Annotated in this window: 101 protein-coding genes, 2 tRNA genes and 1 riboswitch (1 of these 104 running past the window's edge); of the genes, 51 read left to right on the top strand and 52 right to left on the bottom strand. The window is 55.9% G+C overall.

The genetic code is table 11. The features are described from left to right. Positions 1–334, top strand: the 3' portion of a protein-coding gene (locus H6F75_RS24085; protein ID WP_190755287.1) for an OsmC family protein. 140 nt of this gene lie to the left of the window's left edge; 334 of the gene's 474 nt are visible here — the last part of the coding sequence; the start codon falls outside the window, past its left edge; the stop codon is at positions 332–334. A gap of 57 nt (positions 335–391) precedes the next feature. Here H6F75_RS24085 and H6F75_RS24080 read toward each other — a convergent pair whose 3' ends face one another. Continuing rightward, complete coding sequence (locus tag H6F75_RS24080; RefSeq protein ID WP_190755285.1) at positions 392–610, bottom strand: hypothetical protein; 219 nt, start codon at positions 608–610, stop codon at positions 392–394. 257 nt (positions 611–867) lie between these two features. After that, positions 868–1,365, bottom strand: coding sequence for a sulfur transferase domain-containing protein (locus H6F75_RS24075; RefSeq protein WP_190755283.1), 498 nt, complete (start codon positions 1,363–1,365; stop codon positions 868–870). Positions 1,366–2,286: 921 nt separating this feature from the next. On the opposite strand from H6F75_RS24075, the gene H6F75_RS24070 reads away from it, so the two are divergent. Both H6F75_RS24070 and H6F75_RS24065 read left to right on the top strand, forming a co-directional pair. Further along, positions 2,287–3,237 carry a TauD/TfdA family dioxygenase gene (locus tag H6F75_RS24070; RefSeq protein ID WP_190755281.1) on the top strand — a complete coding sequence of 317 codons (951 nt, stop codon included), beginning with the start codon at positions 2,287–2,289 and terminating at the stop codon, positions 3,235–3,237. 172 nt (positions 3,238–3,409) lie between these two features. Further along, the gene (locus H6F75_RS24065; RefSeq protein WP_190755279.1) at positions 3,410–4,105 is read left to right on the top strand and encodes an NIL domain-containing protein; all 696 of its coding nucleotides are present in this window, start codon (positions 3,410–3,412) and stop codon (positions 4,103–4,105) included. A gap of 124 nt (positions 4,106–4,229) precedes the next feature. On the opposite strand, the gene H6F75_RS24060 is transcribed toward H6F75_RS24065, so the two are convergent. Continuing rightward, positions 4,230–4,302 (bottom strand) — tRNA-Ala (locus H6F75_RS24060). 31 nt (positions 4,303–4,333) lie between these two features. Further along, a complete protein-coding gene (locus tag H6F75_RS24055) occupies positions 4,334–4,627 on the bottom strand; it encodes a Precorrin-3B methylase (RefSeq protein ID WP_190755277.1) in 294 nt (97 codons plus the stop codon). Between the two features lie 86 nt (positions 4,628–4,713). On the opposite strand from H6F75_RS24055, the gene xth reads away from it, so the two are divergent. From xth to H6F75_RS23995, 12 genes are all read left to right on the top strand, one after another. Beyond that, positions 4,714–5,502 (top strand): exodeoxyribonuclease III, encoded by a 789-nt coding sequence (gene xth / locus H6F75_RS24050; RefSeq protein ID WP_190755275.1) that lies wholly within the window; start codon positions 4,714–4,716, stop codon positions 5,500–5,502. A 221-nt stretch (positions 5,503–5,723) separates the two neighbouring features. Beyond that, positions 5,724–9,014, top strand: coding sequence for a DEAD/DEAH box helicase (locus H6F75_RS24045; protein WP_190755273.1), 3,291 nt, complete (start codon positions 5,724–5,726; stop codon positions 9,012–9,014). Positions 9,015–9,227: 213 nt separating this feature from the next. Further along, the gene (locus H6F75_RS24040; protein ID WP_190755271.1) at positions 9,228–9,803 is read left to right on the top strand and encodes a DUF2808 domain-containing protein; all 576 of its coding nucleotides are present in this window, start codon (positions 9,228–9,230) and stop codon (positions 9,801–9,803) included. 63 nt (positions 9,804–9,866) lie between these two features. Further along, the gene (gene rpmH / locus H6F75_RS24035) at positions 9,867–10,004 is read left to right on the top strand and encodes a 50S ribosomal protein L34 (RefSeq protein WP_190523372.1); all 138 of its coding nucleotides are present in this window, start codon (positions 9,867–9,869) and stop codon (positions 10,002–10,004) included. A gap of 98 nt (positions 10,005–10,102) precedes the next feature. Then, positions 10,103–10,498, top strand: coding sequence for a ribonuclease P protein component (gene rnpA / locus H6F75_RS24030; RefSeq protein ID WP_190755269.1), 396 nt, complete (start codon positions 10,103–10,105; stop codon positions 10,496–10,498). Further along, the gene (locus H6F75_RS24025) at positions 10,485–10,880 is read left to right on the top strand and encodes a PH domain-containing protein (RefSeq protein WP_190755267.1); all 396 of its coding nucleotides are present in this window, start codon (positions 10,485–10,487) and stop codon (positions 10,878–10,880) included. The genes rnpA and H6F75_RS24025 overlap by 14 nt, the downstream gene beginning before the upstream one ends. 107 nt (positions 10,881–10,987) lie before the next feature. After that, on the top strand, positions 10,988–12,133 hold the full coding sequence (gene yidC / locus H6F75_RS24020; RefSeq protein ID WP_190755265.1) for a membrane protein insertase YidC: 1,146 nt from the start codon (positions 10,988–10,990) through the stop codon (positions 12,131–12,133). Between the two features lie 3 nt (positions 12,134–12,136). After that, positions 12,137–12,652, top strand: a complete 516-nt coding sequence (locus tag H6F75_RS24015; protein ID WP_190755263.1) for a R3H domain-containing nucleic acid-binding protein — start codon at positions 12,137–12,139, stop codon at positions 12,650–12,652. A 39-nt stretch (positions 12,653–12,691) separates the two neighbouring features. After that, complete coding sequence (locus tag H6F75_RS24010; RefSeq protein ID WP_190755261.1) at positions 12,692–13,207, top strand: YceD family protein; 516 nt, start codon at positions 12,692–12,694, stop codon at positions 13,205–13,207. Positions 13,208–13,314: 107 nt separating this feature from the next. Next, positions 13,315–14,835: an AAA family ATPase gene (locus H6F75_RS24005; RefSeq protein ID WP_190755259.1), complete on the top strand. Its 1,521-nt coding sequence runs from the start codon at positions 13,315–13,317 to the stop codon at positions 14,833–14,835. A gap of 75 nt (positions 14,836–14,910) precedes the next feature. Further along, positions 14,911–15,372 carry an SH3 domain-containing protein gene (locus H6F75_RS24000; RefSeq protein WP_190755257.1) on the top strand — a complete coding sequence of 154 codons (462 nt, stop codon included), beginning with the start codon at positions 14,911–14,913 and terminating at the stop codon, positions 15,370–15,372. Between the two features lie 232 nt (positions 15,373–15,604). Then, the gene (locus H6F75_RS23995) at positions 15,605–15,769 is read left to right on the top strand and encodes a hypothetical protein (RefSeq protein ID WP_190755255.1); all 165 of its coding nucleotides are present in this window, start codon (positions 15,605–15,607) and stop codon (positions 15,767–15,769) included. 147 nt (positions 15,770–15,916) lie between these two features. Here the strand turns inward: H6F75_RS23995 and H6F75_RS23990 are convergent, their stop codons facing one another. After that, positions 15,917–16,570 (bottom strand): TraX family protein, encoded by a 654-nt coding sequence (locus H6F75_RS23990; RefSeq protein ID WP_242020325.1) that lies wholly within the window; start codon positions 16,568–16,570, stop codon positions 15,917–15,919. A 116-nt stretch (positions 16,571–16,686) separates the two neighbouring features. On the opposite strand from H6F75_RS23990, the gene H6F75_RS23985 reads away from it, so the two are divergent. Next, on the top strand, positions 16,687–17,349 hold the full coding sequence (locus H6F75_RS23985; RefSeq protein WP_190755297.1) for a MarC family protein: 663 nt from the start codon (positions 16,687–16,689) through the stop codon (positions 17,347–17,349). A gap of 184 nt (positions 17,350–17,533) precedes the next feature. Here the strand turns inward: H6F75_RS23985 and H6F75_RS23980 are convergent, their stop codons facing one another. The 4 genes from H6F75_RS23980 to H6F75_RS23965 form a co-directional block, all read right to left on the bottom strand. After that, positions 17,534–18,673, bottom strand: a complete 1,140-nt coding sequence (locus tag H6F75_RS23980; protein WP_190755253.1) for an S-layer homology domain-containing protein — start codon at positions 18,671–18,673, stop codon at positions 17,534–17,536. Positions 18,674–19,198: 525 nt separating this feature from the next. Then, positions 19,199–20,269, bottom strand: coding sequence for an anthranilate phosphoribosyltransferase family protein (locus H6F75_RS23975; RefSeq protein ID WP_190755251.1), 1,071 nt, complete (start codon positions 20,267–20,269; stop codon positions 19,199–19,201). A 44-nt stretch (positions 20,270–20,313) separates the two neighbouring features. Beyond that, positions 20,314–21,240, bottom strand: a complete 927-nt coding sequence (locus H6F75_RS23970; protein ID WP_190755249.1) for a LysR family transcriptional regulator — start codon at positions 21,238–21,240, stop codon at positions 20,314–20,316. Between the two features lie 392 nt (positions 21,241–21,632). Further along, on the bottom strand, positions 21,633–22,787 hold the full coding sequence (locus tag H6F75_RS23965; RefSeq protein WP_190755247.1) for a HEAT repeat domain-containing protein: 1,155 nt from the start codon (positions 22,785–22,787) through the stop codon (positions 21,633–21,635). A 284-nt stretch (positions 22,788–23,071) separates the two neighbouring features. Here H6F75_RS23965 and H6F75_RS23960 point away from each other — a divergent pair, with 284 nt between their 5' ends. The 3 genes from H6F75_RS23960 to H6F75_RS23950 all read left to right on the top strand — a co-directional run bounded on the left by H6F75_RS23960 (position 23,072) and on the right by H6F75_RS23950 (position 27,657). Next, positions 23,072–24,664: a ferredoxin--nitrite reductase gene (locus H6F75_RS23960; protein ID WP_190755245.1), complete on the top strand. Its 1,593-nt coding sequence runs from the start codon at positions 23,072–23,074 to the stop codon at positions 24,662–24,664. Between the two features lie 295 nt (positions 24,665–24,959). Next, complete coding sequence (locus H6F75_RS23955) at positions 24,960–27,194, top strand: nitrate reductase (protein ID WP_190755243.1); 2,235 nt, start codon at positions 24,960–24,962, stop codon at positions 27,192–27,194. 13 nt (positions 27,195–27,207) lie between these two features. After that, positions 27,208–27,657, top strand: a complete 450-nt coding sequence (locus tag H6F75_RS23950; protein WP_190755241.1) for a phosphate-starvation-inducible PsiE family protein — start codon at positions 27,208–27,210, stop codon at positions 27,655–27,657. Between the two features lie 70 nt (positions 27,658–27,727). Here H6F75_RS23950 and H6F75_RS23945 read toward each other — a convergent pair whose 3' ends face one another. The 14 genes from H6F75_RS23945 to H6F75_RS23880 all read right to left on the bottom strand — a co-directional run bounded on the left by H6F75_RS23945 (position 27,728) and on the right by H6F75_RS23880 (position 43,093). Next, on the bottom strand, positions 27,728–28,801 hold the full coding sequence (locus H6F75_RS23945) for a glycosyltransferase family 1 protein (RefSeq protein WP_190755239.1): 1,074 nt from the start codon (positions 28,799–28,801) through the stop codon (positions 27,728–27,730). Positions 28,802–28,852: 51 nt separating this feature from the next. Continuing rightward, the gene (locus tag H6F75_RS23940) at positions 28,853–29,815 is read right to left on the bottom strand and encodes a GDP-mannose 4,6-dehydratase (protein ID WP_190755237.1); all 963 of its coding nucleotides are present in this window, start codon (positions 29,813–29,815) and stop codon (positions 28,853–28,855) included. A 35-nt stretch (positions 29,816–29,850) separates the two neighbouring features. After that, positions 29,851–31,023 carry a glycosyltransferase family 1 protein gene (locus H6F75_RS23935; RefSeq protein WP_190755235.1) on the bottom strand — a complete coding sequence of 391 codons (1,173 nt, stop codon included), beginning with the start codon at positions 31,021–31,023 and terminating at the stop codon, positions 29,851–29,853. A 186-nt stretch (positions 31,024–31,209) separates the two neighbouring features. Further along, entirely contained in the window at positions 31,210–32,388 is a 1,179-nt protein-coding gene (locus tag H6F75_RS23930) for a glycosyltransferase family 1 protein (protein ID WP_190755233.1), read from the bottom strand. 12 nt (positions 32,389–32,400) lie between these two features. Continuing rightward, positions 32,401–33,318, bottom strand: a complete 918-nt coding sequence (locus H6F75_RS23925; RefSeq protein WP_190755231.1) for a glycosyltransferase family 2 protein — start codon at positions 33,316–33,318, stop codon at positions 32,401–32,403. Beyond that, complete coding sequence (locus tag H6F75_RS23920) at positions 33,315–34,721, bottom strand: glycosyltransferase family 1 protein (RefSeq protein WP_190755229.1); 1,407 nt, start codon at positions 34,719–34,721, stop codon at positions 33,315–33,317. The genes H6F75_RS23925 and H6F75_RS23920 overlap by 4 nt, the downstream gene beginning before the upstream one ends. 107 nt (positions 34,722–34,828) lie before the next feature. After that, positions 34,829–36,001 (bottom strand): methyltransferase domain-containing protein, encoded by a 1,173-nt coding sequence (locus tag H6F75_RS23915; RefSeq protein WP_190755227.1) that lies wholly within the window; start codon positions 35,999–36,001, stop codon positions 34,829–34,831. Beyond that, positions 35,970–36,803: a methyltransferase domain-containing protein gene (locus tag H6F75_RS23910; RefSeq protein ID WP_190755225.1), complete on the bottom strand. Its 834-nt coding sequence runs from the start codon at positions 36,801–36,803 to the stop codon at positions 35,970–35,972. Before H6F75_RS23910 ends, H6F75_RS23915 begins: the two co-directional genes overlap by 32 nt. A gap of 42 nt (positions 36,804–36,845) precedes the next feature. Further along, positions 36,846–38,255, bottom strand: coding sequence for an ABC transporter ATP-binding protein (locus tag H6F75_RS23905; RefSeq protein ID WP_190755223.1), 1,410 nt, complete (start codon positions 38,253–38,255; stop codon positions 36,846–36,848). Next, positions 38,245–39,063, bottom strand: a complete 819-nt coding sequence (locus tag H6F75_RS23900; protein WP_190755221.1) for an ABC transporter permease — start codon at positions 39,061–39,063, stop codon at positions 38,245–38,247. Before H6F75_RS23900 ends, H6F75_RS23905 begins: the two co-directional genes overlap by 11 nt. A gap of 370 nt (positions 39,064–39,433) precedes the next feature. After that, positions 39,434–40,237 (bottom strand): metal ABC transporter permease, encoded by an 804-nt coding sequence (locus H6F75_RS23895; RefSeq protein WP_190755219.1) that lies wholly within the window; start codon positions 40,235–40,237, stop codon positions 39,434–39,436. Then, the gene (locus tag H6F75_RS23890; RefSeq protein WP_190755217.1) at positions 40,237–40,524 is read right to left on the bottom strand and encodes a YkvA family protein; all 288 of its coding nucleotides are present in this window, start codon (positions 40,522–40,524) and stop codon (positions 40,237–40,239) included. Before H6F75_RS23890 ends, H6F75_RS23895 begins: the two co-directional genes overlap by 1 nt. A 181-nt stretch (positions 40,525–40,705) precedes the next feature. Further along, a complete protein-coding gene (locus tag H6F75_RS23885) occupies positions 40,706–41,821 on the bottom strand; it encodes an AI-2E family transporter (protein WP_190755215.1) in 1,116 nt (371 codons plus the stop codon). A 309-nt stretch (positions 41,822–42,130) separates the two neighbouring features. Further along, positions 42,131–43,093, bottom strand: coding sequence for an aldo/keto reductase (locus tag H6F75_RS23880; RefSeq protein ID WP_190755213.1), 963 nt, complete (start codon positions 43,091–43,093; stop codon positions 42,131–42,133). 236 nt (positions 43,094–43,329) lie between these two features. On the opposite strand from H6F75_RS23880, the gene H6F75_RS23875 reads away from it, so the two are divergent. Next, positions 43,330–44,904: a DEAD/DEAH box helicase gene (locus tag H6F75_RS23875; RefSeq protein ID WP_190755211.1), complete on the top strand. Its 1,575-nt coding sequence runs from the start codon at positions 43,330–43,332 to the stop codon at positions 44,902–44,904. 21 nt (positions 44,905–44,925) lie between these two features. On the opposite strand, the gene H6F75_RS23870 is transcribed toward H6F75_RS23875, so the two are convergent. Then, positions 44,926–46,074 carry an alanine--glyoxylate aminotransferase family protein gene (locus H6F75_RS23870; protein WP_190755209.1) on the bottom strand — a complete coding sequence of 383 codons (1,149 nt, stop codon included), beginning with the start codon at positions 46,072–46,074 and terminating at the stop codon, positions 44,926–44,928. Positions 46,075–47,309: 1,235 nt separating this feature from the next. On the opposite strand from H6F75_RS23870, the gene H6F75_RS23865 reads away from it, so the two are divergent. Next, positions 47,310–47,906, top strand: coding sequence for a hypothetical protein (locus H6F75_RS23865; RefSeq protein ID WP_190755207.1), 597 nt, complete (start codon positions 47,310–47,312; stop codon positions 47,904–47,906). Between the two features lie 32 nt (positions 47,907–47,938). On the opposite strand, the gene H6F75_RS23860 is transcribed toward H6F75_RS23865, so the two are convergent. Continuing rightward, positions 47,939–48,283: a hypothetical protein gene (locus H6F75_RS23860; protein ID WP_242020323.1), complete on the bottom strand. Its 345-nt coding sequence runs from the start codon at positions 48,281–48,283 to the stop codon at positions 47,939–47,941. Between the two features lie 547 nt (positions 48,284–48,830). Here H6F75_RS23860 and H6F75_RS23855 point away from each other — a divergent pair. Beyond that, positions 48,831–49,331 (top strand): ureidoglycolate lyase, encoded by a 501-nt coding sequence (locus H6F75_RS23855; protein WP_190755205.1) that lies wholly within the window; start codon positions 48,831–48,833, stop codon positions 49,329–49,331. A 37-nt stretch (positions 49,332–49,368) separates the two neighbouring features. Here the strand turns inward: H6F75_RS23855 and H6F75_RS23850 are convergent, their stop codons facing one another. From H6F75_RS23850 to H6F75_RS23840, 3 genes are all read right to left on the bottom strand, one after another. Further along, positions 49,369–49,785, bottom strand: a complete 417-nt coding sequence (locus H6F75_RS23850) for a DUF1636 domain-containing protein (RefSeq protein WP_190755202.1) — start codon at positions 49,783–49,785, stop codon at positions 49,369–49,371. Between the two features lie 74 nt (positions 49,786–49,859). Then, on the bottom strand, positions 49,860–50,339 hold the full coding sequence (locus tag H6F75_RS23845; RefSeq protein WP_190755200.1) for a hypothetical protein: 480 nt from the start codon (positions 50,337–50,339) through the stop codon (positions 49,860–49,862). Positions 50,340–50,408: 69 nt separating this feature from the next. Next, positions 50,409–50,600, bottom strand: a riboswitch (cobalamin riboswitch). Positions 50,601–50,669: 69 nt separating this feature from the next. Further along, positions 50,670–50,987, bottom strand: a complete 318-nt coding sequence (locus tag H6F75_RS23840) for a hypothetical protein (protein WP_190755198.1) — start codon at positions 50,985–50,987, stop codon at positions 50,670–50,672. 241 nt (positions 50,988–51,228) lie between these two features. Between H6F75_RS23840 and H6F75_RS23835 the strand changes: the two genes are divergently transcribed. The 4 genes from H6F75_RS23835 to H6F75_RS23820 all read left to right on the top strand — a co-directional run bounded on the left by H6F75_RS23835 (position 51,229) and on the right by H6F75_RS23820 (position 55,032). Continuing rightward, a complete protein-coding gene (locus tag H6F75_RS23835; protein ID WP_190755196.1) occupies positions 51,229–52,557 on the top strand; it encodes an aminopeptidase P family protein in 1,329 nt (442 codons plus the stop codon). Positions 52,558–52,670: 113 nt separating this feature from the next. Then, entirely contained in the window at positions 52,671–53,432 is a 762-nt protein-coding gene (locus H6F75_RS23830) for a response regulator transcription factor (protein WP_190755194.1), read from the top strand. Between the two features lie 211 nt (positions 53,433–53,643). Continuing rightward, positions 53,644–54,330: a response regulator transcription factor gene (locus H6F75_RS23825; RefSeq protein ID WP_190755192.1), complete on the top strand. Its 687-nt coding sequence runs from the start codon at positions 53,644–53,646 to the stop codon at positions 54,328–54,330. A 27-nt stretch (positions 54,331–54,357) separates the two neighbouring features. Beyond that, positions 54,358–55,032 (top strand): hypothetical protein, encoded by a 675-nt coding sequence (locus tag H6F75_RS23820; RefSeq protein WP_190755190.1) that lies wholly within the window; start codon positions 54,358–54,360, stop codon positions 55,030–55,032. On the opposite strand, the gene H6F75_RS23815 is transcribed toward H6F75_RS23820, so the two are convergent. Further along, positions 55,029–55,835: a peptidoglycan recognition family protein gene (locus H6F75_RS23815; protein WP_347710703.1), complete on the bottom strand. Its 807-nt coding sequence runs from the start codon at positions 55,833–55,835 to the stop codon at positions 55,029–55,031. The genes H6F75_RS23820 and H6F75_RS23815 overlap by 4 nt on opposite strands. Before the next feature lie 98 nt (positions 55,836–55,933). Next, positions 55,934–56,380, bottom strand: a complete 447-nt coding sequence (locus H6F75_RS23810) for a YbjN domain-containing protein (RefSeq protein WP_190755188.1) — start codon at positions 56,378–56,380, stop codon at positions 55,934–55,936. Between the two features lie 382 nt (positions 56,381–56,762). On the opposite strand from H6F75_RS23810, the gene H6F75_RS23805 reads away from it, so the two are divergent. The 3 genes from H6F75_RS23805 to H6F75_RS23795 all read left to right on the top strand — a co-directional run bounded on the left by H6F75_RS23805 (position 56,763) and on the right by H6F75_RS23795 (position 60,999). Continuing rightward, a complete protein-coding gene (locus H6F75_RS23805) occupies positions 56,763–57,581 on the top strand; it encodes an HAD-IIB family hydrolase (protein WP_190755186.1) in 819 nt (272 codons plus the stop codon). 181 nt (positions 57,582–57,762) lie between these two features. Further along, positions 57,763–58,965 (top strand): glycosyltransferase family 2 protein, encoded by a 1,203-nt coding sequence (locus H6F75_RS23800; RefSeq protein ID WP_190755184.1) that lies wholly within the window; start codon positions 57,763–57,765, stop codon positions 58,963–58,965. Positions 58,966–59,226: 261 nt separating this feature from the next. After that, positions 59,227–60,999 (top strand): adenylate/guanylate cyclase domain-containing protein, encoded by a 1,773-nt coding sequence (locus H6F75_RS23795; protein WP_190755181.1) that lies wholly within the window; start codon positions 59,227–59,229, stop codon positions 60,997–60,999. Between the two features lie 183 nt (positions 61,000–61,182). On the opposite strand, the gene H6F75_RS23790 is transcribed toward H6F75_RS23795, so the two are convergent. The 3 genes from H6F75_RS23790 to psbZ form a co-directional block, all read right to left on the bottom strand. Next, a tRNA-Gly gene (locus H6F75_RS23790) sits at positions 61,183–61,254 on the bottom strand. Positions 61,255–61,369: 115 nt separating this feature from the next. Continuing rightward, entirely contained in the window at positions 61,370–61,945 is a 576-nt protein-coding gene (gene ribH, locus H6F75_RS23785; protein WP_190755178.1) for a 6,7-dimethyl-8-ribityllumazine synthase, read from the bottom strand. Between the two features lie 11 nt (positions 61,946–61,956). Then, positions 61,957–62,145 carry a photosystem II reaction center protein PsbZ gene (psbZ, locus tag H6F75_RS23780; RefSeq protein ID WP_017301429.1) on the bottom strand — a complete coding sequence of 63 codons (189 nt, stop codon included), beginning with the start codon at positions 62,143–62,145 and terminating at the stop codon, positions 61,957–61,959. Between the two features lie 148 nt (positions 62,146–62,293). Between psbZ and H6F75_RS23775 the strand changes: the two genes are divergently transcribed. The 7 genes from H6F75_RS23775 to H6F75_RS23745 all read left to right on the top strand — a co-directional run bounded on the left by H6F75_RS23775 (position 62,294) and on the right by H6F75_RS23745 (position 72,194). Beyond that, positions 62,294–65,068, top strand: a complete 2,775-nt coding sequence (locus H6F75_RS23775; RefSeq protein WP_190755176.1) for a CBS domain-containing protein — start codon at positions 62,294–62,296, stop codon at positions 65,066–65,068. An 81-nt stretch (positions 65,069–65,149) separates the two neighbouring features. After that, entirely contained in the window at positions 65,150–66,673 is a 1,524-nt protein-coding gene (locus H6F75_RS23770; RefSeq protein ID WP_190755169.1) for a hypothetical protein, read from the top strand. A gap of 125 nt (positions 66,674–66,798) precedes the next feature. Continuing rightward, positions 66,799–67,128 carry a DUF6825 family protein gene (locus H6F75_RS23765; RefSeq protein ID WP_190755168.1) on the top strand — a complete coding sequence of 110 codons (330 nt, stop codon included), beginning with the start codon at positions 66,799–66,801 and terminating at the stop codon, positions 67,126–67,128. 110 nt (positions 67,129–67,238) lie between these two features. Then, entirely contained in the window at positions 67,239–69,122 is a 1,884-nt protein-coding gene (locus H6F75_RS23760) for an AarF/ABC1/UbiB kinase family protein (protein WP_347710702.1), read from the top strand. A 20-nt stretch (positions 69,123–69,142) separates the two neighbouring features. Beyond that, positions 69,143–69,898, top strand: a complete 756-nt coding sequence (locus H6F75_RS23755; protein WP_190755167.1) for a PP2C family serine/threonine-protein phosphatase — start codon at positions 69,143–69,145, stop codon at positions 69,896–69,898. A 528-nt stretch (positions 69,899–70,426) separates the two neighbouring features. Next, positions 70,427–70,621 (top strand): NblA/ycf18 family protein, encoded by a 195-nt coding sequence (locus H6F75_RS23750; protein ID WP_073608309.1) that lies wholly within the window; start codon positions 70,427–70,429, stop codon positions 70,619–70,621. A 700-nt stretch (positions 70,622–71,321) separates the two neighbouring features. Further along, complete coding sequence (locus H6F75_RS23745; protein ID WP_190755166.1) at positions 71,322–72,194, top strand: universal stress protein; 873 nt, start codon at positions 71,322–71,324, stop codon at positions 72,192–72,194. 14 nt (positions 72,195–72,208) lie between these two features. On the opposite strand, the gene H6F75_RS23740 is transcribed toward H6F75_RS23745, so the two are convergent. The 4 genes from H6F75_RS23740 to H6F75_RS23725 all read right to left on the bottom strand — a co-directional run bounded on the left by H6F75_RS23740 (position 72,209) and on the right by H6F75_RS23725 (position 76,617). Further along, positions 72,209–73,750 (bottom strand): serine/threonine-protein kinase, encoded by a 1,542-nt coding sequence (locus H6F75_RS23740; RefSeq protein ID WP_190755165.1) that lies wholly within the window; start codon positions 73,748–73,750, stop codon positions 72,209–72,211. Positions 73,751–74,127: 377 nt separating this feature from the next. Further along, a complete protein-coding gene (locus H6F75_RS23735; RefSeq protein WP_190755163.1) occupies positions 74,128–74,589 on the bottom strand; it encodes a hypothetical protein in 462 nt (153 codons plus the stop codon). A gap of 147 nt (positions 74,590–74,736) precedes the next feature. Beyond that, complete coding sequence (locus tag H6F75_RS23730; RefSeq protein WP_190755161.1) at positions 74,737–75,909, bottom strand: anhydro-N-acetylmuramic acid kinase; 1,173 nt, start codon at positions 75,907–75,909, stop codon at positions 74,737–74,739. 3 nt (positions 75,910–75,912) lie between these two features. Further along, the gene (locus tag H6F75_RS23725) at positions 75,913–76,617 is read right to left on the bottom strand and encodes an NAD-binding protein (RefSeq protein WP_190755159.1); all 705 of its coding nucleotides are present in this window, start codon (positions 76,615–76,617) and stop codon (positions 75,913–75,915) included. Positions 76,618–76,788: 171 nt separating this feature from the next. Here H6F75_RS23725 and H6F75_RS23720 point away from each other — a divergent pair, with 171 nt between their 5' ends. The 3 genes from H6F75_RS23720 to H6F75_RS23710 all read left to right on the top strand — a co-directional run bounded on the left by H6F75_RS23720 (position 76,789) and on the right by H6F75_RS23710 (position 78,786). After that, positions 76,789–77,952, top strand: coding sequence for a GuaB3 family IMP dehydrogenase-related protein (locus H6F75_RS23720; RefSeq protein WP_190755157.1), 1,164 nt, complete (start codon positions 76,789–76,791; stop codon positions 77,950–77,952). Positions 77,953–78,101: 149 nt separating this feature from the next. Next, a complete protein-coding gene (locus tag H6F75_RS23715) occupies positions 78,102–78,431 on the top strand; it encodes a nucleotidyltransferase domain-containing protein (RefSeq protein ID WP_190755155.1) in 330 nt (109 codons plus the stop codon). Next, positions 78,403–78,786 (top strand): HEPN domain-containing protein, encoded by a 384-nt coding sequence (locus tag H6F75_RS23710; protein ID WP_190755154.1) that lies wholly within the window; start codon positions 78,403–78,405, stop codon positions 78,784–78,786. Before H6F75_RS23715 ends, H6F75_RS23710 begins: the two co-directional genes overlap by 29 nt. 115 nt (positions 78,787–78,901) lie before the next feature. On the opposite strand, the gene chlP is transcribed toward H6F75_RS23710, so the two are convergent. The 3 genes from chlP to def form a co-directional block, all read right to left on the bottom strand. Further along, positions 78,902–80,137, bottom strand: a complete 1,236-nt coding sequence (gene chlP / locus H6F75_RS23705) for a geranylgeranyl reductase (RefSeq protein ID WP_190755151.1) — start codon at positions 80,135–80,137, stop codon at positions 78,902–78,904. Between the two features lie 255 nt (positions 80,138–80,392). Next, on the bottom strand, positions 80,393–80,755 hold the full coding sequence (locus H6F75_RS23700) for a hypothetical protein (RefSeq protein WP_347710701.1): 363 nt from the start codon (positions 80,753–80,755) through the stop codon (positions 80,393–80,395). Positions 80,756–80,969: 214 nt separating this feature from the next. After that, complete coding sequence (def, locus tag H6F75_RS23695; RefSeq protein ID WP_190755149.1) at positions 80,970–81,530, bottom strand: peptide deformylase; 561 nt, start codon at positions 81,528–81,530, stop codon at positions 80,970–80,972. A 410-nt stretch (positions 81,531–81,940) separates the two neighbouring features. Between def and dnaA the strand changes: the two genes are divergently transcribed. Both dnaA and H6F75_RS23685 read left to right on the top strand, forming a co-directional pair. Then, positions 81,941–83,362 (top strand): chromosomal replication initiator protein DnaA, encoded by a 1,422-nt coding sequence (gene dnaA / locus H6F75_RS23690; RefSeq protein ID WP_190755147.1) that lies wholly within the window; start codon positions 81,941–81,943, stop codon positions 83,360–83,362. 134 nt (positions 83,363–83,496) lie between these two features. Further along, positions 83,497–84,093: a YdeI/OmpD-associated family protein gene (locus H6F75_RS23685; RefSeq protein WP_190755145.1), complete on the top strand. Its 597-nt coding sequence runs from the start codon at positions 83,497–83,499 to the stop codon at positions 84,091–84,093. 6 nt (positions 84,094–84,099) lie between these two features. Here H6F75_RS23685 and H6F75_RS23680 read toward each other — a convergent pair whose 3' ends face one another. The 3 genes from H6F75_RS23680 to H6F75_RS27905 form a co-directional block, all read right to left on the bottom strand. Then, on the bottom strand, positions 84,100–86,304 hold the full coding sequence (locus H6F75_RS23680) for an EAL domain-containing response regulator (RefSeq protein ID WP_190755143.1): 2,205 nt from the start codon (positions 86,302–86,304) through the stop codon (positions 84,100–84,102). Beyond that, positions 86,288–89,341, bottom strand: a complete 3,054-nt coding sequence (locus H6F75_RS23675) for an ATP-binding protein (RefSeq protein WP_190755141.1) — start codon at positions 89,339–89,341, stop codon at positions 86,288–86,290. Before H6F75_RS23675 ends, H6F75_RS23680 begins: the two co-directional genes overlap by 17 nt. 648 nt (positions 89,342–89,989) lie before the next feature. Next, a complete protein-coding gene (locus tag H6F75_RS27905; protein ID WP_206754695.1) occupies positions 89,990–90,154 on the bottom strand; it encodes a hypothetical protein in 165 nt (54 codons plus the stop codon). 320 nt (positions 90,155–90,474) lie between these two features. Between H6F75_RS27905 and htpG the strand changes: the two genes are divergently transcribed. The 3 genes from htpG to H6F75_RS23655 all read left to right on the top strand — a co-directional run bounded on the left by htpG (position 90,475) and on the right by H6F75_RS23655 (position 93,169). Next, positions 90,475–92,451: a molecular chaperone HtpG gene (gene htpG, locus H6F75_RS23665; protein ID WP_190755137.1), complete on the top strand. Its 1,977-nt coding sequence runs from the start codon at positions 90,475–90,477 to the stop codon at positions 92,449–92,451. A gap of 81 nt (positions 92,452–92,532) precedes the next feature. Further along, entirely contained in the window at positions 92,533–92,871 is a 339-nt protein-coding gene (locus H6F75_RS23660) for a type II toxin-antitoxin system RelE/ParE family toxin (RefSeq protein WP_190755135.1), read from the top strand. A gap of 4 nt (positions 92,872–92,875) precedes the next feature. After that, a complete protein-coding gene (locus tag H6F75_RS23655) occupies positions 92,876–93,169 on the top strand; it encodes a transcriptional regulator (protein WP_190755133.1) in 294 nt (97 codons plus the stop codon). Between the two features lie 181 nt (positions 93,170–93,350). On the opposite strand, the gene H6F75_RS23650 is transcribed toward H6F75_RS23655, so the two are convergent. Beyond that, the gene (locus H6F75_RS23650) at positions 93,351–93,821 is read right to left on the bottom strand and encodes a hypothetical protein (RefSeq protein WP_190755131.1); all 471 of its coding nucleotides are present in this window, start codon (positions 93,819–93,821) and stop codon (positions 93,351–93,353) included. Between the two features lie 515 nt (positions 93,822–94,336). Then, a complete protein-coding gene (locus tag H6F75_RS23645) occupies positions 94,337–94,609 on the bottom strand; it encodes a hypothetical protein (RefSeq protein WP_190755129.1) in 273 nt (90 codons plus the stop codon). A gap of 170 nt (positions 94,610–94,779) precedes the next feature. Here H6F75_RS23645 and H6F75_RS23640 point away from each other — a divergent pair, with 170 nt between their 5' ends. Together H6F75_RS23640 and H6F75_RS23635 are read left to right on the top strand one after the other, a co-directional pair. Then, positions 94,780–95,238, top strand: coding sequence for a DUF4126 domain-containing protein (locus H6F75_RS23640; protein ID WP_190755127.1), 459 nt, complete (start codon positions 94,780–94,782; stop codon positions 95,236–95,238). Continuing rightward, the gene (locus H6F75_RS23635; RefSeq protein WP_190755125.1) at positions 95,238–96,623 is read left to right on the top strand and encodes an FAD-containing oxidoreductase; all 1,386 of its coding nucleotides are present in this window, start codon (positions 95,238–95,240) and stop codon (positions 96,621–96,623) included. The genes H6F75_RS23640 and H6F75_RS23635 overlap by 1 nt, the downstream gene beginning before the upstream one ends. A 14-nt stretch (positions 96,624–96,637) precedes the next feature. On the opposite strand, the gene H6F75_RS23630 is transcribed toward H6F75_RS23635, so the two are convergent. The 3 genes from H6F75_RS23630 to H6F75_RS23620 form a co-directional block, all read right to left on the bottom strand. Continuing rightward, the gene (locus tag H6F75_RS23630) at positions 96,638–99,037 is read right to left on the bottom strand and encodes a phosphoketolase family protein (RefSeq protein ID WP_190755123.1); all 2,400 of its coding nucleotides are present in this window, start codon (positions 99,035–99,037) and stop codon (positions 96,638–96,640) included. A 352-nt stretch (positions 99,038–99,389) separates the two neighbouring features. Next, entirely contained in the window at positions 99,390–99,863 is a 474-nt protein-coding gene (locus H6F75_RS23625) for a ComEA family DNA-binding protein (protein WP_242020321.1), read from the bottom strand. 64 nt (positions 99,864–99,927) lie between these two features. Then, a complete protein-coding gene (locus H6F75_RS23620; RefSeq protein WP_242020320.1) occupies positions 99,928–100,221 on the bottom strand; it encodes an SHOCT domain-containing protein in 294 nt (97 codons plus the stop codon). Between the two features lie 254 nt (positions 100,222–100,475). On the opposite strand from H6F75_RS23620, the gene H6F75_RS23615 reads away from it, so the two are divergent. The 5 genes from H6F75_RS23615 (at position 100,476) to ileS (ending at position 109,907) form a co-directional block, all read left to right on the top strand. Next, positions 100,476–101,441, top strand: coding sequence for a J domain-containing protein (locus H6F75_RS23615; RefSeq protein ID WP_190755117.1), 966 nt, complete (start codon positions 100,476–100,478; stop codon positions 101,439–101,441). A 162-nt stretch (positions 101,442–101,603) separates the two neighbouring features. Then, complete coding sequence (gene acnA / locus H6F75_RS23610) at positions 101,604–104,285, top strand: aconitate hydratase AcnA (RefSeq protein ID WP_347710700.1); 2,682 nt, start codon at positions 101,604–101,606, stop codon at positions 104,283–104,285. Between the two features lie 204 nt (positions 104,286–104,489). Further along, positions 104,490–105,515 (top strand): anti-sigma factor antagonist, encoded by a 1,026-nt coding sequence (locus H6F75_RS23605; protein ID WP_190755114.1) that lies wholly within the window; start codon positions 104,490–104,492, stop codon positions 105,513–105,515. Positions 105,516–105,706: 191 nt separating this feature from the next. Further along, a complete protein-coding gene (locus tag H6F75_RS23600) occupies positions 105,707–106,861 on the top strand; it encodes a Ycf66 family protein (RefSeq protein WP_190755112.1) in 1,155 nt (384 codons plus the stop codon). A gap of 163 nt (positions 106,862–107,024) precedes the next feature. Continuing rightward, a complete protein-coding gene (gene ileS / locus H6F75_RS23595; RefSeq protein ID WP_347710699.1) occupies positions 107,025–109,907 on the top strand; it encodes an isoleucine--tRNA ligase in 2,883 nt (960 codons plus the stop codon). A 7-nt stretch (positions 109,908–109,914) separates the two neighbouring features. Here ileS and H6F75_RS23590 read toward each other — a convergent pair whose 3' ends face one another. The 4 genes from H6F75_RS23590 to H6F75_RS23575 all read right to left on the bottom strand — a co-directional run. Continuing rightward, positions 109,915–111,972, bottom strand: coding sequence for a response regulator (locus tag H6F75_RS23590; protein ID WP_199304102.1), 2,058 nt, complete (start codon positions 111,970–111,972; stop codon positions 109,915–109,917). Further along, positions 111,933–112,379, bottom strand: a complete 447-nt coding sequence (locus H6F75_RS23585; RefSeq protein WP_190755108.1) for a response regulator — start codon at positions 112,377–112,379, stop codon at positions 111,933–111,935. The genes H6F75_RS23590 and H6F75_RS23585 overlap by 40 nt, the downstream gene beginning before the upstream one ends. Beyond that, positions 112,333–114,642 carry an ATP-binding protein gene (locus tag H6F75_RS23580; RefSeq protein ID WP_190755107.1) on the bottom strand — a complete coding sequence of 770 codons (2,310 nt, stop codon included), beginning with the start codon at positions 114,640–114,642 and terminating at the stop codon, positions 112,333–112,335. The genes H6F75_RS23585 and H6F75_RS23580 overlap by 47 nt, the downstream gene beginning before the upstream one ends. A 554-nt stretch (positions 114,643–115,196) precedes the next feature. Continuing rightward, positions 115,197–115,343, bottom strand: a 147-nt coding sequence (locus tag H6F75_RS23575) for an IS1 family transposase (protein ID WP_242019556.1), incomplete at its 5' end; no start/stop codon positions are given.

The raw sequence follows: 115,343 nt of genomic DNA, 5'->3' as shown, positions 1-115,343 counted from the left end.
CGACGAGCACCCTAGCCCCATTGCCTATGCCCTGAGTTCGCTGATTTCTTGCTCCCAGGTCACGGCTCAGCTGGTTGCGAAGGATCTGGGTATTCAGCTCAATGGCTTTGAGTTTGACATTAGTGCAGACCTCGACACCGCTGTGCTGGTGAATGGCTCACGAAACGGCAACCCTAACTTTGAACAGGTTGCCATTCGCGCCGTGGTGGATACCAGTGCATCGGCCACAGATTTTCAAATCCTACAGGCTGAAACCGAGCGCCGATGTCCTATTTTTCAGCTGTTCCAGCGCAGCGGCATCCCAATTAGCAACCACTGGTCGATTCGAGCCTAGGGCATAGCGGGCGATGGTTAACGATCGGTCGTTGTGACCCCTCCATTGCCTCTGCCCTTAATCTTTGCGGTAGCCATAGCGGGCGATCGCAACCAACGCTGAGTTGCTGCCTGGACCGAGTTCACTCGGTTCGGGCTTTTGTATTGCGCCCTGGTGTGAGACAACCGTCGGGCTACAGTCTGGGTGACGCACGATGTAATTTACCGCGATCGCCTTGGCGAAATCTACACCATCACCGACAACCACACCAAAATCTAAACACTCCCCCGAACCCATCCACCCCTTACCCCTACCCATCCACCCCGCCCGTCAAATTCATCCCAACCCAGTGCCAGGTTCTTCTATCAAAGCCTCGCGCAGGTGGCGGCGCACCTGGTCCAAATCCGGCCTTTAACCGCTGGGGCTGCTGGTAAAGCCGCCCCAGCAGCAGCACCCCCTGAATTAGCGCCGCCAGGGCTTGGGGCTCACCCCCTGGCTTGAGCTTGGCCCTGGCTAATACGAGCAGCTACCCCCTCCCATCCATACCTCTTTACTTAGGCGGCCTGGGCCTCAATTTGCCGCTCCGCCGGACGCTTCGCCTTAGAATGCTGGGCCACGTAGTCGAAAAAACGCTCCCTCAGCTGAGGACTGACTAGGGTGTTGTCGATGTAGTGAAAGCCAATGGCGTAGGCTTTTTCGACGGTTTGCTCTGGGGTGAGTCGCTCGGCGATCGCAGTGCTCAATAGGGCAATGGCAGTCGATCGCATGCCAGCAGCGCAATGCACGAGTACCGGCTTAGGTAACTGATCGAGCTGCCGCAAAATTTGGGCGATCACCGCTTCTTCTAGATGCTCTAGCCGAAGGGGAATGTGGGCATAGCACAACCCCAAAGATTCTGCGACCTGCTGCTCCCCAGCCCAAAAACCTAGCTCATTGGGCACTCTCAGGTTCAACACCGAGCTAAATCCCTCCTGCACCGCTTCTTGCAGCTGTTCGACTCGCACCTGCCCCATGGTGGTTAAGGTATCGGTCACCTTTGTCCCGTATTCCATCGTCTATCCTTCAACAAAAACTAGGGTTAGTGACTGCCATTGCCAAACCGTCATCCACCCAGATCTGCGATCGCAGACAGGGCGCCTACAAAGGCAAACCACCCTGCCGCAAGATGCATCACCGAGATGAGAAGCCGTGACACTGCCAGCAAAAAGAGTATGGGTCAGAGCATTTTCCAACCCTATTAGCACTAATAAAGCCCTGCAAAAAACTGGGCTTAATAGCTATCTAAAACTTGATTCCATTAAACTGCCACATAAAGAACGGTTTGTCGATAGATTTACGGTAGATTAAATGAAAGTAATTAAAAATCCAGGCTTATTCGGCTGAGCTTATCAGTAGCTACTTTGCCAGCTGCGGACGTTGGCAAGCTGCATTTGTTGCCCAGAAAACAAGATTTCGTATCAAGTTTTTCTCAAAAGTAACTGAGGCAACATTCTCTAGACCAAGCACTCAGCGATCTAGCCAATTTAAGGGTAGTACCAGTAAAAAGAGCATTTTAGGCAGCCTTTTGAGACAAAATCTATTAGATTGAATAGTTTCTGGCTCCAATAAAATTCATTTTGACCAAGAATTGTAGTGCTAGAAACATTTAAACCAATGAGATATTCCTTAAAAAAATAAGGTTTTGAAAAATAGAGGCAAGTACTAGCGTCTAAAAAATAAATCATGCTATTCTGTACAAAATTAATTAACTCCGGCAAGTCGACCGGATTACAGTAGATTGACTTCTTGAAAGCTGAATCCAAGAATCAATTTGACTTATTGCCTTTTTCAGCTGAGTGTTCGGCGGCCAAGATCAATCGACCGGTTGGCTAGAGAGTACTCAAAATTCCTGATCTTTTCTACTCTTGCCCCGTCTATTACATGGCTAACGGCAGGCAGATCCCCCACCACACTAAATGTTTGGAGTGATAACGATGAGTTTAGTTGGCCTTCGCCCAGTAGCCCTTGACCTAGATATCCAACCCCTCAGTGGGCGAATTGGGGCCGAAATTCGAGGGATAAATTTGCGGGAGCAGCTGGGCGGCCCTTCTGGGCCAGGTCTTGACCATCGCACCGTCGGTGCAATTCGCCAGGCCTTGCTGAAGTACAAAGTGATCTTCTTTCGCAACCAATCGCTAGATGACTCTAGCCAAGTGGCCTTTGCTCGATGCTTTGGCGACATTACCGGCGCTCATCCCACCGTGGCCCCGCCCGCCGACCACCCCGCCGTTCTCGATATAGACTACGGCCGCACCCCGTCGCGCACCAACTTTTGGCACACCGACGTCACCTTTGTCGATCGACCGCCCCTGGGTTCAGTGTTGCGCGTTTTAGAGTTGCCTCCTGCGGGTGGCGACACCCTCTGGGCCAACACCGTCACCGCCTACCAAGACTTACCTCCCTGCCTCAAAACCCTGGCCGACGATGCCTGGGCCATCCACAGCAATGCCTATGACTACGCTGCCGCATCCCAGTCTGTTTCTGCCGAGGCCAGAGCATTCCAAGAAAAATTCTCAGCCACTGTTTACGAAACCCTGCATCCGGTAGTGCGTGTTCACCCCGAAACTCAAGAGCGCTGCCTCTTTCTCGGTGGCTTTGTGCGTCACCTGCGTGGCCTATCGACATTTGAGTCGGCGGATGTGCTGCGCATGCTACAAAGCTACGTCACCCGGCCCGAAAACACCGTGCGCTGGCGCTGGCAGCTGGGCGATGTCGCTTTTTGGGACAACCGGGCTACGCAGCACTACGGGGTCTACGACTATGACGGCCAACCCCGTCGCGTGCGTCGAGTCACGGTTGCAGGCGATGTGCCGATTAGCGTGCGAGGTACCCACAGTGAGGTGATTCAAGGCAATTCATCGGGGTATACGCCGCAGGCGGCGTAGGGAGCAATAGGGACAAAGACATTGAAACGTGTAGTTAGTAGTTAAATCTCATTTGTAATGTGCTTTACCTGAACCTCAATTGGGTTCAACCCATAGCTCCTCACGGCGAATGTACGCCACGCCTGAGGTGTGGCCGTGAATGGATGACTAAGCTTTGCACAGTGTTTTTGCCATGTGGTACTCAAATCTAGAATACGAGCTGGCGGTGGGTGAACCCTGGTTTTCTTTGGCTCCGGTGGGGCTGCCTCGCCCGATGGCTTGCTTTTCCCCAAGGGAACATGTGCGCCATCGGCAGCCGCTGCCTCCGACCTCGGTGGATATATTGCCAAGGGAACCTGTAGTTTGTCAGGTGGTGATTCCGCCGACCTATCGGCGACTGCCGATTTTGTCACGGTTAACCTCGCGCTTTGGGGTAACGGTCAACATTGTGGGGGCAGCGCTGTCATCCCGACGGAAGCGAGGAGGTGAGTTTGTGCTGGCGCTATTGGGTAGCCCCCAGCAGCAGGCAAGCTCATTGGCCTACCTGAAAGACTTGCGGGTTCAGTTTGTGCCGAAGCGAGATATCAAAGCCACACCCAGACTATTGAATGAGGCAGAAACGCGCGATCAAAAGCCGGTGGCGTTGCCCAAAGGATGCGATCGCATTCGCCTATATCTCCATATTCCTGGCCACTGCCATCCTCAACCGGTGATCTCTGACTTGGTCAAAGATTGCGAGGTGGCCATCACTATTTTGAGCGCATCTCTCCCCAGCCAAGGCGATCAAGACGGCTGGTTTGAGCTAGAGCTCTGGGGTCGCCCCCTAAATCTAGAGGCTGCCGTCGCTACTCTCAACCGATCCGACTGCGCCCTATGGCTTCAACCTTAACAGGGTAAGGGGTAAGGGGTAAGGGGTAAGGGGTAAGGAGTAAGGGGTCGTCCCCAACTTCGATGCTCTACTACAGGAGGTCTGGGAACCTGTACCCAGCGTTAGCAAGTAAGTAGACAGCTAATGGAGAATAGGAGATTCGAACTCCTGACCTCTGCGGTGCGATCGCAGCGCTCTACCAACTGAGCTAATTCCCCTAAACTGCCAGTATTCTACCAAAACCCCTGTCTACTTCTTACCTCGACCCTTGGCAGATCGCCCCTTATTTCCCGGTGGCGTCTGATGCGCGCCAAAATACTTCTCGCTGCGGTAGCGCAGCCACACCCGCAGGGTTTGGGGAATCTGGTCTTTTTGCTCCTTGGTCAGCGTGTTGTAAAGGGCTAGGGCCTTTTCTCGCTCGCCCCGACAGGCGGCGTTGTTGTGGGCATCCCAATAGCTGCGAGCTAGCCGAATGCGGCGACACACTTCCTTGACTAAAGCTTTGCCCTCTGGTTGTGAATTTGAGGGAAATTCCGATGGCATTGCAATCCTTTGGGCGCGATCCTTTTGGGCGGTCCACCCCTTAAGCTAGAACGTTGTGACCCTACCTGTTTAGCTTAACCCCGTCTATGAAAGTTGCCACCTGGAACGTCAACTCCATTCGATCGCGCCTCGACCACGCGACCCAGTGGCTGCAAACCAATCCAGTAGATGTGCTGTGCCTCCAAGAGACTAAGGTCATCAACGAAACGTTTCCGACCGCAGCCTTTTCAGAGTTGGGCTACACCGCCTATATCCACGGCCAAAAGTCTTATAACGGAGTAGCCTTGCTCAGTCGTCAACCCCTAGAGAAGGTGCAATACGGCTTTGCTCCCGTTCTGGGAGAAGATCGCGTCGGTGATTTAGACGATCAAAAGCGAGTGATCGCCGGGCTGTGGGACGACATCTATATAGTGAATCTCTACGTGCCCAACGGCAGCTCTGTCGGCAGCGAAAAGTACGAGTACAAGCTGCGTTGGTTAGCCTGCCTAAAAGAGTATCTAGCTACTTTGCTCACCGAGTACCCCAACCTGAACGTTTGCGGTGACTTCAACATTGCCCTCGAAGACAAAGATATCCATAACCCGGAAGGCAAAGAGAAGCACATTATGTCCTCCCCCACCGAGCGAGCGGCGCTTATGGAGGTGATGGCGGTAGGGCTTAAGGATGGCTTTCGCCTATTTAATGATGAGGGAGGTCACTTCAGCTGGTGGGACTACCGAACCGCCGCTTTTCAGCGGAACATGGGCTGGCGCATTGACCACCACTATCTGTCGGCGGGGTTGAGTGATCGCGCCCTCAGCTGCACCATTGACCTCGAACCTCGCCGTTGGGAAAAACCCAGCGACCATACCCCAGTCACGATGGAATATGCCTAAAGGTTCTAAAGGATGCCCAGCCAGGGCCAGCCTGAGAGAGTAAGATAGGCAAATTAAGCAGGTTTTCTGCACACCAGGCGTAACCGAGAACGGGGCTTTGAGGATGGGCTTACCCGCCGGGGTACTCACTGGCGTTTTACCCGCAGCCGAGGGGCAACTGGCCCTATCTACCTGCTCCCAACCCATGCCAAACTTTTGAGCGAGTCGTAGATACAGGGCTAATGGCAATACTACACGTCAGTTGGGTTCCCCAGGCGCAGCAGTTCTTTCTCTGGGCCGAGGCCTGGCAGCCCTTGCCACCGGAAGGGCTCGCCCCCTGGGACGGCCTGCATCCCCATCCCTATTCCCTGGCCCAAACCGACCTGGCCCAAGTGCTCACTGCCATGCAAAAGCAGTTGGTGGGCCGTGCCACTGAGGAGCTATTTCCAGCGGCGTTGACCAAAGCGGCGGGCACTGGCAAAAGCGCCAAAAAAGCATCGGAGAGCAGCGGTCGGCGAGGGGCATCACGCGGGCCAAAAGCAGCGACGCGCGCCATCGGTCCGATCTGGGGAGAGTTGGCCCTGCCACTGCCCGCCCAGATCACGCCATCGGCCCTCGTGCTAGTCCACTCGGCCCGAGTCGACGTTGAAGCCGACGATGCGGTCCAGGCCAACACAGTGCTCCACCCCTGGCGGGTGCAGGGCTGGCACCTGGGCATAGCCGACTTTTTGCCTATGCTGCTTGCCCTGCCTCTGGGGCAACACACCTTGACCGGCCCCGGCGAAATCGGGGCCGACCTGCGCTACTGGGGCCACATCGCTCGCTGGGGGCTCAACCTCCTGGCTCGGGGCAAGTTTCTGCCGGGCCTAGAACTCACCAGCCAAACCTTGGCAGCGGGTTGGCATCCCCTGCTCGACAGCGCCCCCGACCAGGAGCGACTGCGCCATTTTGCGCGGGCTATGCCCCTAATCGGTCGCACCCATCTGCCGCCCGTTGCTAAGGGCGAGTTCCCTCTGGGCTGTGGCGTTCCCCTGCTCGACCCCCAGCCGCTGCTGCTCACCTTTTTAGCCGCCCTGGTTGACCACCAGGTGCGCCAAGCGGCCCAGGCTCAGCCCCTCAACGGTCTGGCCAATCTCAGCAAGGAGCTTCCACTACAGCCTTGGCTCCAAGCTCTAAGCCAGCCAGAAGGTACCCTAGAGGCCCCCGCTGCCGCTGCCGCCCGCCTGCAAGAGGCCCTCACCACCTGGACCACACCCTTACAGACCTTAGCGGAAGACCCCGCCACCCAGTTTCGCCTGCGGCTAGTGCTACAGCCACCCCCACAGCTCGAGCAGCCGTGGCAGCTTCTATACCAGCTTCAGTCAGCGGCTAACCCCGACTGGCAGATGGGGGCAGATTTAATCTGGCAGCATCCCGTAGACGAGCTGCATCACCAGGGGGCAACTCTCAAATCACCTCAAGAGACCCTGCTGGGGGCCCTAGGTCGAGCCGCCCGGCTGTACGAACCGATTCGGGAGAGTCTCCGGCAGCAGCACCCGGCCCAGTGCGATCTCGATCCGATCCAGGCCTACCAGTTTATTAAAGCGTCGGCCTGGCAGCTGCAAGACAACGGCGTCGAGGTCCAACTGCCCCCTGGTCTGGCCCAAACGGCCGAAGACGGAGCTGGGCGACTGGGTCTCAAAGTGCAGGCCGAGGTGCCACCCCAGAACCAGCGGCAGCGGCTCGGCCTCAAGAGCCTACTCAACTTTCGCTGGGAGCTGTCGATCGCAGGGGAAACCCTCTCCGCCGCTGAGTTTGAGCAGTTGATCAACCAGGGCTCACCGCTGGTCGAAATCAATGGCCGCTGGGTTGAGCTCAAGCCCCAGGATGTAAAGGCAGCCCGGCAGTTCTTAGCGGGGCAAAAGACCGCCACGCCCCTGTCGGTGGAAGATGCCCTGCGGATTAGCACTGGCGACACCCAGCTGATCGACCGGCTGCCGGTAGTTAGCTTTGAGGCCACCGGGGCACTGCAAACCCTGATTGAAACCCTCACAACCGGCAACCAAACCCTCGAAGAAATGGAGGCCCCTAGCGGCTTTAAAGGCAAGCTGCGGCCCTACCAGGCACGCGGGGTGTCGTGGCTGGCGTTTTTAGAACAGTGGGGCCTAGGGGCCTGCCTGGCCGACGACATGGGTCTGGGCAAGACCATCCAGCTAATTGCCTTTTTGCTCTACCTGCAAGACAACGGCTGGCTTGAGACCCCGGTGCTGCTGGTGTGCCCCACCTCGGTGCTCGGCAACTGGGAAAAGGAGGTGAAGCGGTTTGCCCCTAAGCTCAAAACCCTGGTGCACCACGGCGATCGCCGCCCCAAGGGAGCCAGCTTTGCCAAAGCCGTGCAGGGCAAGCACCTGGTGATCACCAGCTACGCGCTGATCTACCGCGATCTCAAACCGCTCCAGTCGGTGAGTTGGCCCTGCCTGGTGCTCGACGAAGCTCAGAACATCAAAAACTCCGACGCCAAGCAGTCTAAAGCGGCTCGCCAGATCGAGGCCCAGTTTCGCGTTGCCCTCACCGGCACCCCGGTGGAAAATCGCCTGGGCGAGCTGTGGTCGATCATGGATTTTCTCAACCCCGGCTACCTGGGGCCGAAAAATTTCTTTCAGCGGCGTTTTGCCACCCCCATTGAGCGCTACGGCGATGTGGCCTCGCTGAAGGCGCTGAAGGGGCTAGTGCAGCCATTCATTTTGCGCCGCCTTAAAACCGATCGCAGCATCATTCAAGATCTGCCCGAAAAGCAGGAGATGAGCGTGTACTGCGGTCTGTCAGCCGAGCAGGCCAACCTCTACCAGCAGACCGTCGATGTGGCGCTAGAGACTTTGGACGACGCCACCGGGGTGCAGCGCAAGGGGCAGATCCTCGCTCTGTTGACCCGGCTGAAGCAGATCTGCAACCACCCGGCCCAGTTTTTGCAGGAGTCGAGCCTGGGGCTGAAGGGGCGATCGGGCAAGCTCCAGCGGCTCGATGAAATGCTGGAGGAAGTGATTGCCGAGGGCGATCGCGCCCTGATCTTTACCCAGTTTGCTGAGTGGGGCAAGCTGCTCCAGCGACACCTCCAGTCCTATCTGGGCCAAGAGGCGCTGTTTCTTTACGGCAGCACTACCAAAAATCAGCGCGAGGCCATGGTCGAGCGCTTCCAGAATGACCCCGCCGCGCCGCGCCTGTTTATTCTGTCGCTAAAGGCGGGTGGTGTCGGCCTCAACCTCACCCGCGCCAACCATGTATTCCACTACGATCGCTGGTGGAACCCGGCGATCGAGAACCAGGCCACCGACCGCGCCTTTCGCATTGGCCAGACCCGCAATGTGCAGGTGCACAAATTTGTCACTACCGGCACCCTTGAAGAGCGCATCCACGAGATGATCGAGAGCAAAAAAGCCCTCTCCGAGCAGGTAGTCAGCGCGGGCGAGGGCTGGCTGACCGAGTTCGACACCGACCAGCTGCGCAACCTGCTGCTGCTCGATCGTAACGCCATCATTGACGACGACGGCGAGTAGCCGCGACGCCACGCCTTGGGGCACAGAGGCTAAATGGTAGGATTGGGGCAGATTTAGGGGCTAATTTCCTGGGAATTCCCTGATATCTGGAGCCCGGTTGCACCACTGGCACAGATCGGAGTGCGCCTTTGGGCCGCTAGAGCTATTGTGATGGGTGGCCTAGATTGGTTGCCCCAAGCTACCCGGCCAGACAGTTTTCATTGGAGGTACACCATGACATCCCTTAAGAAATTGCTTAAGTTGGCCGCCCTAGGGCTGGCCGCTGTGGCCACAGCGGTCGGCCTCAGCACCGCGCTGCCTCAACCGACCCAGGCTCAGACTGGGTTGACCATCTTTGGCGGCGTTGAGGTTGAGTATCGCCTCAGGTACCTGATCGATTTCAACTATCCCTTCAGCACCAACTCCCGCTATTACCTCAACATCATGCGCACCAAGCTGCCGCGCGATGTCATTTCCCTAGAAATTGACTACCCCGACAGCTTTACCGAAATTGGCGGTCGGTTTGACCCCAACGCCATCGAGCTACGCAAGGGCGACTGGCGCGGGGGTGAGGTCATTCCAGTCAAAGCCGTCGACTGGATTCAGGACGAAAACCGCATTGAAATCATCCCTGAGCAGCCGATTGAGGCCAACACTGACCTAGTAGTGGTGCTCTCCGACGTGCGCAACCCCCGGCGCTATGGCTACCACTACTTCAATTTGAGAATGATGTACCAGGGCGACGTGGTCAATCAGTACGTTGGCACCTGGCCCATGGAAATTGCCTCTGACAGCAACCACAGCCGCTAGGAGCCAGCGGGTGCTATTATATGAGACCGTGACTTTTTAGCAGAAACAGGCAGAGACTAAGCTATGAGCAAGCGCACCCTAGAGGGCACCAACCGAAAGCAAAAGCGAACCTCCGGATTTCGCGCTCGTATGCGCTCCCACACCGGCCAGGAGGTGATTAAAGCTCGCCGCCGCAAGGGCCGGGCCAAGCTCGCCGTCTAGCTCGGGCTGGGGTTACTCCCTGCACCGTTCGTAGATCATTGCATAGCCCTGGGGTTACCTTAAGCTCCGGGGCTATTGTTGCGCGTTGAGGATCGGTAGTGCTGCCCAAACACCATCGGCTGCGGCGATCGCGAGATTTTTCCCAGGTCTATCGGCAGGGCAGAAAAGCGGCCTCTGCTCACCTGCTGCTGCGGGTGTATTCGCTAGCCCCTGCAGCCAACGCCAAATCCTTGGCATCCAGCGACCCTGCCCTGCACATTGGCCCACGGATCGGCATTGTGGTGAGCCTCAAAGTGCACAAGCGCGCCGTGGTGCGCAACCGCCTCAAGCGGCGAGTGCGTGCTGCCCTGCGCACCCTACTCCCTTGCCTGCGCCCCGCTCAGTGGATCGTCATCAGCTTGAAGCCCGAGGCGGCTGAGTGCGAATATGGCGAATTTTTGCGAGAATTGGAGCAGTTGTTTACCAAGCTAGAGGTATTCCATGGGCATTCGTGAGGATGTGTACTATGAGGGCGGCCCCCACATTGGCGATTTGATCTTCAACATTTTGCTGGGTTTCACGATTATCTGCCTTCCCCTCACGGTTGGAGCCATTACCCGCGCCCTGTGGCTGCGCTACCGCATCACCAGTCGGCGGCTTTCGGTGACCGGCGGCTGGATGGGGCGCGAGCGCACCGATCTGATCTACAACGAAATCAGTAAAATTGTCACGGTGCCCCGTGGGCTGGGCCTTTGGGGCGACATGGTTGTCACCCTCAAGGATGGCAGCCGCCTAGAACTTCGCTCTATGCCGCGTTTTCGAGAGGTGTACGAATACATCAACGAGCGCATCTCTCCGGCAGCCCAAGTCGTCAGCGGCACCCTTGGCAAAAGCTAACTTACGGCAATCCCAACCCGTTGGGGCGGCTTGCCTCCCCAACGATGGGGTAGATTAGGTAACTGAGCAGTTAACGTCGTATCCCCTGTAGCAGGGTTCAGGTGCCCATGGATTTTGGAATTGGATTTCTGACGAACAACATCATGTTGCCGATCCTAGATTTTTTCTATGGAATCGTGCCCAGCTACGGGTTAGCCATTGTGGCCCTCACCCTGGTAATTCGCTTTGCCCTGTACCCCCTCAACGCCGGCTCCATTCGCAACATGCGGCGCATGAAGGTGGCTCAGCCCCTCATGCAAAAGCGCGTCAAAGAGATCCAAGAGCGCTACAAAGACAACCCCACCAAACTGCAAGAGGAGATGAGCGGGGTTTACAAAGAGTTTGGCAACCCCCTAGCAGGTTGCTTTCCGGTGCTGCTACAAATGCCCATTCTCTTTGCCCTATTTGCAACCCTGCGGGGGTCGCCGTTCTCTGACATCAACTACGACGTCAATGTTCAGGTCTTTCCCCAAGAAAAGATTGAGCAGATTCAGCCCCAGGTGTTTACCACGCCCCCCAAGGCCATCTACGTGTCTGACGGGTCTCACTTCCCCATCTCGGCGGTGATGCCCGGTGGCAATAAGCTCGTCGTGGGCGAAAAAACCGATGTGCGCCTACAAACGGCTGAGGGCGAAACCATCGAAGCTCTGGCTTCCCAGTACAACGAAGACGTAGACGGCTTCCAACCGAAATGGGAAGTTACCAAGGGTGAGGATGTCGTTGCGATCGATGCCGAAGGCCACATCACTGCATTGGCCCCTGGCGAGGCGACTGTGCGGGTGCAGGCTCCCGGTCTGGCCGCTAACAAAGGGTTTTTGTTTATCAAAGCCCTGGGCCGTATCGGTGTAACCGGCGAAGACGGTGCCATTCACTGGGATATTTTGATCATGATTCTGGGCTTTGGAGCCAGCTTATACCTCAACCAGGTGCTCTCTGGCCAGGGCTCCACCAGTAGCGAAAACTCTCAACAGGCTGCTGTTAACAAGTTTACGCCGATCATCTTCTCCGGCATGTTCCTGTTCTTTCCCCTGCCTGCCGGGGTGCTGATGTACATGCTGATTGCCAACATTTTTCAAACCCTGCAAACGTTTATTCTTTCACGAGAGCCTCTGCCTGAGAATCTGCAAAAAATCGTCGATGCCGAAACCAAGGTTGAGGAAGATCGGCAGACTCTGCCCTTTGAACCTGGGCGTAGCAAGAAGAAAAAGGCGTAACCCATGGTCACCGATGCTGCCACCGCCGGCGTTAACTGGTTAACGACTCTGCTCACCATGCAGGAGCTGACCAGCACCGTCACCGCTCACCCGGTCGAGGATGAGTCAGGGGAAAGCTGCTGGCTCACCATTGCCGAAGAGCATCTGTCACCCGAGCAGGTGCAGGCGCTGATCGGCGATGGTGGCACGGTGCTTGACTCAATTCAGTATTTGGCCAACACCACCCTCAACTTGGGCAAAGAGCAGGCGGAGCAGCAGGCTTTTACCATCGAGCTAGCTGGCTACCGAGCCAAGCGGCTTGAAGAACTCAAGGCGATGGCTGCCGAGGCCGCTGAGCGCGTGTTGGCCAGCGGTGAGAAGTACGAAATGCAGGGACTTTCATCCGCCGAGCGGCGGCAAATGCACCATTTCATAGCCGCTCGGGACGGGCTTTCTACCTTTAGTCGCGGTCGCGAGCCCGATCGCCGCCTCGTGGTCTGTTTAGCTGGGCAGCAGGACGACGAGGCTACAGACGGCTAGGTCGCACAGAGACAGCGCGAGCCATGGGAGGCAAAAACAATGGAGAAAGTCTATATCCCCCACCTGCTACAGCGGCCTGAGAAGACTCTCACCGTTGAGTTTGACCAGCACCTAGCGGAGTTGGAGACCCTCACCCCCGTGCGGGGTGAGCTGACTATCACTCACCAGGGCACCTACCTGGAGGTCAAGGCCAGAGCCGATACGATTGTGACGCTGACCTGCGATCGCTGCCTGCAAGCTTACAATCACCGCGTAGCGCTGTCGGCCCAGGAGCTGATTTGGCTGGAGCATGAGCCCGACCCCGCCACCCTGCCGCTAGAACGGGAGGTGGCGGTGGAGGATCTGTTTGAGACCCTGCCCCCCAACGGCCACTTTTACCCCGAAACCTGGGTCTACGAGCAGATCTGCCTGGCGCTGCCCATGCCCCAGATCTGCGATGAAGACTGCCCCGGCATTGAGCTGCGAGGACCAGGGACGGCCACCGCCCAACCTGCCGACCACCGCTGGGCAGCCCTGACTCAACTTCAGCAGCAGCTCAACCAGCCCGAGATCTAAAGCACAGAATCTACAGCTTCATGCTCACGGGGGAATCAGAGACTCCTTAAAATCCGATAGGCTGGAAACATCAACCGAGCACTGTGGGATAACTGAGTCGCGCTGACATGGGTTTTACCGACGAACTGGGCTTACTGATTCGCGCCCGCTACCCGATTATCTACATCGCCACCGCTGAGGAAGAGCGGGCCGAGGCCGACATTGCGGCTTGCGCCACCCAGCAGGGCAACCGCGCCCTCTACACTTGGGATTTCGTCGAGGGCTACCAGGGCAACCTCAATGACGCGGGCTTTGGCAAGCGCAACCCCCTGCAAGCGCTAGAACTGGTAGAAAAGCTGCCCGCTACGGCTCCAGCCATCTTTGTGCTGCGCGACTTTCATCGCTTTTTGGATGACGTGGCGATCTCTCGCAAGCTGCGCAACTTAGCTCGTCGGCTAAAGGCCCAACCCAAGACCCTGATCATTCTCTCAGCCCAGCTCACCATCCCCGACGAGCTGAGCGAGACCGTGACGGTGCTGGAGTTTACCCTGCCCGATGCCGCCGCCATTCGGCACGAGGTGCAGCAGCTTTTGGGCTCGACCGGCACTAACCTGCCAATGGCTACCCTGGAGGAGGTAGTGCGCACCTGTCAAGGGCTATCCCTAGAGCGCATCCGGCGAGTACTGTCGCGGGCGATCGCCGCCCACGGAGCCTTTGACCCCAACGACCTCGACCTGATTCTCGACGAAAAGCGCCAGAGCATTCGCCAGACCCAAATTCTTGACTACTACCCTGCCAGGGAACAGATCTCTGACATCGGTGGGCTCGACAACCTCAAGGACTGGTTGCTCAAGCGGGGCACCGCCTTCTCCGAAAAAGCGCGCCAGTACGGTCTGCCCCATCCGCGCGGGCTGCTGCTGCTGGGCATTCAGGGTACGGGCAAGTCACTGACCGCCAAGGCGATCGCCCACCACTGGCACCTGCCCCTGCTGCGCCTCGACGTGGGGCGACTGTTTGGTGGCCTGGTGGGCGAGTCAGAGGCCCGCACCCGCCAAATGATTCAGCTGGCAGAAGCCCTGGCCCCCTGCGTGCTGTGGATTGACGAGATCGATAAGGCCTTTGCGGGCATGGATGGCCGGGGCGACTCGGGTACCGCCAGTCGGGTCTTCGGCACCTTCATCACCTGGATGGCGGAGAAAACCTCCCCGGTGTTTGTGGTGGCCACCGCTAACAACATTCAGGCTCTGCCACCAGAGATGCTGCGCCGGGGCCGCTTCGATGAAATTTTCTTTGTTGGTCTACCTAGCCAGAGCGATCGCCAAGCCATTTTTGAAGTCCACCTCTCGCGCCTGCGGCCCCACACCCTCAAGACCTTCGACACCGCCCGGTTGGCCTACGAAACCCCCGACTTCTCAGGGGCTGAGATCGAGCAGGCGATCGTCGAGGCGATGCACCTGGGCTTTAGCCAAAATCGCGACTTTACTACCGACGACATTCTCACCGCCGCCAGCGAAATGGTGCCCCTAGCCCGCACCGCCCAGGAGCAAATTGAGGCGCTGCAAGCCTGGGCAGCAGCGGGTAAAGCCCGTATGGCCTCCCGCAGCGACATCGACCCTCGATTTCGCCCAACTCTCCCCAGTGGCGATTAGCTTTCCGATGCCGATTGCCAAGAGGTGCTGTACCATTAGCAACCTGTAGACCCTAACCCTCGGCCCGCTGCCTCCATGAAAGGATTCTTCATTGGCCTGTCGAAATTAATTCTGGGCATGGCGATCGCCCTCATTCTGCTGTCGATGGCGGGGGTGGCCACTGCCCGCTACTTCATGGGTCGCCTGTCGGTGCTGCCGCCTAAGCCCCTGTACGGCGACGAAATGCCGACCCCAACCCCAGAAGCGGCCCCAGAAGCCCCTGCCGAGCCGGTGGTCGAAGCTCCACCGGCCCCCGCTGAGCCGCCGGCAGAGCCCGCCCTTGAGCCTGGTACCTACAACGCCACGGTGGTGCAGCCCATTGGCCTGGTGATGCGCGAAGGTCCCGGTGTCGAGTTTCCCCAGGTGGGGGGCGTGGATGTCAATGAAGCGGTGGTGGTGCTCGAAGAACCCGCCGGTCAGTCGTGGGTTAAGGTGCGAGTGGTGTCTAATGGCCAGGAAGGCTGGGTCAAGACAGGCAATACCCGTCGCGTCGAATAGCCTTAATCTCTTGCCTCAGGCTGGTTTTGCCGTAGAACCTGCTCCCTCTATGGGAAGAATGTTAACTAATCTAACCAAGCCTTAAGCTTGGTATCAGTTCCCTGGTGTGGATTCATTTGGCCTCGGACAGGGTGATAGCGTGAGGTCTGAACAGCCCTAGGGTTGGGGTAAGTAGTTTCCACACACAACTGCTGTCTCACTCTTTTGCGGCACACCCCACCTTTAAAAACCCATGCATAATCTACAAAAAGACTGGATTGGCTCCGTTGCGATCGCGGCTCTGGGGGCTGGCGTGATTACGACCTTTGCGGTTGCCCAGGGGCAAAACCCGCTGGAGGGCTTGGCAATCACAGTATTTGCAGCCGTTTCGGCAGTGGTGATCGACCACTTTTTGTAGGCCCAGCCCAAACTCCATCTCCATTCTGAACTAGTACCCCCGACGGTTAGTAGAGCGACTGCTGACTGTCGGGGGTTACTGCTAGGCGGTGCCGCAGACCTGGATTTCTCGGTCCCTCGTCGGCTGGTGAGAGCTTACAACTGATCGTTAGTTCAAACCCTGCCGGATCAGCCACAGCAGGGCCAGATGGCCGGGATAGAAGGCATAAAACCATCGCGCCTTTGGCCCTCGCTCCCCATTGGTCAGCCAAAAGATCAGGGGGACTACCAGCGCTGGCAGCTGAAACGGCTCCCCATATATCCAGGCGTCGACTAAGTGCAGCCCAACCCAAGCCAACCACCACAGCACCGTGGGGCGGTAGTAGCGGGTGAGCGCAATTAGCCCAATGCCGTAACTGCTGTAGCCCATAGCCAGCAGTTCACTCAAACCCGCCCCCCCAATCCAGATGGGCAGCTGAAATCGAGGAAACCCCCGTGCCAACCGCAGGCAAATGAGCCCCAAAAGCAGCTCAAACAAAATATTGGGCCGGGCCGTGTCGAAGGTAACTTGATAAATGGGTTGAGACACCACGCCTAGCACCGCCAACCGCAGACCATAGCGCCCTACATGCTTGGTGTGAGCCTCGCCCTGCACTAGCAGCCAAACAAACAGCGGAAAGCTGATCCGCCCAATTATCCGAAACCCGATCGCCTCGGGAAAAAACACCACGCCGATGTGATCCACCAGCATGGTCACAGCCGCTAAAACCTTGATCTGGTAGCTGGTTAATCCCTTAGGAAAAGCGCCGGGTCTTGACTGCAATAGCTGAAACCTGTTTGGGCTGATGATCTTCTCTCTGGTCTAACACAGGGGAGGCGACCGTTTGCTCCGAACAGCGGTAGATTTGAGGCAGTCTCCTAAGCGACCCTATGCCGATCATTCTGCCGCTGTTTGCCAAAGCCTTTCTGACCCTGTTTGTGGTGATTGACCCGGTGGGGCTAGCGCCGTTGTACCTGGCGCTGGTGAGCGATCGCACCGAAACCGAGCAGACCCAGATTGCCACGCGGGCGGTGGCAGTATCGGCCGGTATTCTCCTGGCCTTTGGGCTAACCGGAGCTTACGTGCTGCACAATCTGGGCATTAGCCTGCAAGCCTTTCAAATTGCAGCGGGGTTTTTGCTGTTTAAGATCGCCCTCGACATGATCTTTGTGCACCAGGAGCGCGAGACCGAAGCCGAGGTGCAGGAAGCGGGCACGAAGCAAGATGTCAGCGTGTTTCCGCTGGCGATTCCGCTGATTGCGGGGCCAGGTAGCTTAGCCAGCATATTGGTGCTGTCGCGGGAGTCAACTAACTACTATCTAGGCTTGAGCGTGGTGCTAGCGGCAGCGGCGGTGGTGTTGCTGCTGTGTTATCTGTTCTTGCTGCTGTCGCGTCCGTTGGCTAAGGTGCTGGGCCAAATTGGCATCAACGTGGTGACCCGAGTGCTGGGGGTGCTGCTGGCAGCCCTGGCCGTGCAGTACATGCTCGATGGTTTGCTCAGCCTGCTCCAGTTGCCTCCCGCTCAAGCCTTTGGCATCGACACCCCTACCCCTGATTCCTAGGGACTAGTGTCATGTTTAAGTTCACACTCCCCAATGCCAAAAACCGATAATTCTACAGGGATAAACGGCGATCGCTCTGCCCCAATCGAGGGAAACCGAAAGAATTTAGTGTAAGCGCAAAAAAAGACGCCCCGAAGGGCGTCTTGTAACACTCGGAAGGACAAAAAATGCAGATTAACTCAAACTAGCGATTGCCGGGGGTGCGACCACCTTCGTCATTGCTGCCGCCGTGGGGGCGAGAGTTGCCAGGGTCGCAGCCTTCAGCACCGTTACCAATGCCCTGGTTGCAGTTTTGTCGGCGATCGTCGTCATCATCATCATCGTCGTCATCATCGTCGTCGTCATCATCGTCCACATCCACCTCGCCAGTTTCGGTGGTGGTCTCGGTGGTTTCGGTAGTGGTTTCGGTGGTGTTGGTGATAGTTTCAGTCAGACTGGAAAAGTTGCTGCTGTTGACGATGTAAGCCGACTCAATGGTTTCGACTTTGCCCATATAGGCTAGGGCCTGATAGACAAAGCTACAGGCTTCAGAACGAGAAACCACCCCAAACAGGTTTAGCTCGGTAATGGTGGGATAGTTCACCAAAATGCCGCGCTCGACTAAGGCCGCGATAATGACGCGATACTCACTGGGGATTTGGTTAGCGTCGCTGAAGATACTCAACAGGCTATCAACTGACTGCCCAGAGGTGACTTGGGTAATATTTAGCCCTCGAGCCAGCATCACCAGCATGTCAAGACGGGTCATGGTGCCGTTGGTGTCAAACAGCCCGTTGGAAACCTCTAAAAAGCCCATAGAGTAGGCTTTTTGAATAGCACTGTAGGCCCAGTAGCTGCTGGAGACGTTGCGCAGGGTAACGGTTTGACGCGAAGCAGGCATATCAAAGGCCTGGGCAATCATCGCCGCATATTGTGCTTTGGTAAGATTGTTGCTCGGCAAGAAATTTCCGCTAGGAAATCCGCTGACGACCTTAATGGCGGAGAGGCGATAGACAAAATCGCTCGCCCAGTAATTGGTAGAAATATCGCTAAAGCTGACCTGGTTGACGGTGGTTGTCGTCGTGGTTGTGGTGCGGCGCTGCTGGTAGATGACCTCGCCCGATTCTACGTCGTCATCGTCATCGTCATCATCGTCGTCGTCGTCTTTGGTGTGGGCCGCATCTAAGGCCTGGTCAAGCAGGGCTTCGTCTTTGAGCCAGTTGAAATTTTGGATGGGACCTTCGGCGGCCAGGGCCATTGCTGCCGCACTGCCGAGGGTTAAGGTCGCCAAAACTGCCGAAAGCGGTGCTAACCGCAGTAGCTTAGCCCAGTTAGTTTGAGTCATTCTCGTTCATTCCCCGTAGAGTCTTTGGAGTGTAATAGTGATGAGGTAGATAGACACTCTTGCAGCACCGTGTATATGTGCGCCATTCGCAGTCTGCCCGTCTCATCCATCGAAATCGCAATGCTCCTCATTGCTGAGTTTTCATGACGGGCCAAAAACCTTGATGTTGCAAGGCTAAAGGCACTTTATAGAATTGCTATGGAACCTTTACGATTCTTTGATAAACGGCCAAATTTTGCTTATATTGCAGATTTTTTCGCTAGTCGATAGAGAATGCTTTTGTCAACTGAGGTTTCCCTTGATTTATAGCCGAGGAACAGTAGTCAGGAGATTCTCTCCACCGTTCCTTAGCGATGGCCACACGCACCCGATCGCCGCTGCAGTGTTCTAGCGTTCTCTTCTATAGCCAATGGCCAGCACCATGAGCACCCAGACTCGAAGTGGGCATGGTTCAGATGAACAGCCCGTTTCAGTTTGGGAAAGGCCGCAAATTTTAGAGGTGGTTCACCCTGCGGTGACTCAGGTTTAACTGTGGCTAAAGGTAAGAGCCTGGGCTATGTCGGCGGATTGCTGGCGGAATTCCTCTAGTTTGGCCAGTGCTTTGCCGGTAGCCAGGAGCGTTTGGGCCTCAGCCAAGCCCTCTGGCAGGGAGTCGGCGACGCCACCCTGCCAGAGGTAAAACCCGGCATTCCACAGGGCAGTTTTGGCGAGTTCTGAAGTATTGCCCGCGAGAATGTCTAGCAGGCGATCGCTTAGCGTCAGCTCATCGCCCAACTCCACATCGTCGCCCTCTAGGCCGTAGTCACGGGGGTGCAGCAGCAGGCGGTCGGTCTGTCCAGGGTGGTTTACCCCGACGATCGCCGTTCTTCCCCGAGCCAGATCGCAGCTGCCCTCTAGCCCCTTAATGGTGATCCAATCGGCCTGGCCCCGCAGGGCAAACGTTCCTTTAGCAAACTCCTCAGTGGGCGGGTGAACAAACCCCATGACTAGGGTATGTGGGCCAGCGTAGGGTGACCACAGCAGCTCTACCGTGGCAAAGGGGGGGCGTTTGCCGATTTGCTCGCGGTAGGGTACGAGCCCGTGGGCCAGGGGAAAGTGCTGGGGCAGGTAGACAAGACCCAGGCCGGTGCGGTTGAGCAGGGTGTGGGCCTGATCCAAGCTGTGGGGGCGCAGGTCGACACCCAATTGGCCCCACAGTTCAATCAGTGGAATGCCTTCTTTAGTGGGCATGCGATCGCCCCCGTGCATCACCACCGGCACCCCGGCTGCCGCCAGTACCAGGGCGGTGATAGGAGTGACGGGGGCGGTGCGCGATCGCCCGTCGTAGGGGCAGCTCAGCACCAGGGCATGACGGCCATCGGCGATCGCGGGTAGGGTCGGCCCTAGAGCGGCGTAGGCATCCAGGGTACCCGCCAGCTCATCGACGGTGGGGCGCTTGATGCGGTGGGCAATCATAAACGCGCCGATCTGGGCCGGGGTAGCCGTTTGAGTCAGCATCATGCGGGTGGCGGCGGCGGCTTCGTCGCGGGTCAGCGCCTTGGAGGTGTGGCTGCCGCTGCCAACTTGCTTGAGCAAATCCCGAAACTCATAGCTCATAGAGACTGCTGACCCTGGGAAAAAGGGGTTCGTAAAGGACGATTCTAACTGTAAGACACCGCTGCGGGTCTAGGACGGGTGGGGGTAGCTAGGCTCTGCACCAGATCGTGAAACCGCTGAATGGGAGGAATCACTAGGCGATCGCGGGTGGTCACCAGCACCACCGAACGGGTCAGCACCGGCGCTTCAGTAGGGCGCACCGCTAGGGTGGGGTCATCGTGGCAGTCACCCAGGGCCGACTGGGGCAGCAGCGCGACAAAGTTGCCCTGGCGAATTACCCCCCGAAAAGCATCGAGGGTGTTGAGCTCCATGGCTGGGTTAAACACCTCGCCCCGGTCTTGAAACTGCTGCTGCACCAGCCGCGCCATGCCATAGCCGTCTTTGAAAATAATTTGCGGAAACCGGGCCAGCATCTCCCAGGAGATTGCAGGCTGACGGGCCAGGTCGTGGTTGCCCGCCATCAGCACCTCAACCGACTCTTCAAACAGAGGGGTAACTACCATTTCGGGCTGGGTGGTGAGGCGAGGGTTATCCATCACAATAGCCAGGTCAACCAGACCGTCGCGCAGCACCTTGAGGGAGCGATCGCTGCCCAGGGCCGTCACCCGCAGCTGCACCTGGGGATATTCTGAGCAGAACTGCTGGAGCACCGGCGGCAACACCGTGGCACACACCGACTGAATCGCCGCTACGCAGAGCTCGGGCTGCTTGCCGGCCATCAGGTCAGCAATATCTTTAGACACCTGCATCCAGTCTTGATAGATGCGCCGGGCCTTGGGCAGCAAGCGCTCTCCGGCTACCGTGAGTTTGGCCTGGGCTCCCCGGTGAAACAACGGCGCATCCAACTCGGCCTCTAGGGCCTGGACCTGGCGACTGACGGTGGATTGCGTCACCGCGCACTGCTGCGCCGCCGCTTGAAAGCTGCCAGTTTCAGCCACCGATAAAAACGCTTGGAGCTGCTCTATGCGCATTTTTGACAGGTATCCACACCGCTGCTAGCAAAACGGCCTAACGGGATTTCGTTAGGCCGCCCTTGTCTTGATTAGCAGATCGCCCTCCCCCACTTGGTATCAAAAGTAGCGATACCTGGTTTAGACGGCTGGAGTTCTCGGCGAAAAGCTGCGAGCCGCAGGCCGGACCAGTTTACTCTAGTCCTTAGCCTATGGACGCTTTGTCCTTTAGTCTTCCCCAGCGGCGGGCCAGTATTTGACCAAGTTTAGATATGACCCAGCGACAGAAACCTAGAGGGTTGGGGTTCGGGGTACTAAGGTATAGGGTTCAGGGCCCGTCGTGAACCTTACACCCTACACCTGAGACCCTGAACCCCCACTAACCTTTAGCTTGTGCAGTCTACCGGCAGCGCTCAGACGGATTGGGCTTGTAGCTGACGTAGGGCTGCCTCAGCGTGGAGCTGCACCCCAGGGTCTAGGTCGTGCAGCAGCGATCGCAGCACAGGCTCTAGCCCTAGATCGCCCATTTGCCCCAAAGCCAGCACCAGCTGGCGACGCAGGGTGCTGTTTTCAGCGCTGGGCGGCAACAGCTGTAGCCAGTTCGCTAAGGCCGAGGTGGCTTGGGAACGATGGTCGGAGGAGACAGCGGCTATTCCCTGCACCAGAGCCAGCCGAGCGGGATACTCCAACCGATCCCAGGCTTGAATCAGGCCTTCGAGGGCCGTGGCGGTGTTCTGCCAGTTCAGGGCCTGCACGGTAAACACTTGGAGAGGTCCAGGGGTACCGGGGGTTTGCAGCAGCTGTAACAGAGGAGCTGCCGCCGCCGCACTCGACAGCCGTCCCAGGGCGTAGGCGGCCTGCTGGGCCACCCGTTCATCCGCATCTCTGAGCAGCGGCGTGAGGGCGGCGACCAGCTGTTGGGCAGGCAGGCAGAATCGCAGTCCCAGCAGCCCCCGCACTGCTGCCGCCCGCACCGCTGCCGCCGAATCCCCTAGGCTTTGCTGCACTAAGGGCAGCAGGGTAGGGTCGGCAAAGGCGCTGAGGGCATCGAGGGCGGTGGCCCGCACCGGCGATCGCCCATCGGCCATCGCCAGCTTTAGCCAGGGAATCGTAGCGGGGTGGTGAATGCGGGCTAGAGCCTGCACCGCTGCGGGCCGCAGCGCGGGTTGCGCCAACTGCTCGCCCAGGGCAGCGATCGCCCCAGGGCCAATCTGAGTCAGGGCCGCCGCCATCGCCTGGCGCAGGTCTTCGTCGGTCGTAGTGGCAAAGGTGTTAACCAGGGCGGCGATCACCTCGGGGCGATCAAACTCCCCCAGGGCGCGGGCCGCAAACCAGCGAGCTTCCCAATCGCACTCGCTGTCTTGAAGCATGGCCAGCAGATCGTCCAAGGCCGCGTCGCCCAGATCGGCGACCTGGCGCGACTGCTCCCAGCGATCGTGAAAGTCTCCAGCGCCCAGCCTGGCCACTACAGTTCGGGGCGCCGCCGATGGGAATGGTGAAACCGCAGACTGATCAGAAGGGGACACAGGGCGCTCCTGGTTGGCTTTGGGGGTGGCAGCGACGGGCATCGGTCTCCTACACCATAGGGCCTGAACCTGAGTTTCCCAAGGGTTGACTATGCAGTTCGCGCAGCCGCCTCTTGCGGAGCCTGCATGGTGCTGCCAAAAACGTATGAGTCTATACAAAAGCCTGTTTAGAGCGGTTCTAGGCTAGCCACACCTAACCCTAGGCTGATCTCGATCGTTCTGTAGCGATTGAGGCAGTAGCGCCCAGGGGAGACTGAGAGACTTTCACCAGTTAGAGCCTCAGGTAGGGAATACGTCGGTAAACGTCTTGCTACAACGGTGTACCAGTGACCACTTCTATCAACACGGCCAGCACAGCGGCCACCGCCAAACTCAACAAGTTTGAACAGTTTAAGGCCGACAAAGACGGTCTGCTAGTCAAGCACGAGCTGGAGCAGTTTGCCCAGCTGGGGTGGGAAGCCGTGGACGACACCGACCTCACCCATCGACTCAAGTGGCTGGGAATTTTCTTTCGCCCGGTAACGCCCGGCAAATTTATGCTGCGGCTGCGGCTGCCCAACGGGTTGCTCAACGGCTATAAGGCCCGCACCCTGGCGGAGATTATTCAGCGCTACGGCGAAGATGGCAGTGCCGACATCACTACCCGGCAAAACCTTCAGCTGAGGGGCATTCTGCTTGAAGATATCCCCGATATTTTTCGGCGTATGCATGCGGCGGGTCTGACCTCCATTCAGTCGGGCATGGACAACGTGCGCAACATCACCGGGTCACCCGTGGCGGGCCTTGACGCCGACGAGCTAATCGACACTCAGGGGCTGGTGCGCAAAGTTCAAGACATGATCACCGCCAATGGCGAAGGCAATGCGGCCTTTAGCAACCTGCCTCGCAAATTCAACATTGCCATTGAAGGCGGGCGCGACAACTCTATCCACGCAGAGATTAATGATATTGCCTTTGTGCCCGCCTACCGAGAAGGGGTGCTGGGTTTCAACGTCGTAGTAGGGGGCTTTTTCTCCGCCCGCCGCTGTGAAGCCGCGATTCCGCTCAACGCGTGGGTCACCCCCGACGATCGCGTAGTGGAGCTGTGCCGCGCCATTCTAGAGGTGTACCGCGATCACGGCCCGCGGGTGAACCGGCAAAAGGCTCGCCTGATGTGGCTGATTGACGAATGGGGCCTGGATCAATTTCGGGCGGCCGTGGAGACCGCCTACGGGCAGCCGCTGCTGTCTGCGGCTCCCAAGGACGAGATGGACTGGGATAAGCGCGACCACATTGGCATCTACCCCCAAAAGCAGGTGGGGCTCAATTACGTAGGGCTGCACATTCCGGTGGGGCGATTGCAGGCGGCCGATCTGTTTGACCTAGCCCGGCTGGCGGAGGTCTACGGCAGCGGCGAACTGCGCCTGACGGTAGAGCAGAATGTGATTATCCCCAACGTGCCCGACTCACGGCTGGCGGTGCTGCGGCAAGAGCCGCTGCTGGAAAAATTCTCGATCGCCCCCTCGGCGCTGACGCGATCGCTGGTTTCCTGCACCGGGTCGCAGTTCTGCAACTTTGCCCTAGTAGAAACCAAGCAGCGCGCCGTGGCTCTGGCCAAGGCCCTAGACGCAGAACTCACCCTGCCGCAGCCAGTGCGCATCCACTGGACGGGCTGCCCCAACTCCTGCGGTCAGCCTCAGGTGGCCGACATTGGCCTGATGGGCACCAAGGTGCGCAAGGACGGCAAAACCGTGGAAGGAGTGGATATCTTTATGGGCGGCAAGGTGGGTAAGGAGGCTCACCTGGGCGAAAAGGTGCAGCAGGGTATTCCTTGCGATGAGCTGCAAGGCGTGCTGCGATCGCTGCTGATCGACAACTTTGGTGCCCAGCCTAGGGAATTTGCTGCACACCACAATGGCCTAGTGGTGACGGCGGAATAAAAAAATGCCCTGCCGCTCCAAAGGAGGTCAGGACACACAGTTTGCATTTCCGGCAAACCTAGCACAGTCAATAGCCCGGTGGCGAGAGCGAATATTAGGTTTTCACAACCTTGTGATTTTGAATGTTCTTAGCGTGAGGTGTTTTTGGAGATCTGAATCGTCCTCCCAGCTCTCTCCCGTAAAAACTTCACTCCGTAGCCTCCCTTGAGAAGGGGTTAGGGAGGATCTCCACCGAGAACTTCACCACTGTGAAGTACCACCCCCTACCCATCCACCCCCTACCCATCCACCCTCTATGACCGATCCGGCTAAAACCTTGTGTCCTTACTGCGGCGTGGGTTGCGGCCTGGAAGTCTTACCTCCGGCCCAGCCCAACAAGCCCATTAACCGCGACGCAGCAGGCAATCCGCTGTGGCAAACGCGGGGCGATCGCGCCCACCCCTCTAGCCAGGGCATGGTGTGCGTCAAGGGGGCCACCGTGGCCGAATCCCTCGATCGCGATCGGCTCAAGTACCCAATGATGCGAGCCTCCCTCGACGATCCCTTCCGGCGAGTGTCGTGGGAGGTGGCGCTAGATGCGATCGTCAACCGCATTCAAACCGTCCGCAACACGATGGGGCCGGACGGCATCTGCGTCTACGGTTCAGGGCAATTCCAAACCGAAGACTACTACGTGGCCCAGAAGCTAGTGAAGGGCTGCCTAGGCACCAACAACTTCGACGCCAACTCGCGGCTGTGTATGTCGTCGGCAGTAGCGGGCTACATCCAAAGCTTTGGCAGCGACGGCCCACCCTGCTGCTACGCCGATCTGGAGGCGACCGACTGCGCTTTTTTGATTGGCACCAACGCCGCCGAATGCCACCCCATTGTCTTTAACCGCCTGCGCAAGCACCACAAGCGCCATGGCCACGTCAAGCTGATCGTGGTCGACCCCCGCCGCACCGAGACGGCTAAGGCCGCCGACCTGCACCTGGCCATTCACCCCGGCAGCGACATCACCCTGCTCAACGGCATTGGCCACCTGCTGCTGCGCTGGGGCAGCCTCGACCCCGAGTTCATCGACGGCTGCACCCAGGGCTTTGCCGCCTACACCGAGGTGCTGCGCCACTACGAGCCAGCCATTGTGGCCGAGCGCTGCGGCATTTCCATCGCCGATTTAGAAACCGCCGCCCGCGCCTGGGCCGATGCCAAGGCGGTGCTGTCGCTGTGGTCGATGGGGCTCAACCAGTCGTCGGAGGGGACGGCGAAGGTGCGATCGCTGATCAACCTCCACCTGATGACCGGCAACATTGGCCGACCGGGGGCGGGGCCCTTTTCCCTCACCGGACAGCCCAACGCCATGGGCGGGCGCGAGGCCGGGGGGCTATCCCACATTTTGCCGGGCTATCGTCTGGTGAAAAACGCCGACCACCGCCGCCAAGTGGAAGAGTTTTGGGGATTGCCCGCGGGGCAGATCTCTGCAACACCGGGCCTAGCCGTGGGCGAAATGATGCTGGCCCTAGAGCACCAGCAGGTGGGCCTGCTGTGGATCGCCGCCACCAACCCAGCGGTCAGCCTGCCCGACCTCAACCGCACTCAGGCCGCACTGCGCCAGTCTCCCTTTACCGTCTACCAAGACGCCTACTACCCCACCGAAACCGCCGAGTTTGCCCACCTGCTGCTGCCCGCCGCCCAGTGGGGTGAAAAAACCGGCACCATGACCAACTCTGAGCGGGTAGTGACTCTCTGCCCTGCCTTTCGCCCGCCCCCCGGCGAGGGCCGCCCCGACTGGGAAATTTTTGCCGAGGTGGGCCGCCGCCTGGGCTTCGCCCACCAGTTTGACTTCGCCACCAGCGCCGAGGTCTACCGCGAGTTTGCCCAGATCACTCGAGGGCAGCCCTGCGACATCACCGGCCTCAGCCACGATCGCCTGCGAGAGCTTGGCCCCATTCAGTGGCCCTGCCCCGACCCCGAGACCGCTACCACCGCCGCCACCCGCCACGACAAGCGCCTCTACACCCGAGGTATTTTTAATACCGCCGATCGCCGGGCTCGCTTTGCTGCCTTCCACTCCAACGGCCTGGCCGAGCCGCCCGATGACCAGTTTCCCTTTGTCCTCACTACCGGCCGGCTCTACGGCCACTGGCACACCCAGACCCGCACTGGGCGAATCGAAAAAATCCAGAAAATGCACCCAGCTCCGTTTTTGGAGATCAACCCCCGCGATGCCCAGCAGCTCCAGGTGCAGGGGGGCGAATGGGTGGAGGTGCGATCGCCCCGAGGTAAGGTTCGACTGCCGCTACTGGTCACTCAAAACATTCGTCGGGGCACCCTGTTTGTGCCCATGCACTGGGGCAGCCTGTGGGCCGCAGAGGCCGAGTGCAACGCCCTCACCCACCCGGTCGTCTGCCCGACCTCAGGCCAGCCCGAGCTCAAGGCTTGTGCAGTGCAAGTCGTGCCGCTAAAGCATCCCGAAGCGGCAACTGTCGCCGCAGAAACTTTACCCGAGACTACAGAATCGTCTATTCTCTCAGCAGCACCCATCTCCTGAGCAACTAGTATCGATGGCAAACCGGGTTAGACAGTTGCTCAAGCAACTCGAAAACGACATCTTTCTAAGCCGCCTGCACCAGTTTGAGGGCAGCATCTCAAAGGTGCTTTCCCTAGGCATGATTGTTGTTATTTTGGCGATCGTTTTTGATCTAATAGTGGTGCTGATCGCAGCCATTTTTACCACTGCTCCTGGCACGTTTTTGGGCCAGACCGTGATCGATATTTTTGGCCTCTTTTTAACGGTGCTGATCGCCCTGGAGATTTTAGAAAATATCACCGCCTACATCCAAAAGCATGTGGTGCAGGTCGAGCTGGTCATCGCCACGGCCCTGACTGCGGTGGGGCGAAAGTTCATCATTCTTGACCTGGACAAGGTTTCGGGTACGACGCTGATCGGGTTGGCGATCGCGGTCTTTGCCCTCGCCATCAGCTATTGGATCGTGCGGGTCAGCCACCGTTAATTAGTTCTGAATGTTGAATTTTGAGTGCTTAATTAATTCTAGAACCCACAATTCAAGACTTAAAACTTACTCACAAACAACGCTGAAGAATCTCGCTGGTTTGGCGTCCAGCCTGCTCCCAGCTAAAGGCCTTCACCCGCGCTAGCCCAGCTTGGTGAAGCGTCAGCCAAAGGGCAGGGTCATTGGCCACGGCAGTCATTGCTTCGGCCAGCGCGCCGACGTTGTAAGGATCAATTGACAGCGCCGCCTCCCCAGCCACCTCGGGCAGCGATGATAGGTTAGACGTAATCACCGGCGTGCCGCAGGCCATCGCCTCTAGGACGGGCAGGCCAAACCCTTCCCATAGGCTAGGAAACACCAGTGCGATCGCCTGGTTAATCAAGCGAGGCAGTTGATCATAGGGAACGTAGGCCAAAAACTGAACGCGATCACCTAGCCCCATCGCCTTCACCTGGGCTTGCAGTGCTGGCGTATAGCGGGGGTCAGGCACGCCAGCAATCAACAGCTTAAAGTCGGGCAGCCTAGTTTGGGCAAAGGCCTCAATCAGACGGCCCAGGTTTTTATAGGTATAGTGGCTGCCCACATAGAGGAAATAGGGCTGACGCGGCAGATCTAGCCAACGATAGTGATCAGCATCGTAGGCTAGAGGCACGATCGTTGCAGCCTTGGGTAGTGGACCCAAAAAATGGTGGATATCGCGCAGGGTTGACTCAGAATCGCAAATAATGTGCTCAGCCTGGCGAATCACCTGGGGCAGATAGTGCCGAAAATACAGCGTCAGCGGCGACCCTGGCTGGGGAAAGTGCAGGGGAATCAAATCATGCACCGTCACCACCGTTCGGCACGACGACCAGAGCGGGGCTTCGGGAATGGGTGAAAACAGCAGTTTTGCTCCAAGCTGTCGGTATAGCTTGGGCAACTGAAACTGGGTCCACCACAGCCGCCGAGCATGGCCCTGCTTGCCTGCATCCGTGGTAGCACCCTGGGGTGAGGGCAAATGGCAATGGCCAGCGATCGCGCGATCGCTGAGAATGCAGCTGTCTGTTATAGCAAGATGCTGCACTAGATTGAGCGCATAAACCCCCAGCCCCGTCGGCTTAGTGGGGACAAACGCCAGGTTGATCAGCAGCGAGGCCTCAGTCATGCCAGGGTTGTTTAAGAACGTGTTCTAGGCCGGCAATCGGCTGGCCGGGGCCTACCCATTCAGCGTTTTCAGGTCGTGGTCGACCATTGATTCGACAAGGCGCTGAAACGAATACTGGGGCTGCCAATTCAGCTCAGTTTTAATCTTGTCAATCGACCCTACCAGCTGCACATCCTCATCGGGGCGGTAAAACGTCGAATCAACGCTGACGTACTGCTGGTAGTCCAAACCCAGATAGCTAAACGCGCAGTCTACCAATTCACGCACCGAGTGGGTCTCACCGCTGGCGATAATATAGTCATTGGGGCTCTCCTGCTGCAGCATTAGCCACATCGCCATCACCACATCCTGGGCATGACACCAGTCTCGCCGGGCATCTAGATTTCCCAGCCGCAGTTCCTTGGCCTGGCCGAGTTTAATCTGCACCGCCCCGCGGGTAATTTTACGAAAGACAAACTCTGCCCCCCGACGCGGCGACTCGTGGGTGTAAGTAATACCGCAGCAGGCGTACAGATCATACTTTTGTCGATAGTTGACCGTCATCCAGTGGGCGTAGGCCTTAGCCACGCCATAGGGGTTTCGGGGTCTAAAGGCCGTGCGCTCGGTCTGAGGAGATTCATCGGGTTCACCAAACACCTCACTGCTCGATGCTTGATAAAAGCGGGTGCTGGGCTTGCAGCGCCGAATTGCCTCCAGCAGACGAGACACCCCCAGGGCGGTGTACTCAGCAGTTAAGGCCGGCTGAGTCCAAGATAGGGGCACATAACTTTGGGAAGCCAAATTGTAAATTTCATCGGGCTGCGTCTGATCGATGGCGTCAATCAGCGAGAACTGGTCTAGCAGATCACCCGATATCACTTCAATTTGATTCGAAAAATGGCTGATGCGCTCAAAACTGCTGGAGCTAGAGCGCCTCACCATGCCACAGACCTCGTACCCCTGTGCCAACAAAAGCTCAGCCAGGTAAGAACCGTCCTGGCCGGTCAGGCCTGTAATCAATGCTTTTTTGGCCATTGAAATTACTCTATAGGTCAAAGAGCTTAGCTTACTTATAGTAGTGAACGATAGGCCGCCAGAGTTGATTTAGCCGTACGAGTCCAGGAAAATTGAGCCGCTTGCTGGTAGCCCTTGGCGATCATGGCCTGGCGGAGGGGGCGATCGCCAATGACTCGCCATAGCGCCTCAGCTAGGTCTTCTACACTGGTGGGGTCTACCAACAGCGCCGCATTACCGGCCACCTCGGGTAAAGACGACATATTGGCCGTGACCACCGGGCAGCCCAGGGTCATGGCCTCCAGCACCGGCAGGCCGAAACCTTCGTAGAGCGAAGGATAGGCAAAGACATCGGCATTTTTATAGCAGTAGGCCACTTCAGCATCGGAGAGATAGTCGAGATGGCGAATGTGATGCTGCCAGGGAGAAGCGGCGATCGCCTCGAAAATTGGCTCAAACTGCCATCCTTTTTGGCCCACCAGCACCAGTTGATGATCGATGCGCCGCTTATTTTTAAGCTGGTCAAAGGCTTGAATCAGGCGCACCACATTTTTGCGAGGTTCTAAGGTGCTAACGAAAAGGATATAGGGGCGATTCCGGAACGGATCGCTTCGCGAATCGCCTAAGTCAACCGCTTTTACAGCACGGCTCACCGCCTGAGTATCATCAGCGTAGCGGCTAGCCAAAGGCGTTACCCATATCCGCTCTGGTGAAACCCCCATATATTCCACAATGTCGCGCTTCGAACTCTCAGAAATTGTCACCACCAGGTCAGTCCAGCCTAGGCACTGCCGCACCCGCTGGCTGTAGGTGCGCACCACCGCCGTCACATACTCGGGATAGCGCAGGAATGACAGATCATAAATCGTCATCACTCGCTGACTACGCCGACAGGGGTAGACCGCATAGTTGGTGCCGTGATAGATGTCGGGTTGACCAAATCGATGCTCTAGCTGCCCCAAAACTGGATTTTTAGGCACTTGGGCCAGCAGGTTAAGCAAGCGCACCGGCAGAGGCAAGACGGACACATTCTCATAAACCGAAAGCGCCTCAGGCAAAGCCAAATTACCTCGTAGCCAGTTCTTAAGGCTGGGTTGATAGGCAATGTCAAGGCTAAAGTTTTCAGTTGCTTGCAGCGATCGCAGCGCCCACAGCAGGTTTAGTACATACAGGCCTACACCACTAGGCCTAGGCAGAACTGGAGTAGCGTCTACAACAACCTTAAACATATACAAGCCAAAAGCTATGCCATTGTGATTAATCAAAAACCAAAATTACTTATTTCCTCCTCGACCTAGCTCTGCGTTGTCGGATTCTATTTCCGCTAAAATCCTTTTCCGCTAAAATCCTTCTTCCTAGGCAGTCTTTTCCAGATGCCTTAGCCTAAAAAAGTCAAACACACTTGATAGCCCATCCTATCGCGAATAATCTATCTCAGTATTTGCGACAGGGCGGCTATAGCGTGGCATCTGTAATACCCGCTCATAAGCAGCATAGACCGCAGCGGAAGTCCTATCCCAAGAGAAAAATTGAGCCTGCTGCAGGCTTTTTTCCCGGCATGTGTTACGGCAGACAGGCCCATCAACTTGCGTTAGCGCTGCCATAATACTTTCTTCATTAAGTGGATCAACGTAAAAGACGGCATTTCCACCAACTTCAGGCATACTACTCGTCTTTGACGTGATCACCGCCGCGCCGAATCCCATAGCTTCTAATACGGGCAAGCCAAAGCCCTCGTAAAGAGAGGGATAAACAAATGCCCAGCAATGCCGGTAAAGCCACCGAAGAACAGCGTCGCTAACATAACCTAAAACATATACCTGATCCTGTAGTTTTAGATCAGCAATATAAGTATTCAAATCATCTTCTAGCCAACCATTTGTCCCCGCCAAAACCAGCGGTTTTGGTAAATTTTGCTGACCAACATAGCGTTTGTAAGCGACAAGCAATCGGCGCAGATTTTTCCTAGGCTCTAAAGTTCCCACAGAAAGAAAAAAATCTGTTTTGGTAGCAAGCTGGGGCACGGGTTCTGCAGGGCCATGCACTGACAGGCGGTTGCCTAAATGAGTTACCTCCACACGCTCTTCAGGAAAATGTGGAAAGTTTTCTAAGAATCTCTTCTTACTGTAATGAGAAATAGCGATTATCATATCGGCTGAAAGCGATGCTTCCAGCATTCCATTAAAACAAATATGACGATTTTCTTCAGTAGTACAGTCAGGCAAATCAATGAAACTCAAATCATAAACAGTATAAACTAACCGCGCTTGTCTCAAACGCGGGCTCGAAAAATTATTAGCATGAATAATTTCAGGAAAGCCAAGTTGACTTTCATCAATTCCCTCAGGACTACCCCAAAAGCGAAAAGAGTCTTCTTTTCGCTTGAAATGAAGAGGATAAAAACAGTTTTCAAAGCCCAAGCACGAAATACTCTCCGGATGTTTGGGATCCCAGTAGGTAGTGCCAAAAGTTTTATAGAGATAAAATGTGTCCTCTTGATGTTGACTCACCATTTTTCTTATCAAAGCATCAGCATAAAAACCACACCCAGTTCTTGTGCTGCCAGTTTGGCTAATATCAAAACCTATTTTCATATCAAGCCTAAATTATAAAAAAAATTTACTTCTCAAAAAACGATAATAAGCAGCTAATGTCCAACGCATTATTTGGCAAATCGTCAAGGGTGAAACTGCGAAATTTCGCCATCGACGATAACCATAAAAAGCCTCGGAGAAAAATGTATTAACGCGCTGCACTTGAACCCACAAATTGCCCGGATCACGCCCTTGAGCTTTCTCTTGCTCTTCTGCCGAGACTGAAGCATAAGCTAGAACCCACCGTTCAGGCGATCTAAGAAACTTAGCTTTTAGCATTTCATTAATTTCGTGGTGAACAGCAACTCTTTGACCTAAAGTTTTAGTATCCTGATAAAATCGTGAACCAGCTAATAAGTCTGGAATATAAAAAAAATTACTTTGCTTACCATATCGAAGCCAAAGCTCATAATCCATGCAAAACTTAAGACTGATATCTAGGTCGCCATAGGTATCCACCATTCGGCGACGAAAGAAAACAGCAGGTTGACATAGAAAACATATTTCTTTTAAGCGACTATAATCCCAAGGCTCAGTAGGATATGGCTCTATATAACCACCTTCTCTATCAATGTGATTAGCGTTGCCATAAACTACGTTAATCTCAGGATAATTTAAAAATATAGTTCTCACCTTTTTGAAAGCCTCAGGGTAATAAATATCATCAGAATTAATCCAGGCAATAATATCCCCTTTGGTAGAGCGAATACCTTTATTTACAGCATCTGCTTGCCCGCCATCGGCTTCGCTAACCCAGCGTAAATAGTCTTGGTATTTGTTTAAAATCTCTATCGTTTCATCGTTACTGCCTCCATCACAGACCATATAATCAAATTCAACAGCAGTTTGAGACAAAATGCTCTGAATCGTCCGCTCGATAAACTGCCCTTGATTATAGGACGGGGTAATTACACTAAAGGTAAGAGTCATACCAATCTTCGAGGAGGTGACACATGTGACACAGCAGCTCTAAACACATCCAAATATTGTTCAGTCATAGAGCGCTGACTAAACATCTGCAATCGCTGCTGAGCACAACCCCTCAAATGAGTAGTCAACGCGTCGTTGTGAGCAACTGCTGCGATTGCATCGGCAATACTTTCGGGTTTACGCGGATCAAAATAGATGGCAGCATCCCCACCAACTTCAGGTAAACTTCCAATTGAACTACAGGCAATTGGTTTATCAAACCACATAGCCTCTAGGAGCGGAATACCAAATCCCTCATAAAGTGAGGGAAATATTAAACCTTTGCAGCCCTGCCATACGGCAACTAATTCTGCTTGGCTTAAAAAGCCCAAAAAATGAACATAATTTTCACAACCCAGCTTAAACACTAGTTCTTTAATGTCTCTCTGCGGCTCCTCTAATGCCCCAGTAAATACTAAATTTAGAGCTGATAAAGGAAATTCTTTTTTATATACAGAATACGCAGCTAAAAGCATACGATGGTTCTTATGAGGCCAGAAATTAGCAGGAAAGAACAAATATTGTCGTTTTCCTAAGCCTAATCTACTAAGAGTAGTTTCAACCAAATCATTTGGAATTTTAGTCAGCCGCTCGTGAATACAGATTGGGATCGACGTCAACCTCTCAGAATCCCCATCCAAATGGGTTAAGAAAGATTGGCGCGTAAACTCAGAAATACAAATAATCTGACTAGCCTTGTGCAAAAGATCCTTGAGAAATCGAGTTCGATGAGATCTCTCATCACCACTAAAAAGAAAAGGCAAATCCAAGTGCTGCAAATCATAAGCAATAGCAACAAGAGGCAATCCAGGCTCCGCAAATGTTGGGGCAGAGAAAGGACAAAACAGTAAGTCGATATTGTAACTCTCTTGCAAAGTTTTTGGCTTGAACATCGTAGAAACCGCTTCTTGTCTAAGCAAACTATTTCGAAACTCGCTTAGATATTTCTTAAGAGAAGGAGCAAGTCTTGAAAGCCCAAATGGAAGACTCTTTAAAACACGTTTTCCACCGACGACGGATTTATCCAGCAGTATTTTCAATATTTCTTTAAAGTTGGATTTAAGTGATGATAACTTGAGAAGACTTAAAGTGCTTTTGTAATCTTCCTTTGATTGATTAAACTCTATTGCAGGCACGAAAAAGATGTCTGACTTTAGAAGGCAGGTAATATTACTTGACTGAAACTCCAGTAGCTCTTGATAATTCCAAGATTCAGCAATTAAGAGATACTCGAAATCGCTCGATTGAACTGAAGAGAATTCCTCTAGAAGAGTTAGGATTAAAGTCTTAGCTCCACCATTCTCACCGCCTGGGCGAAGAGGTGTTAAATCGACGGCAATCCTTATGACAGATGCTTTGGTCATAGATGAGTGGAAGAGTTTAATTAAGTACAGCTCCGAATTTCCGAAAACTTTACTACGCAGTGATTAGCATGCTGATTGCTTAGGTTTACCTACTTGCTCACATGCTCTTAAGAAAATAGTTTCTTGAGTTTTTCAAGCCAATATATACCGCTTTTTTCGTTGAGTTGTTGGTTCAAAGCCTCAACCTGCTGAGTTAACGCTTCAACCTGCTGAGTTGACACTTCAACCTGCTGAGTTAACGCTTCAACCTGCGTTATATGCAGTTGACGATTAACTTCAGCTTCCTTTAATTGCTGTGTCAAAATAATAATCTGCTCTAATCGTGCCGCCCGATCTTGTTCTGAGTCCTGTAATGTTTCAGCTAGAGCCAGCTCACGTTCCCTTAAATCAAGCAGCGCTAGTGTCATTCGACTTTGGGGATGAGCTAATAGAGCTGCCTCTACCTGCTCAGAACTATGTGTTTCTAGTTGCACTCTACTAGCAACCAGAAACATGTCGTAATCAGCGAAGATTGCCTGTTCAAAGAGAATATTTTTAACTCCTAACTCGTTTAAAATCCGCACAATAGAGCGACGACTGAAAAGGTTTAGATGCTCATCCGGCTGTAGCATCCCTAAAAAAGGACTTTGCAAGTCTACCAAGTCTGAATAAGTTTTTCCTTCTTTAAATTCTGGCGTCTGAATAAGCAAGAATCCGTCTGGTCTCAGTAACTCCAAGCAGTTCTGCAATGTAGTTACTGGATTTGGGAGATGCTCTAAGACATCCATCATTACAATTACATCTAAGCTGCCCTTAGAAAGATCAATATTTTCCAGAGGACCCAAATAAACTGGTATACCAAAAGTCTTTTCCCCGAAGGAAACAACCCATTGGCTCATCTCTACACCAGAAGATTGATATCCAGCTTGTTGCATAAAGGCTACAAAGCTACCATGACCGCACCCTATTTCCAGCACATCGCCAGGTGGCAAGCGGTATCTCACTAGCGTTCTAAACCAATGAATATTGCGCTCAGTTAAATCTTTTCTGGAACGTATATAGATATCTGGGAAACCGAGATCCTGACTCTGATGATCAAGCCAATACTGCTTTCCGTAAAAGTCTACTTCATCATCATGGACGAATAATTGATCAGTAGATAAGGGGTTGAGAGAAACTAATGTTCCGCAAACTTTACATTCTGCGTACTTAGAAGAAAAGGTTGAAAGATTAGAATTTCCGCACCAGCAGTTATGCATGCCTATCTCTTTACACTCCTTTTCTTGCCATAAAAACAGCACCACTACAGTCTTGCCAATCTGTTTCCATTTCCAACAGGCCAGCTAGAATAGACCTAAAAGCAGTTGCGAAATTGGGATTAGATGACAAGAACGGGAAAATAGAATCTCCTAACTCTCCGGCATTCTTATCCTTTACATGCCAGATGCCGTCCATCAAAAGAAAGATACCACTATTGTGTTTCGGCAGAATTGGGACGTGCTCTTCAGGCTTAAGCCCTGCTCTGATAAAACACTGTTTCCATTCATCTGGATGAAACGGGTTAGATAAATGATGATACTCTAAGAAATCTTTCAAAAGAGCTCGCGATACCTGATCAAAGCCAGCCATTGAGACGAGGTTAGGAAGTAATGCCCATTGTTCGTATCGATGGGTCACAACGCTACATATCAGGGTGCCGCCGGGCTTGAGGCAACGACTAACTTCCGACAAAACCTTATCTATATTATCCATATGCTCTAAGGAGCAGTTGGCAAAAATATGGTTGAATGAATTACTTGGTTCTGGTATTTGGTGAGCATAACCAAGATGAACATTTTGATAGACACCACTTTTCTCAGCCAGCTCAACTGCAACTGGATTGATATCCATTCCAGTAACTCGCTTGGCATGAGGCCAGAGTAGCTTGAAATACTTTCCGTCGCCGCAACCTAAATCTAAAATATTTTCTGTTAATTTATATTGTTGATATGCAGCGTATTCCCAAGCACGCCAATGACTTAAGGGAGGAATATGAGGATAGAGCTGAGAAACTACATCGTAGCCTTGAATCACCTCCTGTTTTTGCAAGATTAGAGTTTTCATGTAATCCTTCCATCAAGAGTAAATTGAATCAATTAACTGATCTTAGCCTATTAAGGATTCAGGTGTGAAATCATTATCACTAGGCATCTGTAGGACGACACTACTCTTCATATCACCTGGCAAATCAGCAATGCCGTGGTGTGTCAGAACACTGACACCGTTTTGAGCGGCTAACCCAACTGTAAACGAGCCGACATCGGACAAACTGCATAGATGGCAGAAATGGGAGGATATCTCTTCATGTGAAACATGCTCACGTTTTTGCCACCAAAAGTTTTCTAAGGAAGCCAAGGCAACTTCGAAGGTGTATTCACCTGGCTGTAGGTTTAATAAAATCCTATGCTGGCATAAGATCTTACTCCCAGCGCTTAAATTTTTGGGCACATCGTGGCTAAATTGCCAGCTGTTTTTACCATGAACAATAACGGCGCGATCATTTTTCAGAACAGCTCCGCAGATGGGTACTTCAATATCAACTAGTAGCCGAAATTCATAGTAAAAAATTGCTTCATCACCCTGCCGAAAACTATAGCAAGGTTGATTTGTAACATCGCATAAAACAATGCCGGTACAGATAGCTTCACCTTGACTAATTTGCTTCTTTTGAGATAAGTCAATAAATAATTCCCTACGTGGTACAAGGAGTTGGTGAGTATCTAATTGCTGATGGTTATCAGGCATCTCGATGCTATGTTTGATTCTTCGATTTTGACGGGATGACTGATATAGTAAATAATATTCTTTAGCTGCCTCACTAGAGGAACCAATAAATTCTTGATTGCCCTTATCGATTAAGATAGCTCGTTCACAATATTGTTCAACATCAGGCATAGAGTGGGAAACCAGAACAATAGCCGCTCCAGAATCCCGCAGTTGTTCAAGCCGGGCGTAGCATTTTTGCCTAAAAAATACGTCCCCTACAGCTAGAGCTTCATCAATGATAATAATATTTGCGTTAATATGAGCTTGAACGGCAAATGCAAGACGCACAAACATACCGCTAGAGTAGGTTTTGACAGGTTGATCAATAAAATCTCCTATGTCAGCAAACTCTACAACCTGGTCATAACATTCTGCTATTTCTTGCTTCGACAAGCCTAAAATACTTCCATTTAGAAAAACGTTTTCCCTACCTGTAAAATTGGGATTGAACCCGCTACCCAACTCTAGTAAGGCAGCAATTCGACCATTTACAGTGACACTGCCACTGGTTTGATCTAGTGTTCCAGCAATGACTTGAAGAAGTGTACTCTTACCACTGCCATTGCGCCCAATAATTCCAAAGGTTTCGCCTTTTTTGACTTCAAAAGAGATGTCTTTTAGTGCCCAAAACTCCCTGAAGTATTGTCGCTTTTGGCCAGCCAGCATTTGAAATAGGCGGTCTTGAGGCTTATCGTAAATCTGGTAGCATTTGCTGAGGTTGCTGACACTGATGGCTATGTCAGAGGACATCTGCAAACCCCCTGCGCGTTTTTTGGAACCAAACAAAGCCCAAGTAGGCCACTGCAGAAGTTGCCGCTAGGTACAAACCCCAAAGATCAAACCTAGGTATTTCACCCCACATCAAAATTCCTCTAAATTGCTCAAGTGCAGGAGCTAGCGGGTTCAGGAGTAATACGGGTTGAAATTTTTCAGGAAGAGCTGATACAGGATAAAAAATAGGTGACAAGAACATAAGCACTGTGGTGATAATTGTGGTTACCTGTGAAATGTCGCGCAGGTAAACTCCTAAAGCAGCAAAAAACCAAGTAAGACCCATTGTCAAAAGAACGAGCGGCAAAATTATCGCGGGCAGCAATATGATGCTGAATTTTGGCAAGCCAAAAAGTACAGCGTAAAACACTAGCCATACAACAATGCTCATCAGCGCATGAAAAAGGGCTGAGCCTAAGGCAACCCATGGGAGTATCTCTAAGGGAAACACAACCCGCTTCACATAGTTAACGTTAGACGTAATTAAGCTAGGTGCTCGATTAATGCACTCGGCAAATAGGTTAAATACAATTAACCCCGCGAAAAGCACCAGCGCAAATTCAGCTTTGGAGTCGTTGCCGTTGTCCCATCGAGCTTGGAACACGACGCTAAAAACAAAGGTGTAAACGGCTAGCATGAACATTGGGTGGACTAAAGACCAGACAATACCCAGGGATGAACCCCGATAGCGACCGATTATATCTCTCTGAACCAAGGAGATAATAAGTTCGCGATGACGCCATAAGCTAACGGTTAACTCGCGAGGGGAAGCACTGAACTGCTGCATCAGGTAAATTCGCTCTTACTCCAAAGGGCTTAGATGGGGGGTTGATAGAGGCTTAGGTATTAAATAGCTTGTGATAGTAGAAGGGGGTTATATTGTTTTGGATTAAAGCGAAAAGTTTATTTATCACCAACCTCTGCTGAATAGAGGGCTTTTGCGAGACTCGCTAATTCCAGAACAATGTACACCAAATCGTTCGCTCCTTACCATTGTGGCTCCTAGGAATCCGGATTGGGTGGTGGCTTAGCTAAGGTAGTTGATTTGTTTTTAGGGGGAGATATGGATAAATCAGTCTAGTGCCTGATTGCCACTACAGGTATTGCCGGCGAGCGCTTATCTGCGGTCTAGTATTTTAGGTGGTAGGTCAGGATGCCTAGCGGGGACTAAATAGCAGAGCCAGCAAAAACCCAGCAAACACGATCAGGCCGATCGCAGGCCCCGAGGGAATATCTAAATAGTAGCTGCTGTACATGCCCACGATCCCGAAGAGCACTCCCAGGGCTGCGCCTAGAATCATCATCCAGTGGAGTTCTTTGACCAGCAGATAGGCGGTAGCGGCGGGGCCAACCATGAGGGCCACAACTAAAATTACGCCTACGGTTTTCATGCCAGCAATAATGGCCAGAGTTATACCAGCCATCAGGCCAAGATTGATGGCATTGACGGGCAGTCCTAGAGCTTCGGCTCCAAGTGGGTCGAAGGTGAAGAACAACAGCTCTTTATAAAATAAGGCTACTCCCAGTAGCACCAGTCCAGCAATCAGGGCAATTTGCCAAACATCGCTGGCATTGATGCTCAGGATATCGCCGAACAGCAGCTGCTCTAGGGAAACTCGGCTGCGAAACACCGTTAGCAGAGTGATGCCGAGGGAAAAGAAGGTGGAAAAGGTGATGGCCATGGCCGTATCGACTTTGATGCGCGATTGAGTGCGAATCCAGGTGATGACGGCGGTGCTAAACAGGCCCATGGCGAAGGCTCCCAGCAGGATAGGGAGGTTGAAAAAACTGGCGATCGCCAGTCCCGGCAGCACCCCGTGGGCTACCACATCCCCAAGCATGGCCATACGCTGCACGATTAAATAGGTGCCCACTACCGGACACAAAATGCCCACTAGCAAACTGGCCAGCAGCGCCTGACGCATAAAGTCGTAGTTGAGCGGATCGAGCAACCAGTCCATTAGGATTTTTTGGGGTCGGCAGGCAGAGAGGTTACACCGGTAGCATTGTCAGCTAGGGTCTTTTGGGCTTTTATGGTCTGGCGGCGATCGAGCAAGACCTGGGTAATGCCGGTAGCCAGCAGGGTGGCCACTACGCCGTCGTCAATCCAGCCCGCCACGGGGATAAAGTCGGGGGAAACGTCGATAGGGCTCAGCAGGTAGATGAGCGAGGCGCCCATGACGACCCAGCGATAGCGGGGATGCTTTAGCAGGCCGTTGTAGAGACGACTAAAGAACGGAATTTTCATGGGGGAGACGGAGAGAATGTCCGAGACTCGTCACCGACTACTGTAATACAATCTCTTGGGCGATCGCCCAGGCGCTTTTTAAGGACAGATCTGGCAACGAAAACAACCTAAGACTTCTGTCTGCTCTAGAAGGTACAGGCTCTGCATGCCTCCATAAGAATATTTTTTTCCTAGGAATTGCCTAGCCTTGGGCGTTTTCTTGAATGGGATCTCCGGCGGCAGGGGCGGCCTGCGGCAGCACAGGCGGTGAGGTCACCTCGCCTCGAGCCTCGGCAATCATATCGATAACAATTTCTTTGATCACGCTGGCGATGGGCACCGCGATTAGAATGCCCATCACGCCCCCTAGCCTGGCTCCAATAAACACGGAGATAATCAGCCAGATGGGGTTGACGCCAATCAGGTCGCCCATCACCTTGGGCAAAATGATTTCGTCTAAAATTTGCCCCAGCACCAGGGCAATAACAAACACCTGAATGCCCATGCTTAGGTCGTAAAACATGACGAACAGGCTGACGGTGGTTTGAGCAAAAGCCCCCATAAACGGAAATAGGCTGCCCATGCCGATCAGCATGGCAAACATTAGGGCCAGGGGCACGCGAATAATGGTGAAGATCACCGCCAGCACCAGGCCAAACCCGGTCGCCAGCATCACCTGCACGCTGATGAAGCGGCGAAATTTGTAGGACACGCGGGTTTCGAGGCGCGATCGCCACCAGGGCGATAGCCAGCTCATGATGCCCGCCCAAGCTCTGCCGCCCTTGGTGAGCATAAACACCGTCAGCACAATCACAAAAAACACCTTAAAGCCGCCGCTGACTCCGCCCGCCAGCAGCCCCAGCAGCGTAGTGCCCAGGGTACGCATTACCCCGGTCATCTGGCGCACCAGCTCGGCTTGGCGATCGCTGAAGTTAAGGCCCAAACTCTGGACAATGGGCAGGCTATCCAACCAGCTAAACAGACCCTCAGTCGAGGTGGTCCACTGGGGCAATTGATTGAGAAAAGTGCCAATTTGACCCACTAGGGCTGGCAGAACGAGAAAGCCACCGATGGAGATAGCCGCGATCGCTACCACCACCACCACCGTCAAACTCAGCGATCGCGATGCCCCTCGTCGCTGCAACGCCTGCACGGGGTAGTCGAGCACAATCGCCAGCAAAATGGCGATCAGCACCATGTTGACCAGAGGCTGAAGAAAATTGATCAGGAGAATGAACAGCCAGCCGTTTAAGAAAAACAGCGGCAACAGCAGAGAATTGCGCAGCCAGCGGGGAAAAACCAGCGCCTTCGGGTCCATGGGCAACTCACCTAGGGGGGCCTGCCCTAGAGTATTTCCCCAAGCTAACGAGAATATAGGATGGCGAGAAAGCTCTAAGGTTCGGTCTTCGACGGCGCTCAGCTACCGAGCAATTCCCTCAACTTTTCCGTTTTCCTTGGGAGAGGCTTCGTCGACGACTCTAAGTAGAGAACGTTGATGGCCAACACAGAGGACTTTCGGCGTTGCTGAACGGTGGCTGAATTTAGTTCGGAGCAAACGGCTGCTTAGCCCCTACGAGAGACGTTGAATTGTCGATTCCTGACTATATCCAGCAACCCCGAAAATCTTTTACCCAAAAGCCCACATCACCGGGTCGGTGGGCAGGTGATCGGTGACGGTGCGGCTGATGCCGTCGATCGCCGCCAGGTCGTCCGCAGAGAGCGAAATCGCCGCTGCCTTAGCATTCTCCACGGCCTGCTCACTGTTACGCGCCCCCACGATCGCGGTGGTCTGAGGCTGAGCAATCAGCCAGGCTAGGGCCAAATTCCCCAACGTAGTGTTGTAACGCTCGGCGATCGGGCGCAGCTTTTCTAAGGCAGCCTGGGCTTTGTCATAAATCGGCGGCTGAAACAGCTTGTTTTTGCTGCGAATGTCTTCCTTGGGAAACTGGTGGTCGGGGCTAAACTTGCCGGTGAGCAACCCCTGAGCCAGGGATGAATAGGACAGGATCGTCAGGTTGTTTTCTACGCAGTAGGGCAATAGCTCAGTCTCTACCCCACGCCAAAAGAGAGAATAGGGCGGTTGAAGGCTATCGATGCGGCCGTACTGCATGGCCTCTTCGATTTGAGCCTTGGAAAAGTTCGACACCCCGATCGCGCGAATTTTGCCCTGTTCCTTCAGCTGGTTCAGCGCCCCCATGGTTTCACCGATGGGCACGACCTCACTCTTAAACGCCCCCGATGGCCAGTGGATCTGGTACAGGTCGATCACATCGGTCTGCATGCGCTGGAGAGACTGCTCGCAGGCCTCGACCACCTGGTCGGCCTTGAGGTGGTTAGCGAAGACTTTGGTGACCAAAACAACTTGGTCGCGCCGATCCCCCAGGGCCTTGCCCACCAGCTCCTCAGAATAGCCGCTGCCATAGACCTCCGCCGTGTCGAAGGTGGTTATCCCCGCCTCCAGCGCCGCCTGCATCGCGTCAATCACATCCTGGTCTTCGACACCGACCCAGCCGCTCTTGCCCGCCTGCCAAGTACCAAAAATCAGTGGCGTGATCTCGATATCGGTGTTGCCCAACTTGCGAGTTTCCATGCTCAAGCGCCCGTCCCTGGATTTAGCTACCTGCATGATAGCGTCGTTGCCATTGGAGCCCTTGATCGCGAGGGCAAAAGGTAGTACCGGTTTATTATCTATAGGGTGTTGGGTTATGGGTATCGGGTGTCAGGGGAAAAGAGTTTACGACTCTGCCGTACACCGTAAACCGTAAACCTTGACCCGCTACCCATCCACCCATTCACCCATCCACCCATCCACCCGCCCACTCCCCCATGCCCCCCCAACTGCGCCCCTACCAAGTTGACCTGATCAACGACCTCTATCGCAAGCTCAACGAGGGGCACAAGCGAGTGGCGATCATCGCCGGTACCGGGGCGGGCAAGACCGTGATCAGCGGGCAGATCTGCGCCCATGCCGAGCGGGCGGGCAAGCGGCTGATGTTCTTGGTGCATCTGGATGTGTTGGTGGGCCAGACCTATGAAAAGATGGAATCCTTTGGCCTCCACTGCGGCTTTATCAAAGCGGGCTGGGAAGAGAACCGCGACGCCCCGATTCAGATTGCCAGCATTCAAACCATGTCAAAGCGGCAGTGGTGGAAGCAGTGGCCCGCGGATGTGGTGTTCTACGACGAGGGTCACATTACCCTGTTTAGTCAGGTGGGCAAAAAGGTACTCAAAACCTTTCCCAACGCCGTGCATTTGGTGATGACCGCCACCCCTAAGCGCCTGGGCAAAGAGCAGCTGGGCGACGTTATGGATACTCTAGTGGCCTCGCCCGTGCCCAGCGATCTGCAACAGCGGGGCTTTTTAGCCCCCATGAAGTACTACAGCATGCCGCCGGATGGGGTCGCTAACCTCAAAGAAGTGAAGACCGTTCGGGGCGACTACGATGAGGTTGGGCTGAAGAATGCCTGCGATCGCCCCGAACTGATCGAAAAAATCGTCCGCGAGTGGCAGCGCCTCTGCCCCGGCAAGCGCACCATCGCCTTTTGTGTGGATATCGAGCATGCCCGCCACGTCGCCGATGCCTTTCGCGCCGCTGGCATCACCGCAGACACGGTAGAAGGGGGCACCGCCATCAAAGACCGCAAGCGCATGTACAGCGACCTGCGCGACGAAAAAATCCTGGTGCTCACCTCCTGCAATGTGATCAGCATCGGCTTTGACGAGCCCAGCGTCGAGGTGGGGCTGATGCTGCGGCCCACCCAGTCGAGCGCCCTGCACCTGCAACAGATTGGTCGGGTAATGCGAATCTCACCTCAGACGGGCAAGCAGTACGGCCTCATTCTCGACCAGGCAGGCAACCTGGAGCGCCTAGGCTTTCCCGAAGATATTAAGGACTACCACCTGCCCGTGCAGGCGCAAAAGGACAGCGAGGGGGGCAATCCGCCACCGACGAAGCCCTGTCCCCAGTGCGGGCGCATTGTGCTGTCGTTCATCGCCAAATGCCCCGACTGCGGCCACCAGTGGATCACCGAGCGCCCCCTCAACCTAGAGGACATGGTGGAGATTTACTCCGCCGACCAGGCCCACCAGATCAACGACATTCCCACTCTAATGGAGCTGTTCCACAGCCACCGTCGCCGTGCCTACATGCGGGGCAATGCACCAACCTGGGCCGAGCGATCGTTTTGGGAGCACTGCGGGCGCTGGCCCAAGGATGCCTGGTGCCTCGGCTCCATCCTTGGACCTCGGCCTACGCCCACGCAGATGCTGGAGTACTTTGAGTACCTGCAAAAAAGCGCCAAGCGCATCGGCAAGCGCCAGGACTGGATTGTGCAAGAGTTTGAGAAAGAGTGCGGCCCCGGCAGCTTTCAGCGGATGGCAAACCTGCGTCAAGCGATCTAGCCAGGGCCTTTGGGTGTGAGTCTAGGCCAGCAGAATTTGCCCAGCGGCGTTGACCCCAGCCCCAGGGGTGAACTGGTCGTAGCCAAGCTTGGTCAGGGTGGCCTCTAGGGAAGCAACGGCGGTTAGCACGTCGCGATCGCCCACAAAGCCTAGGTGCCCAATCCGAAAGATCTTGCCCTTCAGGTGGTCTTGGCCACCGGCCAAGACAATGTCAAACTGCTTCTTCATCACCGAGCGAATTTGCTCGGCATCGACTCCCTGGGGCATAACGGCAGTGATCGCCGGGCTAGCGCAGTCGTCGGCCCCAAACAGCGGCAGGTTGAGGGCAGCCATGGCGGCGCGGGTGGCTCGCTTCTGGCGATCGTGACGGGCAAAAATTGCCTCTAGTCCCTCTTTCTGCATCATTTGCAGGGCTGCGTGCAGGGCAAAGAACAGGTTAACCGGGGGGGTGAAGGGGGTCGTATTCTTAGCCGCCCCTTTGCTGTAGGGTTTGAGGTCGAGGTAGAACTTGGGCAAAGTCGCCGTTTCGTAGGCCTCCCAGGCCTTGGCGCTGACGCTGACAAAGGCCAGCCCCGGCGGAATCATGTAGCCCTTTTGGGAACCAGAGGCCACCACATCCAGACCCCACTCGTCCACTGGTACCGAGATCGCTCCCAGGCTAGTCACCGCATCCAGCATGATCAGCGCGCCGTGGGCTTTGACGTGGCGGTTGATGGTTTCCACATCGTTGAGCACCCCGGTAGAGGTTTCGCTGTGGGTAATAATCACCGCTTTAATCTCTTTAGCGGTGTCGGCCTCCAAGGCCGCCTTGAAGTCGTCAGGGTTGAGGGGTTTGCCCCACTCAGCGGTAATTTCGTGGGTGTCGAGGCCGTAGGCGCGGGCTACTTCGCCCCAGCGTTCGCCAAATTTGCCGTTGTTGCCCACCAGCACCTTATCGCCCGCGCTGAGAAAGTTGATAATGCCCGCTTCCATAGCCCCAGTGCCACTGGCGCAGAGCACCAGCACATCGTTTTGGGTTTGGTGCAGCCACTTGAGGTTTTCAGTCACCTCGCCCATCAGGGCGCTAAACTCGCCGCTACGGTGGCCCATGGGGTGCTTGGCCATGGCCAACAGCACCTGCTCGGGTACCGGGGTCGGCCCCGGAATCATCAGCATCAACTTGTTATCCATGCCTTACTGCCCCAACTCTGCGATCAACGAAACAAACCTCCAGCTTACCAAGAAGGGTTAGGGGGCGAGAATTTTCTTTTAGGTGTTGTAAGAAGTAGCCAACGTAGGATGGGCAAAGCAACGCGTGCCTATCAACCCCATTCATCGACAAATTCCCCCGGCGATGGGTACGGGCAAAGCCCCTCGCCCATCCTACCTATGACTAGCCTGCACTTGCCAGTTGCCTGCACAGGTTTGAGTGGAGTGCCATTGGGCAAAGTGAAGTTCAGCGCCACTCAAGTTCCCCAGCCATCCACTCAAAGTAAGAATCTACTGCACCGCACCAGTCGTAGACATTTAGAGCGACGTGCCAACTGTTCTTACCGTAAATACCTTTAAGATGGCAAGCTCCATTCCAATAGCTGTACCTACGCGAAGGATTCCCAGTGCGAGCTGTCGTGGATTCTAGAGAAAAATCGGTAGCATGGATAATCTTGTTACAAGACTCACGGAGAGTGAGCACAAAATTGCCAACCCTTACTTCACCAAGTCTCGAACCGAATGTATGGTCTATCTCAGACAACGCGTCGACTGATTGTTCTTTACGTAGTATGTCCTGAAGAATTCTGTAACTGGTTGCAGCATCAAGAATAAATTTACTTACCAGAAACTGAAGCCGACCCCAATAAATTTCCCAATCTTCATCTCCGTACTGCTCGTTTCCCTCATATAGTTCTTCTCGCTTACAGTACTCCCTGCTACCAGACGCTAGCTGTCGGAGAAGGAAGAGTCGCTCGTTTGCGCCAGTTAGCTCTAGAACGTGTGTCATGATACCCAATGTCAATTCAACGCGAAGATGCTGGATAACAACTTCATTCTTTGCAGTTCTACGCCAGATCTACCGGATAACACCCTGTAAAAGATAATATGCGTTCTTTCTTCGTGGGTCTTGTGGCTCTATCCACGCAACACGGCTCAGTTTGACTTGACCGTAGCGAAATGGTCTATATACGGTCTTTCTCCGTGGGTCTAGTGACTCAATCCACGCTACGCAGTTCGGTTTAGCTTGACCGTAGGGTGGGGCAACCGCAGGGCGACCCACGGGGGTAACGGTTCATGGGGCCTTGCCCGTGGGTTTTGTAGTTACGCATCACGCTATGAGCTCAGGAGGCAAGGGTATGCTATTGGCAGGGCAGGCGGGTATGTCGCCACCGACAGTATCGTCCCTGGTCCAACATTATGTCAGCGACATCCCTATGAATTTTTCTGCCCTTAACCGTACCCTATTTTTGGCCGCCGATTATCCCCCTCACAGGGCCTGGAAGTTCTGTCTCCTCTGGGTTGGCCTGACGGTTTTAGGCTGTGGATTAGCCATAATCAGCGTCCCTGCTGAGCAAAACCTAATCATTCCCTATGTTTTGGGAGCTGCAGTCGGTCTCTTGCAGGGTTCAATGCTGCGGTTGGGGGCCTCGGGAACAGTGCGATGGACTCTGGCCACGATGTTAGGGGTGGTCCTGAGCAGAATGGTGCGGCCCTATATTGCCTTTCACAGCAGCTTAATCATGAGTGGAGCCGTTGGGGGCCTGATGATTGGTGGTATTCAGGGGCTGGTGTTTTATACCCAGATTCCTGGCATGGCCTGGTGGGTTTTAATCCAAGTCATTAGCGGTGCGGTTAGCTGGGGGCTAGGTTGGTTTATTTTGAGTTCTGTTACCCGAGCTATCGGCCATACAACCACCGGGTTGATTTTGACGAGCTCTGTTACGATCGCCATGATGTGGGGTATTTCTGCCACCATGACAGGTATGGTGATGTATCGGTTGCTGGCTCTACGCCATGATCGCCGTACGTGACGGGCTGCCCACCGCCGAGCCAATGAATCCATTCACGCCTGGCTCGCGATCGTATCAACTAACCGCTCCAATTCTTCCTCCAGCGTATTGGCTGGCATGGTGACTCCGGCCTGCCGATACCAGTACCGAGCGTTACTGTTGTCTCCCTCAACCCGATGCAGGTAGGCATGAATTAGGCAGGAGGTGCGATCGCAATAGAGCTGCACCAGCTCGTGGGCGGCATCCCACTGGCCTGCTTTGGCAAGGGCTAACGCTTTGGCATGGTCACAGGTCATAACCTGTCCTCCTTCCTCAGTTACGACGACGCGGTGGCTGTGTTGCTCTTGGTTACGGCGGGTGAGCCGTTCTCCTAACCCGTAGGATACGTAAATCAGCACCTGCCGATCGCGTCCAATGTCGAAGCGTTACTCGATATCGCCCTCTTGTTATAAGGCAACGCTTCTCTGTTACTCTGTGACGCGCTTCCATGACAAAGCAACAGCCGCTTCTTATAAAGCAACGCGCTTCCGTTATAAAGCAATAGCCTTCCATCGCGAAGTAACGTCCTTCCGTCATAGAGAAACAGCCTCCCGCTACTAAAAAACGGCCTCTCGTTACAAAGAAACGCTTTCCTGTTACAAAGAAACGCCCTCTAGTTCTTCTAGATCACTTCGCCCTTACCTAGCTCTCGGGGGATATCCACCTCGATTTAGGCAGTCAACTTCTGTCAATTGAACTCCCAATTCTGGCCTCGCCCGCACTAGCGTAGAAGTAGGGTCGGGCAGCTAGCCCGCACCGAGACCCTAGGAGGTCAGACATGATAGAACTTTTAAGAACTCTTACCCATGCAGAGCGATCGTGTGGTTGGCGTTAAAAGTGACGGCACGATTCACAAAGCTGCCTGATATCAGTGCAAAGCTTCCCCCCAGAGAGTAAGGTTTCACCATGGTCTTACCCCTCACCCTTCAGCACCTCACGGCGCGACCCATTACCCCAGAGAACTTTGTTCCCTTTGGCCAGGTCATCTTCCCCAGTGCCGACGGAGCCACCTTTGGCCCCGCGGAAGCCCAGCTCAAGCTCGATCGCGGCATTCCCCGCTTTTACATCATGACCCTAGAGCGCAGAGGCAAGCAGTTTCGCACCATCACTCGGCACCAGCGCTGCACCCAGTGCCTAGGGGCGCTGGAGGGCAAAGACTGGCTCATAGCGGTTGCTCCTCCCAGCACTGCCGACCAGCCCGACCCCAGCAAAATTTGCGCCTTTCACATTCCCGGCAACTGCTTTATCAAGCTAGACGTGGGCACCTGGCACGCCGGGCCATACTTTCGCCATCCCACGGTGAATTTCTACAACTTAGAGCTGAGCGACACCAACATCACTGACCACCAGACCTGTAGTTTGGCCCAGGACTTTGGGTTGGAGTTTGAGATTGTCGGTGGGGAGTAGAAGAGTGGATGGGTAGATGGGTGAATGGGTGGATGAGTTAATGGGCAATTCGCGAAACGCTCCGTTCCGGAATCGCCACCTCCACCGATTCAGCCACCAGCGGCGGTAGAACGTAGGCTGTGGCCTGCTTAATGGCGGGCGATCGCAGCCCGTAGGGCACCTTGCCGTTGGCGGCAGCGGCGTATTGGCGGCAAAACTCTGCCAAGTCAGGAGCCGACTGGCTGGGTGAGAGGTCGTTAAAGATAAACGTCAGCTTGCCGGGGGCGCTGAGGGCAGCGTTACAGGCGCGATCGCAGGCAGCCATACAGCGCACCGGCTGAAGAGTAATTTCTTCGGCCTTTAAGCAGTCGGTTAGCTGGTCGAGCAGGTGCTGCCCCCCAGGGGTGTCGCCCGCGCCAGACTCAGCGGCGGGAAACTTGCACAGGGCACAGATAAACAGGGTGGGTTGGGTCATTGGGTTCAAACAAATAAGTGAATAAGCATTGCCAGCCAGCCTTGAAGCTTGGACAACTGACAAAACCAGAGAAATTAAGGCTGTACGACGGTGAACTCGGCGTGGCGATCACCCATCTGGCGAGAGCACTCCGGCGGTGGCACCGCCCAACCTTTTAAGCAGCTCACATAGGGGTGCGAATCACTAATTAAGAGCAAGATCGCATCTCGGGCGGGGTCGTAGGTCGCTACGGCCTCTGCCACAGCGGGTAATTGATCGGCTGGTAGGCTGTCGTGAAAGCAGGCAGTCCAGGCATCTGAAGCCACAAAGCGAGCAGTGTAAGGTACCGCCGTGCGGCTCCAGTCCACCGTGGCGGTGCTGGTGTGAATTTCGCACACCACCATGCCTCGGCCCTGCTGCAAAAACCCCTGCCAGGCGATGTGGCCTATGGGCAGCCAGTATTCGCGAATAAACAGCGGCTGCCAGTCGCCAAAACAGCCCTGCCACACGCTGGCGTCTATACGCACAGCCACCCCCAGCAATGGCTTGGGGTCCGGTACGGCATCAAAAAACATCGCCCAGAGCCACAGCGCCCTAGAGCAAACCAAAGACTATTCATAGTCATCTGTACCTCGCAGATGGGAATAACGTGGGCGTCCATCGGCGGGCATTCTGACTTGGAGAAGTTTAAGCTTCTAGACGTTGGAGCTCTGTCAATCCAACATCTGAAGTCTAAAATCGCCTCACAGCTGCGGGACAGTGGCAGATTTTCGCTGCGCTTTCCCCGTTTCCTTTAGCGGCTGACCCCCGCTAAAACCGACAGAGCTGCATCCTAACACCTTAAGGACGAAGCGATCGGCAACAAATCGTTGCGACTTGGAGATAAGAGCTATGGCCCGCCAGCGCTATCGCTTTTGAGGGGCATGGCGACGGCGGTAGGCGTCCATATAGACTACGTTCTCTCCAGCACGGTGGTCGCCGTGGCCAGCCAACAATCCTGATGCTTTGACCTGCTGAGCTAAGGCGACTGGCAGAGTCGAGCCTGCATCAGGAGGCACCAGAAGCTGCTTAAAACTGACCTTGATTTCGGTGCCGGGAGCCCAGTCTTCCTGGCGTATCCAGCAGCGATCGCGCTCACACCGCACCACTACGAAATCGGGTACGTGGTCGTCTTGCCCCTTAAGGCGAACCCGTGATCCTAGACAAATCGTTAAGGAAGCCATAGCGCTGCACCTGAGATAGGCTAGCCGTTATAGATTCAACAGTAGTTCATTTGAACTTATTTTCGAACGAGGATTTCACAAAAAATTAATTTTATTGGTTTCATTTTAAGGGATGTTTCTCCCCTTTGGGGTTAACTGCTGACAACAGGAGTTTAAAGCTAGAGCTAGACCATCAAGCTTGCCACCTCTCCAGTACTGGTGTGCTGTGGCAGACTAAAGAGGTCATCGGCTTTGGTTGTCTATGCCCCCTCAGACCACCTCGTTATCGCTGGTTACGGTACTACGGCAGCGCCGCGATCGCCTGGCTGAGCTTCACCCAGGGCCAGTGGTGCTGTGGTCGGGGCAGGCGGTGTCGCGCAACTTTCCAGCCAACACCTATCCCTTTCGGGCTAACAGCCATTTCTTGTACTTTGCAGGCCTGCCCCTGGCCAATGCTGCCCTTCACCTCGAAGGGGGTCGGCTGACGCTGTTTACGGATGACACCTCCCCTGAAGCAGCGCTGTGGCACGGGCCAAGCCCCAGTCGAGAGGCGATCGCCGCTGACATCGGAGCCGATGCTGCCTATCCCTACCAGGACCTAGACTCCTATCTAGCCAAAGCGGCGACCCTCTCTACCCAAACCGCCGGCTCGGAATGTAGCAAAGCCTTAGTCGAAGCCCTGGTGACCCTGAGACTGCACCACGATGACTACGCCCTCGACCAAATCAAACGAGCGGCAGCGGTCTCTGTTGCTGCCCACACAGCCGGTATGGCCGCCACTCCAGGGGCCACCACCGAGGCCCAGGTGCGGGCCGCGATGGAGCAGGTGATTATGGGCCAGAACATGGCCTGCGCCTACAACAGCATTGTCACTGTCCACGGCGAAGTGCTCCACAACGAGCAGTACCACCACAACCTGGCTCCGGGCGATCTGCTGCTGGCCGACGTGGGGGCCGAGGCCCCCAGCGGCTGGGCTTCGGATATCACTCGCACCTGGCCTGTGTCTGGGCGGTTCACCTCGGCGCAACGAGATATCTACAACCTAGTACTGGCCGCCCACGATGCCTGCATTGCCGCCGCCCGCCCTGGGGTTGAGTACCGGAATCTACACCTGCTGGCCTGTCGTGTCCTGGCGGCGGGGTTAGTCGATCTAGGAGTCCTGAAGGGAGATCCCGATGCCCTGGTTGAACGGGATGTGCACGCTCTGTTTTTCCCCCACGGGGTGGGGCATCTGCTGGGGCTAGATGTGCACGACATGGAAGATTTAGGGGATATGGCAGGCTACGCGCCGGGGCGATCGCGCAGCGATCGCTTTGGGCTTAAGTTTCTTCGCCTGGACCGGCCCCTAGCGGCCAACATGGTGGTCACCATTGAACCGGGCTTTTACCAGGTGCCTGGCATTTTAGGTCCGGCGAGGCAGTCGGGCCAGTATGACGACGCCATTAACTGGGACCGCCTCAAGACCTTTGATGGGGTACGCGGCATTCGCATCGAGAGTGATGTGCACATTAACTCAGCGGGCTGCACTGTTTTAACCGCCGCCCTACCCACCCACGCTGAGGCTGTAGAAGCTTTAGTCAGCGGAGCCTAGGGCGCTTTTCCCACAGGCTCCAAGTTGGGGTTTACAAAGTCTTAGCTTTTGTCAAGCTGTTCATCCCCCTGCGGACTGATATGATTTCAGTGAGCAGTTTTTAACCATTTCTTATGGATTCTGTAGACCTCGCGCCCCAGGCTCAGCCAAACCTACGGGTTGGCCTAGGGCGGGTACTCATCGTCGAAGATGAAGAACTGATTCGAGAAACATTGGCCCTTGGGTTGGCCGAAGAGGGGTTTGATGTTCTCGTTGCCGCAGATGGTCTGACTGCTCTCGACATGCTGGGCGGCACATCGGTGTCGAGCCGCACCGACCGGCCTGAAGTCAACCTGGTAGTGCTCGACCTCATGCTACCCGGCATGAACGGGCTTGACCTTTGCCGTCTGCTGCGCCACCAGGGCATCGATGTGCCCATTCTAGTGCTGAGCGCCAAGGGTACTGAAACAGACCGCGTGGTGGGGCTCGAAATTGGTGCCGACGACTACTTGAGCAAGCCCTTTGGCATGCGAGAGCTGGTTGCTCGGTGCCGGGCGCTGCTGCGCCGACAGCGGGGCAAAGCTAGCGCTGAGAAAGACAACGTGCTCCGGTTTGAAGACATCATGCTCCATCCCCAGGAGTGCCGTGTCTTTTTGAAGGGCGAAGAAGTTAACCTCTCCCCTAAAGAATTTCGAATTCTGGAACTGTTTATGAGCCAGCCCCGTCGGGTATGGTCACGGGATCAGATTATTGACCAGGTTTGGGGGCACGATTTTATGGGCGACAACAAAACTGTAGATGTCCATATTCGCTGGATTCGCGAAAAGCTAGAGGTTGACCCCAGCCACCCGCAATACCTGAAAACCGTGCGTGGCTTCGGTTATCGCCTGGGTTAGAGGCTGTCAAAGCCCACCGTCAGGGGCTATGTTAACCCCTGCGGAGTGCCCACTTCACAGGACTTTAACTTCAGCAACAAATAAACCTAGTCCTTAAATTGTCGTTTAGGCTGAAGGGGCAGGAGCGAAAGTCGGCTGCGTGCCAAGGCTAAATCCTGGCCGTAGGTTGTAACGTTGGACCTGTCAGCAGCTCTAACCCTGGTAGAACGCTATGCCGCTCACCATTTTAATTGCCGAAGACGACGAGGGCACTCGTCTTGCATTGTGCGATTATTTAGAGCTTGAGGGCTATTCTGTGCTGATGGCCAGCCACGGCGAAATGGCGCTGAGTCAGGTATTTAGCCACCAGCCCCAACTCATCATTACCGATATCGGCATGCCCGGTCTCGATGGGTTTACCCTAGTGCAAAAGGTGCGGCAGTACCCGGCCTTTCGGCTGCTGCCAGTAATTTTCCTCACCGCCCACAATCAGACCCAAGACCGGATTCGAGGCTATCAGCTTGGCTGTGACCTCTACCTGCCCAAACCCTTTGAGCTGAAGGAGATCGGGGCGATCGTGCGCAACTTGCTGGAGCGATCGCAGCTAATCCAGTCGGCCTGGATTCAACAGGTGGCTCTCAGCACTGCTCAGCAGCGCGCCCTTCAGTCCAGCGAAGTCAGCGAAGCGATTGCGCCCTGGACCCCTGATCCTGCCGATCTAGTAACTGAGTTTACGGCTCGGGAACAGGATGTGCTGACGCTGCTGTCGGACGGGCTATCAAATGCTCAAATCGGCGATCGCCTATTTCTGAGCCCCCGCACCGTCGAGAAGTATGTCAGCAGTCTGCTGCGCAAAACCGACACCAGCAACCGTTCTGAGCTGCTGCGGTTTGCCATCAGCCACCACCTCGTGCCCTAGCCATCAATCGTCATGGCGCAATTGTGGATGACAGCGGTTCTCAGTTTGGCTTTGGTACCCCTAGCCGCCTGCCAACTCCAAGAGGGGCGGCCCGAAGCGCAGCCAGCTGAATCCACTATTCCCACTTCCACCACGCCCGATGCAGCCAGCCAGCATACCGACGGGCTGGTAATTCCTGGCGAGCGTGTGGGCCCGGTTACAGCCCAAACTAGCCGCGCCGATTTGGCCAATTTCTATGGCGAGGCCGCCCTGAGCGATCGCCCCATTTCCCTAGGAGAAGGCAGCACAGAGGTGGGCACCGTGGTCAACCCCGATACTGATCAACAGTTTGCCGTGGTGTGGGATGACGCCGCCCAAAGTCGGCCCCGGCTGATCAAAGATTTTGGCAAAGCCTGGCAAATTCCAGAGGGGTTGGGGGTGGGTGCACCCTACGCCAAGGTTCAAGCCGTCCTAGGCGACTTCGACCTCTACGGCTTTGCCTGGGACTACGGCGGCACCATCGTGCTTGAGGGCACCGCCCTAGCTCAATACGACGACACCCTATGGCTGCGCCTAGCCCCCTCAGACAGTGCCATAGCAGCACACCTCGAGGCCTACGAAGCCACGATGGGTGACGAGGTATTTGCTAGCAGTGACCCTAACTTAGGGGTGCTGGATCTGTCGGTGTACGAGATGGTCGTGTCGTTCGAAGTCGCCCCCTAGCCCGTCAGGCCGTTGCGGGTTGGGTAGCGGCGCAGCTGGCTAAAAAAGCTAGAGGAATTGAAGCTGCGCGGGTCCATGCGACTGCCGGAGCGATCGACCGCCTGATGGGTAGTAATCCGGCTGTCAGGAATGGTGGTCTGAGCCAGTAGCCAGGCTAGAGAATCGTACTGGGCTTGGGTATAGCCGCTGTGGCTACGACGGTTGTTGAAGCCATCGCTGGGGGTCTCCAACGACACGTGGTAGGCAAAATTGTTCACCGAGGGGGGAAATGCTGAATTAGTGCGCACAGCCTCCGGGCCATTGGGGCCACTAAACACTGAGTTGCCAGCCCCAAAGGCCCGTTTTTCAGGAGGCACAATGTAGTAGACTGTGCCATCGCGGCCAATCAGGGCGTGGTAGCTGACCTGGTCTTGGTCGCGCGGGTGCCGCGTTCGAAATAAGTTGAGGGCACTCTGGGCCGAGCCCACGGTTTCGTGCAGCACGGCAATGAAGTCGTTGTGCACTACCTGGCCATTGATGTCGGTGAGATAGCGATCGCCGTAGTTGGTGGGGTCGGCCAGAGCCGTCACCTGTCGAGGCGGGGACGCCTGGGCCAGCTCCGTCGGGGCAGCAAAATCAGTCGGCCCAGGCTGAGCGGCTTTGAGTGGCTGAAGCGTTGCCGCTGTCGTAGTCTGCATGGGCGGCAAACCGCTCACGGTGAGCATAGGTTCTAGAGGACCTGCCGCGCGGGCTGAACCGAGACCCAAGCTCAGCAGCGCCACTAGCACCCCCCCTAACCCTATCCAAATCCAGCGACGAGCCACGGCAACCTCCCGGGTGCATTGTCAGACTATTTTGTAGCGCGAAATGGGCCCAATGAACCCTCATCCTGAGACGAAACCCCTGAACCATCACAGGATCGTTAAGAAGCCCAGCGGTCGAGGGCCCGCTGCCCCCCCCAGCGAGCAACAATTTCGTCGTCGTAGCTGTCAGCAATGCGAATCACGGTAGCAACAGAGTGATTTAGATCGAGGCGATCGCAGGTTTCACCCACCAGACTGTGCTCAAAGACAATGTCGTCCTCAGCGTCGTAGGCAAAGCGGCCGAAGTAGATGCCGTTGTTTTCTCGCAGCAGGTAGTAGCTCAGTTCGGGGGTCAGCTCAATCGCGGTTACCACGTAGGCTCGCGTGGTAATCAGCGTTTCATAATCGTGCCAGGGCACCACTCGAGTCGAGGCCACTGCCGACCCCAAATTCACAATGAAGAGGGGTTCATCCTCAAATACGACCAGCGCTTCGCCAAATAGCTCATGCATCCAGGGCAAAATTCGATGGTAAACCGCCTCCTGGCCAGGGGTTTTAAACTCCATACAACACTCGTAGAGGAACGAACAGCAGAACCTTAGCCGTAAACTAAAGCCTTAACAGATTAGCCCCATAACGAACCCCAGGAAAAGCTGCATCCCAATTGTCTCACTCTTGCCTTAATGTCAGTTCGCACTCGGGTTCTATTTGCGGCTTAGCCACTTGGCGACATCAGCTGGTGCGCTACGGCGCAGGTGCAAACCTATCCACTTCCCAGCAGCCCGGTGCCCCTGCTGGTCGAGAATTCTGGCCGCTCTAAACTAGAGCCCATCGCAGTTTACAGCGCCCTATAACTCTGAATCTGAGACGTCAGAATTAAGGGTGGCCCTTACAGTAGGCTTTGGATAGGTCCTCTGTCCTTATCTATAGCGCCCCCTCGTTATTTCTATGACCTGCATTATCTTCACCGACCTCGACGGCACCCTGCTCAATGGCGAAACCTACGCCTACCAGGCGGCCTTGCCCACCCTGGCTAAGCTCGCTGACCAGGGCATTCCGGTGATACCGGTCACGAGCAAAACCCGTCAAGAGGTTGCCCAACTGCGGCAGGATGTCGGCCTGCACGATCCCTTTGTGGTAGAAAACGGCAGCGCCATCTACATTCCCATTGACCACCCAGGCTTTGCCCTACCGCCAGGCGACAATGTCGATGGCTACCGAGTACTGCAACTGGGCTGCAACTACGTCACCGCTCGCGCTGGGCTGAAGGCGATCGCCCAGGATCTGGGTCGTCCCCTCAAAGGCTTTGGTGACTGGACTGTAGACCAGGTGGTGCAACTCACCGGGCTATCTCCCACAGAGGCCAAGCAGGCCAAGGCTAGGGAGTTCACCGAACCCTTTATGACCCCCAAAAACGTGCCCACCGACCAACTGCGCGAGGCCGTAGAAGCCATGGGGTTTCGGGTTGTGATTGGCGATCGCTTCTCCCATCTAATTGGCAGCGAGGCAGGCAAAGGCCAGGCCGTGCACCAGCTGGTGAAGCTCTACCAAGCCAGCAATTCCGAAGTACCCATCACCACCATTGGGTTAGGCAACAGCCCCAATGACCTCGACATGTTAGAGAACGTCGACCATCCAGTTGTGCTGCCCAGCGCCCACGGTCCCCATCCCCAGCTAGCCGACCGCGGTTGGCAGGTCGCGCCAGCGCCAGCGCCCGAGGGATGGGCGATTGCCGTAGAGACCGTCCTAGCGACGGCAATGGCCTAGCCGTGGAATAGCACCACCGAGGCACAGGTTTTTGAAGCTCTTGTAAATCTGCCGGGCCGAAGTCAATGGACCTGGCCAGGGTTCGCTAAGGTACCTACTGCGGGCATTGGCTCTAGCGGCAGGCCAACCTGGCGATTTGGGCAACCTAGCATCACCGATTCAGTCAACACGTTGGGTAGTTATGAACGTAAGTCTAGGCGACCTGATCACGGTCACACTCGCGGTTTTGCCGCTCCTGCTGCTGACCACCTCAGCCTTCTTTGCCCTCGAGTGCCTGATGGCCTTGGGCAGCGCCCGGTCTTCCACCACTCCCTCTACTCTACCTGCCGATCTTTCCCTGGCGGTGCTGGTGCCTGCTCACAACGAAGCTGAAGGCATTGCCACTACCCTAGCCACCATTCTTCCCCAACTGCGTCCTAGCGATCGCCTGCTGGTGATTGCCGACAACTGCACCGACGCCACCGCCGAGGCCGCCCGCCAGGCCGGAGCAACCGTGATTGAGCGCCATGACCTTGCCCAGCGCGGCAAGGGTTATGCCCTCGACTATGGCCTCAACCATCTCATGGCCAATCCACCCGACATCGTTGTTTTTGTCGACGCCGACTGCGATCTACAGCCCCACAGCTTGGCCGCCCTGGCCATCCAGGCCCAGCAGAGCCAGCGCCCGGTCCAGGCTGTCTATCTGATGGAAAAGCCCCCCAGTCCTGGGCTTAAGGACAGCATTTCAGCCTTTGCTTTCAAGGTCAAAAACTGGGTGCGGCCCCTCGGGCTATACCGGCTGGGGCAGCCCTGTCTGCTAACTGGCACTGGCATTGCTATGCCTTGGGAGGCTGCGATCGCCGTCAATATCGCCAGTGGTCACATCGTCGAAGACATGAAGCTCGGCCTCGATTTGGCTCTAGCCGGCTATGGGCCGCAGTTTTGCCAGAGTGCCTGGGTCACCAGCCGTCTACCCAGCGGCAACCAGGCCGCCACGACCCAACGCACTCGCTGGGAGCATGGCCACCTGCAGATGTTGAGCGAGTACGTGCCCAGGCTGCTGGTTCAGGCCTTACGCCAGGGGCGCGTTGACCTGCTCGTTCTGGCTCTAGAGCTGGGGGTACTGCCCATTTCGCTACAGGTGATGGTGACCCTAGCGATCGCAGCACTCTGCCTAGCGGCGACCCTCGCTGGGTTGAGCTGGCTACCCGCCTACCTAGCCCTGGGGGCAGTGCTCGCCCTCAGCACCGGGGTCAGCCTGGCCTGGGCGGGCTACGGACGCAGCGATCTTTCCCTCAGGGATCTGCTGACGGTGCCGCTCTACGTGCTCAACAAAATTCCTTTGTACTTTAAATTTTTGGTCAAGCCCGAAAAAACTTGGGTGCGCACCGAGCGCGACGGATAGCGTTCTACCTTTGCAGCAGTTCCCTCAACCGCTAAGGTCAGAGCGTTGGGCGGTCTTCAGCCGTTCTTGGCCCCTGGCAAAACCGCCGACAGTGCTGCAATTCTTTGAAGTTTAGTGACGCTCGCCAACGGCTCCTCATAAAAGCGCTGAAAAACGACGCTTCATTTCAAAGCAATGGTGAGGGACATCGCTGTATTGCTATGCCATGGGTACTCTACAGGTACCTTTGAGGGGTGTCACCCCCCACAGTGCCCCTAACTTATGAAACTGCGCCACAAAACTCTGCTGCTGACTACGCTGCCTCTGCTGGGGCTGATGATGATTCTCTATGGCAGTTTTTCCGTCATTTTGCAGCGCAGCTACAGTCGCCTTGAGCAGCAGGATGCCCAGCGCAATCTGCAACGGGTTGATGGGGTGCTGGCAGGTGACCTGGCCCAACTCCAGAGCCTTACCGAAGACTGGGCCGCTTGGAACGACACCTATAGTTTTATCCAGGACGGCAACCCCGACTATCTCGAGTCAAATCTCAGCAAGTACGCCTTAGAAAGGCTAAAGCTCAACGCTATAGCCTTCGTCGACCCTGAGGGCAAGATCGTCTACGGCACAGGCTACGACTTAGATAACAGAACCTTTCTACCCCTACCTCCCGATCTGGCCCAGCAGCTTACTTCTACCAGCCCGCTGACGCAGTTTGAGCACCTCGCCTCCCACCACCAAGGGTTAATGACGGTGGATGGACAGCTTATGCTGGTGGTGGTAGAGCCTATTTTGCGCAGCGATTCCACCGGTCCCTCTAGAGGGGCGTTGCTTATGGGGCAAACCCTAAGTGCTAGCGTCGTTGAATCCCTAGCGCAGCGCACGCGGCTAGATCTACAGCTCTATTCCCTAGGTCAGGATGAATTGTCAGAGTCGCTGCGCCCTATTCTCACGACCCTTAGCGATCGCACCGGCTCGGCTACGCTACCCACCCTAGTGCGCCCTCAAAATGCCGAGACCCTAATGGGCTACACTCTCTGGCCTGACCTCTACGGTGCTCCCCAAGCGCTGCTGGAGGTCAAGCTGCCTCGCGATATCTATCGGCAAGGACTGATTAGTCGATACTATCTCGGCTGGTCGCTGCTCGGATCCTGTCTTGTGTTTACTAGCGGCATGCTGCTGCTGCTCGATCGCGTAATTTTACGGCGGCTGCTGGGGCTAAGCCAACAGGTGCAGCATGTCGGGCGCTCTAACGACCTCACCCAGCGAGTGTCGGTGCAGGGAACCGATGAGCTTAGCCACCTGGGCTACCAGATCAACGACATGTTGAGTGAACTGCAAATCAGCAATCAAAAGCTAGCTCAGGAGCAGCAAAAGGCCGAGCAGCTCTTGCTCAATATTCTTCCAGCACCGATCGCGGGCGAGCTGATGCAGACTAAGGCCTCCATTCCCCAGCACTTTGACGAGGTGACAATTCTGTTTGCCGACATTGTCGGCTTCACCAGCCTGTCGCACCATCTGTCACCCATTAAGCTGGTAAACCTGCTCAACCAAATCTTCTCAGCTTTCGACAGTCTGGCCGAGCAGCTGGATCTAGAGAAAATTAAAACCATTGGCGATGCCTATATGGTGGCGGCGGGGCTCCCAATGCCTCGGGAGGATCATGCGGAGGCGATCGCTGAGATGGCCCTGGCCATGCAGCAGGTCACCGCCTCCTTTCAGGCCGAGTCAGGAGAACCGCTCGAGATCCGCATTGGCATCAACACCGGGGTGGTGGTAGCTGGGGTAATTGGCACGAAGAAATTTATTTACGACCTTTGGGGCGACGCCGTCAACGTGGCTAGCCGCATGGAGGCCTCCAGCGAACCCGGTCAGATTCAGGTTACGGCTGCAACCTATGAGCGCCTCAAGGACCGCTATCGGTTCGAACGTCGCGGCTGCATCACGATTAAAGGTCGTGGCGAAATGGAAACCTACTGGCTGCGTGGTCATCGCCCCGAAGCCCTGTTCTGCTCTCTCCGCAGAGAAAACATACAACCCACAACTCCCTGTACCTAGGACACGAGTGGGCCTAATTCGCGGATTGAGCCCACTCGTGCTTCTAAGTGATGAAACTTCTAGTTTTTGTATCCCGTCCTACCCTGGGTTCCCCCAATAGATCCTGAGGAACCTTCTACAGCTCCTAGGTAACTCCACCAGCTTTCCTATTAGAAATCTGAGGGAGGGCACAACATTTTAATAAGCGGGTAACGCGATTCGAACGCGCGACATTCACCTTGGCAAGGTGACGCTCTACCACTGAGCTATACCCGCATTAAAAACCAGTGTCAGAAGCAATTCCGTTTCGCTGGTTTTGACTTTATCTAGAATCTCAAAAAAGTGTGACTATGTCAACATTCTTTTGGATTTTCTTGGGCAGTCTTTAGCGCTAAATTGAGTCCGCGTCGGGGACCACGACGGCTTGAGCTGCCACCGGCATCCCAGGCCCCAAGCGGGCTGAGCCATTGCTCGCACCACTACCCATGGCGGAGTGAATCACTCCCATTAAACTGGCCATTTCCAGAGCGCTCATGGCATAGTCCCAACCGTGGTTAGCCTTGATGCCCGCCCGCTCTAGGGCCTGCTGCAGCGTATCGGTGGTGAGTACGCCAAAGATGATCGGCACACCGGTTTGAAAACCCGCTGCTGCCACGCCCTTAGCTACCTCCGCTGCCACGTAGTCAAAGTGGGGCGTCGAGCCACGGATGACGGCTCCCAAGCAGATGATCGCGTTGTAGCGACCGCTAAGGGCCAGCTGCCGGGCCACCAGTGGAATTTCAAAACTACCGGGCACCCAGGCGTAGTCAACCTGGGTACCTTCGGGGTTAACGTCTATACCATGGCGCTTCAGACAGTCTTGACAACCCTCCAGCAGCTTACCCGTAACTAAATCGTTGAATCGGCCTAGCACAATGGCAAACCGGGGAGATCCTGTGGAGACTAACGTGCCTTCAAAAACCGCCATAAATATTTTTTCTAAACCACAAAGTAGTTGAGGCCGCCCACGACCACTACCAGAGCGCCCCAAATAACAGAGCCAAAGAGGATCAGTCGTTTGGACTGATCCCAGTCTTGGGGAGAGGCGTAGGCCACGGGCACATACACCACCAGCACAAATGACATCAGGACCAGGGCAAACAGCGCGAGTTGAAACAGAATTACCATGGTTTTATATTTGCTCTCTCAAACACAGCAGCGGAGACGGCGGTGAATAACCTGATTAGCCCAGGCTAACAGCCACACTACCCTAACCAGTACGCTATCAGAAAGAGGCCCCGCCGGAAAGTATGGCCCTCAAAAAGGCCCGAAACTTATGGACCTAGTCATTTGCCACACCACTGCCGATTTTGACACCCTGGGGGCGGCCGTAGGGCTGGCTCGCCTGCAGCCAGGGCGGCGCATTGTGCTGACCGGGGGCTGCCATCCGACGGTGCAGCGATTTTTGGCCCTCCACCGTGACGAGTATCCGCTAATTGAGCGACGAGCAGTAGATCCAAGCCAAATCAATCGCCTCACTCTAGTTGATGCTCAGCAGCGCGATCGCTTTGGCCCAGCAGCCGATTGGATTACCCAGGCCGAACACAACCAGGTACCTATCGAGATCTACGATCACCATCCCACGAATGCCGAGACGGTGCAAACCCCGGAGACCACGATTGAGGCTGTGGGAGCAGCTACTACTCTAGTGGTGGAGTTGCTACAAGACGGAAAGATTGAGCCCAGCGTCGCTGAAGCGACGGTCATGGCTCTGGGCATCCACGTTGATACAGGCTCGCTGCTGTACGAGGGGGCGACGGCGCGGGATGCCTCTGCTCTGGCCTGGCTGATGGCCCACGGGGCTAGCCTCGCGATTATTGCTGACTTTGTAGAACCGGGACTGAGCCCCACTCTGCAGGGGTTATTGGCAGAGGCCATGGCTACCCTTCAGGTAGAGCCAGTGGGGGGCCACACGTTGGCCTGGGTATTGCTGCGGGTTGATGGGTATGTGCCGGGTCTGTCGGGGCTGGCAGAGCAACTGATATCCCTAACCGATGCCGATGCGCTGCTGTTTGGGGCCTGCTATGCCGCTAAGGAAGAAGCAGATACCAATGACTTGGCAGACTGCGATCTGTCCGACCCACTGCTGGGGATTCAAAAACTCACGTTGATTGGCCGAGCCCGAGGCCGAGTGAGCGATCGCCTCGACTGGGGCACGGTACTGACGGCCTTGGGTGGCGGCGGGCATGCTGCGGCTGCCTCGGCCAGCGTGACGACGGAGGACCCCTTAGGGACGGTACAGGAGGTGATGGCGGCTGTGCGATCGCACTTACCCCGCCAGCCCACCGCCCGCGACCTGATGTCGTCGCCGGTACGCACCATTCGCCCCGACACTACAATCCACGAGGCCCAGCGGATTTTGCTGCGCTACGGTCATTCGGGTTTGTCGGTGGTCGATGAGGGCGATCGCCTGGTCGGTATCATCTCCCGCCGCGACCTGGATCTGGCACTTCACCACGGTTTTAGCCACGCTCCGGTCAAGGGCTATATGGCCACTAGCCTCAAAACCATTACCCCTGATACCCCCCTTACCGATATCGAGCACCTGATGGTGACCTACGACATTGGCCGCCTGCCGGTGCTGCACCAGGGGGCATTAGTTGGCATCGTCACCCGCACCGACCTGCTGCGTCACCTACACCAGGGGCAACCCTCTCCCTTAGTCAAACCTGCTTTGCTAGACCCGCCTGCCGCCATTACTCTACAGCGGGCTCTGGAAACCAGTCTGTCCCCTGTCTTGCAGAACATTTTGCAGCAAATCACCGCTGCTGCTGAGGAGCGAGGCTGGCACCTCTACCTGGTGGGCGGCGCGGTGCGCGATCTGCTGATCTGCACCGACTCGATTTCAGCGGCTCTGCCGGACCTCGATTTAGTGGTTGATGGGTTCTTCAGCACGGCGCAGGTGGAGGCTGGCGTTGATCTGGCGACTGTGATCAAGGAGCAATTTTCAGAAGTTGATTTACAGGTGCATGGGCGATTTCAAACGGCGTCGCTGGTCTGGCGGAAGGAGTTAGACCACCCCCTGGCCGGGCTGATGATTGACATCGCCACCGCCCGCACGGAGTTTTACCCCTATCCCGCCGCCAATCCCGAAGTCGAAGCTAGCTCCATTCAGCAAGACCTCTACCGTCGCGACTTCACGGTCAATGCTCTAGCCCTGCGGCTTACCAATCCTGGGGCTGGGCAGCTACTTGACTACTTTGGCGGCCTCATTGACCTGCGCCAGGGCACCATTCGCGTGCTGCATGCCAACAGCTTTATCGAAGATCCGACACGCATTTACCGGGCGGTGCGCTTTGCGGTGCGGTTGGGGTTTAGCCTTGACCCCCAGACTGAGGGCTATATTCACCACGCCATCGCGAGCGGGGTTTATAGCCAAATGCAACACCAGATGCGGCGAGCCCCAGCCCTACAGGTGCGGCTCAAAAACGAGCTGAAATACATCCTTGAGGCACCTTACTGGCAGTCGGCGCTAACTCTGCTAGATCAGCTGGGGGCCCTGCGCTGTCTCCACAGCGAGCTGACCATGACCCCAGCTCTGTGGCAACAGCTGGGACGCCTCAGCCGTTGGGCAAAGCGCTTTAGCTGGCCCGAGCTGGGGCCGCCCTGGCTGCTGCGGCTACAGGGGCTGCTGGCTGCCGTACCGGCTGCGGTGCGATCGCCCCTGGCCACCCATCTACAACTGCCCGATCGCGCCATTGAGCGTCTGGCTAACCTCGATCAGTGGGAACACCAGTGGCAAGTCCTTGTGGCCACCGAGCCCGCTCCCAGTCAGCTGTATGCCGCATTCAATCAAGCTGATATTCCCACTCACCTACTGATCAGTGCTCGCCATCCCCGGCAGATGGGCCCTGCCCTATGGCGTTACCTCATGCAGTGGGCGCCTACTGCGCCCCTGATCGACGGGGATCGGCTCAAAACCCTTGGGTATCGCCCCGGCCCCAGTTTTAGGCCGATGCTGGAGACTCTATTTGCCGCTCAGCTTGACGGCGCGATCGCAACCCAAGCCGATGCCACAGCCTTTTTAGAGCAGCACTATCCTCTACCCTGAGAGGCATCAGATACTGATACATCTCACCCGCTGAGTGAAGAACGGGGTAGAGTGGCAAAGATAATTGACCCCTCTGCTCCTATGACCCTAGCCGTGGGCACCGCCCTGCAAAATGGCACCTACGTGATCGACGCCTGGGTGACCGAAGATGCCGTTGGTCCTGTCTATCTGGCGATGGATGTGTCCAAGGGGCAGTGGATACAGCTTCGCGTACTAGGCAGTCGCAGTCCAGCAGCGCTGCCGGATGCCTTACAGCGACAAGCGTTTTACCAGTATCTCGACCAGGTCAACTACCTTAAGCAAGCTGCATTTTCAGCGCGCCTGGGAGGCTTCGAAGAAGAGGGCGTCTGCTATCAAACCCTGGCCAGTCCCCCCGGCACTCCCCTCGATCGCCTGGTAACTGAGACCAATTCCCTGGCACCTCGCTCCAGCATAGCTATTATTCAGCGCCTTACCGAAGCCTTCGAGACTCTCCACCCTTTAGGTTGGGCCGGGTTGCGATTGACCCCTGACCAAGTGTGGTACGAGCCGCAGGATCAAATCGTCACGTTCACAGGATTTGATCTACCGCCATCCACCACCGCCACCCCAAACTCCACCGAAAAAGATCAGGTTTCTTCAGAAGAATCAGCCCTAGTGCGCGGGCTTACCCACCTGCTGTATTTTTTGCTGACTGGTCAACGGACCGAGGCAACCAACGCTCCCCTGGCAGTAGAGGTTCGTCGTCGTCACCCCGAGTTACCCACTGTTGTCGATACGGCCCTGGCCTTGGGCAGCCCCAGGCTTTTGAACGGGGCCACGCCAACCCTGCACGAACTACCACCCACCGTTACTCTAGCGGCGTGGAAAGCCCTTCTGCCAACCCCTGAGCAGCTACCATCAACACCAGCACCCAGTGCAGTACCCCAGCGATTCACTGGCCCCTCGACTAGGGCGGTATTCAGCCAATCTGACCCTGGAGCCCAACCCCAAGCCATAGTTGACTATCCTGCGCAGGTCAGCACCCTGGTGGGCTCAACCCAACGTCAGAATCGTTCACTACCGCTGGCTCTGGTCTTGACTGGGTTATTGGCTACAGTTAGCGGTCTAGGGTTTGGCTTCTATGCCCGGCTCCAGCCTGCCAGTTCTGCCAGCCAAGAGCGCCTCAATCCCAATCAGTCGTTTCCTCCCCTGCCCGACTGGAATGGCGACGACCTCTTGCAGCCCTGGGCCGATGCCCCAGCCCGGCGCGATCGCCCCGACTACAGCAACACGCCACCACCGGGTTCGGAACCAGTACCTGACTTTGCCCCCGACCCCCAAGAACCTGCTGCCCCACCCCCAGCAGTGCCTCAGCCTGCAATTGTCCCTGAGCCTGTCTCTGAACCCATAGAGAGCTGGGAAACTCCGGTAGCCCCCCAGCCCGAACCCGAGCCTGAGTTTGAACCCATATTCCCCAGCGAGCCCGCGCCACTGCCCGTGGAGCCCGCTCCGGCTCCGCAGCCGCTGCCCGCACCAGTTCTTGTGGAACCCGCTCCAGCGGAAGGAGCAGCCCCGCCGCCCTTAGCCCCAGCGCCCCTAGCCCCACCGCTTCAGCCACCGGCCCCAGCCCCATCATCTAGCTAGACGGTTTTGCTAAATAAACCAAAACTTAAACCCAAGATCCGTCCGGTGCTAGAGGAATAAGGACGTTATAATTCTCTACAGTCAAGCAAGTTCTGCTACATTGTCCGTTCTTCCTGAGGTTTGCCATGAGTAGCCCCGTGCTGCATGCGTTTTATGTTGGCCGCGCCCTAGCCGATGCGGTTAACGAGCGCGCCGAGCGGTTGTTGACCGATGGCTTGAGCCTGGTAGGTAAGTTTGATGCCGAGCAGCGGGAATACTTTCGCCAGTTTACGGAAGAAGTAATGGCTCGGGCTCAGCAGGTAGAGGCAGAAGCTGGAGAATTCTCTACCGGGAATACAGCATCGGCTTCAACCGGCTCAGTCACCGATCTACAGGCCACTATTGACACCCTGCGAGCCGAAATTGCCCAGGTGCGAGTCGCCTTACAACAGTATCGGGCTACTTCCCAGGTCTAAAAGTCAAAAAACCGTTTTGCCCTTATGCCAGGTTTAAATCTGCCGGGGCTACTGCCCGGAGCTACATTGGCTTGTAAATCGCTGCTATCCCTTCTGTTCTAGGAACCTGAGTGTCTGCTGTTTCTGATTCCTCCGCATCGGCCAAGCTGCCTTCCCCTCTCGACAACGGCGAGGGTGACTTAAGCTATGTTGAAGGCATGAATGGCAGCTTGGATACCTCAGCTTTCGAAGCACCGCTAGACGGAGCTGCTCCCGTTCCCCTAGCCTTGGCCAGCACGGCGAGCCTTGCCGCGGCTGCCGGTGAAAAGACACCGCCTTTCCGTCAAGACTCTTACCGCTGGAACCAGGGCCGATACTCTCGTCAGCGCCGCTTTGTTGATATTTGGGGTTTTGTGCTGCGGCTGCTCTGGGCCCGATGGCTCTACGGCAAAGCTTGGAGCTATGGTGGCGCCATGACTGCTGAAGCCCAGACGGCGCGGCGGCGAGAGCTTGCCGTCTGGATTCGCGAGACCCTACTCGATCTGGGTCCAACTTTTATTAAGGTAGGGCAGCTTTTTTCGACTCGTGCCGATATTTTCCCCATTGAGTTCGTGGAGGAACTGTCGAAGCTTCAGGACCGGGTACCGGCCTTTAGTTATGAGCAGGCCCGCGACATTATTGAGGCTGACTTAGGCAAACCTATCCACACCCTTTACCGCACCTTCGATCCGATTCCGCTAGCGGCGGCCAGCCTAGGCCAGGTGCACCGGGCTCAGACGCACAGCGGTGACGAGGTGGTGGTAAAAGTGCAGCGCCCGGGGCTGCGATCGCTCTTCACCATCGACCTATCTATTCTCAAGGGCATCGCTCGGTACTTTCAAAGCCATCCTAGCTGGGGTAAAGGCCGCGACTGGCTAGGCATCTATGAAGAGTGCTGTCGCATTCTATGGGAGGAGATCGACTACCTTAACGAAGGCCGCAACGCCGACACCTTTCGTCGCAACTTCCGGGGTGAAGACTGGGTCAACGTGCCTCGCGTCTTCTGGCGGTTGACATCCTCTCGAGTGGTAACCCTGGAATACATGCCTGGGATTAAAATTAGCCACTACGATGCCCTCGAAGCCGCTGGGCTAGACCGTAAGCGCTTGGCTCGGTTGGGAGCTCAAGCCTACCTACACCAGCTACTGAACAACGGCTTTTTCCACGCCGATCCCCACCCAGGCAATGTTGCCGTTAGCCTTGATGGATCGTTAATCTTCTACGATTTCGGCATGATGGGCCAGGTACAGCCGATGACTCGCCAGCGGCTGATGAGTACATTCATGGGGGTAGCCCGGCGCGATGCTGGGCAGGTGATGGACTCCTTAGTGGAGCTGGGGGCCCTGGCACAAATCGATGATATGAGCCCAGTGCGCCGCTCTATCCAGTATATTTTGGATAACTTTATGGACCGCCCCTTTGAGGAGCAGTCCATCAATGCCATCAGCGATGACCTTTACGCCGTCGCCTACGATCAGCCCTTTCGCTTTCCGGCCACGTTTACTTTTGTGATGCGGGCGTTCTCCACCCTGGAAGGGGTAGGGAAAGGGCTCGACCCCGAGTTTAACTTTATGGAAGCGGCCAAGCCGTTTGCTGCACAGCTTATGTCTAATGGCAATCCGACCGATGGAGCTAACAGTCTGCTGGGAGAACTCAGCCGTCAGGCTGCCCAAGTCAGCACCTCTGCCCTGGGTCTACCCCGGCGCATCGAAGACACCCTTGACAAACTAGAGCGCGGCGACATTCGGGTACGAGTGCGCTCTATCGAGACCGACCGCGCCCTGCGCCGCATTAGTGGGGTAACGATGGCTAACAACTACGCCATTTTGGTGGGAGCGTTTACCCTTTCGGCAACGGTACTGGTACTATCGGAGTTTGTTTGGCTAGCTCTAGTACCTGGGGTACTGGCGGCAGGCACCGGGATCGCGTTTTTGCGAGCGGTGCTTCAGGTCAACCGGGCCGATCGTCTGCCTTAATGGTTTAGCCCAAGTTTGCTATGGTGGATTGCGTTTTTTCAGGGTTATCGGATCCAGGTCTGCTGCGCACTAGCAACCAGGATGATTACTACATCGACCCTGAGGGACGATTTTTCCTCGTGGCAGACGGCATGGGCGGCCATGCGGGTGGGCAGGAAGCTAGCCGCTTGGCCACCGCCGCTATTAAGACCTTTTTGCAGCAGAACTGGCACGGGGAAGTAGCCACGGCTCAGCTCTTAGAGCAAGCTCTACGTCAAGCCAATAATGCCATTCTTGACGACCAAAGGCGCCACCCTGAACGGGCCGACATGGGTACTACTGTGGTGGTGCTCACCTTTCGCGACAGCGACCCGCAGCCTTGGTGTGCCCACGTGGGCGACTCTCGTCTCTACCGCCTGCGGGGCCACCACCTAGAGCAGCTGACCGAAGACCACACCTGGATTGCCAAAGCTATTCGAGCGGGTGAAGTGAGTTCAGCCCAGTCGCGCAGCCACCCATGGCGCCATGTGCTGTCTCAGTGCCTAGGGCGCGATGACCTCACCGAAATTGATATTCAGCCCATTGAGGTGCACAGTGGCGATCGCCTACTGCTGTGCAGCGATGGTCTCACCGAAGAATTGTCAGACCACCTCATCGCCTCTCACCTGAAGTCGATTCGCGCCTGCGAGGCAGCGGCCACAGCCCTAGTCAATTCTGCCAAGCAGCGGGGGGGCCGCGACAACATCACAGTGGTAGTAGTAAATCTGTCAGCACCATCTGGCGGCACTGACAGCTGATTTGGACCACGACTCTACCTGCCAAAAGGTAGGTATTTTATTTGCATTAGACAAACCCTTCAGTCGATGTGATTGAGTCGAAAATAACTCCAAAAGCCTCCAGTCGTAGCGGTTGCAAATGCTGCGGCCACGCAACAATGCGGGTAAAGCACCCCTGTACTAGCACCGCCTGGGCCCAAGCCAAGAATACATGAAGAAGTTTGCCTTGAGCATTTTTACTTAGCAGTCATTGCTAAAAGTTGTAAATTCTCCACCGACAGATGACGGTTTAGGGATGACTTGTTATATTCGCTTATAAGACCACCAAGTGGATCTTTGTCAAATGATCGTTATAATTTGTAAACCATAGCGCATTGGCCTAGGCCGGCATTGTGGTTACAGCTTAGTCCAGTAGAGAAACTAGGTGTGCTGGGGTTGGATTTTCTCTAAGGAGAGCTAAACCCATGCATCTAGGCAGTAACTCAGGTTCAGCCTGGTTGTTACAAGCCATTACTGGAGTGTTGTTCTCTCTCTCTCAGGAGCAAATCCATGAACGAACCGATGCAACTCTCTTTGGAGCAGCAGTTTAGTTTGAGGTCTTTTGAGACCCAAGTTGACAAAATGAGCCGGGAGCAGGCCCAGCAGTTCCTAGTCAAGATGTATGAACAGATGATGATGCGGGAGACGATGTACAAGCACTTCCTCAAGCACGAATGGGGGATTGGGCCAAACCCTCAAATGTAGGTTCGACGTCGCCAAAACAGCATGAAGACGGCGACCTCCCTCTCTTGCACGATTCTCTTGAATCAGGCCGGGGATGCCGGGGCGTCACCTTCGATGCTATAAAACGTTTCATCAACCACAAAATCGAAATTTACGCTAGCTCAAAGGCCACCTGCTTCAACTCATTTCTTCCAAAACTTTTTTACAGCTATAGCTGTGCCAGGGGTTTAACTCAACCGCTTGCAATGCGCTCCCCACACCTCGCTCACCAGTGAAATAGCTATTTCTATCAGACCCCATGTCCCTGTGCAGCGAGAGCATAGGAAGTCGGTCAATTCAGCCTTGTCTGGTTTGCAGTTCTGCACAACTTCTGATTTTTTCGTTAAGTCGACATCGCTACCGTCGATGCCAAGCAGTCCCGTTTAGTCCGTGATTCCAAAGCGACAGGCTAGCGGGGTATAGGGTTTGAGGTATTCGGTTGACGGCATACCTTGAACCCTGCATTCAGACTGTTGGAGCCCGTTACAATCAACTTGCCTACAGAACCCTCCCAGCAATGAGAGTTAGGGCCTTTCAGGGGTTGAAACGGCCCGGTCTAACGTTATGGTAGGAGGAAGGGCTTCCCCAACGGCTGCCGATGGTCTGTGGGATAGGCCACAACGATTGCTAGCTTGGGCGATCGCAAATTTTGTACGCTTTGTTGCACCTGAACGGGGGACGTATGTTTCAGCGCGCGCTCATTTGTACTGACTTTACTGATGGTATCTACCGTCTCGCTCAGTTTGTGCCGAGTCTCGCTGCTGGAGGGTTCAAGTCTCTAGTGTTTTTTCACAGTGTCTCAGTAGACAGCGAGCGGGAGATTCCGCGAAACAGCCCAGAGCTGCTAGAAAAACCCCGACAGCGCTTGCAGGCCCTGCTGCGCGATTTGCCCAACGATATCGATGTGACCGTTGAGGTACAGATGGGGCGCGCCAGCGAGAGCATTTTGCGTTTGGCCAAAAAGCACCAGAGCGACGTGATTTTTTTAGGCAGCCCGACCCGCACGCTGCTGGAAGAGAAACTGTTTGGTAGCACTACCGCCAATTTAGCCGAAAAGACAACGATTCCCGTCGTTATTTTGCGGCCCCAGCTCGTGTCAACCTACACTACCGCTGAGCTAAAGCTGCGCTGTGCTCACCTATTCCGCTACCTGCTGGTGCCCTACAACGGCACCCAGGGAGGTAAAAGCTTGCTCAAAAAAATTCAGCAGCAGGTGAAAAACAACCCCAACTCAGTGCTAGAGCGGGTTCGCTTGGTGTGGGTTGTCGATGAAAACGTGCGCCGGGAGTTGCGGGGCGATAATTCCCTGAAGCAGGCTGAACAGGAACTTGACCAGCTTCAGTCAGAGCTAGCTGCCCTCAATTTAGTCGTCAACACCACCGTCGTTGAGGGCAGCCCCTTAATAGAAATTTTGAAAACGGCCGAAATGCACGATATCGGAGCGATCGCCACCTGTTCTAGCAACCTTGGCGGCATTCTCAAGTGGTCAGCCCCTAGCCTCACCCGCGAAATTCTGCGCAGCAGCTGGCATCCGGTGCTGTTTTTCCCTACTTAAACAGGTCTGGGGCTTCAGTCAGAGAGGCTAGAGCCTGTATCGACGTAGATCGACTCCAGCTTTTGCAGCACCTTGGCTTTAAGCTTGGTCTGTAGTTCATTGCGCAACAGGTCGCGGCTGGTGGCGATCGCCCCGGTAGAGGGGCGACTGCGAGCGGTCAGCGCCCACTCCTGGAGCAGACTGCGCTGGGGGTCAGAGACACTACAGCTCAACACATGGGCACAGGGGCGCGGGTTCTCCAGGGCAAAGAGCAGCAGCTTATAGGTGCCAGTTTTGCCCAGCAGCCCGGCCATATCCTGGCCCAAAGCCGTTTTGAGATCGAGATAGCAGGGCAGCCAGCGCGCGCCATGGGAGCTGCTGTAGAGCACCGTTAGCCAGAGCATCATGGGATGGGGAGCCATGGTGCAGATAAAGGTGTTGTAGCGGGTGCTGACCAGCCGCCGGTTGATTTCAGTTTCGGGCATCATCGCCCATAGGGTAGCCAGTGGTCCCTGACTGGTGGGCAGCGAGTGAGGAAAAACAATTTCGGCTATGGGCTTAGCGGCAGGCCACACGGTTAGCTTGCAAACCTGGTCGTCCTTAAGCGATTCGGTGGCCGTCGGCTGGCGAGTAACCGGCACCCGGTTGAGGGTGGTGCTAATCCGCTGGCTAATGCGAAAACCGTTGACGTAGCGGGATTGGAGCGGCTCTAGAATCTGCAAAATTTCCTGGGTGCTCTGGGGGCGCTCCTCGGCAAGCTTAGCCATACAGCTCATCACCAAGTCTTCGAGCAGCTTAGGAATTTTAATGCCGCTGGCCACCTCGCTCATCAACTTGGGCGACTGGGTCTGGTGCACCTTATACCAACCGCCAAAGGTATGGCTGCTGGCCCGGAGGGGTAGATGGCCAGTCAGCATTTGAAACATCATGATCCCAAGGCTGTAGATGTCGGAACGACCGTCGAGTTCGCGACCTTCCATTTGCTCAGGAGAAGCGTAGGCCAGAGTCCCCATAAAGCAGTTGGTCTGATCGCTATCGACCTGCATGAGTTTGGCAATGCCAAAGTCTAAGATCTTCGCCAGTTCCCCTAAAGTAGGGTCTTGCACAATCATGATGTTGCTGGGCTTGATGTCTCGGTGAATAATGGGCACCGGCTCAGGCTGGGTCTTGAGAATAATGCCTTCGTGGGCAGTTTGAAGACCTAAGCAAATTTGTCGGATCAGACCCAAAAATCGAGGCATAGGCAAGGGCTGAAGATTGAGCAGATGGCTGAGGCTTTGCCCCTGTAGATATTCCATCACATAGAAAGGCACCCCTTCGTCGCTGACGCCATAGTCGGTAACCCGCACGACGTGGATGCTTTTTTGGCCCAGCTGAGCACAGGTCATGGCCTCCTGCATGAAGCGATCGCGCATTTTTTCGCCGGGCAAGGTTTGGGAAAGCAGCTTAATGGCTACCTTCACGCTGCCCAGCAGCAGATCTTCGGCTAGATACACCCGACCCATCGAACCCTGGCCAATCGGTTCTAGTAATTCGTAGCGATTTGCCAGTTTACAGCCCAGGTTGGAGTCAGCCATAGAACGGTATTAGCCAGAAGGCAGGGAGGGGCAGGCAAGGCAAGGGGTGTGCAGCGAAGCAGAGTCTAAACTAGGGGCGGCGATAGATCTAAAGCCCAAAACCTAACTCCTCTACTCAACTCAATGAGCTGTTCATTGGCAAGCAGGCCAACAAACCGAAGCTAGCCCAATCGTGGCATCCGTAGTGTTAGCCCAGGAAATGATGGTGCCCGCCAACGTCCTGCTGACTAACATCTATCTCAATTGTGCACCCCGCAATACCTCGGGTTGGGCTCAGCCCACAGCTAAGGGCCATAGAGTTAATATGCCCAGCTGCGTCTAAAAGGTGTTGTTTTCACTGTAGTACATTCTCCTGAAAGCACTTATAGAGAGGTCGTTTACATCCCTGGTGTTGAGGTTCCCTGCAGGTGAAGGGTCGCTTCCATAGCGCTGGTCAGATAGTGGCCGGTCATAATGCCGCTAGAGAGGTGGTAGCGATCGTGATCCAGGCGATATAGAGTTTCAAACCCTGTGCGGCGCTGGCGATCGCCCAGAGCCCAATAGCGCTGAATAATCGAGTCAGGAGCCACCCAGCCCTCGCCTTCTACCCGACCCAGCAGGCTGTGCTGCAGCACAAAAGTATACTGGCAGTCGCCGCTGGTCAACCGACCTCGGTACTGAAGCGCCATCTCGTTGGGCTGGGTATCGGGCAAAGCCAGCTTCATCACCATCGTGAACCAGTCGTCGCGACTCCAGGCGACTAGAATTTTACCTTTCACTGGCGTAGGCAGCCGATCGCGCTCCATCCAGCTGCCCTGGAGCGTCCACCGGCCAGGCTCAATTAAAAAGCTATGGTCCACACAATGCTCCCTCAGCCTTTGACATAGCCTGGGACATCGGTTGTGTCGCTGCTGATGTCCGGCATAGCCCGCTGTCCTCTGTCCCGTGCCTCTCAAGCATACGCCCTATTGCTCAGACTGGGGTATGGGCCTCGTCAACCCTTTAACCTAGCGAGGCGGGGCAATATCATTGCCGTGCCCAAGCACAACGGAGCGACTGGCTCCAGTTACTGTGGGCAAGTTGCCAGGAAAACCCTGCCGATGCCAGTAGCCGAGTACCGCAAAGGCGATCGCCTCCCTATAGCTAGCTGACAATCCCACCGCGTCGGTGGTCTGCACCACAACCTCAGGCAGCCGCGCCTGAAGCCGCGCCATCAGCACTGGATTTTGGCTACCGCCGCCGCACACTAGCAGGCGATCGGGTAGGGCAGGCAAAAAGGTGCGGTACTCGTGGGCTACCGAGGCCGCGGTGAACTCGGTCAGAGTCGCCACCAAATCCTGCGGCCCTAGTCCTTCCTCCTGGGCATCCTGACGGCAATGCTTGAAAAATTCCCAGCCAAACAGCTCACGCCCGGTAGATTTTGGCGGCGGCTGAGTGAAGTAGGGGTGCGCCAACCACCGACTGACCAGCGGTAAGCAGGGCTTGCCCTGGGCCGCCCAAGCACCGTCAACATCGTAGGTGAGCGCCCCTGCCGATAGGTTGTGCACCGCTATGTCAATCAGAGAATTGGCCGGTCCTGTATCCCAGCCCAGCACTTTGGGTGCGCTGTCCTGGCGATTCCAGGCGGGTAGGTAGGCGACATTGCCAATACCGCCCAGGTTTTGCACGCAGCGCCGCTCGGTGGGGTGGCTGAGCAAGCAGAGATCGACGATCAGCGCGAGCGGTGCTCCTTCGCCCCCAGCCTCGACATCAGCTTGACGAAAGTTGCTGACCGTAGGCAGGCCAGTCTGTTGGGCAATCGCCACCCCACGCCCCAGTTGCAGCGTATAGGCCAGCCGCGTTGGCCCCTGATCGGGCAGTGCCGGGCGACCCACCGGACGGTGAAACACCGTCTGCCCGTGAGAGGCAATCAGGTCGGCGGGGCCAGCTTGGGCAGTTAGCGCCTGGGCCGCCGCCGCGAAGGTCTCAGCCACGGCATCGTCGAGGGCAGCTAGCTGGTCGAGGGCGATCGCTTCCCCCGCACACAGCGCCAAAATCTGCCGACGCAGATCGTCGGGGTAGGGGTAGGTCAGCCCCTCAATCAACGACACCGTTAGGTCGTAGCCCTGCCCCTCCAGCTCAACCAGGGCGGCATCAATGCCGTCAACAGAGGTGCCGCTAATTAGTCCAATCACGCGCATGGGCTACACCGGTAGACGCTCTAGGCCTTTATTGCTGCCGATTACTACCATCAGCCCTCCTGCTTTAAGCCGGGTGACAGGGCTGGGGTTAATCTCAAACTGGTCGGGCTCGTTGTCTTGGCTGATCGCCAACAGGGTGAGCTCGTAGCGGTTGCGCAGGTCGAGGTCAACAATGGTTTTTTGATCAAAGGCCTGGGGCACGATGATCTCGGCAATGCAGTGATTAGGATCGATATCGAAGCGATCGAGAATGCCGGGGGTGGTCAGCGATCGCGCCAGCTCACAGCCCATCTCGTGCTCTGGAAATACGACATGATCGGCGCCGACGCGATCGAGCAGCTTACCGTGGATCTCTGAGGACGCCTTAGCAACTACGTTTTTAACCCCCGCTTCCTTTAGGTTGAGGGTGGTGATAATGCTTTCTTCGACATAGTTGCCAATTGCCACAATTACCGTATCAAAGTCGGTGATGCCCGCTTCGCGGAGAGCCGAGGGTTGGGTACTGTCGAGCTGGAGGGCATGGGCAGCAATCTGGTCAGTTAGAGCCTGGCTGACATGGACCTCGTTGGTGTCGACAGCCAGCACTTCGTAACCCAGGTTGTTGAGGGTAGCGCACACTGCCCGTCCAAACCGCCCTAAACCAATCACGGCAAACTGACGATGGGGCGATCGCATTTTGCGCAAAAACGTCAGCGATGACAAATTCACAACCAGTTTTTTACCTCGTTAAACATATTGCTCTGCGCCCAGACCTATCAGATCTTATCACTCACCACTGTATCCCCAGTATCAGTGGGGTTCAGCCCAATAGCTGTACGGCGAGAATTCTTTTTTGCTAGGCTAACCTAATGGTTTTGGCCCAGAGGGTAAAGTAGGGACGTGAATATACAACTTGGTCGTGGCAAAGTAGTCCGTAGAGCGTACGGCATTGACGAAATTGCCCTGGTGCCTGGGCCTCGCACCCTGGACCCAAGTCTGGCCGACACCCGTTGGCAAATTGGCGGCATTGAGCGTGAGATTCCCATTATCGCTAGCGCTATGGATGGCGTAGTCGATGTGGGCATGGCCATTCGGCTCTCAGAGCTTGGGGCCTTAGGTGTGCTCAACCTAGAGGGCATTCAAACCCGCTACGACGACCCCAACCCCATCCTCGACAAAATTGCCTCGGTGGGCAAAGAGGAGTTTGTTGGTCTGATGCAAACCCTCTACGCCGAACCGATCAAACCCGAGTTGATCACCAAGCGTATTCAAGCCATTAAGGCCGGAGGCGGGGTGGCTGCCGTGAGCCTCACCCCCGCTGGGGCGGCTCGGTTTGGCACGACAGTGGCCGAAGCCGGTGCAGACCTAGTGTTTGTGCAGGCCACGGTAGTCTCTACCGCCCACCTGTCTCCGGCAGACATTAGCCCCCTCGATCTGGCCGCTTTCTGCGCTGAGATGCCCATGCCGGTGATCTTGGGCAACTGCGTCACCTACGAAGTCGCCCTCAATTTGATGAAGGCTGGGGCCGCCGCCGTCATGGTGGGCATTGGCCCCGGTGCCGCCTGTACCTCCCGCGGGGTGCTGGGCATTGGCATTCCCCAAGCGACTGCTGTGGCCGACTGTGCTGCCGCCCGCGACGATTTCTTTGCTGAAACTGGGCGCTATGTGGCGATCGTTGCCGATGGTGGCTTGGTTACCGGCGGCGACATTTGCAAGTGCATCGCCTGCGGAGCTGATGGGGTGATGATTGGCTCACCCTTTGCCCGCGCTGCCGAAGCGCCAGGTCGCGGCTTCCACTGGGGGATGGCCACTCCCAGCCCGGTGCTGCCCCGGGGCACCCGCATCAAAGTGGGCACCACCGGTAGTCTGGAGCAAATTCTGCGCGGTCCCGCCGGACTAGACGACGGCACCCACAACTTCCTAGGGGCGCTGCAAACTAGCATGGGCACCCTAGGTGCCAAAGACCTGAAGGAGATGCAGCAGGTAGAGGTCGTGATTGCTCCCTCACTACTGACCGAGGGTAAGGTGTACCAGAAAGCCCAGCAGCTCGGCATGGGTAAATAAGTCAATTCAGCGGAGATTTATTTGCTTAAAAAATGGCTTTTGGGACTCTAGATTCTCAAGAGCCATTTTTTTATGGAAGTTCTCGGCCTCTCCAGCTTTTTTATTGATGGCAGCCGTGGCAGAATTGGTGAAACAGCTGGAGACAACCCATGGTTGACATGCAGCAAATCGAAGCACTGGGTTGGCAAATTGCTGAGCAGTTCAACCCCGATCGTATTATTCTGTTTGGCTCCTATGCCTATGGCGAGCCCACCGAAGATTCTGATGTAGATCTCTTAGTAGTCTTACCCTTTGAAGGCCATTCGTTTCGCAAGGCTTCAGAAATTCTTAGGGTTACTGATCCCGATTTTGCGGTCGATTTAATGGCCCGAACTCCTGAGCAATTACGACAACGCCTTGAACTGGGAGACTTTTTTATCCAAGAGATTTGTGAGAAAGGTAGGGTCTTGCATGAAGCCGCGTACCCAAGAGTGGGTTGATAAAGCTGAAGGAGATTTTATTACTGCTGGGCGAGAACTTGAGGCCACTCAAGCTCCAAACTATGATTCCGTCTGCTTTCATGCTCAGCAGTGTGTCGAAAAGTACTTCAAAGCTCGCCTCTATGAAGCCGATATTTCCTTCAGCAAGATCCACGATTTACGTGTCTTGTTGAAATCTCTGCTGCCGCTTGAACCAACCTGGCAGCAGTGGGAAAAGGCACTGACGGACCTAACAATGGCTGCTGTTGAAGTGCGATATCCAGGCTTTTTCGCCGATGAGGAAGTCGCGACTGAAATGTATGAGCTGTGTGCTGAGGTACGACAAGCAGCACGGCAAAGTTTGGGTTTGGTATAGGAGAAGCTAAGACGCCAGGTTTTTGAAAGTCTTAAAAATACAAAAACTGGCTTTGACAAATTATTGCCAAAGCCAGTCAACCTAGGGGGTTAGAAAGAAACTGAGCGATCGCCCACTACCAGCTCCGAGTCGGCGCTAGCGCATGGCCGCGAATCAGGCTGCCCATGGTCTTGGCGGTGATTTTCATCTGCACCAGGGGGTTAGCGGGCACCACAGTTTTGTAGAGGTAGCTGTCAAAGGTGAGCTTCTGTACATCAATGTCAGAGCACATTTCGACGAAAGCCTCGCGGGTGGCGTCGGAACGGTAGAACACCGTTTGCAGCAGATCCAACACCTTGTAGGTAATGCCGTACTGCTTATCCCAGCGCTTCAGGTAAACCTTGAGGTCATCTTCGGTAGGGATGCGCTGGCCGTTGTTGGAGAATTCCACAATGGTTTCGGCGCACATGCGGGCCGACTTGGCGGCGAAGTAGATGCCCTCACCAGAGGACTTGGTGACGGTACCGGCGGCATCGCCGACCAGAGCCACGCGACCGACAACGCGACGGGGTCTGGGGTGCTCAGGGATGGGGTGGGCTTCTACTTTGATAATTTCGCCACCCTCTAGACGCTTGGCGGCACGGGCCCGGATGCCCGCCTGGAGGCCCTTGATCTTAGCCTGGTTCACCCGCATGGTGCCGGTGCCCACGGCGACGTGGTCATACTTGGGAAACACCCAGGCGTAGAAGTCGGGGGAAACGTCGTTACCCACGTACATCTCGGCCAGGTCTTCGTAGTAGGCCATTTTGTCTTCAGGCAGGCGAATGCGCTCTTGGAAGGCGATCGCATAGTTGTAGTCGCCAGCCTTAATCGCCTTGGCGACGCGGGAGTTGGCCCCATCGGCCCCAATTACTAGGTCTACCTGGAGCGACTTGTTGTCACCCACCAGACCATCTTCGCGGTGCTCGGTGTAATGGAGGGTATAGGCTCCCGTCTCGGTAGTGGGGATTTCGAGGGTGTGAACGGTGCCGTTAATCAGCTTGGCGCCATGCTGGGCGGCGCGATCGCGCAAAAACCCGTCCATCACCTCGCGGCGGCACATGCCAATATACTCATCGTCTTTGAGGGTGGCGCCGATGTTGACCTCAACGTTTGAGGGGGAGATCATCTTCATCTTGCGCACGCGGCGATCGATGATTTCAGGCGGCAAATCAAATTCTTCGACCATGCACAGGGGAATGGCCCCACCACAAGGCTTGGCGTTGTCGAGCTTGCGCTCGAACAGGTACGTTTCAATACCGGCTTTGACTAATGTCTCAGCAGCCGAGGAGCCTGCTGGACCTGATCCTACTACTGCTACCCGAAGTACCAAGGATACCTACTCCACTCTTGCAAAAAGCTACGGATGAATCGTATCACGGGATTTCAGGCATTTTGGCCCGCTCGTGCGGGTTGTAACCCGATTGAAATACTCGTTTACATTGAGTCACAGGCGGCGGGCGGCAATCTATTCGTTGGCCAGATATAATTCTATGGCGCCTAGGGACAGTTACCGCTGTTGGGTGCAGAGCTACTCTCAGCTTTCAGGCTTCAGACGTAGCACAGGCGCTCTTGCCGAAAACTCAATCTATTCGCCCTCTAAATCGACCCCCAGTTCATCCACCAACCAGTTGATCACCTGCTGACGCTCGCCGGGGGTGAGGTAAAAGCGGCCGGTTTGACGAAGGCGATCGTTCATATCCTCAACATCGGCCAGGGTAAATAGCCCAGCGGTGGTGCCTAGGGTACAGAGAATGTCGTCTTGCCCCTGCTCGTCAAGTCCGCCGTGGCGGTAGCGGGCAATGTGCTGACCCAGACGGGTAAAGTCGTAGCTGTCCTGGGAGAGTCGCTGCTTTTTTGCCTCGGGGATGGGCTCCCCGGCCGCTATTTTGGCGTAGTCGGTGTCGAGCATGTCGAGGTGGACAATGCGGGGCTGAGGGTGAGAACTCACGCTGTTTCCTTTGGCCTTAGTCGGCCAGATAGTCTGGAGCAGAAATGATCTGACCAGAGGTATCAGGGTAACTGAGCGACCCAGGGCGGCCCTGATTCTGCTGAATGTTTTTCAAAACCGGGCCAGGGCCGTTGCATTCTGCAATACAGTCCGTCAAGAATTAATTGGCCTAGCGCCAAGGAACCGATCGGGCCAGGTAAAGCTTGGGCAACCCCTAGCCCAAAGCGGCAATTTCCATCGCCTGATAGGCGTCTTCAGTCAGGAGGTGAGCCTCAGACTGTACTCGGTCAAGAAACACCTTACCGTCTAGATGGTCGACTTCGTGCTGAAAGATACGGGCGACGAAGCCCTGCCAAATCTGACGCTGGGGTTGCCCATGGCGATCGCAGTATTCCACCTCAACGGTCTGATGGCGCGGCACCTGGCCCCGCACCCCCGGTACGCTGAGACAGCCCTCCCAGCCCAGCTCTAGCTCATCGCTGGCTGACACCAGACGGGGGTTGACCAGCACCGTCGGCTCCATCAAAGGGGCGTGGGGGTAGCGCAGGTTGGGGCGCGAGGCGATCACCAGTATCCTTAGCGAGTGGCCGAGCTGGGGGGCGGCAATTCCAACGCCGTTGGCGGTGCGGACTGTTGTCAACAACTGGTCAATCAACAGTTGTATAGCCTCATCTCTCACCGCAGCCACAGGCTGGGCGACCTGGCGCAGCACCGGATGGCCTAGGGTTAGCAGCGGGGTCGGGGATGGCTCTGGCGACGATTTTGGGGTGGTCATGAATAGGCCTTAGGGGTCAAAGAGTGAGCCGGAGTCGGGGTTAACTGAGCAATATTGTAGCCATTGTATATATCTTCCCCCAGAGGCTAGGGTCATATGGTTCAATAGACCAGCGGGACGCCTCTAATGCCTCGCTGACTGGGGTAGTACTGGATCCAAGTTTTACCAAAACGCTATATGTAGAATCAGGGACATTTTTTATCTGTATATCTAGTACCCTATAGATCTTCACGATGGCTGTCTGCACTGGGCTCTCCCAGTCTGCGGTCAAGGTTCGGGACAAACGGTTCCACTGCCCTGGAAAGCCCCAGTTCTGGCATCAGAATGCTAGCGGGCTAGGGAGTGGTAGCCCGATTAGCTCATCATGCGCGATGTCTGCCTTCGGGCAGCGGTTATTTACGAGGTAAACCGTGGACCAGGCCCTGAATCGGTTGTGGGAAGAGGTTCTTAACCAGCTTCAGGCGGAGTTGAGCCGCCCCACCTTTGAAACCTGGATTAAGCCTGCTCAGGCGCAAACCCTGAGCGATCGCGCCCTGGTGATATCGACCCCCAACCCCTTTTCCCGCAACTGGGTACAAAAGCACTACGCTGGCACCATCACCCAAGTCGTCAACAATATTTTGGGCAAGGCTATTGAGCTTCAGGTAACAGTGGTGCCCGATGGGGATGATGGCTCAGCGGCGCTGCGGCCCATGGCTGAGGTCAACTGGCCAGCCTCGACCCCGACCCTGCCCGCTCGCTCGGCTCCAGCGTTGCCCACCCGAGCCATGCCGGCGGACCCGCCCGCCTCGACCCGGGAGAATTACAACGACCTCAACCACAAGGCGGTGTTTTCGCGCTTTGTGGTGGGAGCCAACAACCGCATGGCCCATGCGGCGGCTCTGGCGGTAGCAGAGTCACCAGGGCGCGAGTTTAACCCGCTGTTCTTGTGCGGTGGGGTGGGCCTGGGCAAAACCCACCTGATGCAGTCTATCGGCCACTATCGGCAGGAGATTGCTCCCCAGGCGCGGGTAGCCTACGTCAGCACAGAACAGTTCACCAACGATCTGATCACCGCCATTCGCCGCGACAGCATGCAGCACTTTCGCTCCCACTACCGGGATGTGGACATTTTGCTGGTGGATGACATTCAGTTTATTGAGGGCAAGGAGTACACCCAGGAGGAGTTCTTCCACACCTTCAACACGCTCCACGAGGCGGGCAAGCAGATTGTGCTGGCCTCAGACCGGCCACCCAACCAGATTATGCGGCTGCAAGACCGGCTGATCTCGCGGTTTTCCATGGGCCTGATTGCCGACATTCAGACCCCCGACTACGAGACCCGGATTGCCATTCTGCAAAAAAAGGCGGAGTACGAGCAGGTGCAGATTCCCCGCGAGGCGCTTGAGTATATTGCCGCCAGCTACACCTCGAACGTTCGCGAGCTGGAGGGGGCGTTGATTCGCGCCCTCGCCTACACCTCGATCTCGGGCCTGCCCATGACCGTCGAACACCTGACGGCGGTGCTGAATCCTCCGGCAGATAAAATTGAGGCCTCGCCCAGCTCGGTGCTGGCAGTGGTGGCGGAGAAGTTCGGCGTCTCGGTGGACGATTTGAAGGGGTCCTCGCGACGACGGGAGATCAGCCAGGCCCGCCAGGTGGGCATGTATCTAATGCGCCGCCACACCGACCTCAGTCTGCCCAAAATTGGCGATGCCTTTGGCGGCAAAGACCACACAACGGTGCTTTATAGCTACACCAAAATTGAGAAACTCTTGAAGCGCGATTTGGATCTGGCCCAAACCATTCGGCAGCTGGGCGATCGACTGAGTATGAACGAGCGGAGCCGTTGAGGGGTAGGCCGGTGGGCGGGTAGGAGGGTGGATGGGTGGATGGGTGGATGGGTGGATGGGTTGGGATGTTGCTGAAGTAGCACAATGGGTGGATTGAGTATGCTGAGACTTGAGGATGACTTGTCCTGACTGCCATGGCGATCGAAGCGCCCGAAAATTCTATTCAAGTTGAAAGCCGCGCTGAGTGGCGAGCGTGGCTAACGGCAAACCATACTCGCAGCGAGGGGCTGTGGCTGATCACCTACAAGAAACGGTCGGGTAAGCCCCACGTTTCCTACGATGAGGTAGTGGAAGAAGCGCTGTGCTTTGGCTGGATTGACAGCAAGGGCAACAGGCTTGACGATGAGCGCACCATGCTGTGGGTGGCTCCGCGCAAGTCGGGCACGGGCTGGTCGGCGCTCAACAAAAAGCGGATTGCCGCCCTGATCGAGGCGGGGCTAATGATGCCGCCGGGGCTGGCGAAGATTGAGGCGGCGAAACAGGACGGCTCGTGGGAGCTGCTGGATGCGATTGAGCGACTGGAGGTGCCAGCGGATCTGGCGTTGGCTTTGGCGGAGAATGAGCTGGCCAGCGCCAATTTTGAGGCTTTTCCGCGTTCGGCCAAGCGGGGCATTTTGGAATGGATTGCCAGCGCCAAACGGGCCGAAACCCGCGATCGCCGCATTGCTGAAACCGTAGAGCTAGCCGCCCAAAATCTTCGCGCCAATAGCTGGCCCAAGCGCCCTGACTAGCCGGGGTTAAGGCAACTTGCGATCGCCCGCAAGCATCTGGGTCACCGCCTCTACGGACAGGGGGCGAGCAAAAAAATATCCCTGGGCCGCCTCACATCCCAAGCTGAGCAGTTGGGTCAGCTGCAACTCGGTTTCGACCCCTTCGGCAATACAAGTCATCTCCAGGTTGTGGGCCAGATCGACAATGGCCTGCACAATGCCCTGGCGAGTGGGCTGCATTTGGTTGACAAAGGAGCGATCGATCTTAAGGGTTTGCAGCGAAAACTGGCTGAGGTAGCGCAGGGACGAGTAGCCGGTGCCAAAGTCATCAATGCTGAGCTCAATGCCGCGACTGCGAATTGCCGCCAGGGTACGGGCAATGCTCTCTGACTGCTCCAGCAAAACGCGCTCAGTGATTTCAAACTTGAGCCAGCGACCCGTTACCCCGGTATCGGCCAAAATCCGATCGACGGTGTGAATAAAGATTGGGTCGCGAAACTGCTGCCCCGACACGTTGACGCTGATCTGAAACCCATCGTCTAGGAGGTGAGCGGCACTCCACTGGCTCAGGGTTTCGCATACCTGACGCAAAATTTGCCCACCGAGGGGCTTAATTAGCCCAGTATCTTCGGCTAAGTCGATAAACTCACCGGGCATGATCAGCCCCTGGGTGGGGTGCTGCCACCGGGCCAGGGCCTCAAACCCCAGCAAAGAGCGTGTTTCAAGCGACACAATCGGCTGGTAATGCACCACAAAGTGCTGCTGCTGAATGGCTAGCCGCAGCTCGTTTTCAAGGTTGAGCCGGGCGATCGCCTGTTGGTACATCTCCAGGCTAAAAATTTCGTAGCGGTTGCGCCCCATCTCCTTGGCGCGGTAGAGGGCAATATCTACATCCCTAAAAATGTCGTTGCTGTTGGCGTAGGAGCCATCGCCAATCAAAATGCCAATGCTGACGGAGGTAAAGATAATTTTGCCGTCGAGGGCGATCGGGTTTTCAAGCGTGGCCTGGATGAGATTGGCTACTTGAATCACCTCATTGGTGTCGGTAATTTTTTCGAGGAAAATCACAAACTCGTCGCCGCCCCAGCGCGACACCATATCGACATCGCGGACGCAGCCCTTGAGCAAGTTGGACACCGCCACCAGCAGCTGGTCGCCGAGCAGGTGACCCAGGCTATCGTTCACCGCCTTGAAGCGATCGAGGTCAACCATCAGCAGGCCAAAGCGATCGCCGCCATACCAGCTGCGCTGCATCAGCTCCAGCTCCAGGCGTTGGGCCAACCAGTCGCGGTTGGGCAGGTGGGTGAGGGCGTCGTGCAGGGCATCATGGCGCAGCCGATGCTCGACTTCGACCCGGCGACTCACATCCCGCGAGCTGGTGACAATGCCGGTGATCGCGCCCGCGTCATTGATCACTGGCTTAGCCAGGGTTTCGAGCCAGATGTGGTGGCCCGACTGACACCGAAACCGATAGCAGCTGGTGCTCAATTCGCCCTGCCCCGACAAGGGCTGAAACTGTAGCTGAATGCAGTGACTATCGGCCGGGTGGCAAAAATCTTGGAGGCGCTTACCGACTAGGTCAGTAGGGGCATAGCCCAACAGGGTTTGAACCGACGGGCTGACGTATAAAAACTCCCCCTGGGTGTTGTGCAGGCAGACCAAATCGCTCATGTTGTCGGCAATCAGGCGATAGCGAATTTCGCTGCTGCGCAGATCCTGCTCAATCTGCTGCCGTACCTGAATTTCAGCCAGCAGCGATTGGTTGACCGCCCCCAACTCATAGGTGCGCTGCTGCACCTGATCCTCTAGCGCTTGGTTAAACTGCTGCAGCTGACGCTGGGCCTGGCGGAGGCTCAGCTGGGTATTGACCCGGGCGATCAATTCTGCGGTTTTAAAGGGCTTAGAAATATAGTCCACGCCGCCCACCGCAAAGGCTTTGACCTTATCGAGGGCTTCGTCGAGGGCGCTGATAAAAATAACCGGAATATCGCGAGTAGCGGGGTCAGCCTTGAGGGTTTCACAGACGCTGTAGCCGTCGGTATCGGGCAGCATAATATCGAGCAGAATCAAGTCGATGGGGGTTGAGCGGGCCACCGTGAGGGCCATAGCTCCCGTCAAGACGCCCCGCGTTTCGTAGGCCTGCTCCCCCAACTCCCGAGTCAGCAGATGCAGATTGTCGGGAATGTCATCGACAATCAGAATAGTGGGCTTGGGGTTAGGGCGTTCGCTCATCTTCGCGCCGGCAGAGGGACATCAGCTTGTCAAATTGGAAGTTGGCTACCCAGCTCTGCAAAACTTGGCGGTGGGGATTCTGCTCGCTCGGTAGGGCATCGAGCAGGTGAAACAGAGCTTTTTGATCGGCCTGGGTAGCGGCGTGGTAAAGGCGATCGCGCCAGTCCTGGGGCATCATATCTAGGCTACCCGCCGCACAGGGAACCGGTTCAGCGATGGGAGCCAGGGCCGGGGGCTCGGCATACACAAACTGCACCCCTAAGTGCTGTACCAGCTTGTCAACAATTACCATCGGCTGAAACGGCTTGCGAACAAAATCGTCGCAGCCCGCCGACAGTACCAGCGATTTTTCTTCGTCAAAGACGCTAGCGGTGAGGGCGATGACGGCGGTGGCCTGCCCCTGCACCTGAGCTTTGATCTGGCGGGTGGCCTCATAGCCGTCCATCACCGGCATGCGCATATCCATCCAGATTAGATGGGGCTGCCAGCCTTGCCACTGGGCGATCGCCTCCCGACCATGGCAGGCCTCGCGCACCTCAAACCCCAGATCGCTTAACAACTGCATCAGCAACCGGCGATTGCTGAACTGGTCATCGACGACCAGCAGCCGATAGGGCGGTTGGCCAGGAGCCAGCCCCGTGGCCTGACGGGTTGAGGGGGGCAGCGTCAGCGGCTCGGCGATCGCCCCCTGCATGGGCACCTGCACTGTAAACTGTGACCCCTGACCAGGCTGGCTTTGCACCTCAATAGTGCCTCCCATCAGCCGAACTAGCTGATCGCAAATGCGCAGCCCTAGGCCAGTGCCTTCGTTGCTACCTCGCCCAGACTCAGTTTGCGAAAACGATTGGAACAGTAGATTCATCTCCTCAGGGGCAACACCGAAGCCAGAATCGATCACCTCAAAGCGCAGCCAACCGTCCCCCTGAGTAGACCACAAAACCCGCAGCGTCACTTTCCCCACCTCGGTAAATTTGATCGCGTTGTTGAGCAGGTTCATGATCACCTGGCGCAGCTTGCGCTCATCGGCTTGAACAAATTGCGGCAGCTCAGCGCCGCGCTCAACGGTGAAGCCAATCGACTTGGCCTGGGCCCGCAACAAGAACACACTCTCCAGGTTGGCAATAAAGTCGGGCAGGTTAAAGGCAGCGACATTGAGGGTCATGCGCCCAGCCTCAATCTTGGCCAGGTCAAGCACATCGTTGATGAGGTCAAGCAGGTGCTCGCCGCTAGATCTGATCAAGTCGAGCTCCGACCGGTGGGGGGCTAGGGTAGGCTGGCGATGCAGCAAGTTAGTAAAACCTAGAATAGCGTTGAGGGGGGTACGCAGCTCGTGGCTCATGTTGGCCAAAAACTCGCTTTTGGCATGGTTGGCCACCTCTGCGGTTTGCTTGGCCTGCTGCAACTCCTGAAATTTTTGAGTCAGGGTGGTGGCCATCTGCTGGAAGTTTTGCACCAGCGATCGCAGCTCTATCAACGGGCTGGTGGGCCACTGAATCGTTCGGCGCTCCTGCACCTGGGTCGGCAGGTTAGTAGTCACCTGGGCCAGTTCAAACAGCGGTTTCACAAACCGCTGACTGAGCCAGTGCGCAATGGCTAGGGTCAGCGCCGTGACCACCAGCAAGATGAACAAACTTCTGGTGTGCTGTTGCTGCACCGGTTGAACGTGGGGCTGAGCTGGTGACTCGACAATCAGCTTCCACCCGGCAATAGCCGGCAGGGACAATTCTTCTACAAACCACGAATTGCGCCAGCGGGTGACGTATAGAGGGCTACCGTCGGTCGGCAGCCAGTGATAAACACCCTCACTCAAGGGCACCACCTCGCCGGTTTGGCGCAGGTCAAAGGGGCTGCTCCAGGCCCGCTCGGGATTTGTGCTCAGCAGCACCTGCTGGTTTTGATCGACCAACGTCACCTGAAAGTTCAGATCGGCGGTTTCTGCCAGCATGTCCTTCATGGGAGACAGATCGATCTCGCCCCAGACGCGACCTTGCACTTGGCCCTGGTTGAGCACGGGCTGGCTGAGCAGCACGGTACTGTCTTGAGCCGAGTCGTCTCCCAGGCGATCGCGGGATAGGGATGGCCCAAGGTCCTTAGCAACTTGGCCCGGGTCAGGTAGCCTGAGCGCATGGGGAGGGCCATGGTCACTGGCGGCCTCGGCCACAATCTCATTGGCACCGTTGGTGACCACTAAATGCTGAAAATCTGGAGTCAGCGCTTGAATGGTTTTGGTCTGGGCTTGCAGGGTTCCCTGGTCCTGCAGAGAGAGTGAAGGCCCCGCTGCCTGAGCAGCAATGTCGGCCAGAGCCGTGGTCGCTTGAACGTGGCGGTCGTACCAAGCCTCAATGCGAGCTGCCAAGGGCTGGGAAAATAAGTTGAGTTGAATTTGCTCCTGGGCCACAACTTTGACTACAACCCCGTGGCTATCTTGCGCCATCAAAATCAGCGTTGGGAAAAAAGCAGCGGCCACCAGTAGGTTAAACAGGGTTTGCTGAAGCGATAGTGCGCTAGCCGCCTGGGGCCGTCCTATCCAGCGGTGAATGGGGGTATAGGACAGCAGCAGACTAGCCACCAGGGCATTAAAAATGCCATTGACCCCCTGCTTAAGCATAATAATCTGGGTTTGGTTGGGGTCTACTCTTAACACCAGGGAGTAAAATAACCACGCCAGCGGCATGCCGATGAGCACCCAATAAATGGCATTGACCAGCACCAGGTTACGCCGCGAGTGGCGAGCATAAAAAAACGCGACAAATAAAAATTCGGCGATAAAGATAACAATGGCGTAGGGGTGCTTCCAAAGAAAATAGGTGATGCTGGAAGCCACTACCGCTGCCACTGCGCCCCAGCGGACGCCATAGTAGCTAAGCACAAGCCACACGGCGATTGTGCCAAAGAGAAAGTCAATATGAAAAAAGAATGACCAGCGAAAATAATTTCCCAGAGCCCCTAAAATCAGCAGAACAATTAGCCCAAAAGAACTCCGCTGGGCTATCCCTCTTTGCTGCTGCGCCGACAAGTCTCCTGCAACGTTGTTCATAGTTTCTGATTGCTGCGTTGTCCGTGCCAACAGGGTCTGCATCTATAGCTATAGGTTTGCGCTCTAGACACTTAACGATTTGTAATGCTTAGTCTTGGCTTATCAGCGCCGCCATCTCTGCTCTTAAGGTTCCCAGTCCTCAATAAAACCTGCTTGGCAGCCGAAGTCGGCTAGCCAAGAACTAGCCAGAGTGACTGATCTTCTCAAGTGAAAGCTGTCTGGGCCTAAATCCGACATACATCCTTACTTTTCTTAACCTGCTGGCTCAGCGCTTGGCAGCTATTTAATCAATTTTTAAAGTAACGTTTTTCTACTACCTCTGCTTAAGATAAAAGAAAAATTTGGGTAGCAAAATTCTCATTTGCTAAGCACAAGATTCGCGCCTTGGAATCGGTAATCTAAACCATGGCGAGAGGAAACGCGCTCCTAAGATTAGCTTCCGATAGGTTATACAGAGCCATCACACAGGCAATAATGCCGTTTATTAATTGGTCAAACGGAGCGTCTTTGACAGAGCATAGACCTGTCTTTAAGTGACATTTAGGCTAATCACGTAGGACAAATTTAGAGTAATGAGTCATCACAAGACTAGTTTTTTTGATTATTTTTGCCCCTCCTAGAAGTTGTTGGCAAACCGAGATATATGACCTAGGTCAGCGGTGGAGACTCACTCCATACCATGAGTTCTTGGTCAAAACCGAGGGTCTGCGATCGCAGCTGCATAGCCTGAAAGCAGACGACAACTAGGGTGCGGGCAACCGCATGGGCGATCGCCGCCGAACCGACCCTCACGTTGGAAAATGAGCTGGTCACATGCCCTGCACCATGTACCCAACGCAGAACGGCTGCTAACCTAGCCATCTCCATGGGGTTGATGAAGCGACAGACCGTAGGCTGGACGGATTGCTTTCGCTTGGTGGGGCTCACAGATAACTTTCCATACCGAGAGAGGGCGGCAAATCTTGGGGGCAGACAGCCTTATTTGAGGCTTCAACCGTTACTTTAAGCACTCTCTGTCCTGCTGAGTGGGGTCAACCGAACCTCTCAGTACAGGAATCGCCGCTTGTGAAATCTGTCATTTCGGTCAAAAATTGCCCTTAAGTAACCCATAGCTGAACCACCACCGAACCGCCATGACGACGATTCTGGAACAGGGTAATATCTCGATCCATACCGAGAATATTTTTCCGATCATCAAAAAAGCGCTCTACTCAGAGCACGAAATCTTTCTGCGGGAGTTGGTCTCCAACGCCGTCGACGCCATCAAAAAGCTCTCCATGGTGGCGCGATCGGGCGAATACTCTGGCGACATCAGCGCTCCCGAGATTGAAATCAAATTCGACAAAGACAAGAAGACCCTCAGCATCTCCGACACCGGCATCGGCATGACCGCCGAGGAAATCAAAAAGTACATCAACCAGGTGGCCTTCTCCAGCGCTGAGGAGTTCATCACCAAATACAAAGACAGCGCCGCCGAAGATCCAATCATTGGTCACTTTGGTCTGGGCTTTTACTCTTCGTTTATGGTGGCCTCCACGGTCGAGATCGACACCCTCTCCTATAAAGACGGTGCCGAAGCGGTGCACTGGAGCTGCGACGGCTCGACCCAGTTTGAGCTGAGCGCCTCCGATCGCACTACCGTCGGCACCACCATCACCCTCACCCTGATGGAGGGCGAAGAAGAATATCTGGAGCCCGCCCGCATTCGGCAGTTGATCAAAACCTACTGCGACTTCATGCCGGTGCCGATCAAGATCGACGGCGAAGTCGTAAACAAGCACGAAGCCCCTTGGAAGCAGTCGCCCAGCAGCCTCACCGACGAAGACTATTTAGAGTTCTACCGCTACCTCTACCCCTTCCAGGAAGACCCGCTGCTGTGGATTCACCTCAACACCGACTACCCCTTCGTGGTCAACGGCATTCTCTACTTCCCCAAACTCAAGCCCGACATCGACATCACCAAGAGCAGCATTAAGCTCTACTGCAACCAGGTGTTTGTCACCGACAACTGCGAAGAGGTGGTGCCCCGATTCCTACTGCCCCTGCGCGGCGTGATCGACAGCACCGACATTCCGCTGAATGTGAGCCGCAGCTTTTTGCAGGGCGATCGCACCGTGCGCCGCATCGCCGACTACATTGCCAAGAAAGTGGGCGACAGCCTCAAGGCCTTGTACCGCGACGACCCCGCCAAGTACATTGCCAGCTGGCAAGACCTGGGCAATTTTGTCAAGTTTGGCTCCCTCAACGACGACAAGTTTAAGGAGCAGGTCAAAGACATCCTCATCTTCCGCACCACCGCCAAGCTAGGCGATGGGGAAGAGGCCGCTAAGGTGGAGGTACAAACCGAGGAAGGTGATGCTTGGTCAGAAGTGACGGACAACAAGCCCGCCACCGACGCCAAGGGCAACTTCTATACCACCCTGAGTGAGTATCTGGAGCGCAACAAAGACAAGCACGAAAACCGCGTCTTCTACGCCACCGATGAGGTTTCCCAGGCCACCTATATCCAGCTGTTCAAGAGCCAGGACCTGGAACTGCTGTTTATGGATTCGTTCATCGACACCCACTTTATTCCTACCCTGGAGCGGGAATATTCCGACGTGAAATTTGTGCGCGTCGATGCGGATCTGGACGACACTCTGCTCGATAAAGAAAAGCAGAGCGAAATCGTTGACCCAGCTACCAACAAAACCCGCAACGACGAAATCAAGGAGATGTTTGAGCAGGCGATCAACCGTCCCCGCGTCAACGTCAAACCCCAGGCGCTGAAGGGCGAAGGCGCACCCCCGGCCATGGTGCTGCTGCCTGAGGAAGCCCGCCGCATGCAGGAAACCATGGCGATGATTCAACAGCAGGAGATGCAGTTCCCCGACGACCACGTGCTGATGGTGAATACGGCCCACCCGCTGATTCAAAACCTGCTGGGGCTGAGCCAGAGCACAATTATTGGTGCCGACGGCGGTAGCTCACCCGCTGGTGACCTGGCGAAGATGATCTGCAACCAGGTCTACGACACGGCGCTGATGGCTCAAAAGGGCTTTGATGCCGATGGCATGAAGACCTTTGTGGAGCGGTCAAACACCCTGCTGACGAAGCTCACCGAGCGATAGAGCAAGAGGAGCGTTAGTCTGTATGAAGAACCCCGGGTTTAAAGAATTCGGGGTTCTTTGCCTTTAAGAACCAGGGCATCCATGAGTCAGGGGCAGTGGGAACTTCAAAAATACGTTACACCAGAAGGGACTTGTCCCTTTGATACATGGTTTGCAAATCTCGATGCTCAAACCCAAGCCAGAATAGATGCTCGGCTTGACCGGGTCAGTCTAGGAAATTTTGGCGATCGCAAAAGCATTGGCGAAGGAGTTTACGAGCTACGGTTCTTTTTTGGCCCAGGCTATCGGGTTTACTATGGTTTAGCAGGTAGACGAGTTGTGCTATTGCTGGTCGGCGGCGATAAGAAAGGTCAGAATAAAGACATTCGGACGGCGCAACAGTTCTGGGCAATGTATCAGAGTGAACAGCGGGAGGGGTGATTCGATGCCAGTGAAAGATTATCGAACTGACTTGCTGGTGAGGTTAGCTAACCCAGACTATGCGGCCCTGTACCTCAAGACAGCTTTAGACGAAACGCTGAAAGATGGCAACCGGGAAGCTTTTGTGCTGGCCCTAAGGAATGTGGTTGAAGCTAGGCAGGTCACGCAAGAAAACAGTGCTGATGCCCTCAGTAAGCCTCTGCAACAGGTTTTAACAGAAGGAGAAAACCCAACTCTTGAAACCTTTGTGGTTGTACTCAGCGCTGTAGGGTTGACTATTGACTTTAAACCCGCTTGATCGCGTTGCGAATAAAGAAGTTTAATGCTGATCAGTGCATCTCAGTTTGAAAGCCTAGGGATAAGAGCCTTTTCAACTACCCTGATTCTCATGGGTTGGTGCCTAAGCATTGGGCTTATTGCAGAAGTGGAATGCACCTAAGTTAGCCCACTCTATGGCTGACTAAATCAAATTAGTTAGATCATTGAGGCAGTTCTTCTATAGAATCTTCTAGGCTTTTCATGGCTTCTTCTAAAAGTGATGACATGTCTTGACCGTAAGGCAAAGACTCTGGATTTTCTGCTCTTTCTCTAATTCTTGAAGCATCAAGGCTTTGAATAATTCCCGTATCAACTAAGAAAATCAATTCTTTCGCTGCTTCTTCTCGGCTTGGATTGCTTAACGCTTTCTGTATCAGCGAAAACTCAATTTTTTGTCGTTCCAATTGAATTCCGGCTTCTGCTTTTTGTCGTTCTAACTCTAGTTGAGCATTAGCTTGCAAAGCTACTGTAAATACTCCACCAAGCAAAGTGATCCATCCTCCAAACACAGCAACCAGCAAGGGAGAATTGTGCAAGATGCTGACTCTCGCTGAGTTATTACTCTTGCTCAAAAACTCATCGCCTTCTTTGTCTAGTTTTTCAAGTGATGCTTCTTGACCTTGGTCTTGCATAGTTACTTACTATAAATTATATAATATTACTTATCGCTGGCGTAGAAGATATTTCTCTATCTTCTACGCTTATACAATAGGCATTCTAATGTACCTAATCCGTTCGTGAACCGGTATAGCGATCGCGTGGACATAGCGAAGTATCTCTAAGATGACTAATAGGCATTGGCAAACGGTAAGTGGCGTCTTAGAGCATGGCCACCAAGTAGCTTCCGGCGCTGCTGCGGATAGTCCCTATCCTAGTGGGACAATCGAAATGCAAACGCCGTTTTTTGAAGCTTTAGGGCTAGACCTAACAGAATATTTTAAGGGAACGCTCAATATTTCCATTAGCCCTAGCACCTTTAATCTCACCAATCCCGAACTTACCTTTCGCCAGATCGAGTGGACCGATCGCCATCCTCCCGAAGACTTTTCCTTTTCTCGCTGTCGAGTTTTGTTTCAAGCCTCAGTCTATAATTGCTGGATATATTACCCGCACCCAGAGACCAAAAAACGCAACTTTCAAAACCCATCTATTCTTGAAATAATTGCCCCACCAATAGCAAATATTCAGTATGGGGACAAGGTTGAGATTGAGTACAACCCGTTAGAAGTCTCTGTAAATTAGTCATTTTCTGAGGTGAGTAGCCCACCCAAACAAACTCTTTGGCTAAGTTTAGTTCGGTAATCCAATAGGCATCTCTAGTTACTACTGGGATATCAAGAGTAACGATATCTAAATGAGTTAAAGCTTTCATTACAACAGCCGTTGACTCCACCGATGTTGTATGCCATGATTCCGCCATCGCAGTTCCTGTAACGACAAGTCCTCTTTAATCTTTAGTTAATAGAATTTGCACCAGCAGAACGTAGGCAATAGCCGGTCGATCTGTAAATTCTGGGCTAAATAGTTTGGAGGCTGGGCGAACATGTTAAACGCAAAAGTGTTAGATGCAAAACCGTTGAGGCTGCCCCTATGGTTTATTTCCTGGCGCTGCTGATAGGCGTTATTGCCGGTCTCCGCACCATGACCGCGATCGCTGCGGTCAGCTGGGCCGCCTACCTGGGCTACCTCAACCTCGACGGCAGTTGGCTCGCCTTCCTCGGCTACCGCTTCACCCCCTGGATTTTGTCAGCGCTAGCGCTGGGCGAATTCGTCACCGACCAACTTCCCTCAACCCCCAGTCGCAAGGTTCCGGTTCAGTTTGGGGCTCGCATTCTCAGCGGCGCTATCTCAGGGGCAGCGATCGCCCTACCGAGCGGCACGTGGGTGGGCGGACTAATCGCCGGTGCTGTTGGTGCGGTAATTGGCACTCTGGGCGGCGCGGCAGCCCGGTCTCGGCTCGCTAAAGCCCTAGGCCGCGACCTACCGGCGGCGCTGATTGAAGACGCGATCGCCATCGTTGGCGCAGTTTTAGTCGTGGGGCTGCTGTAATGACTCAATCCTTTGATGCGCTGATCATTGGGGCTGGTCAGGCGGGGCCACCCCTGGCCGGACGGCTGACTGCGGCGGGCATGACCGTAGCGCTGATTGAGCGACACCTGTTCGGCGGCACCTGCGTCAACACCGGCTGCACGCCGACTAAAACGTTAGTTGCCAGCGCCTACGCCGCTCACCTAGCCCGCCGCGCCGCCGACTATGGCGTGATGATCTCGGGTGCGATTGAGGTCGATATGGCCCAGGTCAAGGCGCGGGTTAACACCGTAGTCGCTAACTCCCGCAGTGGGCTAGAGGCCTGGCTCGGCAGCATGGAGCGCTTGACCGTGTTCCATGGTCAGGCCCGCTTTGAAAGCGCAAACACCCTGCGGGTCGGCGACGAACTCCTGACCGCGCCGCAAATTTTCATCAATGTAGGCGGGCGGGCGCGGGTACCCAAAATGCCCGGTATTGAGAAGATCAACTATCTGACCAATACCTCCATGCTGGCGCTCGACAGTCTGCCCCGTCATTTGGTGATAGTGGGCGGCAGCTACATCGGCCTAGAGTTTGCCCAGATTTACCGTCGCTTCGGAGCAGCGGTAACAGTGGTTGAAAAAGGCCCGCGCCTGGTTTCTCGGGAGGATGAAGACATATCCACCGCAATTCGAGACGTGCTCGAAGCCGAGGGTGTGCAGGTGCGCACGGGGGCTGAATGCATTGCCTTTGCCCCCCATGCTGACGGCGCGACGGTGCACCTTGACTGCACCGACGGCGAACCCGCGGTGATCGGCAGCCACGTCCTGCTAGCGGTGGGGCGCCAGCCCAACACCGACGATCTGGGCCTCGATCTCGCCGGTATCGCCACAGACGAGCACGGCTACATCACCGTCGACGATCAGCTCCGCACCACTGTGCCGGGCATTTGGGCCTTGGGCGACTGTAATGGCCGAGGTGCCTTCACCCATACCTCCTACAACGATTTTGAGATTGTCGCCGCCAATCTGCTCGATGGTGAGACTCGAGGGGTGAGCGATCGCATCCTCGCCTATGCCCTCTACACTGACCCACCCCTAGGGCGCGTCGGCCTGACCGAGGCCCAGGCGCGGGCCACCGGGCGGCCCCTGCTGATGGGCACCAGACCGATGACAAAAGTGGGCCGCGCCATTGAGAAAGGCGAGACCCACGGCTTGATCAAAATTGTGGCCGACGCCGAAACCCAGCGCATTCTTGGGGCAGCAATTTTGGGCGTTGGCGGCGATGAGGCGATTCACGGGCTGATCGACATCATGACCGCCGACCAGCCCTACACCACCCTACAAAGGGCCGTGCCTATTCACCCCACCGTATCTGAGCTGCTCCCCACGGTGGTGGGCGAAATGCAGCCGCTGCCGACCTCCTGAGGGGTTCACCACTCCTAGTAGGGCCACTGCCAGTTGACAATTTCATCCTGGTCTTTGCCCTCGGTGTGGGCATAGGTGAGGCACTCAATAATCTTGTTTTTCATCTTCTCCTTCACGTGGGCGGCCGCCGAACCCAGCTTGGGCACCCGATCGATCACGTCGATTACCAGGTTGAAGCGATCGATCTCGTTGTTGATCGCCAGCTCTAGCGGGGTGTTGATGTTGCCCTGCTCTTTGTAGCCCCGCACGTGGATGCGGTCTTGGTTTGAGCGGCGATACACCAGCTTGTGAATCAGCCAGGGATAGCCATGAAAGTTGAAGACAATTGGCTTGTCGGGGGTAAACAGTGAGTCGAAGTCGCGATCGCTGAGCCCGTGGGGGTGCTCCCCAGACGAAATTAAGGTGAATAGGTCAACCACGTTGACAAACCGCACCTTCAGGTGGGGAAACTCCTCCCGCAGAATAGCGGTCGCCGCCAGTGATTCTTTGGTGACAATGTCACCGCAGCAGGCCATCACCACGTCCGGCTCATCCGGCTCGGTGCCGCAGTCGTCGTTGCTGGCCCAGTCCCAAATGCCCAAGCCCTTGGTGCAGTGGGTCACCGCCTGCTCCATATTGAGGTACTGGAGGTGGCTCTGTTTGTCAGAGACAATCACGTTGATGTAGTCGATGCTGCGGAAGCAGTGGTCGGCCACCGACAGCAAACAGTTGGCATCGGGCGGAAAGTAAACCCGCACCACATCGGGGCTTTTATTGGTCACCAGATCGACATAGCCGGGGTCCTGGTGGCTAAAGCCGTTGTGGTCTTGTCGCCACACCAGCGACGACAGCAGAATGTTGAGTGACGACACCGATCGCCGCCAGGGCACGTGATTTTTACAGATATCTAACCACTTGGCATGCTGGTTAAACATCGAGCTGACCACGTGGGCAAAGGCCTCGTAGCTGTGAAACAGACCGTGGCGACCGGTGAGCAGATAGCCCTCTAGCCAGCCCTGGAGGGTGTGCTCGCTGAGCATTTCCATCACTCGGCCGTCCTGCGACAGCTCGCCACCGTCGAGATCTTCAGGTAAAAAGTCAGCCATCCATGCCTTTTGGGAAACCTCATACACCGAGTTCAGTCGGTTAGAGGCCGTTTCATCCGGCCCCATCAGGCGGAAGTTGTTGGGGTTGTCGCGCATAATTTCGCGCATCAGAATGCCCAGGGCCTTAGTGTTCTCAAACTCCACGCTACCGGGCTTGGGTACGTCGATCGCATACTCGCGAAAGTCAGGCATCTTCAAAGCCTTGCGCAGCATCCCGCCGTTGGCGTTTGGGTTGTCGCTCATGCGGCGGTGGCCCACCGGGGCCAGATCCTTCAGCTCAGGAATCAAGGTGCCGTTTTCGTCGAACAGTTCCTCAGGGCCGTAGCTGCGCATCCACTCTTCGAGCAGGCGCAGGTGTTCGGGGTTGCTGTGCATACCGCCCATCGGCACCTGGTGGGCCCGCCAAAACCCCTCTACTTTGTGGCCATCCACTTCTTTAGGCCCCGTCCAACCCTTGGGGGTGCGCAGCACAATCATTGGCCAGCGGGGGCGCTCCTGGTTGCCGTTGACGCGAGCGTTTTGCTGAATGTCTTTGATCTTGAGAATGCACTCTTCCATAACGGCCGCCATCTGCTGGTGCACCTCGGCCGGGTCGCTGCCCTCGACAAAATAGGGCGTGTAGCCATAGCCCACAAACAGCGCCTCCAGCTCTTCGTGGGAAACCCGCGAGAGGATAGACGGGTTGGCAATCTTGTAACCATTCAGGTTGAGGATGGGCAGTACTGCGCCATCGCGGGCTGGGTTGATAAATTTATTGGAGTGCCAGGAGGTGGCTAAAGCTCCCGTTTCTGCCTCTCCGTCTCCCACAACGCAGGCGACGATTAGCTCGGGGTTGTCGAGGGCGGCCCCAAAGGAGTGAGAGAGGCTGTAGCCCAATTCGCCCCCCTCGTGGATCGACCCGGGGGTTTCGGGGGTGACGTGGCTGCCAATGTGGCCCGGGAACGAGAACTGTTTGAAGAAGCGGCGCATGCCGTCTTCGTCGGGGCTTTTGTCAGGATAGATCTCGGAGTAGGTGCCCTCTAAATAGACTGGCCCCAATACCCCTGGAGCACCGTGGCCCGGCCCAGCCACAAAGATCATGTTGAGGTCGTACTTTTTAATCAGCCGGTTGCAGTGGATGTAGGTAAAGCTCAGGGCTGGCGAAGCTCCCCAGTGGCCCAGCAGGCGATGCTTAACGTGCTCAGCCTTGAGGGGTTCCTTGAGCAAGGGGTTACTGCGCAGATAGATCATACCTACGGCGAGGTAGTTGCAGGCTCGCCAGTAGGCGTGCGTTTTGCGCAGTTCCTCATCGGTGAGGGGCTTGGTTTGGGGCGGGGAGGCTACTACCATGGTGTTAATTCCAGCAAAAAGTACTCGCTATCTTTAATAGAATTAAAAACAGGGTTTTCGGTCCTAAGTTAACGTTCTAGAGCATTTTCTATTGCCTAGACAATACTTCCTCAAAATTAAATTTTGATTAGGGTAGATAAGCGAGGCTACCAGTCTGACTGTGTAAGCGGTTAAGGCTAAGCAGCGATCGCGATTTATAGTTTTGTTTCTGGTCTTCTAAGAAACTATTCACCCTACAAAATCAACCCAATGACAGGTGCGATCGCGGCTTAGACAGCTCCACAAAATCGAGTTAAAACACTAGTTTTGTTAGAATTGCTACAGCTATTTCAAAGTTTATTAGGCCCTACAGTTAGGGCCGTAGATAATACATTAGGCTCTGCACCAAATCGGGGGGGAGCCCCAGGCGATTTTGTAGATCGGCTAAATCTTGGTAAGGGCCACGGTGCGATCGCTCCCACACAATGGCCTCAGCTAAGGCCGCAGGCACTCCCGGCAGACGAACCAGGCACGAGACCGTAGCCTGGTTGAGGCTTACCGTGGGCAAAGTACCGCAGTGCTCCTCGTAGTAGCAAAACGACAGCACGGCAGCCAGGGGAGTCAGCTGGGCCGGGGCCGTGCCCAATGCCGCCGCCAAATCCTCTAGGCAGTGAAACTGCACCCCAGCCTGGCGCAGGCGCACCAACCCCTGGGCCTGGCGAATCGATAGCCCCGGCAACCGGAGCCAGTCATCGACCGTCGCCCGGTTCACATCCAGGGCAAATCCCAACTTGGCTGCCGCCTCAACCTCCTGGTAAGACTGGAGCCGATAGCTCGGTTGGCTCAAGCGAGCCGCCAGGGGATGTAACTGTGCCCTCAAGCCTTGCCAACGTTTTAGCACTGTCGCATCCCTAGGCCACTTGATCTAAAAGCTGACGTCGCTTCTGCTCAAACTCCAGCTCCGAAATCAGCCCCTCCTGACGCAGGGTGTCTAGCTCCCGCAGAGCAACCCCAAGGGCGCTAATCTGAGCTGGATCAAGAGTAGCGGTAGCAGGAGCGACCTTATTGGTCTTGCTCCAGCGCTGGTCAAAATCATCAGATGACTGCCTAAGCAACATGACCCCTTCAATGGCACAGGCCACTTTAGGAATTGGGATGACCAACCCCAGCACAATATAAACAGCTCCCCAAAAGGGTTGGCCCAAATAAAATTTATGCAGACCCGTCAAAGGAGTCAAAACCCCTAACCACGCTAGAATGACGGCTGTTCGACGGGAACGCTCTGCCAACATCATTGCCCTTCGCTTTTGTATAAAGCCTGTAGAGGCTAAAGCTTTGAATTATCTTGTGAATTCAGTATAAGACGGGCATAAAGAATCGACATAGCCCTCCAGATTCTGGTATGCCGTTCTCACGACTTCCGCAACAATAAAATAATCTCCCCTAGTTCTGCCCCTGAATGCCCCACTCTGCCTTCTCCCCTGAATGGCTCAACCGTTTCACCGATCCCTACGCGCTACTGGGTGTGTCAGTAGTAGCCGATGAGCGGCGCATTCTCAAGCGCTATCGAGTAGTGGCCAAACAGCTGCACCCCGACGCGTTGGTCGATGTGCCGGCCGAGCTGCGCCAGCTGGCCGACCAGGTGTTGCCCAAGCTAGTCAACCCCGCCTACCAGCGCCTCAAGCAAGATAAAGGCCGCAACGAGGTGCTGGCGGCCCTCCGATTCAAAGTGCGCCGCCTCAGCCGCGATCAGCAGCTCCAGCCCACCAGCAAACCTGGCAAATATCTGCTAGATGTCGCTGAGGCCGAGGTAGATGTGTTCTACGAGCAGGCGGTCGATCAGCTGTGCGATCGCCAGTACGAGTCTCTAGCTGAGTTCGAAACTTGCACTCAGCAGCTCAGCGAACTCAACCTGGTGTATCTGCGCCGCAAAATGGGTGCACCGGTGATTCGCGAAAAGCGCAGCGGGCTCGTATCCGCCACCACCATCGCCTCTGATTCTCCAGCCGACCACCTTGCTAACAACGGCAAGTCGTCCGGGCAGGCCTACGCCGATCGCCACTATGGCCGAGCCCAGGAGTATCTGAAAGGCAAAAACGTTCAGGCTGCTATTCAAGAACTCAAGGATGCCCTGAAGATCGACCCTCAAAACAGCAGCTACCACTGCCTCATGGGCCAGGCCTATCTGCTGCAAAAGCTGCCCGGCATGGCCAAGGTGCACTTCAAGCAGGCGCTGCGCCTCAACCCCAACAACGCTGTGGCCCTGAAGTATGCTCGGCAGCTCAACCTATCTCTGAGCGATCCCCCACCTCGCCCTGCCGCTACACCAACCCAGGACAAGCCCAAGCAGCCGGACAGCAAGCCGTCAGACAGCCCCAAGCGATCGCTGTTTGGCAAGCTATTTTCTAAAGGTCCCAGCCGCTAAGCTCTGGGCAATCCTTAAGCAATCCTTGGGTTTAGGGAATGATTGGCAACAAAGCCTACAGCGCAGCGGTACAAGCAATGTAATAAAATCGCAACGCTATCTATGATCTAGGTAGATAGATCCCCGTCGCGATCGGAGCGCCCAAGCCCTGTGAACAGCCCTGTGAATAGTTTCGACGCCAAAACCCACCTCACCGTAGGCGACACCACCTACACCATCTACAGCCTGCCCGCTGCGGCAGCGACCCTAGGCGACATTAGCCGTCTGCCCTTCAGCCTCAAGGTGCTGCTCGAAAACCTGCTGCGCCACGAAGACGGGCGATCGGTCACGGCGACAGATGTGCAGGCCGTTGCCGACTGGCTCAAAGACAAAACCTCCAGCCGCGAGATTGCCTACCGCCCGGCCCGCGTGCTAATGCAAGACTTCACTGGCGTGCCCGCCGTGGTCGATCTAGCTGCCATGCGCGACGCCATGGTCAACCTGGGGGGCGACCCCGACAAAATCAACCCCCTCTCTCCGGTCGATCTGGTGATTGACCACTCGGTGATGGTTGACTCCTTCGGCAATGCCGGTGCCTTTGGCCAAAACGTCGAGAAAGAGTTTCAGCGCAACTTTGAGCGCTATGCCTTTTTGCGCTGGGGCCAAAGCGCCTTCGACAACTTCCGCGTGGTGCCACCGGGCACCGGCATTTGCCATCAAGTCAACCTGGAGTATCTAGCCCAGGTGGTGTGGACCAAGGCCGAACATGGTGAAACCGTTGCCTACCCCGACACCCTGGTGGGCACCGACAGCCACACCACTATGATCAATGGCCTCTCGGTGCTGGGCTGGGGCGTGGGCGGCATTGAGGCCGAGGCGGCTATGCTGGGTCAGCCGATTTCGATGCTGATTCCTGAAGTGGTGGGGTTCAAGCTCACCGGGCAGCTCCCTGAGGGGGCAACCGCCACCGACCTGGTGCTCACCGTGGTGCAAATGCTGCGGGCCAAGGGCGTCGTCGGCAAGTTTGTCGAATTTTATGGCGATGGCCTCGACCATCTCACCCTGGCCGATCGCGCCACCATTGCCAATATGGCTCCCGAGTACGGAGCCACCTGCGGCTTCTTCCCCATCGATGGTGAAACCATCCGCTACCTGGAGTTCTCTGGCCGCGACCCCGATCGCGTCGCTTTGGTCGAGGCCTATGCCAAAGCCCAGGGTCTCTGGCGCGATGCCACCGCCCCCGAGCCCGTCTTTACCGACTCCCTATCGCTGGATTTAGCGACCGTAGAACCTTCCCTGGCAGGACCCAAGCGACCTCAAGATCGCGTCACCCTAGCAGCCCTGGCTCAGCAGTTCAAGGAAAGTGACTTCCCTGGCTTTAGCGGCAAGCCCTACACCGAGAAGCAATCCGTTCCTGTGGCTGGCACCAACTACAGCCTCACCGACGGCGACGTGGTGATCGCTGCCATCACCAGCTGCACCAACACCTCTAACCCCTCGGTCATGATTGGCGCGGGTCTGGTAGCCCGCAAGGCGAGGGAAAAGGGCTTGACCGTCAAGCCCTGGGTCAAAACCTCCCTCGCCCCTGGCAGTCAGGTGGTGACTGACTACCTCGAAAAGGCCAACCTCCAGGAAGACCTGGATGCCCTGGGTTTTAACCTGGTGGGCTACGGCTGCACCACCTGCATCGGCAACTCTGGCCCCCTGTCTGGCCCCATTGCCAGCGCCATTGATGGCAACGATCTGGTGGTGGGCGCGGTGCTGTCAGGCAACCGCAACTTCGAGGGGCGCGTGAGTCCTCACACCAAGGCTAACTACCTAGCCTCACCGCCCTTGGTGGTGGCCTATGCGATCGCAGGTAGCCTCGCCATTGACCTCAAAACCGACCCCATCGGCCAAGATCCCGAAGGCCGCCCCGTCTACCTCAAAGATATCTGGCCCACCAGCGCTGAAATCTTCGAGGTGATGACTGCGGCCCTCACCCCCGACATGTTTCGCAGCCGCTACAGCAACGTGTTCACCGGCACCGCTGACTGGCAGCAGATCGCTACCCCCGAGAGCCAGACCTACACCTGGAGCGGCGACAGCACCTACGTGCAAAATCCGCCCTACTTCACCGATATGGCTCCCAGTGTTAACGGTCAGGCCTTTGCCGATATTACCGGTGCTAGGCCCCTGGCAATTTTGGGCGACAGCATCACCACTGACCACATCTCCCCCGCCGGAGCAATCAAAACCGATAGCCCCGCCGGCAGCTATCTGGTGGGTAACCACGTTACCGCTGCCGACTTCAACTCCTACGGATCGCGTCGGGGTAACCACGAGGTGATGATGCGCGGCACCTTCGCCAACATTCGGCTCAAGAATGAGATGGTGCCAGGTTCCTCTGGCGGTGTGACCAAATACATGCCCGATGGCACCGACATGTCCATTTATGATGCCGCCATGAAGTACCAGGCCAGCGGTACCCCGCTAGTGGTGATTGCGGGCAAAGAGTACGGCACCGGGTCATCCCGCGACTGGGCGGCCAAAGGCACCCGACTGCTCGGGGTTAAAGCCGTGGTAGCCGAGAGTTTCGAGCGCATTCACCGCTCCAACCTGGTCGGCATGGGGGTGCTGCCCTTGCAGTTTAAGGACGGTTTGCACCGAGGCATACTGCACCTCGACGGCAGCGAAACCTTTGACCTGACTGGGCTCAGCGGTGGCATTCAGCCCGGTATGACCGTCAATCTAGTGATTCACCGGGGCAGCAACGACAGCACCACCGTACCGCTGCTGTGCCGCATCGATACCCTAGACGAAGTGGAGTACTTCCGCCACGGCGGCATCTTGCCCTACGTGCTGCGGCAGCTACTAGCTGCCTAGAGCGCTTTGGAACCCTGACGCTCTGTGTCCGTCAAGGGTAGAAATACGCAGGTGCTCCTAATCAACTCATCAACGACTCGTTAAGACTCGTTGAAGATGGAGGCGTGGTCAAGGCAACCCCAGACTGCGCCTCCTATAGTTTGGACATTGTCAAGGGAATTCTGACAGTACCTATTGCCATTAACCATTACCAGGGATGCCGGTATGACCTCATCCATTGCCCCAGATCAGGATCCACAAGTAGTCGCAGAGCAGCTCTCTAATGAGGCGATAGACACCGCTCGGGTTGTTAGCGTGCCGTCTACTTTGACCGTTGTTGAGGCGGTCGAGTTTGAGCAACAGGTAAAGCAGCACTGCCTGAGCCAACCAACCCCTGAAACTATCATTATTGATCTAAGCCAGACTCAGTTTATTGATAGCAGTGGCTTGGGGGCCCTAGTGATCTGCTATCGCACCTGTCACGCCAAGGGCATTGCCATGGTGCTGCGGGGGGTGCAAGAGCAGGTACGCATGGTGCTAGCTCTAACCGACCTAGAGCAGCTGTTTACCTTTGAACCGGTTGCCGGTGAGCCCGAAAGCCCTGCCCTTAAGCCCGAAATGCGGTTTGTAGCGCTGACCACTCATCCCTCGGTGGCCTCGAAGGGCAAGCGCCTGCTGGATATTGTCGGAGCGCTGGTGGGTCTGGTGCTGACCGCAGTGTTGTCGGTGCCCATTGTGATTGCCATTAAGCTCGAAGATGGCGGCCCGATTCTCTTTAAACAGGTGCGCTGCTCGTGGATGGGCAAACGCTTCCACATTTGGAAGTTTCGCTCCATGGTGATCGATGCCGAAGCGCTCAAGGCCCAGGTTGAAAACGAGGTAGAAGGTCCTCTGTTTAAGAATGAAAACGACCCTCGCATTACTAAAGTGGGCCGCTTTCTGCGCCGCACTAGCCTCGACGAACTGCCTCAGTTTTGGAACGTGCTGCGGGGCGATATGAGCTTAGTAGGTACCCGTCCGCCTACTCCCGATGAAATTGAGCAGTACAAGGTGCCCGAGTGGCAGCGCCTTGACGTCAAACCCGGCATGACCGGCGAGTGGCAGGTCAACGGCCGCTCTACGGTGAAAAAGTTTGAAGACGTGATTCGGATGGATCTGGACTACCAGAAGAACTGGAGTCTGGCCTACGATATTCAGCTAATTCTTAAGACCGTTTTGGTGCTGTTCTCAAAGAAGGCAGGGGCATCTTAGGACAGCGTTGAGAAGGATGGATAGGTGAACGGGGTAGGCAGGTGGATGGGTTGATCTGCTGGAAAACTCCTGGCAATTTTTATTCTCAAGAAGAATAAAGATTGTCCACTTTAGACAAGCCGTACAGTCGCACCTGGTCTAGCAAGCCGCGATAGAGTAGTGGTGTTGAGGTAGCGGGCACGGTGGGCGGCATGGGGGTTCATGTTCTAGCGATCGCAGTTTGGTTGGGCAGCCTCTCGCTATATGGGGCCGCCTTCTTTTTCCCTGAGGTGCACCGTCGCCACGACTTTTTTTGGAGTGGGGTGGGGGCATTCTACGGGCTGGTGCTGTGGTTTAGTGCCGTTCAAACCTCGCCTACTGAGCTGCTGGGTCATCTGGCCAGCGTGGTGCTGCTGGGCTGGCTGGGCTGGCAAACTTTAAGTCTGCGCCGTAAGCGCACGCCGCTAGACTTGCAGACGCCCGTTACCCGAGATTCCTGGTCGACCTTTGGACATCAGCTGAAACAGTGGACTGTCGGTCTGCTGCGAGGCACTCCCCTCAGTCGCTGGCTGCCTGAGGCTGAAGACGGCAGACTGCCGGGCGATCCGGCGATCGCCATCAGCGAAATTCGAGCGTCGTCCCTCAAGGATGTGGACTACGAATTTGTCGATGAGCTAGCGCCCGGCCCTCGTCGGCCATCATCCCCTGGAACCATGGCTTCTGAAAGCGTGGGCCACATTCCAGAACCCTTTGTTTTAGAGCCGGTTAAAGCTCCGTCTTCGCCACCGGTTAAAGCAGCGCGATGGTCAAAGACCGGCCCGGTAGGGCCATCGCCCCAGCCCCGTGCCTCCCAGACTGTACCAGCCGCCCAGAATTCTCAGAAGTCTCCCAAAACTCCTCAAGTCAAGACAAAGCAGAAGCCCTCTACGATTGGGGGCAGGTTAGCCGGGTTAAAGGCCTGGGTGGGAGACGTTGTTAAAGCCAAAACCAGCCCTAAGCCCAAGCGAGCGGTGATCGAAATTCCACCCCGGCCTTCGCCATTGGCTAAACCCAATCGTCCCCCTGCCGCTAGCCCCGATTCCACTGCCAAAGCCACGTCAGGCGTAGATCCATCTTCAACGGTGACTATTGTTGACACCGAGGCAACGGAGAGTTTTGACGGAGTTGATGAGGACAATCCCCGTAGGGATACGCGTTCCGCGTCGGTTTCCGGCCCTGGGGTGCCACAGGCTACAAGCTCCGACCACGACAGTTCAGCCATTCCAGAACCCGATGCCGCTAAAGCGACCAGCCCATACCCCTCGGCCCGCGAAGATTCTGGCATTCCCGAAGCCGAGGAAGAGGAAAATTGGCCCAGCGACCTATAGGCTGCTCTCCCTGCCACTGAACGCCGAGATTAGCCCGACAATTGCCCTCAACCTGGCCTAATGTATAGAGATAGCTCACCAGAGGCAGCCCTTAGCAATTGTTAGGGGGGCCGAATCTGCCATAATGGCGCGAGCATCCTTCACCCTTAGTCAACCTCCGGCTGTGACAGACCCTAAAAGCTACAAAGAGACCGTTCTTCTCCCCCAGACCAGTTTTGACATGCGGGCCAACGCCACCCAGCGCGAGCCTGAGATTCAAGCGTTTTGGGCCGAAAACCAAATCTACGAAACTCTGTCGACCAGCAACCCCGGCGAGATTTTTGTGCTGCACGACGGGCCGCCCTACGCTAACGGCGACCTGCACATTGGCCACGCCCTCAACAAAATTCTCAAAGACACAATTAACAAATACCAGCTGCTCAAGGGCCGCAAGGTGCGCTACGTGCCTGGCTGGGACTGCCACGGCCTACCGATCGAGCTCAAGGTGCTCCAAGCGATGGACCCGGAAGCGCGGGCCAATCTAACGCCGATCAAGCTGCGCTACAAGGCGAAGGCCTTTGCCCTTAAAGCGATCGATCGCCAACGGGAGAGCTTCAAGCGCTACGGTATTTGGGGTGACTGGGATCACCCCTACATGACGCTGCTGCCCAAGTACGAAGCGGCTCAGATTGAAGTGTTTGGGCAGATGTACCTGAAAGGCTACATCTATCGCGGCCTCAAGTCTGTCCACTGGAGCCCCACCTCTCAGACAGCCCTGGCAGAGGCCGAGCTGGAATATCCCGAAGGCCACACCTCCCCCAGCATCTACGCGGCATTTCCCATGGTGAGCGCGTCGCCCGACGCAAAGGCGGCGCTAGAGCCCTACCTGGGTGAGCTGGGCGTGGCGATCTGGACGACCACCCCCTGGACAATTCCGGCCAACTTGGGGGTGGCGGTGAACGGGGAACTGACCTACGCCGTAGTCGAGGTGGCGTCTGGGACGCCGTTTAAGTACCTGATCATCGCCAAGGATCTGTGCGATCGCATGGCCCAGGTGCTCGGCTCTGAACTTACCCTCAAGGCCGAAATCAAGGGTGCAGCCCTAGAGTATTCCACCTACCGCCATCCGCTGTTTGATCGCACCAGCCCCATTCTGATCGGCGGCGACTATGTCACCACCGAGTCGGGTACTGGCCTGGTGCATACCGCTCCTGACCACGGCGACGAAGACTTTAAAGTGGGCCAGCGCTACGGTCTGCCCTTGCTCTGCCCCGTGGATGAAAAGGGCGACATGACCGAGGCGGCCGGTCCCTTTGCTGGGCTCAACGTGCTCACCAACGCCAACCCGGCAGTGATTGAGGCCCTACAAAAGGCGGGTTCTCTGCTCAAGCATGAGCCCTACGTTCACAAGTACCCCTACGACTGGCGCACCAAGCAGCCCACCATCTACCGCGCCACCGAACAGTGGTTTGCCTCCGTCGAGGGCTTCCGCGACGAGGCGCTAAAGGCAATCAAGTCGGTGCAGTGGATTCCGGCCACGGGTGAAAACCGGATTACGGCGATGGTGGGCGATCGCTCCGACTGGTGCATCTCGCGCCAGCGCACCTGGGGTATGCCGATCCCTGTGTTCTACGACGAAGCCACGGGCGAACCCCTGCTCAACGAAACAACCCTGGCCCACATCAAAGCGCTCTTTGCCGAAAAAGGCTCCGACGCCTGGTGGGAGCTAACCGAGGCGGAACTCTTGCCAGAACAGTACCGCAACAACGGCCACACCTACCGCAAGGGCACCGACACCATGGATGTGTGGTTCGACTCGGGCTCTTCCTGGGCGGCGGTGGCTCAGCAGCGCGGCGAGCTAGAGTACCCAGTGGATATGTACCTGGAGGGTTCTGACCAGCATCGAGGCTGGTTCCAGTCGAGCCTGCTGACCAGCGTGGCGGTGAATGGCTGCGCCCCCTACAGAACGGTGCTCACCCACGGCTTTGCCCTCGACGAGCAGGGCCGCAAGATGAGTAAATCCATCGGCAACGTGGTAGATCCGGCAATTGTGATCAACGGCGGCAAAAACCAGAAGCAGGACCCGCCCTATGGGGCCGACGTGCTGCGCCTGTGGGTGTCGTCGGTGGACTATTCTTCTGACGTGCCCCTGGGGGGCAACATCCTCAAGCAAATGTCGGATGTATACCGCAAGATTCGCAACACGGCGCGGTTTTTGCTGGGCAACCTGCACGACTTCGACCCGGCAAAAGACGCGGTGCCCTACAACCAGCTGCCCGAGCTCGATCGCTACATGCTGCACCGCATGACCGAGGTGTTCACCGACATCACCGACGCCTTCGAGACCTACCAGTTCTTCCGGTTTTTCCAAACCGTGCAGAATTTCTGTGCAGTCGATCTGTCGAATTTTTACCTGGATGCCGCCAAGGATAGGCTGTACATCAGTGCGGCCGATTCGTTCCGGCGGCGCAGCTGTCAGACGGTGCTGGCGATCGCGATCGAAAACCTAGCCCGCTCCATTGCCCCAGTGCTCTCCCACATGGCCGAAGACATTTGGCAAAACCTGCCCTACTCCACCGCCCACAAATCGGTGTTTCAAGCGGGTTGGGTGCAGCTAGACGACCAGTGGCAGCAGCCGGAGTTAGCTGAAACCTGGAGCCAGATTCGCACCGTGCGCCAGGACGTGAACCGGGTGCTAGAGCGAGCCCGCACCGCTAAGGATATTGGCTCTTCGCTGGAGGCCAAGGCGCTGCTGTATGTGGCCGATCCCGAACTGCGGGCGAAGCTGGCAGCGATGAATCCTGCGGATGCAGTCGCTCCCGACTCTAACCACGTGGACGAACTGCGCTACCTGTTCTTGGTTTCTCAAGTGGAGGTGTTGGATACTCCTGACGCCCTAGCTGGCGTTAAGTGCAGTAGCGAATCCGACGCGCTGGGTATTGGTGTAGTGGATGCCGAGGGTGAGAAGTGCGATCGCTGCTGGAATTACTCTACCCATGTGGGCGAGAGTAGCGAGGATCCGACGATCTGCGATCGCTGCGTTGAGGCTCTGGCAGGTTCTTTTTAGCCGCTTGTCAGTCTAGGGGCTGCATATGCTGGAGCAAGTCTTGGCGGGTGAAGGGTTTCGGCAAGAAGCCTTGGAACCCCTGTTGCTCGGCTTTGGCGACGGCATCGACGGAGTTGAGGCCGCTCATGGCAACCACCCGTAGGTCTGGGTTGATGCGCTTCAGCAGTGGAATTGTGGCGAAACCATCCATCGTCGGCATCATTAGGTCCATCAGTACGGTGTGAATGGTACTCACGTGCTCGCCCAGCAGGGCGATCGCGGCCTGCCCGCCGTCGGCTACCATCACCCGATAATTGTGCAGTTCTAGAACCGTGCGCACCGCTGCACAAACAGCGGGTTCGTCGTCTACTACCAGCACTGTTGCCTGGCCACCATCGAGCAGGTTGGGGAGGGTGACGGCGGCAGGACTGGGTTCGAAGGTGGCCGGCAGATAGACCTGAAACTGGCTGCCCTGGCCCACCTGGCTCTGCACGTCAATAAAGCCACCGTGGCTATCGACAATGCCCAGCACCGCCGATAACCCCAGCCCCGTGCCCTGACCTGGGGCTTTGGTGGTAAAAAATGGGTCAAAAATTTGATTCAGCACCGCTGGCCCCATGCCGGTGCCGGTATCGGCAAAGGTAGCCCTGACATAGAGGCCGGGCTGGGCCTGGAAATGCCGCTGGGCTGAGTCATGGTCTAAGGTCAGGTTCTCAGCGGTAATGTGCAGGGTGCCGCCGGCTGGCATCGCGTCGCGGGCGTTGACGCAAAGGTTCATAAATACTTGGTGCAACTGGGTAGGGTCACCCCAAACCGGCCACAGATTGTCTGGCACGTCGGTATGGACATCGATGGATCTGGGCAGGGTTTGCTGTACTAGTTTGCGAATATCAGCCAGCAGATGGTGAACCTGAAGGGCAAAGCGCTTGCCCTCAACCCCACGGGTGAAGGCGAGAATTTGCTTGACCAGGTCGGCGCCCCGCTGGGTACTGCCCTCTAGGATGTCCAGCTTGCTCTGAATCCAGGGATCGATCTTCTCCAACTTCAGCGGCAAAAGCTGCACCACCAGCAAAATCGGCGTCAGAATATTGTTGAGGTCGTGGGCGATGCCACCGGCCAAGGTCCCCAGACTTTCGAGCCGCTGCGATCGCAGGAACTGGGCCTCTAGCTGTTTTTTGTCGGTGATGTCCATATGAATGCCTAGCAGGCGTTCGCTGTGGGTCTCCACATCGCAGATTAGGCTGCTGTTAATCGTCAGCCAGTGCACCCGATCGCCGACCAAAATGCGAAACTCGGTCTTGAGTCCCTGCCCCTGTTGAAGCGATCGCCTCAGCTCCTGGCTGACCCGCTCGTCGTCGTCGGGATGAATCGGCCAGGGCCAGTTGTCGCTAAAGCTGGCCATCATATCGGCTATGGGCCAGGGTAAATCTGCTGCCGGGTTCGATGGGGAATGGGATGGGTCGGAGGGCCGATCGGAAGCATTGACGCACCACTCAAAGGTGCCAATGCTGGCGGCATTTTGAGCCAGGGTGAGGCGTTCTTGAATGCGCTGGCGCTGCTCGATCTCCTGACGCAGGTGCCGGTTAGCTGCCTCTAGCTCGGCGGTGCGGGCCTGCACGCGGTCTTCCAAAATCTCGTTGGCGTGGCGCAGGGCGGCTTCAGCCCGCTGCCGCTCGATCGCATAGAACAGCGATCGCACCAGCACCTCCTGCTGGAGCGATCGCTTCATCAGGTAGTCTTGGGCACCGTGGCGCACGGCCGCCACCGCCAGAGCGTCATCGTTGGTGTTGGTCAGCACTACCACCGGCAGGCTCGGGGCTTCTTGAAGCAGCACATCCAGCGAGTCGAGGCCGCTGCTGTCGGGCAGAGTGAGGTCGAGCAGGGCCACATCAAAGTCATCTTGCCCCAGCCAGGCAAGCGCTTCCCCCAGACGCTTGGCGTGGCTGAGCTGAAAGCGACTGCGGGGTGACCCCTTCAGCACCTCCTGCAAGAACCGGGCCTCGGCCAGATCATCCTCAATCAGCAGGACTCGCACCGCCGCCGGGTTCAAGGGGTACTCGAGGGTAGCGTCGCTGTTTCTAGCCAAAATGCCTCAATTCCTTGCACAATTTTGAACAGCTGGGTCAAGTTGCGCGATTTTGAGATGTAGCAGTTGACGTGCAGGTCGTAACTCTTGCAAATGTCCTCCTCGTTCCGTGAGGTGGTCAGCACAATAATCGGAATGTGCTTGAGGGCGTCGCTGGCTTTAATATCGGCCAGCACCTCCCGCCCGTCTTTTTTAGGCAGGTTGAGATCGAGCAAAATCAGATCAGGGGTAGTGGCCGCCGCAAACTCCCCCTGGCGGTGCAGGTAGGCCATCGCCTCCATGCCGTCCCGGGCGATCACAATCTCGCACGGGGCAGCGGTGCTCTTGAGGGCCTCCTGAATCAGGCGAATGTCGCCGCGATTATCCTCGACTAAAAAGATAGTTTTTGGCCTTGCGTCCGTTGCCATGGTTGCGATCGCGTCCTTCAACGGGGATGGTGAAATAGAAAGTCGCCCCCTGGTCGGGAACGGCCTCAACCCAGATGCGGCCTCGGTGACACTCGACAATCTTCTTGCAAATGGCCAGCCCCATGCCCGAACCAGCGTACTCGTCGCGGGTGTGCAGCCGTTGGAAGATGACAAAGATGCGCTCGGCAAACTGGGGGTCAAAGCCAATGCCGTTGTCTGCCACCGAGAACAGCCAGTGCTCCTCCTGGCGCTGCACCCCAACGTGAATGCGGGGCGTTTCGCCAGGCTGGCAAAACTTGATTGCGTTGCCAATGAGGTTTTGGAACAGCTGCATCAGCTGGGTGCCGTCGGCAACGATAGTGGGCAGCGGATCGACGGTGATGATCGCGCCGGTTTCGGCCACTCGCCCGCGCAGGTTGCCGAGCGCCTGGTCGAGGGCCTGCTGCACCTCCGTCAGCTGCCACTCAATGCCCTGGAGGTCTACCTTACTGTAGGCCAGCACATCGTCGATCAGGGTTTGCATCAGGCTCACCCCTTCTACCGCAAAGCCAATAAACTCTTTGCCGTCTTCGTCGAGTTTGGCGTCATAGCGCATCTCTAAGAGCTGCACAAAGTTGGCTACCTGGTTGAGCGGCTCTTGCAGATCGTGGGAGGCGATGTAGGCAAACTTCTTCAGCTCGGCATTCGATCGCTCCAGGTCGTTGGCCAGCAGGGCCAATTCCTCCGCCTGGCGCAGCACGATGTTGACGATCGCCTTGCGCAGCTCCAGGGCCGCTTTAATCTCTACCGGCTGCCAGGGCAGCGATCGCAGGCTCACCGTCTCCTTCCACAGCTCAAACGACTGGCGCGGGCACAGCCACTGCTGGTCGCCCTCGCCTACCAGGGTGTAGGCCTCGTTGGGGTTGCCGCCCCAGTTCACCGTCTGAATCACCTCAGGGCGGAACCACAGCACGTAGCTGCGCTTGGAGATGGCGATCGCCAGCAGACCGCTAGCCACATCCTTAAACCGCTGAGCCTCAGTGTAGTCCAGCGGCAGGGCATTGGTCACCATGACGTCCTGTTCGGTCGAGGTGCTTAGCCACTGCACTAGATAGTTCAGCTCCTCCTCAGGCGGGGTGCGACCCAGAGTCGTCCACTGGCCACCAAAGCAAATCGCCGCCCCCTGAGCTCCCACCAGATCCAGCAGGCTGGGATCGTGGCGCACCAGCCCGTCAACAAAGTAATCCTCCCGCGCCATCTGGTCGATTAGCGCTGACTGCACCGCCGCCAGCTTCAGACGATAGCTTTGGTCAGCTTCTTCTTCTAGGGTCGAAATTTCAGCAAAAATCACCCGGCCCAAAAATTCGCAGGCCTTGCGCAGCTCGTAGGGCACGTACTTGGGTGTCTTGTGGTGACAGGCAATCAGTCCCCACAGCTTCTGATCCTTCATCAGCGAAATGGTCAGAGAGGCCTCGACATTCATGTGGTGCAGATACTCGGTGTGGCAGCGGTAGGGCTGCCGCAAAATCGACATCACCAGGTCGGTGCCGTGCTGAGTGACGGGGTTGAGGGCGGGCACCAGCTCCACCGGCTCGGCGCTGGCGTTCGGAATTACCCGAATCCAGTTGGACAAAAACATCTTGCGGGCCGGCTTGGGCACGTCAGACTCAGGGAAGTGCAAGCCCAGGTAAGCCTCCATGTCGTCAAGTTTTTCTTCGGCCAGCACTTCGCCGTGACCGTCGTCATCAAACTTGTAGAGCATCACTCGATCAAAGCCCGTCACCTGCCGCACCTCATGGACGATAATGCGACAAAAATCGGCCAGACTGGCCGTTCCCGCCTCCAGTTGCCCAATTGAGGCCCGCGCCAGGTGGTAAAAGCTCAAAAACGGAATGGCCTCGTTGGTCAGCGCTGGCTCCAGCTCTAGAATCAAAAAGCCTTCGCTATTGCGGTGGAAGATGGCGTCGTACACGGCGTAGTCATCGCCCCGACGGCGCACCCACACCTTAGTGGGGTTCAAGATGTCCAAATTTTCCTGGCGCAGGCCCGCTCGAATCTGATCCACCTGATAGGCATCGAACAGGTCATCCAAGGTTTGGCCTAGCACTTCCTCCGCCGCTAGGCCAAAGGCATCGCGGGTGTTGCAACTCACCTGCACAATCGACAGGTCTGCCTCCTGCAGCACCAGCAGCACCCCGTGGGGCTGCACCTGAATCAGGGTGTGAATCTCGGGTTGCTTGAGATTCACCAGCTGGGCGTCGAGGTTCAGATTTCGAAGGGTCATAGCGATCGCTCTCCTGGGGAAAGTATGAGTGGGCTAGTCAGCAGTGTTCAGGCAAGTAAGGTTTAACCATCCAGGGCAATGACTAGCCCAGTAAAAGGCCCTGCAATGCCGCGCCAAATAGAGCCTTAGGATGGCTCGACCAAATCAAGCATTAATGCCTTGTGTCAAGATTTTAAGCAGTCCTAAGAACTGAGAAAAACAGCTTTTGGCTTGGCCTCATCTATTGCAGTACAAACGTTAGCCTAGGCCCAATTACTTAAATTTAGGACTCCATTGGAAATCTAAGAAAACCTCTGTGGCTAGACAGAAATGCTGAAAAGGACAGGGTTTCATGCAGTGGCACTGGCCCAATCCCTAGTCCAACTATCCGCTACAAGTTAAATCATCGTGCTCTGAAGTGTCTCTACTCAGCAGCATATCTCAGATAAATCGAGGCTCCAGAATGAGGTTATTAAGAAAATAGGAAGCTTGCTTTTTAGGTAAATTTAGATGTCGCTCAACCCGTCAAAGCGGGCTTTGAATTAGAAAGAATACTGAATAGTTTTTGGGTAGTACTAGAGAGGTAATGATGCGTTGTAGTGGTGAATAAAATTCCACAGCAAGCCAATGTGATTGCGCAGACTTTTAGAGAAGGCTAAGCTGCGTCTGACAAAGCGTGAAACCCGCTGTCTGAGAGTATTGTTGAATCGCTCAATGTAACT

The organism is Nodosilinea sp. FACHB-131, assembly GCF_014695395.1.
In the GTDB taxonomy this organism is placed as follows: Bacteria; Cyanobacteriota; Cyanobacteriia; order Phormidesmidales; family Phormidesmidaceae; genus Nodosilinea.
This window is presented reverse-complemented; position numbering and strand designations above follow the sequence as displayed.

Bases quoted from the DNA above. Each gene is read 5' to 3' on its own strand.
- H6F75_RS24070 (WP_190755281.1), top strand. From the start codon at position 2,287: ATGAGTTTAGTTGGCCTTCGCCCAGTAGCCCTTGACCTAGATATCCAA.
- H6F75_RS24015 (WP_190755263.1), top strand. From the start codon at position 12,137: ATGGTCACCGATGCTGCCACCGCCGGCGTTAACTGGTTAACGACTCTG.
- H6F75_RS23950 (WP_190755241.1), top strand. From the start codon at position 27,208: ATGGCAAACCGGGTTAGACAGTTGCTCAAGCAACTCGAAAACGACATC.
- H6F75_RS23865 (WP_190755207.1), top strand. From the start codon at position 47,310: ATGAATTTTTCTGCCCTTAACCGTACCCTATTTTTGGCCGCCGATTAT.
- H6F75_RS24000 (WP_190755257.1), top strand. From the start codon at position 14,911: ATGAAAGGATTCTTCATTGGCCTGTCGAAATTAATTCTGGGCATGGCG.
- H6F75_RS23650 (WP_190755131.1), bottom strand. From the start codon at position 93,821: ATGCAAGACCAAGGTCAAGAAGCATCACTTGAAAAACTAGACAAAGAA.
- H6F75_RS23890 (WP_190755217.1), bottom strand. From the start codon at position 40,524: ATGAAAATTCCGTTCTTTAGTCGTCTCTACAACGGCCTGCTAAAGCAT.
- H6F75_RS23715 (WP_190755155.1), top strand. From the start codon at position 78,102: ATGGTTGACATGCAGCAAATCGAAGCACTGGGTTGGCAAATTGCTGAG.
- H6F75_RS23770 (WP_190755169.1), top strand. From the start codon at position 65,150: ATGACCCTAGCCGTGGGCACCGCCCTGCAAAATGGCACCTACGTGATC.
- H6F75_RS23635 (WP_190755125.1), top strand. From the start codon at position 95,238: ATGACTCAATCCTTTGATGCGCTGATCATTGGGGCTGGTCAGGCGGGG.
- H6F75_RS23880 (WP_190755213.1), bottom strand. From the start codon at position 43,093: ATGGAAACTCGCAAGTTGGGCAACACCGATATCGAGATCACGCCACTG.
- H6F75_RS23980 (WP_190755253.1), bottom strand. From the start codon at position 18,673: ATGACTCAAACTAACTGGGCTAAGCTACTGCGGTTAGCACCGCTTTCG.
- H6F75_RS23975 (WP_190755251.1), bottom strand. From the start codon at position 20,269: ATGAGCTATGAGTTTCGGGATTTGCTCAAGCAAGTTGGCAGCGGCAGC.
- H6F75_RS23615 (WP_190755117.1), top strand. From the start codon at position 100,476: ATGCCCCACTCTGCCTTCTCCCCTGAATGGCTCAACCGTTTCACCGAT.
- H6F75_RS23910 (WP_190755225.1), bottom strand. From the start codon at position 36,803: ATGAAAACTCTAATCTTGCAAAAACAGGAGGTGATTCAAGGCTACGAT.
- H6F75_RS23640 (WP_190755127.1), top strand. From the start codon at position 94,780: ATGGTTTATTTCCTGGCGCTGCTGATAGGCGTTATTGCCGGTCTCCGC.
- H6F75_RS23740 (WP_190755165.1), bottom strand. From the start codon at position 73,750: ATGGCTGACTCCAACCTGGGCTGTAAACTGGCAAATCGCTACGAATTA.
- H6F75_RS23945 (WP_190755239.1), bottom strand. From the start codon at position 28,801: ATGACTGAGGCCTCGCTGCTGATCAACCTGGCGTTTGTCCCCACTAAG.
- H6F75_RS23885 (WP_190755215.1), bottom strand. From the start codon at position 41,821: ATGGACCCGAAGGCGCTGGTTTTTCCCCGCTGGCTGCGCAATTCTCTG.
- H6F75_RS23850 (WP_190755202.1), bottom strand. From the start codon at position 49,785: ATGACCCAACCCACCCTGTTTATCTGTGCCCTGTGCAAGTTTCCCGCC.
- H6F75_RS23645 (WP_190755129.1), bottom strand. From the start codon at position 94,609: ATGGCGGAATCATGGCATACAACATCGGTGGAGTCAACGGCTGTTGTA.
- H6F75_RS23755 (WP_190755167.1), top strand. From the start codon at position 69,143: ATGGTGGATTGCGTTTTTTCAGGGTTATCGGATCCAGGTCTGCTGCGC.
- H6F75_RS23995 (WP_190755255.1), top strand. From the start codon at position 15,605: ATGCATAATCTACAAAAAGACTGGATTGGCTCCGTTGCGATCGCGGCT.
- H6F75_RS23825 (WP_190755192.1), top strand. From the start codon at position 53,644: ATGCCGCTCACCATTTTAATTGCCGAAGACGACGAGGGCACTCGTCTT.
- H6F75_RS23875 (WP_190755211.1), top strand. From the start codon at position 43,330: ATGCCCCCCCAACTGCGCCCCTACCAAGTTGACCTGATCAACGACCTC.
- psbZ (WP_017301429.1), bottom strand. From the start codon at position 62,145: ATGGTAATTCTGTTTCAACTCGCGCTGTTTGCCCTGGTCCTGATGTCA.
- H6F75_RS23970 (WP_190755249.1), bottom strand. From the start codon at position 21,240: ATGCGCATAGAGCAGCTCCAAGCGTTTTTATCGGTGGCTGAAACTGGC.
- H6F75_RS23600 (WP_190755112.1), top strand. From the start codon at position 105,707: ATGGGGGTTCATGTTCTAGCGATCGCAGTTTGGTTGGGCAGCCTCTCG.
- H6F75_RS23685 (WP_190755145.1), top strand. From the start codon at position 83,497: ATGGCGATCGAAGCGCCCGAAAATTCTATTCAAGTTGAAAGCCGCGCT.
- H6F75_RS23895 (WP_190755219.1), bottom strand. From the start codon at position 40,237: ATGGACTGGTTGCTCGATCCGCTCAACTACGACTTTATGCGTCAGGCG.
- H6F75_RS23680 (WP_190755143.1), bottom strand. From the start codon at position 86,304: ATGAGCGAACGCCCTAACCCCAAGCCCACTATTCTGATTGTCGATGAC.
- H6F75_RS24075 (WP_190755283.1), bottom strand. From the start codon at position 1,365: ATGGAATACGGGACAAAGGTGACCGATACCTTAACCACCATGGGGCAG.
- H6F75_RS23660 (WP_190755135.1), top strand. From the start codon at position 92,533: ATGAGTCAGGGGCAGTGGGAACTTCAAAAATACGTTACACCAGAAGGG.
- H6F75_RS23855 (WP_190755205.1), top strand. From the start codon at position 48,831: ATGGTCTTACCCCTCACCCTTCAGCACCTCACGGCGCGACCCATTACC.
- H6F75_RS24005 (WP_190755259.1), top strand. From the start codon at position 13,315: ATGGGTTTTACCGACGAACTGGGCTTACTGATTCGCGCCCGCTACCCG.
- htpG (WP_190755137.1), top strand. From the start codon at position 90,475: ATGACGACGATTCTGGAACAGGGTAATATCTCGATCCATACCGAGAAT.
- H6F75_RS23775 (WP_190755176.1), top strand. From the start codon at position 62,294: ATGGACCTAGTCATTTGCCACACCACTGCCGATTTTGACACCCTGGGG.
- H6F75_RS24010 (WP_190755261.1), top strand. From the start codon at position 12,692: ATGGAGAAAGTCTATATCCCCCACCTGCTACAGCGGCCTGAGAAGACT.
- def (WP_190755149.1), bottom strand. From the start codon at position 81,530: ATGACCACCCCAAAATCGTCGCCAGAGCCATCCCCGACCCCGCTGCTA.
- H6F75_RS23930 (WP_190755233.1), bottom strand. From the start codon at position 32,388: ATGAAAATAGGTTTTGATATTAGCCAAACTGGCAGCACAAGAACTGGG.
- H6F75_RS23655 (WP_190755133.1), top strand. From the start codon at position 92,876: ATGCCAGTGAAAGATTATCGAACTGACTTGCTGGTGAGGTTAGCTAAC.
- xth (WP_190755275.1), top strand. From the start codon at position 4,714: ATGAAAGTTGCCACCTGGAACGTCAACTCCATTCGATCGCGCCTCGAC.
- H6F75_RS23835 (WP_190755196.1), top strand. From the start codon at position 51,229: ATGCCCCCTCAGACCACCTCGTTATCGCTGGTTACGGTACTACGGCAG.
- H6F75_RS23940 (WP_190755237.1), bottom strand. From the start codon at position 29,815: ATGGCCAAAAAAGCATTGATTACAGGCCTGACCGGCCAGGACGGTTCT.
- H6F75_RS23830 (WP_190755194.1), top strand. From the start codon at position 52,671: ATGGATTCTGTAGACCTCGCGCCCCAGGCTCAGCCAAACCTACGGGTT.
- H6F75_RS23820 (WP_190755190.1), top strand. From the start codon at position 54,358: ATGACAGCGGTTCTCAGTTTGGCTTTGGTACCCCTAGCCGCCTGCCAA.
- H6F75_RS24045 (WP_190755273.1), top strand. From the start codon at position 5,724: ATGGCAATACTACACGTCAGTTGGGTTCCCCAGGCGCAGCAGTTCTTT.
- H6F75_RS24055 (WP_190755277.1), bottom strand. From the start codon at position 4,627: ATGCCATCGGAATTTCCCTCAAATTCACAACCAGAGGGCAAAGCTTTA.
- H6F75_RS24040 (WP_190755271.1), top strand. From the start codon at position 9,228: ATGACATCCCTTAAGAAATTGCTTAAGTTGGCCGCCCTAGGGCTGGCC.
- H6F75_RS23920 (WP_190755229.1), bottom strand. From the start codon at position 34,721: ATGACCAAAGCATCTGTCATAAGGATTGCCGTCGATTTAACACCTCTT.
- ribH (WP_190755178.1), bottom strand. From the start codon at position 61,945: ATGGCGGTTTTTGAAGGCACGTTAGTCTCCACAGGATCTCCCCGGTTT.
- H6F75_RS24025 (WP_190755267.1), top strand. From the start codon at position 10,485: ATGGGCATTCGTGAGGATGTGTACTATGAGGGCGGCCCCCACATTGGC.
- H6F75_RS23750 (WP_073608309.1), top strand. From the start codon at position 70,427: ATGAACGAACCGATGCAACTCTCTTTGGAGCAGCAGTTTAGTTTGAGG.
- H6F75_RS23605 (WP_190755114.1), top strand. From the start codon at position 104,490: ATGACCTCATCCATTGCCCCAGATCAGGATCCACAAGTAGTCGCAGAG.
- H6F75_RS24065 (WP_190755279.1), top strand. From the start codon at position 3,410: ATGTGGTACTCAAATCTAGAATACGAGCTGGCGGTGGGTGAACCCTGG.
- H6F75_RS23795 (WP_190755181.1), top strand. From the start codon at position 59,227: ATGAAACTGCGCCACAAAACTCTGCTGCTGACTACGCTGCCTCTGCTG.
- H6F75_RS24080 (WP_190755285.1), bottom strand. From the start codon at position 610: ATGGGTTCGGGGGAGTGTTTAGATTTTGGTGTGGTTGTCGGTGATGGT.
- H6F75_RS23955 (WP_190755243.1), top strand. From the start codon at position 24,960: ATGACCGATCCGGCTAAAACCTTGTGTCCTTACTGCGGCGTGGGTTGC.
- H6F75_RS23765 (WP_190755168.1), top strand. From the start codon at position 66,799: ATGAGTAGCCCCGTGCTGCATGCGTTTTATGTTGGCCGCGCCCTAGCC.
- H6F75_RS23585 (WP_190755108.1), bottom strand. From the start codon at position 112,379: ATGGCAACGGACGCAAGGCCAAAAACTATCTTTTTAGTCGAGGATAAT.
- H6F75_RS23965 (WP_190755247.1), bottom strand. From the start codon at position 22,787: ATGCCCGTCGCTGCCACCCCCAAAGCCAACCAGGAGCGCCCTGTGTCC.
- H6F75_RS23630 (WP_190755123.1), bottom strand. From the start codon at position 99,037: ATGGTAGTAGCCTCCCCGCCCCAAACCAAGCCCCTCACCGATGAGGAA.
- H6F75_RS23925 (WP_190755231.1), bottom strand. From the start codon at position 33,318: ATGACTCTTACCTTTAGTGTAATTACCCCGTCCTATAATCAAGGGCAG.
- H6F75_RS23935 (WP_190755235.1), bottom strand. From the start codon at position 31,023: ATGTTTAAGGTTGTTGTAGACGCTACTCCAGTTCTGCCTAGGCCTAGT.
- H6F75_RS23805 (WP_190755186.1), top strand. From the start codon at position 56,763: ATGACCTGCATTATCTTCACCGACCTCGACGGCACCCTGCTCAATGGC.
- H6F75_RS23840 (WP_190755198.1), bottom strand. From the start codon at position 50,987: ATGGCTTCCTTAACGATTTGTCTAGGATCACGGGTTCGCCTTAAGGGG.
- H6F75_RS23900 (WP_190755221.1), bottom strand. From the start codon at position 39,063: ATGCAGCAGTTCAGTGCTTCCCCTCGCGAGTTAACCGTTAGCTTATGG.
- H6F75_RS23845 (WP_190755200.1), bottom strand. From the start codon at position 50,339: ATGTTTTTTGATGCCGTACCGGACCCCAAGCCATTGCTGGGGGTGGCT.
- yidC (WP_190755265.1), top strand. From the start codon at position 10,988: ATGGATTTTGGAATTGGATTTCTGACGAACAACATCATGTTGCCGATC.
- H6F75_RS23730 (WP_190755161.1), bottom strand. From the start codon at position 75,909: ATGCGCGTGATTGGACTAATTAGCGGCACCTCTGTTGACGGCATTGAT.
- H6F75_RS23745 (WP_190755166.1), top strand. From the start codon at position 71,322: ATGTTTCAGCGCGCGCTCATTTGTACTGACTTTACTGATGGTATCTAC.
- H6F75_RS23580 (WP_190755107.1), bottom strand. From the start codon at position 114,642: ATGACCCTTCGAAATCTGAACCTCGACGCCCAGCTGGTGAATCTCAAG.
- rpmH (WP_190523372.1), top strand. From the start codon at position 9,867: ATGAGCAAGCGCACCCTAGAGGGCACCAACCGAAAGCAAAAGCGAACC.
- H6F75_RS23870 (WP_190755209.1), bottom strand. From the start codon at position 46,074: ATGGATAACAAGTTGATGCTGATGATTCCGGGGCCGACCCCGGTACCC.
- H6F75_RS23710 (WP_190755154.1), top strand. From the start codon at position 78,403: ATGAAGCCGCGTACCCAAGAGTGGGTTGATAAAGCTGAAGGAGATTTT.
- H6F75_RS23810 (WP_190755188.1), bottom strand. From the start codon at position 56,380: ATGGAGTTTAAAACCCCTGGCCAGGAGGCGGTTTACCATCGAATTTTG.
- H6F75_RS23905 (WP_190755223.1), bottom strand. From the start codon at position 38,255: ATGTCCTCTGACATAGCCATCAGTGTCAGCAACCTCAGCAAATGCTAC.
- H6F75_RS23675 (WP_190755141.1), bottom strand. From the start codon at position 89,341: ATGAACAACGTTGCAGGAGACTTGTCGGCGCAGCAGCAAAGAGGGATA.
- H6F75_RS23800 (WP_190755184.1), top strand. From the start codon at position 57,763: ATGAACGTAAGTCTAGGCGACCTGATCACGGTCACACTCGCGGTTTTG.